The organism is Pseudomonas sp. 1121_17, assembly GCF_052850745.1.
Genome location: NZ_VXCX01000006.1, coordinates 1 through 114,553 on the forward strand (window position 1 = coordinate 1; position 114,553 = coordinate 114,553).

Annotated in this window: 102 protein-coding genes (1 of these 102 cut by a window edge); 60 read left to right on the forward strand and 42 right to left on the reverse strand. The window is 62.3% G+C overall.

Annotated elements, in window-relative coordinates; genetic code table 11:
* Positions 1-136: 136 nt before the first annotated feature.
* On the forward strand, positions 137-1,084 hold the full coding sequence (locus FW789_RS13175; protein ID WP_207073294.1) for a LysR family transcriptional regulator: 948 nt from the start codon (positions 137-139) through the stop codon (positions 1,082-1,084).
* Between the two features lies 1 nt (position 1,085).
* Here FW789_RS13175 and FW789_RS13180 read toward each other — a convergent pair whose 3' ends face one another.
* Positions 1,086-1,979, reverse strand: a complete 894-nt coding sequence (locus FW789_RS13180) for a LysR family transcriptional regulator (protein WP_103437041.1) — start codon at positions 1,977-1,979, stop codon at positions 1,086-1,088.
* 118 nt (positions 1,980-2,097) lie between these two features.
* Between FW789_RS13180 and FW789_RS13185 the strand changes: the two genes are divergently transcribed.
* The 6 genes from FW789_RS13185 (at position 2,098) to FW789_RS13210 (ending at position 8,932) form a co-directional block, all read left to right on the forward strand.
* Complete coding sequence (locus FW789_RS13185) at positions 2,098-3,306, forward strand: MFS transporter (protein WP_446431545.1); 1,209 nt, start codon at positions 2,098-2,100, stop codon at positions 3,304-3,306.
* Between the two features lie 71 nt (positions 3,307-3,377).
* The gene (locus FW789_RS13190) at positions 3,378-4,439 is read left to right on the forward strand and encodes an SDR family oxidoreductase (protein ID WP_446431546.1); all 1,062 of its coding nucleotides are present in this window, start codon (positions 3,378-3,380) and stop codon (positions 4,437-4,439) included.
* A 98-nt stretch (positions 4,440-4,537) separates the two neighbouring features.
* Entirely contained in the window at positions 4,538-4,693 is a 156-nt protein-coding gene (locus tag FW789_RS13195) for a DUF2986 domain-containing protein (RefSeq protein WP_101318684.1), read from the forward strand.
* Positions 4,694-5,078: 385 nt separating this feature from the next.
* Positions 5,079-5,798, forward strand: coding sequence for a gluconate 2-dehydrogenase subunit 3 family protein (locus tag FW789_RS13200; protein ID WP_446431547.1), 720 nt, complete (start codon positions 5,079-5,081; stop codon positions 5,796-5,798).
* A 36-nt stretch (positions 5,799-5,834) separates the two neighbouring features.
* Positions 5,835-7,604 (forward strand): GMC family oxidoreductase, encoded by a 1,770-nt coding sequence (locus FW789_RS13205; RefSeq protein ID WP_150569511.1) that lies wholly within the window; start codon positions 5,835-5,837, stop codon positions 7,602-7,604.
* Between the two features lie 11 nt (positions 7,605-7,615).
* Positions 7,616-8,932, forward strand: coding sequence for a c-type cytochrome (locus FW789_RS13210; protein ID WP_446431548.1), 1,317 nt, complete (start codon positions 7,616-7,618; stop codon positions 8,930-8,932).
* A 52-nt stretch (positions 8,933-8,984) separates the two neighbouring features.
* Here the strand turns inward: FW789_RS13210 and FW789_RS13215 are convergent, their stop codons facing one another.
* From FW789_RS13215 to FW789_RS13225, 3 genes are all read right to left on the reverse strand, one after another.
* Positions 8,985-9,302, reverse strand: a complete 318-nt coding sequence (locus tag FW789_RS13215; RefSeq protein WP_446431549.1) for a hypothetical protein — start codon at positions 9,300-9,302, stop codon at positions 8,985-8,987.
* Positions 9,302-9,451: a hypothetical protein gene (locus FW789_RS13220; RefSeq protein ID WP_207073416.1), complete on the reverse strand. Its 150-nt coding sequence runs from the start codon at positions 9,449-9,451 to the stop codon at positions 9,302-9,304. The genes FW789_RS13215 and FW789_RS13220 overlap by 1 nt, the downstream gene beginning before the upstream one ends.
* 142 nt (positions 9,452-9,593) lie before the next feature.
* On the reverse strand, positions 9,594-9,857 hold the full coding sequence (locus FW789_RS13225; RefSeq protein WP_446431550.1) for a hypothetical protein: 264 nt from the start codon (positions 9,855-9,857) through the stop codon (positions 9,594-9,596).
* 23 nt (positions 9,858-9,880) lie between these two features.
* Here FW789_RS13225 and FW789_RS13230 point away from each other — a divergent pair, with 23 nt between their 5' ends.
* The 4 genes from FW789_RS13230 (at position 9,881) to FW789_RS13245 (ending at position 14,412) form a co-directional block, all read left to right on the forward strand.
* Positions 9,881-10,060: a CsbD family protein gene (locus tag FW789_RS13230; RefSeq protein WP_181108408.1), complete on the forward strand. Its 180-nt coding sequence runs from the start codon at positions 9,881-9,883 to the stop codon at positions 10,058-10,060.
* Between the two features lie 68 nt (positions 10,061-10,128).
* Entirely contained in the window at positions 10,129-10,899 is a 771-nt protein-coding gene (locus tag FW789_RS13235) for an SDR family NAD(P)-dependent oxidoreductase (RefSeq protein ID WP_446431551.1), read from the forward strand.
* 111 nt (positions 10,900-11,010) lie between these two features.
* Positions 11,011-13,578: a bifunctional diguanylate cyclase/phosphodiesterase gene (locus FW789_RS13240; RefSeq protein WP_207073299.1), complete on the forward strand. Its 2,568-nt coding sequence runs from the start codon at positions 11,011-11,013 to the stop codon at positions 13,576-13,578.
* 141 nt (positions 13,579-13,719) lie between these two features.
* Entirely contained in the window at positions 13,720-14,412 is a 693-nt protein-coding gene (locus FW789_RS13245) for a type 1 glutamine amidotransferase domain-containing protein (RefSeq protein ID WP_411561818.1), read from the forward strand.
* A 50-nt stretch (positions 14,413-14,462) separates the two neighbouring features.
* On the opposite strand, the gene FW789_RS13250 is transcribed toward FW789_RS13245, so the two are convergent.
* Entirely contained in the window at positions 14,463-15,236 is a 774-nt protein-coding gene (locus tag FW789_RS13250; RefSeq protein ID WP_103437030.1) for an IclR family transcriptional regulator domain-containing protein, read from the reverse strand.
* 144 nt (positions 15,237-15,380) lie between these two features.
* On the opposite strand from FW789_RS13250, the gene FW789_RS13255 reads away from it, so the two are divergent.
* The 5 genes from FW789_RS13255 to FW789_RS13275 all read left to right on the forward strand — a co-directional run bounded on the left by FW789_RS13255 (position 15,381) and on the right by FW789_RS13275 (position 21,186).
* Positions 15,381-16,196, forward strand: a complete 816-nt coding sequence (locus FW789_RS13255; protein WP_446431552.1) for a shikimate dehydrogenase family protein — start codon at positions 15,381-15,383, stop codon at positions 16,194-16,196.
* Positions 16,197-16,222: 26 nt separating this feature from the next.
* Positions 16,223-17,965, forward strand: a complete 1,743-nt coding sequence (locus tag FW789_RS13260; RefSeq protein WP_446431553.1) for an FAD-dependent oxidoreductase — start codon at positions 16,223-16,225, stop codon at positions 17,963-17,965.
* Positions 17,955-18,275 (forward strand): NIPSNAP family protein, encoded by a 321-nt coding sequence (locus FW789_RS13265; protein ID WP_103437027.1) that lies wholly within the window; start codon positions 17,955-17,957, stop codon positions 18,273-18,275. Before FW789_RS13260 ends, FW789_RS13265 begins: the two co-directional genes overlap by 11 nt.
* 72 nt (positions 18,276-18,347) lie before the next feature.
* On the forward strand, positions 18,348-20,081 hold the full coding sequence (locus FW789_RS13270) for an FAD-dependent oxidoreductase (protein ID WP_446431554.1): 1,734 nt from the start codon (positions 18,348-18,350) through the stop codon (positions 20,079-20,081).
* Positions 20,082-20,223: 142 nt separating this feature from the next.
* The gene (locus FW789_RS13275) at positions 20,224-21,186 is read left to right on the forward strand and encodes an endonuclease (RefSeq protein WP_411561820.1); all 963 of its coding nucleotides are present in this window, start codon (positions 20,224-20,226) and stop codon (positions 21,184-21,186) included.
* Between the two features lie 7 nt (positions 21,187-21,193).
* On the opposite strand, the gene FW789_RS13280 is transcribed toward FW789_RS13275, so the two are convergent.
* The gene (locus FW789_RS13280) at positions 21,194-22,279 is read right to left on the reverse strand and encodes a GlxA family transcriptional regulator (protein WP_411561821.1); all 1,086 of its coding nucleotides are present in this window, start codon (positions 22,277-22,279) and stop codon (positions 21,194-21,196) included.
* Between the two features lie 85 nt (positions 22,280-22,364).
* Here FW789_RS13280 and FW789_RS13285 point away from each other — a divergent pair, with 85 nt between their 5' ends.
* Positions 22,365-23,348, forward strand: a complete 984-nt coding sequence (locus FW789_RS13285; RefSeq protein ID WP_446431555.1) for an aliphatic sulfonate ABC transporter substrate-binding protein — start codon at positions 22,365-22,367, stop codon at positions 23,346-23,348.
* 61 nt (positions 23,349-23,409) lie between these two features.
* Positions 23,410-24,528, forward strand: coding sequence for an aryl-sulfate sulfotransferase (locus FW789_RS13290; protein WP_446431556.1), 1,119 nt, complete (start codon positions 23,410-23,412; stop codon positions 24,526-24,528).
* 161 nt (positions 24,529-24,689) lie between these two features.
* Here the strand turns inward: FW789_RS13290 and FW789_RS13295 are convergent, their stop codons facing one another.
* The gene (locus tag FW789_RS13295) at positions 24,690-25,358 is read right to left on the reverse strand and encodes a hypothetical protein (RefSeq protein ID WP_446431557.1); all 669 of its coding nucleotides are present in this window, start codon (positions 25,356-25,358) and stop codon (positions 24,690-24,692) included.
* Positions 25,359-25,574: 216 nt separating this feature from the next.
* Here FW789_RS13295 and FW789_RS13300 point away from each other — a divergent pair, with 216 nt between their 5' ends.
* Entirely contained in the window at positions 25,575-25,778 is a 204-nt protein-coding gene (locus FW789_RS13300) for a hypothetical protein (RefSeq protein WP_207073307.1), read from the forward strand.
* Positions 25,779-25,783: 5 nt separating this feature from the next.
* Here the strand turns inward: FW789_RS13300 and FW789_RS13305 are convergent, their stop codons facing one another.
* From FW789_RS13305 to FW789_RS13315, 3 genes are read right to left on the reverse strand one after another with little or no spacing between them, the layout of a single operon-like run.
* Entirely contained in the window at positions 25,784-26,137 is a 354-nt protein-coding gene (locus FW789_RS13305; RefSeq protein WP_446431558.1) for an NUDIX domain-containing protein, read from the reverse strand.
* A complete protein-coding gene (locus tag FW789_RS13310; protein WP_446431559.1) occupies positions 26,118-27,818 on the reverse strand; it encodes an FAD-dependent oxidoreductase in 1,701 nt (566 codons plus the stop codon). Before FW789_RS13310 ends, FW789_RS13305 begins: the two co-directional genes overlap by 20 nt.
* The gene (locus FW789_RS13315) at positions 27,815-28,669 is read right to left on the reverse strand and encodes an IclR family transcriptional regulator (protein WP_186699842.1); all 855 of its coding nucleotides are present in this window, start codon (positions 28,667-28,669) and stop codon (positions 27,815-27,817) included. The genes FW789_RS13310 and FW789_RS13315 overlap by 4 nt, the downstream gene beginning before the upstream one ends.
* A gap of 251 nt (positions 28,670-28,920) precedes the next feature.
* On the opposite strand from FW789_RS13315, the gene FW789_RS13320 reads away from it, so the two are divergent.
* Positions 28,921-29,748, forward strand: a complete 828-nt coding sequence (locus FW789_RS13320; protein ID WP_411561824.1) for a sugar phosphate isomerase/epimerase family protein — start codon at positions 28,921-28,923, stop codon at positions 29,746-29,748.
* A 113-nt stretch (positions 29,749-29,861) separates the two neighbouring features.
* Here the strand turns inward: FW789_RS13320 and FW789_RS13325 are convergent, their stop codons facing one another.
* Complete coding sequence (locus FW789_RS13325; RefSeq protein WP_103437018.1) at positions 29,862-30,569, reverse strand: FadR/GntR family transcriptional regulator; 708 nt, start codon at positions 30,567-30,569, stop codon at positions 29,862-29,864.
* A gap of 98 nt (positions 30,570-30,667) precedes the next feature.
* Between FW789_RS13325 and FW789_RS13330 the strand changes: the two genes are divergently transcribed.
* A complete protein-coding gene (locus FW789_RS13330) occupies positions 30,668-31,411 on the forward strand; it encodes a FadR/GntR family transcriptional regulator (RefSeq protein WP_101318634.1) in 744 nt (247 codons plus the stop codon).
* A gap of 12 nt (positions 31,412-31,423) precedes the next feature.
* Here the strand turns inward: FW789_RS13330 and FW789_RS13335 are convergent, their stop codons facing one another.
* The 8 genes from FW789_RS13335 to FW789_RS13370 all read right to left on the reverse strand — a co-directional run bounded on the left by FW789_RS13335 (position 31,424) and on the right by FW789_RS13370 (position 41,602).
* Positions 31,424-33,244: a glycosyl hydrolase family 28 protein gene (locus tag FW789_RS13335; protein WP_446431560.1), complete on the reverse strand. Its 1,821-nt coding sequence runs from the start codon at positions 33,242-33,244 to the stop codon at positions 31,424-31,426.
* A gap of 146 nt (positions 33,245-33,390) precedes the next feature.
* The gene (locus tag FW789_RS13340; RefSeq protein WP_186699838.1) at positions 33,391-34,167 is read right to left on the reverse strand and encodes an ABC transporter ATP-binding protein; all 777 of its coding nucleotides are present in this window, start codon (positions 34,165-34,167) and stop codon (positions 33,391-33,393) included.
* Positions 34,168-34,178: 11 nt separating this feature from the next.
* Positions 34,179-35,018, reverse strand: a complete 840-nt coding sequence (locus FW789_RS13345; RefSeq protein WP_101318628.1) for an ABC transporter ATP-binding protein — start codon at positions 35,016-35,018, stop codon at positions 34,179-34,181.
* Positions 35,019-35,029: 11 nt separating this feature from the next.
* Positions 35,030-35,947, reverse strand: a complete 918-nt coding sequence (locus tag FW789_RS13350) for an ABC transporter permease (RefSeq protein ID WP_103437015.1) — start codon at positions 35,945-35,947, stop codon at positions 35,030-35,032.
* Positions 35,948-36,008: 61 nt separating this feature from the next.
* Complete coding sequence (locus tag FW789_RS13355; protein WP_103437014.1) at positions 36,009-37,619, reverse strand: ABC transporter substrate-binding protein; 1,611 nt, start codon at positions 37,617-37,619, stop codon at positions 36,009-36,011.
* Positions 37,620-37,664: 45 nt separating this feature from the next.
* Positions 37,665-38,702, reverse strand: a complete 1,038-nt coding sequence (locus tag FW789_RS13360; protein WP_101318624.1) for an ABC transporter permease — start codon at positions 38,700-38,702, stop codon at positions 37,665-37,667.
* Between the two features lie 65 nt (positions 38,703-38,767).
* Complete coding sequence (locus FW789_RS13365; RefSeq protein WP_446431561.1) at positions 38,768-40,378, reverse strand: ABC transporter substrate-binding protein; 1,611 nt, start codon at positions 40,376-40,378, stop codon at positions 38,768-38,770.
* A 69-nt stretch (positions 40,379-40,447) separates the two neighbouring features.
* The gene (locus FW789_RS13370; protein WP_446431562.1) at positions 40,448-41,602 is read right to left on the reverse strand and encodes a mandelate racemase family protein; all 1,155 of its coding nucleotides are present in this window, start codon (positions 41,600-41,602) and stop codon (positions 40,448-40,450) included.
* Positions 41,603-41,954: 352 nt separating this feature from the next.
* Between FW789_RS13370 and FW789_RS13375 the strand changes: the two genes are divergently transcribed.
* Positions 41,955-42,680 carry an oligogalacturonate-specific porin KdgM family protein gene (locus FW789_RS13375; RefSeq protein WP_103437012.1) on the forward strand — a complete coding sequence of 242 codons (726 nt, stop codon included), beginning with the start codon at positions 41,955-41,957 and terminating at the stop codon, positions 42,678-42,680.
* An 83-nt stretch (positions 42,681-42,763) separates the two neighbouring features.
* A complete protein-coding gene (locus FW789_RS13380; RefSeq protein WP_446431563.1) occupies positions 42,764-43,588 on the forward strand; it encodes an NAD-dependent epimerase/dehydratase family protein in 825 nt (274 codons plus the stop codon).
* A 21-nt stretch (positions 43,589-43,609) separates the two neighbouring features.
* Here the strand turns inward: FW789_RS13380 and FW789_RS13385 are convergent, their stop codons facing one another.
* Entirely contained in the window at positions 43,610-44,122 is a 513-nt protein-coding gene (locus tag FW789_RS13385; RefSeq protein ID WP_446431564.1) for an isochorismatase family protein, read from the reverse strand.
* A 117-nt stretch (positions 44,123-44,239) separates the two neighbouring features.
* Here FW789_RS13385 and FW789_RS13390 point away from each other — a divergent pair, with 117 nt between their 5' ends.
* Positions 44,240-45,547, forward strand: a complete 1,308-nt coding sequence (locus FW789_RS13390; protein ID WP_446431565.1) for an MFS transporter — start codon at positions 44,240-44,242, stop codon at positions 45,545-45,547.
* Positions 45,548-45,569: 22 nt separating this feature from the next.
* Here the strand turns inward: FW789_RS13390 and FW789_RS13395 are convergent, their stop codons facing one another.
* Both FW789_RS13395 and FW789_RS13400 read right to left on the reverse strand, forming a co-directional pair.
* Entirely contained in the window at positions 45,570-45,998 is a 429-nt protein-coding gene (locus FW789_RS13395) for an MAPEG family protein (RefSeq protein ID WP_446431566.1), read from the reverse strand.
* Positions 45,995-46,309, reverse strand: coding sequence for a DUF2834 domain-containing protein (locus FW789_RS13400; RefSeq protein ID WP_411561830.1), 315 nt, complete (start codon positions 46,307-46,309; stop codon positions 45,995-45,997). Before FW789_RS13400 ends, FW789_RS13395 begins: the two co-directional genes overlap by 4 nt.
* Positions 46,310-46,417: 108 nt before the next feature.
* On the opposite strand from FW789_RS13400, the gene FW789_RS13405 reads away from it, so the two are divergent.
* Positions 46,418-47,230: a helix-turn-helix domain-containing protein gene (locus FW789_RS13405; RefSeq protein WP_207073317.1), complete on the forward strand. Its 813-nt coding sequence runs from the start codon at positions 46,418-46,420 to the stop codon at positions 47,228-47,230.
* Here the strand turns inward: FW789_RS13405 and FW789_RS13410 are convergent.
* On the reverse strand, positions 47,227-48,168 hold the full coding sequence (locus tag FW789_RS13410; protein ID WP_186699800.1) for a LysR family transcriptional regulator: 942 nt from the start codon (positions 48,166-48,168) through the stop codon (positions 47,227-47,229). The two genes, FW789_RS13405 and FW789_RS13410, sit on opposite strands and share 4 nt — an antisense overlap.
* Before the next feature lie 155 nt (positions 48,169-48,323).
* Here FW789_RS13410 and FW789_RS13415 point away from each other — a divergent pair, with 155 nt between their 5' ends.
* From FW789_RS13415 to FW789_RS13425, 3 genes are read left to right on the forward strand one after another with little or no spacing between them, the layout of a single operon-like run.
* Positions 48,324-49,466 (forward strand): iron-containing alcohol dehydrogenase, encoded by a 1,143-nt coding sequence (locus FW789_RS13415; protein ID WP_446431567.1) that lies wholly within the window; start codon positions 48,324-48,326, stop codon positions 49,464-49,466.
* Positions 49,467-49,511: 45 nt separating this feature from the next.
* Entirely contained in the window at positions 49,512-50,855 is a 1,344-nt protein-coding gene (locus tag FW789_RS13420) for an MFS transporter (protein ID WP_186699796.1), read from the forward strand.
* Positions 50,856-50,875: 20 nt separating this feature from the next.
* The gene (locus FW789_RS13425) at positions 50,876-52,465 is read left to right on the forward strand and encodes an aldehyde dehydrogenase (NADP(+)) (RefSeq protein WP_446431568.1); all 1,590 of its coding nucleotides are present in this window, start codon (positions 50,876-50,878) and stop codon (positions 52,463-52,465) included.
* Positions 52,466-52,660: 195 nt separating this feature from the next.
* Here FW789_RS13425 and FW789_RS13430 read toward each other — a convergent pair whose 3' ends face one another.
* Entirely contained in the window at positions 52,661-54,118 is a 1,458-nt protein-coding gene (locus FW789_RS13430) for an efflux transporter outer membrane subunit (RefSeq protein WP_446431569.1), read from the reverse strand.
* 89 nt (positions 54,119-54,207) lie between these two features.
* Here FW789_RS13430 and FW789_RS13435 point away from each other — a divergent pair, with 89 nt between their 5' ends.
* From FW789_RS13435 to FW789_RS13455, 5 genes are all read left to right on the forward strand, one after another.
* Entirely contained in the window at positions 54,208-54,822 is a 615-nt protein-coding gene (locus FW789_RS13435) for a TetR/AcrR family transcriptional regulator (RefSeq protein WP_446431570.1), read from the forward strand.
* A gap of 79 nt (positions 54,823-54,901) precedes the next feature.
* Positions 54,902-56,002 carry an efflux RND transporter periplasmic adaptor subunit gene (locus FW789_RS13440; RefSeq protein WP_446431571.1) on the forward strand — a complete coding sequence of 367 codons (1,101 nt, stop codon included), beginning with the start codon at positions 54,902-54,904 and terminating at the stop codon, positions 56,000-56,002.
* Complete coding sequence (locus FW789_RS13445; protein ID WP_446431572.1) at positions 55,999-59,079, forward strand: efflux RND transporter permease subunit; 3,081 nt, start codon at positions 55,999-56,001, stop codon at positions 59,077-59,079. Before FW789_RS13440 ends, FW789_RS13445 begins: the two co-directional genes overlap by 4 nt.
* A gap of 193 nt (positions 59,080-59,272) precedes the next feature.
* Entirely contained in the window at positions 59,273-59,671 is a 399-nt protein-coding gene (locus tag FW789_RS13450) for a GFA family protein (protein ID WP_186699784.1), read from the forward strand.
* A complete protein-coding gene (locus tag FW789_RS13455) occupies positions 59,668-60,120 on the forward strand; it encodes a GNAT family N-acetyltransferase (protein ID WP_186699782.1) in 453 nt (150 codons plus the stop codon). Before FW789_RS13450 ends, FW789_RS13455 begins: the two co-directional genes overlap by 4 nt.
* Positions 60,121-60,160: 40 nt before the next feature.
* Here the strand turns inward: FW789_RS13455 and FW789_RS13460 are convergent, their stop codons facing one another.
* Positions 60,161-60,673: an AAA family ATPase gene (locus tag FW789_RS13460; RefSeq protein WP_103436996.1), complete on the reverse strand. Its 513-nt coding sequence runs from the start codon at positions 60,671-60,673 to the stop codon at positions 60,161-60,163.
* A 274-nt stretch (positions 60,674-60,947) separates the two neighbouring features.
* Between FW789_RS13460 and FW789_RS13465 the strand changes: the two genes are divergently transcribed.
* From FW789_RS13465 to FW789_RS13495, 7 genes are all read left to right on the forward strand, one after another.
* The gene (locus FW789_RS13465) at positions 60,948-62,174 is read left to right on the forward strand and encodes an MFS transporter (RefSeq protein ID WP_207073410.1); all 1,227 of its coding nucleotides are present in this window, start codon (positions 60,948-60,950) and stop codon (positions 62,172-62,174) included.
* 225 nt (positions 62,175-62,399) lie between these two features.
* Positions 62,400-64,040 carry a methyl-accepting chemotaxis protein gene (locus FW789_RS13470; RefSeq protein ID WP_446431573.1) on the forward strand — a complete coding sequence of 547 codons (1,641 nt, stop codon included), beginning with the start codon at positions 62,400-62,402 and terminating at the stop codon, positions 64,038-64,040.
* A 243-nt stretch (positions 64,041-64,283) separates the two neighbouring features.
* Positions 64,284-65,081, forward strand: coding sequence for a class I SAM-dependent methyltransferase (locus tag FW789_RS13475; protein ID WP_411561841.1), 798 nt, complete (start codon positions 64,284-64,286; stop codon positions 65,079-65,081).
* Between the two features lie 173 nt (positions 65,082-65,254).
* Entirely contained in the window at positions 65,255-65,968 is a 714-nt protein-coding gene (locus tag FW789_RS13480) for an AraC family transcriptional regulator (protein WP_446431574.1), read from the forward strand.
* 104 nt (positions 65,969-66,072) lie between these two features.
* Positions 66,073-67,512 carry an efflux transporter outer membrane subunit gene (locus FW789_RS13485; RefSeq protein ID WP_446431575.1) on the forward strand — a complete coding sequence of 480 codons (1,440 nt, stop codon included), beginning with the start codon at positions 66,073-66,075 and terminating at the stop codon, positions 67,510-67,512.
* Positions 67,509-68,654, forward strand: a complete 1,146-nt coding sequence (locus FW789_RS13490) for an HlyD family secretion protein (RefSeq protein ID WP_446431576.1) — start codon at positions 67,509-67,511, stop codon at positions 68,652-68,654. Before FW789_RS13485 ends, FW789_RS13490 begins: the two co-directional genes overlap by 4 nt.
* On the forward strand, positions 68,644-70,158 hold the full coding sequence (locus FW789_RS13495) for a DHA2 family efflux MFS transporter permease subunit (protein WP_103436990.1): 1,515 nt from the start codon (positions 68,644-68,646) through the stop codon (positions 70,156-70,158). The genes FW789_RS13490 and FW789_RS13495 overlap by 11 nt, the downstream gene beginning before the upstream one ends.
* A 2-nt stretch (positions 70,159-70,160) precedes the next feature.
* Here FW789_RS13495 and FW789_RS13500 read toward each other — a convergent pair whose 3' ends face one another.
* Positions 70,161-71,075, reverse strand: coding sequence for a LysR family transcriptional regulator (locus tag FW789_RS13500; RefSeq protein WP_446431577.1), 915 nt, complete (start codon positions 71,073-71,075; stop codon positions 70,161-70,163).
* Positions 71,076-71,194: 119 nt separating this feature from the next.
* On the opposite strand from FW789_RS13500, the gene lysA reads away from it, so the two are divergent.
* Positions 71,195-72,427 carry a diaminopimelate decarboxylase gene (lysA, locus tag FW789_RS13505; RefSeq protein WP_446431578.1) on the forward strand — a complete coding sequence of 411 codons (1,233 nt, stop codon included), beginning with the start codon at positions 71,195-71,197 and terminating at the stop codon, positions 72,425-72,427.
* A gap of 42 nt (positions 72,428-72,469) precedes the next feature.
* Here the strand turns inward: lysA and FW789_RS13510 are convergent, their stop codons facing one another.
* On the reverse strand, positions 72,470-72,988 hold the full coding sequence (locus tag FW789_RS13510) for a cysteine hydrolase family protein (RefSeq protein ID WP_186699768.1): 519 nt from the start codon (positions 72,986-72,988) through the stop codon (positions 72,470-72,472).
* A gap of 339 nt (positions 72,989-73,327) precedes the next feature.
* Here FW789_RS13510 and FW789_RS13515 point away from each other — a divergent pair, with 339 nt between their 5' ends.
* From FW789_RS13515 to FW789_RS13525, 3 genes are all read left to right on the forward strand, one after another.
* Complete coding sequence (locus FW789_RS13515; protein ID WP_181108367.1) at positions 73,328-73,921, forward strand: fasciclin domain-containing protein; 594 nt, start codon at positions 73,328-73,330, stop codon at positions 73,919-73,921.
* Positions 73,922-74,042: 121 nt separating this feature from the next.
* Positions 74,043-74,612, forward strand: coding sequence for a sigma-70 family RNA polymerase sigma factor (locus FW789_RS13520; RefSeq protein ID WP_446431636.1), 570 nt, complete (start codon positions 74,043-74,045; stop codon positions 74,610-74,612).
* Positions 74,609-75,283: an anti-sigma factor gene (locus tag FW789_RS13525; protein WP_446431579.1), complete on the forward strand. Its 675-nt coding sequence runs from the start codon at positions 74,609-74,611 to the stop codon at positions 75,281-75,283. Before FW789_RS13520 ends, FW789_RS13525 begins: the two co-directional genes overlap by 4 nt.
* A gap of 30 nt (positions 75,284-75,313) precedes the next feature.
* On the opposite strand, the gene FW789_RS13530 is transcribed toward FW789_RS13525, so the two are convergent.
* From FW789_RS13530 to FW789_RS13540, 3 genes are all read right to left on the reverse strand, one after another.
* Positions 75,314-76,336: a methionine synthase gene (locus FW789_RS13530; protein WP_411561850.1), complete on the reverse strand. Its 1,023-nt coding sequence runs from the start codon at positions 76,334-76,336 to the stop codon at positions 75,314-75,316.
* 27 nt (positions 76,337-76,363) lie between these two features.
* Positions 76,364-77,347, reverse strand: a complete 984-nt coding sequence (locus FW789_RS13535) for a DUF1852 domain-containing protein (protein ID WP_446431580.1) — start codon at positions 77,345-77,347, stop codon at positions 76,364-76,366.
* A gap of 194 nt (positions 77,348-77,541) precedes the next feature.
* A complete protein-coding gene (locus FW789_RS13540) occupies positions 77,542-78,129 on the reverse strand; it encodes a TetR/AcrR family transcriptional regulator (protein WP_446431581.1) in 588 nt (195 codons plus the stop codon).
* Positions 78,130-78,264: 135 nt separating this feature from the next.
* Here FW789_RS13540 and FW789_RS13545 point away from each other — a divergent pair, with 135 nt between their 5' ends.
* On the forward strand, positions 78,265-79,473 hold the full coding sequence (locus tag FW789_RS13545; protein WP_446431582.1) for an MFS transporter: 1,209 nt from the start codon (positions 78,265-78,267) through the stop codon (positions 79,471-79,473).
* A 177-nt stretch (positions 79,474-79,650) separates the two neighbouring features.
* Here FW789_RS13545 and FW789_RS13550 read toward each other — a convergent pair whose 3' ends face one another.
* From FW789_RS13550 to FW789_RS13565, 4 genes are all read right to left on the reverse strand, one after another.
* Entirely contained in the window at positions 79,651-79,938 is a 288-nt protein-coding gene (locus FW789_RS13550) for a hypothetical protein (protein WP_371411608.1), read from the reverse strand.
* Positions 79,939-79,952: 14 nt separating this feature from the next.
* Positions 79,953-82,427, reverse strand: coding sequence for a TonB-dependent siderophore receptor (locus FW789_RS13555; RefSeq protein ID WP_446431583.1), 2,475 nt, complete (start codon positions 82,425-82,427; stop codon positions 79,953-79,955).
* Positions 82,428-82,518: 91 nt separating this feature from the next.
* On the reverse strand, positions 82,519-83,478 hold the full coding sequence (locus FW789_RS13560) for a FecR domain-containing protein (RefSeq protein WP_446431584.1): 960 nt from the start codon (positions 83,476-83,478) through the stop codon (positions 82,519-82,521).
* Positions 83,475-83,996: a sigma-70 family RNA polymerase sigma factor gene (locus FW789_RS13565; protein ID WP_446431585.1), complete on the reverse strand. Its 522-nt coding sequence runs from the start codon at positions 83,994-83,996 to the stop codon at positions 83,475-83,477. Before FW789_RS13565 ends, FW789_RS13560 begins: the two co-directional genes overlap by 4 nt.
* Before the next feature lie 159 nt (positions 83,997-84,155).
* Between FW789_RS13565 and FW789_RS13570 the strand changes: the two genes are divergently transcribed.
* The 3 genes from FW789_RS13570 to FW789_RS13580 all read left to right on the forward strand — a co-directional run bounded on the left by FW789_RS13570 (position 84,156) and on the right by FW789_RS13580 (position 88,121).
* Positions 84,156-84,677: a sigma-70 family RNA polymerase sigma factor gene (locus tag FW789_RS13570; RefSeq protein ID WP_446431586.1), complete on the forward strand. Its 522-nt coding sequence runs from the start codon at positions 84,156-84,158 to the stop codon at positions 84,675-84,677.
* Complete coding sequence (locus tag FW789_RS13575; protein WP_446431587.1) at positions 84,674-85,645, forward strand: FecR domain-containing protein; 972 nt, start codon at positions 84,674-84,676, stop codon at positions 85,643-85,645. Before FW789_RS13570 ends, FW789_RS13575 begins: the two co-directional genes overlap by 4 nt.
* A gap of 136 nt (positions 85,646-85,781) precedes the next feature.
* Entirely contained in the window at positions 85,782-88,121 is a 2,340-nt protein-coding gene (locus FW789_RS13580; protein ID WP_446431637.1) for a TonB-dependent siderophore receptor, read from the forward strand.
* Between the two features lie 258 nt (positions 88,122-88,379).
* Here the strand turns inward: FW789_RS13580 and FW789_RS13585 are convergent, their stop codons facing one another.
* Positions 88,380-89,288: a LysR family transcriptional regulator gene (locus FW789_RS13585; protein WP_186699744.1), complete on the reverse strand. Its 909-nt coding sequence runs from the start codon at positions 89,286-89,288 to the stop codon at positions 88,380-88,382.
* A 107-nt stretch (positions 89,289-89,395) separates the two neighbouring features.
* On the opposite strand from FW789_RS13585, the gene FW789_RS13590 reads away from it, so the two are divergent.
* The 3 genes from FW789_RS13590 (at position 89,396) to FW789_RS13600 (ending at position 93,512) form a co-directional block, all read left to right on the forward strand.
* The gene (locus FW789_RS13590; RefSeq protein WP_207073344.1) at positions 89,396-90,928 is read left to right on the forward strand and encodes an MFS transporter; all 1,533 of its coding nucleotides are present in this window, start codon (positions 89,396-89,398) and stop codon (positions 90,926-90,928) included.
* A 271-nt stretch (positions 90,929-91,199) separates the two neighbouring features.
* Entirely contained in the window at positions 91,200-92,015 is an 816-nt protein-coding gene (locus FW789_RS13595; protein ID WP_103438745.1) for a protein phosphatase 2C domain-containing protein, read from the forward strand.
* 138 nt (positions 92,016-92,153) lie between these two features.
* Positions 92,154-93,512 carry a hypothetical protein gene (locus tag FW789_RS13600; RefSeq protein ID WP_446431588.1) on the forward strand — a complete coding sequence of 453 codons (1,359 nt, stop codon included), beginning with the start codon at positions 92,154-92,156 and terminating at the stop codon, positions 93,510-93,512.
* Positions 93,513-93,575: 63 nt separating this feature from the next.
* On the opposite strand, the gene FW789_RS13605 is transcribed toward FW789_RS13600, so the two are convergent.
* From FW789_RS13605 to FW789_RS13615, 3 genes are all read right to left on the reverse strand, one after another.
* Positions 93,576-94,745, reverse strand: a complete 1,170-nt coding sequence (locus FW789_RS13605; RefSeq protein WP_186699737.1) for a GGDEF domain-containing protein — start codon at positions 94,743-94,745, stop codon at positions 93,576-93,578.
* A gap of 75 nt (positions 94,746-94,820) precedes the next feature.
* Positions 94,821-97,373 carry a bifunctional diguanylate cyclase/phosphodiesterase gene (locus FW789_RS13610; protein ID WP_446431589.1) on the reverse strand — a complete coding sequence of 851 codons (2,553 nt, stop codon included), beginning with the start codon at positions 97,371-97,373 and terminating at the stop codon, positions 94,821-94,823.
* Between the two features lie 90 nt (positions 97,374-97,463).
* Complete coding sequence (locus FW789_RS13615) at positions 97,464-98,348, reverse strand: LysR substrate-binding domain-containing protein (RefSeq protein ID WP_103436976.1); 885 nt, start codon at positions 98,346-98,348, stop codon at positions 97,464-97,466.
* 102 nt (positions 98,349-98,450) lie between these two features.
* Here FW789_RS13615 and FW789_RS13620 point away from each other — a divergent pair, with 102 nt between their 5' ends.
* Positions 98,451-99,407: a DMT family transporter gene (locus tag FW789_RS13620; RefSeq protein WP_446431590.1), complete on the forward strand. Its 957-nt coding sequence runs from the start codon at positions 98,451-98,453 to the stop codon at positions 99,405-99,407.
* Here FW789_RS13620 and FW789_RS13625 read toward each other — a convergent pair.
* The 4 genes from FW789_RS13625 to FW789_RS13640 form a co-directional block, all read right to left on the reverse strand.
* Entirely contained in the window at positions 99,383-100,102 is a 720-nt protein-coding gene (locus tag FW789_RS13625) for an HvfC family RiPP maturation protein (protein WP_446431591.1), read from the reverse strand. The two genes, FW789_RS13620 and FW789_RS13625, sit on opposite strands and share 25 nt — an antisense overlap.
* Positions 100,099-100,929 carry an HvfB family MNIO-type RiPP peptide maturase gene (locus tag FW789_RS13630; RefSeq protein WP_103436973.1) on the reverse strand — a complete coding sequence of 277 codons (831 nt, stop codon included), beginning with the start codon at positions 100,927-100,929 and terminating at the stop codon, positions 100,099-100,101. Before FW789_RS13630 ends, FW789_RS13625 begins: the two co-directional genes overlap by 4 nt.
* 69 nt (positions 100,930-100,998) lie before the next feature.
* Positions 100,999-101,289, reverse strand: coding sequence for an HvfA family oxazolone/thioamide-modified RiPP metallophore (locus FW789_RS13635; RefSeq protein ID WP_431606907.1), 291 nt, complete (start codon positions 101,287-101,289; stop codon positions 100,999-101,001).
* A 215-nt stretch (positions 101,290-101,504) separates the two neighbouring features.
* Complete coding sequence (locus FW789_RS13640) at positions 101,505-102,068, reverse strand: DUF4174 domain-containing protein (protein WP_186699727.1); 564 nt, start codon at positions 102,066-102,068, stop codon at positions 101,505-101,507.
* 286 nt (positions 102,069-102,354) lie between these two features.
* On the opposite strand from FW789_RS13640, the gene pvdM reads away from it, so the two are divergent.
* The 8 genes from pvdM to FW789_RS13680 form a co-directional block, all read left to right on the forward strand.
* Positions 102,355-103,728 (forward strand): pyoverdine-tailoring dipeptidase-like protein PvdM, encoded by a 1,374-nt coding sequence (pvdM, locus tag FW789_RS13645; RefSeq protein ID WP_411561864.1) that lies wholly within the window; start codon positions 102,355-102,357, stop codon positions 103,726-103,728.
* Positions 103,725-105,005, forward strand: a complete 1,281-nt coding sequence (gene pvdN, locus FW789_RS13650; RefSeq protein WP_446431592.1) for a pyoverdine-tailoring periplasmic protein PvdN — start codon at positions 103,725-103,727, stop codon at positions 105,003-105,005. Before pvdM ends, pvdN begins: the two co-directional genes overlap by 4 nt.
* A gap of 96 nt (positions 105,006-105,101) precedes the next feature.
* Positions 105,102-105,911 carry a formylglycine-generating enzyme family protein gene (locus tag FW789_RS13655; RefSeq protein ID WP_225913006.1) on the forward strand — a complete coding sequence of 270 codons (810 nt, stop codon included), beginning with the start codon at positions 105,102-105,104 and terminating at the stop codon, positions 105,909-105,911.
* Between the two features lie 35 nt (positions 105,912-105,946).
* On the forward strand, positions 105,947-106,963 hold the full coding sequence (locus tag FW789_RS13660; protein WP_207073351.1) for a GNAT family N-acetyltransferase: 1,017 nt from the start codon (positions 105,947-105,949) through the stop codon (positions 106,961-106,963).
* A gap of 330 nt (positions 106,964-107,293) precedes the next feature.
* Positions 107,294-109,042: a BCCT family transporter gene (locus FW789_RS13665; protein WP_446431593.1), complete on the forward strand. Its 1,749-nt coding sequence runs from the start codon at positions 107,294-107,296 to the stop codon at positions 109,040-109,042.
* A gap of 197 nt (positions 109,043-109,239) precedes the next feature.
* A complete protein-coding gene (locus FW789_RS13670; protein WP_446431594.1) occupies positions 109,240-110,895 on the forward strand; it encodes a cyclic peptide export ABC transporter in 1,656 nt (551 codons plus the stop codon).
* 94 nt (positions 110,896-110,989) lie between these two features.
* Positions 110,990-113,458 (forward strand): TonB-dependent siderophore receptor, encoded by a 2,469-nt coding sequence (locus tag FW789_RS13675; RefSeq protein WP_446431595.1) that lies wholly within the window; start codon positions 110,990-110,992, stop codon positions 113,456-113,458.
* Positions 113,459-113,745: 287 nt separating this feature from the next.
* A protein-coding gene (locus FW789_RS13680) for a colicin-like pore-forming protein (RefSeq protein ID WP_446431596.1) crosses the window boundary here: on the forward strand, positions 113,746-114,553 show its 5' portion. Its footprint extends 389 nt past the window's final position; only the first 808 of its 1,197 coding nucleotides appear in the window; the start codon lies at positions 113,746-113,748; the stop codon falls past the right edge of the window.

Below are 114,553 nucleotides of genomic sequence, written 5' to 3' on the forward strand. Positions count from 1 at the left end.
CTGCAAAGCAGCCCCCGACATTCTCCGACCAGACGCACATTCCAAAAACCTCCAACTGACTGATTCGAACAATACTGCGTAGCGTCCACCAGCGCTCATACCCAAATGAGCAAGACCATAACCAGAGGTAATGCCAATGCCTTCAGGCAGACCGCCCGCAGACCCCATGCTGTTCAAGCTGCGGCACATGGAAGTATTCCGCGCGGTGATGCTGACCGGCTCGATCAGCGCCGCGGCCAAGCTGCTCTATGTCTCGCAACCAGCGGTGAGCAAGCTCATGGGCTACATCGAAGGGCGCCTGGGCTACCGCTTGTTCGAACGAATCAACAATCGCCTGGTACCGACCGGCGAGGCGCAGGTCCTCTATCGTGAAGTCGAGCGGGTGTACCAAGCGGCGTTGGTGGTCAACGACTGTGCGCTGGCACTGGCCAGCGGTGCCCAGCGCACCTTGCGCCTGTGCTGCAGTGCCTCGCTGTCGACCGTGTTGATCCCGGCAGCGCTGGCCCAGCTCAAGCGCGAGGTACCGGGGCTGAACATCGAATGGCAAACCACGCTCATGGTAGAGATGGCCAATCAGATCCTGTCGAAAAAGGTCGACCTGGCCATCGCCGCCCTGCCGCTGCCGCACGACCACCTGCACTCGGTGCCCTACATGCGCGGGCGCATGGTTGCGCTGATGCCGTTCGACCACCCGTTGGCGCATCACCCATCCCTGTCATTGCAACAACTGCAGGGCCATCCCCTGCTGCTGTTCCGCCCGGACATGGCCTTCGGTCAATTGCTCGGCGAGGCCTTCAGCCGCTGCGGCGTGCAGCTTGATTCGCTGTTGTCGTTCACCAATGCAGTGGAGGCCGTGGCACTGGTCAAGCAAGGCATGGGCATGACCATCATCGACGAGTTCGTCGCCCAGGACAGCGGCCTCAAAACTGTGCCGCTAAGTGATGAGATCAGCTTCGATATCAGCTTTGTCTACTCGCGCTTCGAGCCACCGGCCCAGGCCACGCTGCAGTTGATGCGTATCTTGCAGGCGCAGGCAATGCAGCTGGGCCGGGCGATCGAACCAGTCGAACCGGCGCTCACCTGAGCTACGGGCGATAGCGCATCGCCTCGACAAAGGCGGTAAATGCTGGCGAGGGCTGGCGCCGATTCGGGTAATAAAGGTGAAAGCCCTGAAAGTACGGGCACCAGTCCGCCAGCACTTCCTGCAAGCGCCCCTCAGCGATCAGTGGCGCCGCCAGCGCGTACGGCACGTAGCCAAGGCCGATACCGTCAACCGCGCTGTTGAGCACGTGCATGATGCTGTTGACCACCAACTGGCCCTCGCCCTTCACGGTAAAGGCCTGGCCATCCTTCTCGAACTCCCACGCATAGATCGATCCAGCAGGACGGTGGCGGATATTCAGGCAGTGGTGCTCAGTTAGCTGGTGTGGCGTCTGCGGTATGCCGTGAGCGGCGAAATACTCGGGTGAAGCAACCACCGCAAGGCGCCAGTCAGGGCTGATGCGCACGGCGATCATGTCCTTGCTGATCGACTCGCCCATTCTGATCCCGGCGTCGAAGCGCTGCTCGACCACATTGGTGAAGCCGTAGTCGACCATCAGCTCCAGAGTGATATCGGGGTAGGCCTGCAGAAAGGTCTTCAGCTTGGGCCGGATGTACAGATCGATGGCGTCATCGGTGCAGGTGATGCGCAGAGTCCCGGCAGGCTTGTCGCGCAGCTCGCCGAGCGCCTCGACCTGCTCGGCGATCTGCTCGAACAGCGGCGCCAGCGACTGCAGCAAGCGCTGCCCGGCCTCGGTGGGCGCGACATTGCGGGTAGTCCTGGCCAGCAACCGCACGCCCAGGCGCTGCTCCAACACACGCATCGCATGGCTCAACGCCGACGGCGTGACGCCCAGCTGGGCCGCTGCCTTGGTAAAACTCTGTTCCTGGGCGACAGCGATGAACGCCTGCAGGTCGTTGATCTTGGCGTGCTTCATTGCTGAGATTTTCTCACAACCACATTCAGATTCCCTCTACTAATCAGCAGACGCTCTATCAGTCAAGATTTAAACCACGACACGTCAGCTGCATTGTCCTTCAAAAACGGAATCTATTATGTCCAGCCCAACCATCGAGGCCTCGCCGGGTATTCACCGCAACGAGGGCCAGAGCAGTGCGCCCGCTTACTGGAGCGGCATCTTTGCCATGACCCTGTGCGTGTTCGCGCTGATTGCCTCCGAGTTCATGCCGGTAAGCCTGCTTACGCCAATCGCTCGCGACCTGAGCGTCAGCGAAGGGCTGGCCGGCTACGGCATTGCCATCTCCGGCGCATTCGCCGTGCTGAGTAGCCTGACCATCGCCAGGCTGGCCGGCTCGCTCGACCGCAAGACCCTGCTGCTGTTATTGACCGCAGTGATGTGCGTATCTGGGCTGATTGTCGGCTCGGCCAGCAACTACAGCGCCTACATGCTCGGCCGTGCCCTGATCGGCGTGGTCATCGGCGGCTTCTGGTCGATGTCTGCGGCGGTTGCCATGCGTCTGGTGCCCAAGGCCAGCGTGCCCAAGGCGCTGGTCATCTTCAATAGCGGCAATGCGCTGGCCACTGTCATTGCCGCGCCATTAGGCAGCTATCTTGGTGGTGTCATCGGCTGGCGCGGCGCATTCTATTGCCTGGTGCCGGTGGCATTGATCGCGCTGGTCTGGCAATGGTTGAGCCTGCCGTCGATGCCGACGCATGAGCGAGCTGGCTCGTCGGGCAGCGTCCTGGCGCTATTGAAAAGGCCCATCGTGATACTGGGCATGCTCGCTGTCGGCGTGTTCTTCATGGGCCAGTTCATGCTGTTCACCTACGTGCGGCCCTTTCTGGAAAGCGTCAGCCGGGTAAATGTGACCACCTTGTCGATGATCCTGCTTGGCCTGGGCGTCTCGGGCTTTATCGGCACAGTGCTGATCGGTGCCTTCCTCAAGCGCAACCTGTACCAGCCATTGATCGTCATCCCCATGTTGATGGCCGTCATCGGCGTAGGCCTGGTCATGTTCGGCACTTCGGTATCCGCTGTGTTCGCCCTGCTCGCCCTGTGGGGCCTGTTTGCCACTGCTGCACCGGTGGGCTGGTGGGCTTGGCTGGCCGAGTCGCTGCCCAATGATGCAGAAGCCGGCGGCGGGCTGATGGTGGCGGTGATCCAGTTGTCCATCGCACTCGGCTCGACCGCAGGCGGGCTACTCTTCGACAGCAGTGGCTATCGGCTGACATTCTTTGCCAGCGCCGCACTGCTGGTCCTGTCAGCGCTGCTGACCCTGCGCGCCGCTCGGGCCAGCGGCTGAATCGAACACAGATCGGCTTGAACCTCTGGCGTGCTGGCCTGCTCAGAAAACCATTACTTGAGGAGAACATCATGACCCAGACAGCATTGGTAGTCGGCGCCAGCGGCATCGTCGGCAGCGCCATCACCCAGCTTTTGCTCGACAATCACTGGCAGGTGGCAGCGCTCTCGCGGACGCCAACGGCGGCGCCGGGGATCATCCCGGTGGCCGCAGACCTGCAAGACCCTGCCTCGCTGCAGGCGGCGCTGGCCGACCTCAAGCCCACCCACGTATTCATCACCACCTGGTCGCGCCAGGCCAGCGAAGCGGAAAACATCCGCGTCAATGGCGCCATGGTGCGCAATGTGCTCGCAGCGCTGCGCCCGGCAGGCAGTGTCAAACACGTCGCCTTGGTCACCGGCTTGAAACACTACCTTGGCCCCTTCGAGTCCTATGGCAAGGGCAGCCTGCCGCAGACGCCGTTTCGTGAGGAACAAGGCCGGCTGGATGTCGAGAACTTCTACTACGCCCAGGAAGACGAACTGTTTGCCGCTGCCGAGCGCGATGGTTTCACCTGGAGCGTCCACCGCCCGCACACCGTCACCGGCGTGGCCGTCGGCAATGCGATGAACATGGCAACCACCCTCGCCGTATACGCCAGCATCTGCAAGCAAAGCGGCCGCCCGTTCGTGTTCCCCGGCTCGCGCGTGCAGTGGCAGAGCCTGACCGACATGACTGACGCCCGCCAGCTCGCGCAGCAGCAACTATGGGCGGCGACTACCCCTGAAGCCGCCAATCAGGCGTTCAACATCACCAATGGCGATGTGTTCCGCTGGCAGTGGATGTGGGGCCGGATTGCCAAGTACTTCGGCCTCACACCCGCGCCCTTCCCCGAGTCGCCGGCGCCGCTGGAGGCGCAGATGGCCCATGACCAGGCGCTGTGGAGCCAGATCGTCGCCGAGCATGGCCTCAAGGAAGCCGACATCAGCCGCCTGGTCTCGCCCTGGCACACCGATGCCGACCTCGGCCGGCCGATCGAAGTCGTGACCGACATGACCAAGAGTCGGCTGCTGGGCTTCAGTGCCTATCAAGCAAGTGATCGGGCGTTTTTCGAGGTGTTTGATCAATTGCGAGAGGCACGTTTGATTCCCTGAGGTTTGCGCGTCAATCGCTCTGTGCACCGGGCAGCCGGCGTACACGCGCGAGCCGAAATCGCGATATCATGCCGGCGTCCACTCGCAGGTAGAAGCACATGAACCGCCAGAAAAAACTGCAACAGTTGTTCAAGGCCAAGGCGCAAAAAGCCAACGCCAAACTCGCCCCGAAAAAACCCAAGTACATCTGCAAGGCTGACCGTCTGAAAGCCGCCGCCGAAGCAGCTGAGGCCGCCGTATCCAGCCCTGAATGAAGCGGCCAGGCAGCTCTCGCGACCGGCATGCATCACTCAGCTGGTGCATTGAGGGCCTGCGACGATAGCGACATTGACATCCGACGAGAAATGTTTTGTAACAGACTCGGTAGCTTGCTATGCTTCTCGCTACCCGTGATGTCCAAATCAGGCCAAATGACGCCCTCGAGAGGGTCGGTCATTCAAGCCACGCGACTGCCAGGCTTCATATAAGAGCAGCGCCCAATTCAGTCTCCCCACACTTCGTAGAGCCGTTTTTGCTGTAACGCCTGACCAGGCACGCTGAAAGATAGCGCTATCTCATCTGAGACTATCGCGGCTTCTACAGGTAACGGATTACCGGATACATCTCGGGTTCCTCGTGAATAGTCATAGGTGAACCCGCATGCTGATTGCCACGCAAACATCGCGAAGAAAGTTTCTGCTGTCCTCGCTGATCGCCTTGCCCGCCATGGGCATCGCCCTCAACGGCCTGAGCGCCGCTGCCGCCGCCGAGCTGGCCGCGCCGAGCCTGGACAGCTACTCGCCGATCTTTTTCACTGCAGCCGAATGGACCTTCATCCTGGCTGCCTGCGACCGCTTGATCCCTGCTGATGGCCGCGGCCCCGGTGCGCTGGAGACCAACGTGCCGATCTTCATCGACCAGCAACTGGCCGGCGACCTGGGTAGCGAGGTGTACCTTGAGGGCCCGTTCGACGTCAACGCGCCGGCCACCCTCGGCTACCAGCTGCCGTTCACTGCGCAGCAGATCTACCGCCAGGGCATCGCCGCGCTCGAAGGCTGGTGCCAGGCCAAATACGGCCAGTACTTTGCCCTGCTGTCCCTGAGCGATCGCGAGCAGGTGCTCAAGCAGATGCAGAACGACCAGGTCGACTTTGCTGCCCACGGCGAGCCTGTGCTCAAGGCCAAGCTGCTGTTCAGCGAACTGCTCAACATCACCCGCCAGGGCTGGCTTGCCGACCCGATCTACGGCGGCAACAAAGGCATGAAGGCGTGGATTGCGATCGGCTTCCCCGGCGCACGTGCCAGCTACCTGGAATGGGTAGCCCAGCACAACGTCCCCTACCCTCTCGGCCCGGTCAGCCTGACCGGCCAGCGCGGTTGAACCCTTCGCCAAGCGACAGAGCATTCAAGGTTACCTATGCCAAACATTACCAATGACGAAGTCGATGTAGTCGTGGTCGGCCTCGGTTGGGCCGGCTCGCTGATGAGCATCGAGCTCGCCCAGGCCGGCCTCAAGGTGCGCGCCCTGGAACGTGGCGAAGACCGCAGCAATGCTGACTTCACCTACCCCAAGCCCGCCGACCAGTACGCTTACGGCGTGCGCAACAAGATCATGGTCACGCCCAAGGACGGCGCCCTCACCGTGCGCCACAACATGCAGAGCACCGCTCTGCCGACTCGCCAGTGGGGCGCATTCGTGCCCGGCACCGGCGTCGGCGGCTCGGGCCTGCACTGGACCGGCGTGCTGATCCGGCCAACGCCGACCGACATCAAGCTCAAGACCTACGCCGACCAGGCCTACAAACCCGGCGTGCTGGGTGAAGGTATGCAGATCCAGGACTACCCGTTCACCTGGGAAGAAATCGAGCCGTACCTGGATAAATTCGACAAGATCTGCGGCCTGTCGGGCAATACCGGCAACCTGCAGGGGCGCATCGTCGAAGGCGGCGACCCGTTCGAAGGGCCACGCTCGAGCCCCTTCCCGCTGCCGGCGCTGGAAGACACGCTGAACAACACGATGTTCGCCGAAGCCGCACGCAAGCTGGGTTATCACCCGTTCCCCAATCCCTCGGCGAACGTGTCGCGGGCCTGGAAAAACCCTTACGGCAACCAGATTGCGCCGTGCAACTACTGCGGTTATTGCAGCAAGTACCCGTGCCTGAACTACTCCAAGGCCTCGCCGCAAACCGCGGTGATGGACTCCCTCAAGCGCATGGACAACTTCGATTACCGCACCAACGCCAACGTCCTGCGGGTTGAGCTGCACGCCGACGGCAAGACTGCCAAGGGCGTGACCTATGCCGATGGCCAGGGCAACGAAGTGTTCCAGCCGGCCAAGATCGTCGTGCTGGCGGGCTTCCAGTTCGTCAACGTGCGCCTGATGCTGCTGTCGGGCATCGGCCAGCCGTACAGCCCGCTGACCGGCAAGGGCACCATCGGCCGCAACTATGCCTTCCTCAGCGTTGGCGGCAGCACCCTGTTCTTCAAGGACAAGACCTTCAACCCGTTCGCCACCGCCGGCGCCACCGGGCAGATGTTCAACGACATCTCGCCGGGCAACTTCGACGGCCCGGCACTGGGCGTGATCGGCGGCGCCAAGATCCACAGCTCGCAGGCCACCGGCACGCCAATCGGCACCGCCCTGCCCGCCGGCACCCCTGAGTGGGGCCAGGGCTGGAAAGAAGGCATGCAGGACTGGTACGGCCATTCGATGAAGGTCAGCATCTCTACCGGCTGCATGTCCTATCGCGAGCACTACCTGGACCTCGACCCGACCTACAAGGACCCGTGGGGCCAGCCGCTGTTGCGGATCACCTTCGACTGGAAGCCCAACGAGCTGAAACTGCAGCAGCACCTGCGTGGCATCGTTGGCGACATCACCAAGGAGCTCAACCCCGACAGCGTCAGCGAAAGCTACCTGGACATGGATTCGCACTGGGACATCACCAAGTACGTCTCCACCCACAACGTCGGCGGCGCGATCATGGGCGACTCGCCCGAGACCAGCGCGCTCAACCGCTATCTGCAGAGCTGGGACGTGCATAACGTATTCGTGCCCGGCGGCAACGCCTTCCCGCAGAACTTCCAGGCCAACCCGACCGCGCTGATCGGCGCGCTGACCCTGTTCGCCGCCCAGGCGATCAAGGACCAGTACCTGAAAAACCCTGGCCCGCTGGTGCAGGCATGAGGAGCGCTTCGATGAAATCGACCCTGATCCGTCTGCTCCTGCTCGCGGCCCTGCTGGCGTTGGTGGCCTGGGCCGTGAGCCTGTGGCTGAACCGCTCCGGCGACGCCAGCGCGCAGATGCCACAGCCGATCACCGAACAATTGATCGACAAGGGCGCCTACCTGGCCCGGGTGGGCGACTGCGTGGCCTGCCACACCAGCCACGATGGCGGCAAGGCGTTCGCCGGGGGCCTGGGCATTGCCTCGCCAATCGGCACCATCTATTCGACTAACATCACCCCCGACCACAAGACCGGTATCGGCGCCTGGAGCTACGGTGAGTTCGAACGGGCCATGCGCCGCGGTATCGGCCATGACGGCAGCGCGCTGTATCCGGCGATGCCCTACCCGTCCTATGCCAAGGTCAGCGATGCCGACCTGCAAGCGCTGTATGCCTACTTCATGAAGGGTGTGGCGCCGGTGGAACAAGCCAACAAAGCCAACGGCATTGCCTGGCCGCTGTCGATCCGCTGGCCGCTGGCGTACTGGCGCGCGCTGTTCTCGCCTACGCCCGAAACTGCTGCGGCCGACGCCGTGAGCATTGACGATGCCCAACTACAGCGCGGCGCCTACCTGGTTCAGGGCCTCGGCCACTGTGGCTCATGCCACACGCCACGGGCACTGACCATGCAGGAGCAAGGCCTGGACGAGCGCACTGGCAGCTATCTGAGTGGCGCTGAACTCAATGGCTGGGCGGTACCGGCATTGCGCGGCATGCCGCACTGGAGCGAGCAGCAGATCGTCGATTACCTGGGTAGCGGGCGCAACAGCATCGCCGCCGTGGCGGGCGAGATGAAGGATGTGGTCGCCAACAGTACCTCGCACATGAGCGACGAGGACCTGCTGGCGATGGCCGTCTATCTCAAATCGCTGGAGGGCACCGGTAAAGGTGAGTATCAACACGCCCCGCAGCGCAGCCAGGCCACCATCGCCAAACTGACGGCGGCCAAGGACCTGGATCTGGGTCAGCGGCTGTACCTGGACAACTGTGGCGCGTGTCACTTTGTCACCGGCCAGGGCGCCGAGCAGGTATTCCCGCGGCTTGACGGTGCTTCGGTGGTCAATGCCGAGAACCCGTCGGCGCTGATCCAGGTAATCCTCGCGGGTGCCATGACGCCGTCCACCGAACGTGCCCCTTCGGTGCTGCCGATGCCCGGCTTTGCCGAGCGCATGGACGATGCTGAAGTGGCTGAGCTGGCGAGCTTCCTGCGCCATGGCTGGTCGAACCAGGCCTCGAAGGTGACTGCGGCACAGGTCCGTGAAGTACGCGCCGCGCTCCAGCATCACTGAGGTGCCATAGCGCAATTGTCGCGGGCCGTCCTGGCCCGCGATAGCCGCTTGCTCAGGTCTGCAAACCCTCATACCACTGCGCATAGGGTGTGTTACGGACCTTGTGCCGATTGAAGTCGGCACTGCCATCGTCCCACCACACCGGGCCGCGTTCGCCCAAGGCTACCTTGGCCGCCTGCACGCCTGCTCGGGCCTCGCGTAGTGCCTCTGCATCGTCAGCGCCCTTGGCCGTTTTCACAGCGCGCCGAGCGCTCATCAGCTCATTCACCAGGCGTTGCCGCTCTGGCTCGGCCAGGCTGGGATTGGAGCAGCGCCAGAGCACCCCATCGATCACGAAATAACGACCATCAGGTGTGGTTGGCGCGGCCATCAGTCGGCCTCTTCTGGCTCGACCGGATCGATAACTTCCTGTTCCTCAACCACCTCGGTGTGGCCATGGTTGGCAGGCTTTTGCGGGTCGTTGATGAACGGCACACCGCTGGGCCCCTGTTCTTCCAAACCTTCCGTTGCTGGGTTCATCGTCAGTACCTCTCCAGTGATCAATGCGTACCGTTAGAGACCCGCGCGCCTGCCAACGTTCAACCCTGGCGCACGAACAGGCGCCGGTCGCGGGCCCAGACAATGGCCTCGCTGCGGCTGTGCTTTCATTGCCGTCAATTAATCAGCGCAGCGTTGCGATCCGGCGGTTACGGCTGGTCAGCGCAAAGCGACCGATAGCAAAGCTCAGCGCGCCACTGATAAGCAGGGTGATCAAGGTGCCCCAGGCTGCTTTGGACAGGTTCTTGGCGGCTACGTCAGCTGCTTCGCGGGCTTGTTGCTCAGCCTGTTGTGCCAGCGATATAGAAGATGAAACCGAGTTATTTTCGGCGGGAGGTGCAACTGTTGAAAGCGGCAAGCGGTCATTAAAGATGTCGACTACACACATACTATTGAGCTAGGAGAACGTCCATGAGCGGTACTTCTGACAAAATCAAAGGCATGGCCAACGAAGCTGTTGGTAAAGTAAAACAAGCCGTTGGCAAGGCCACCGACAACACTGAACTGGAAGTCAAAGGCAAGGTTCAGGAGAAGAAAGGTGAAGCCCAGCAAGTGGTGGGCGATGTGAAGAACGCAGTGGACAAACACTGATAGTGTCGTCAACGTAACCCAGAACGGTCGTCCTCGGACGGCCGTTTTTTGCGTTTTCGAGGTAGTCGATGAAGCTGATTCCCGCGCTCGCCGCCCCTGCCAATACACTGATCTGCGGCGCCAGCCAAGGCATTGGCCTGGCTCTGTGTCAAAGCCTGCTCGCCCACCCTGACGTCGAGCGGGTATACGCGGTAGCGCGGCAGGCCAGTACCAGCGCGGAGCTGGAGGCATTGGCCCAGGAGCATGGCCAACGCCTGCTGCGGTTTGACTGCGATGCCCGCGATGAGCAGGCGCTGGCGCAGTTGGCACGCGAAGTTGGCGCGAGCTGCCAACACTTGCACCTGGTGATCAGCACTCTGGGTATTCTTCAGCAGGACGGCGCCCGCGCCGAAAAGAGCCTGACGCAACTCGATCTCAGCGGCCTGCAAGCTACATTCGCGACCAATGCCTTTGCTCCCGTCTTGCTGCTCAAGCACTTGCTGCCAATGCTGCGCAAGCAAGCGGCAACTTTCGTTGCGCTGTCGGCACGGGTCGGTTCGATCGACGACAACCAGCTTGGCGGCTGGTACAGCTACCGCGCCAGCAAAGCCGCCCTTAATCAATTGCTGCGCACCGCCAGCATCGAACTGCGGCGAATCAACCCGGCATCCACCGTATTGCTGGTGCACCCTGGCACCACTGACACGCAGCTGTCCCGGCCCTTTCAGGCCAATGTGCCCGCCGAGCAGCTATTCACGACTGAATTTGCCGCCCAGCGCATCCTCGGCCTGGCACGCCAGCATGGGCCCGAGCAGAGCGGTAGTTTCTGGGCCTGGGATGGCAAGCCGATCAGTTGGTAAGTCATGAACTGCGCCAACCGATAGACAGTTCATCGGGAACTGCCTGCCACTCCTCATCCTCGAGTTCACGCAGCCGATAGCCTCCATGAGCCCTTTCGAGCACAGTAATCCATGTCCAACAGCTCTTCCAATGCTGTCAGCCTTTCCAGCGTACGGTTGGCCAGTGAGCCACTTTTCAAATTCGTTGCGCTGCTCGCTGGCGTGTTTTTGCTCGCCGGCATTTCGCTGGTCTATCTGGCGCAGGATCTCGACCGCACTGAGCAGGAAAAAAATGCCTTCTACGTGCGCAAGGCGGTGCAGTCGCTGGAAAAATCCTTGGCCGTAACGGTTCAGGATTATGCCTTCTGGGGCGATGCCTACCGCCATTTGCACGCCGAGGTCGACATTGACTGGGCCTACATCAATCAGAATATCGGCCCGACGCTGTACGACGACTTCGGCTTTCAGGGGCTGTTCGTGGTCGATGACCAGAACCGCACGGTGTATTCGGTAATCGATGGCAAACAGCGCAGTGAAGAAGCCAGCGACTGGCTGCGTCAGCCCATTGCCGGCATCGCCGACGCGGCCCGGGCCGGTGCCGAGGCGCAAACCTCCGTTACCCGCTATATCAATGTTGACGGTGCGCCCGCAGTGATTGCCGCAGCGGCCATCACTCCAGGCACCGATCCCACCGTCACGCCAGACAACCGAGCACACTCGGTGCTGATCTTTGTCGATGTGTTGGAGCCGAAAAAACTGGCTGCCCTGGGTACCGACTTCGGCGTAGCTCAGCTGCGTGTAGCAAGCCATGGCCAGCATTCCGCTGATAGCGTAGTAACGCTGGCCGATGACGGAGGCACCCTGCAATGGACCCCAGCTCAGCCGGGTTGGCGCCTGCTGGCCGGTGGTCTGCCGCTGATCGGCCTGGCCGCCTTGCTGGTGGTGCTGATGACCTGGGTGATCCTGCGCCGCACCACCGTCGCCGCCCAGGCGCTGGACGCAAGCATCGCATCGCTGAAACGCAGTCAGGCCGCCCTGGCCACCAGCGAGGCGCGCTTTCGCGATGTTGCCGAAGCCAGTTCCGACTGGATCTGGGAGATCGACGCGGCCCTGCGTTTCACTTACCTGTCCGAGCGTTTCCAGGGCGTGACTGGACTGTCCAGCGACACCTGGCTGGGCGCCAACATCGACGACCTGCTGACCACCGAGTTAGGGCTGCTTTCGCAGTGGCTGAGCATTCCCAACCGCCGCCCCGAGATCAGTGTGCAATGCCGCTATCTGGATGCCCGCGGGCAAGCACGGATTACCCGCCTGTCAGCACGCACCTTGCGCGACGGCGGCGTGCGCGGCACCGCTACCGATGTCACCGAAGAAGTCGAAGCGCGCCGGCGTATCGAGTTCCTGTCTCAACACGATGCCTTGACCGGGCTGCCCAACCGCACCCGCCTGCAGGCCTTCCTCGACGGCAAGCTGAAGGCCCAGCCCACTGTCGAGCAGCCGCTGGTGATGCTCTGCCTGGACCTGGACCGTTTCAAACCGGTGAACGACCTGCTCGGCCATGCCGCCGGTGATCGGGTACTTAATGAAGTGTCCAGTCGCCTGGCCGATTGCGTGCGCCATGCCGACCTGGTGGCGCGGGTGGGCGGCGACGAATTCGTCCTGATCGTGACCGATGTCAGTTCTCAGGAAGAGGTCGAAACCCTGTGCCGGCGGCTGATCGCCTCCATCGAAATGCCGATCGCGATCGAAGACCAGGAGGTGTTCATCAGTGCTAGCATCGGCATTGCCATGGCCCCGCACGATGCCTGCGAAGCGACCGCGCTACTGCGCTATGCCGACATCGCCCTGTATGAAGCCAAGAGCGGCGGGCGCAATACCTGGCGCTTCTATGCCGGCGACATGAACGCACGGATCATCGAGCGCAGACGCCTGGAAAGCGACCTGCGCCAGGCCATCAAGAACGGCGAGCTGGAGCTGCACTTCCAACCCCGCTACCGCATCGCCGATGGCCAGATGGTCGGCGCCGAGGCCCTGGTGCGCTGGCAGCATCCGCAGCGCGGGCAGATCGCGCCGGATGTGTTCGTGCCGATTGCAGAAGAGTCTGGGTTGATCCTGGCGTTGAGCAACTGGGTGCTCGAACAGGCCTGCCGCAATGCCGCCAACTGGCCCGTGCAGCTGTTTGTATCGGTCAACCTGTCGCCATCCGAATTCAAACGCGGCAACCTGATCGAGCGGATCCAGCATGTGCTGAGCGCCAGCAACATCGCCCCTGCTCGGCTTGAGCTGGAAATCACCGAAGGGGTCATGCTCGACGATGCTGCGGGTGCGCTGGAGATCATGCGCACGCTTAAACGCTTGGGCGTGCGCATCGCCCTTGATGATTTTGGAACGGGTTATTCGTCGTTGAGCTATCTGCGCGCGTTTCCGTTCGATGGCTTGAAGATCGACCGAAGCTTTCTTAGTCGGTTGGACCAGAGCGACAGTAACAACGAAAGTGATCAGGCGATCATTCAGGCCATCGTTGGCTTGGGCCGGGCGTTGTCTCTCACGGTTACCGCTGAAGGCGTGGAAACTGCGGATCACCTGAAACTGCTGCAGGCGGTGGCGTGTGATGAAGGTCAGGGGTATTACTTGAGTCGGCCGTTGGGCAGTGATGCGTTCAGGGCTTTGTCTGCGATTGCCGGTGGGGTGGATGCTTGAGGTGCCAGAGTCGTTGGCCGCTCTGGCACGCCACGAGCGATCATTAATGGATAAGCTCACCACAACAGGGTGAACATATCCGCCAACAAAGCCTCTGAAATAAATGCACCTACACATCCCAGCCCTGGAGAACAGCCTTACATGAAGATTCTGATGGTCCTGACATCCCACGACCAACTCGGCGACACCGGCAAGAAAACCGGCTTCTGGCTGGAAGAGTTCGCCGCCCCTTATTACACCTTCATCGACGCCCAGGCCGAGGTCACCCTCGCCTCGCCTAAAGGCGGCCAGCCGCCACTGGACCCGAAAAGCGATGAACCCGACGCACAAACCGAAGCCACCCGCCGCTTCGCCGCTGACAGCAAAGCGCAAGCGCTACTCGCCGACACCCTGCCGCTGGGCGAGATCGACCCGTACGACTTCGATGCAGTGTTCTACCCAGGCGGCCACGGCCCACTGTGGGACCTGGCCGAAGACCTCGACTCGAAAACCCTGATCGAGGCCTTTTACGCCTCGAACAAACCGGTAGCCGCCGTGTGCCATGCCCCAGGCGTGCTGAAAAACGTCAACGCAGCTGATGGCAGCCCGGTCGTCCAGGGCAAGCGCGTGACCGGCTTCACCAACTCCGAGGAAGAAGCCGTCGGCCTGACCAGGGTGGTGCCGTTTCTGGTCGAAGACATGCTCAAGGCCAAAGGCGGCAACTACTCCAAAGCCGCCGACTGGGCCAGTTACGTGGTCGAGGACGGCAACCTGATTACCGGCCAGAACCCGGCATCGTCGGAAGCGACGGCAGAGGCGCTGCTGGCGCGATTACGCCAGGAACAGGCTGACTGACACGGTCGTTCGCCGCTATCGCTCAGGCGCCGGCGGCGAACCGACCTCAACTACAAGGTCATGATCGGCCGCAACAACGCCTGCCCTTCATACAACGCCGACAAATAGCGTTCGCGCATCTGCTCGGTGGTCATCCGCGAGGCATGGGTGGTGATGGTCAGGACCGCCTGCAACTGTCCTTCCCGATCGATCAGCGGCACGCTCAGCACGCGCATCCCCACCTCGTATTCCTGATCCAGCAAGACATACCCGCGCTCGCGTGCCAGGTTGATCTGGGCGCGCACCTCTGTCTCGTCGATCAAGGTATACGGGGTAATCGCCCGCAGCGGGTTACGCGCAAAATAGCCCGCCAGCGCCTCTTCATCGAGGCTCGCCAGCCATAGCCGACCGCTGCCGGTGCAGTACATCGGCACCCGCGAGCCTGGACGGATCGACAGCGACGCGATGTGGCTGTAGCGGCTGCGTACGATATGCACGATGTCGTCGCCATCACGCACCCCGACCGAAACATGCTCCTGAGTGGTTCGCGCGACCTGCTCGACGATCGGCCGCAGCATGCGCGGCAAAACCGCCGAATCGACGTAAGCCTGGCCGATGCGCAGGGCTTTGGCAGTCAGCCAGTAATAGCGGCCATCGGTTTGCGCATAGTCGTCATGCACCAGGGTCAGCAGGAAGCGCCGGGCGGCGCTATGGGTCATGTCGGCGAGCCGCGCCGCCTCGGGCACGCTCAGGCGCGGGTGGTCCTGGGAAAACAACTGCATCAGCGCCAGGCCTTTTTGCAGCCCGACGATCAGATCGCGCGAGTGGATAGTGGGCTGCTTCATGGCGCCTGCGCTCATTAGAAGGATGAGTGCGATTATCGCATCGACAGCGCGATTATCAACCGATCTGGCATTCACGTTGATTGTCGCTGCAAGCCGCAGCTCGCACTATCGGCTCACAACAAAGCCAACCAGCGAGTGCTGCATATGATCAAGGGATCGACCCAACTGGTCGCCATCGTCGGCTCACCTATTGCCCAGGTGAAGTCACCGGAAAACTTCAATCGCTGGTTCGCCGAGCAAGGTCAGGACACCGCCATGCTCGCCATCGACCTGCAGCACACGGCCCTTGATGGCTTTGTGACGATGCTGCGCGGCTGGCACAACCTGCGCGGATGCGTGGTCACTGTGCCCTACAAGCAGCAGCTAGCCAGCCGCCTGGACGACCTCAGTGAACGCTCCCAGGCGCTGGGCACGGTCAACGTGATTCGCCGTGAAGCCGATGGCCGCTTGCTCGGCGACATCGTCGATGGCGAGGGCTTTCTCAATGCCGCGCGCAAGCAGGGCTTCGATCCGCGCGATAAAAACGCACTGGTGATCGGCACTGGTGGCGTTGGCAGCGCCATCGCCTATTCGCTGTGCCAGGACGGACTGACCCGGTTGGCCATCAGCGACCTCGACGGCCAGTGTGTCGAAGCGCTGGCTGAGCTGCTGCGCACCTTCTTCCCGCATATCGCCATCAGCGCCAGCCCCGCCTCGCTGGCCGAATTCGATCTGGTGGTCAACGCCTCGCCGGTGGGCATGGGCGCTGCTGGCGACGGGCCGATGCCACTGCCGGTCGCGCTGATGCAGACCCTGCGCGACACCACCCTGGTCGCCGACGTAGTCACGGCGCCAGCGTTCACACCGTTCCTGTCGTTTGCCCGGGGCATGGGCTGCGCCATCCAGACCGGCCCGGAGATGGCGCTGGCGCAGTTGGGCAATCTCGGCCATTTCATGGGCGTGACCCCGCTGGATATCTGACCCGCAGGGTCAATCAGGTGACAGACATGAACAACAACACTTATGACCTGATCGTGCTCGGCAGCGGCGCTGCCGGTTTCGCCGCTGCGGTCAGTGCCAACAGCCTTGGCTTGAACGTGCTGCTGGTGGAAAAAGCCGACCGTTTTGGCGGTACCTCGGCGATTTCCGGCGGTGCGGTCTGGCTGCATGACACCGACCAGGCGCGCGCCGCCGGGCTGCAGTTGCCGGCCGAGCAAATGCGCGTGTATCTGCAGCAGGTCATCGGCGCCAACTATCAGCCCGAACTGGTCGACGCCTTTATCAAACATGGCCGTGAGGCGCTGCGTTTTCTGCAACAGAACAGTGAACTCAGATACAGCCTGCGGCCGTTGTCGCCGGATTATTACCCTGACTTGCCCGGCGCGACCCAGAGCGGGCGAGCGCTGGAGATCGACGAGTACGACGGGCGCCGCCTGGGCGCGCAGTTCAGGTACCTGAAACAACCACCGGACGGCATGCTGCTGTTTGGCGGGATGATGGTCAATCGGGTCGACATCCAGCATTTTCTCAGCTGCAAGCGCTCGCTGCGTTCGCTCGGCCATTGCCTGAAGCTGCTCGCGCGTTATGGCCTGGACCGCCTCAGTCACCCGCGCGGCACCCGCCTGACGGTCGGTAATGCGTTGATCGCGCGGCTGGCCACCACGGCATTTGCCAATGGTGTCGAGCTGTGGCTCGAGGCTTCGGCGCAGGCGTTGATCGTCGAGGACGGTGTGGTCAGCGGCGTGCGCATCCAGTGGCGCGGCGAGGAACACGCCGTGCGCGCCCGGGGCGGGGTGCTGCTGGCCATGGGCGGCTTTGCTGCTGGCGAGCACGCCGGGCAGTGGCGCCCGGCCAGTGCTGCGCCGCACTTGAGCATGTCGCCGCCAGCCAATGTCGGCGATGGCCAGCGCCTGGCGGCATCGGTGCAGGCAGCGCTGGGCGAGCAACTGGCAGCCAACTTCTTCTGGGCGCCGGTCTCGCGCCTGCGCAAGGCCGACGGCAGCGAGGAGCGCTTTGCGCACCTGGTCACCGACCGCGCCAAGCCGGGGGTGATTGCGGTCAATCAGGACGGCCAGCGCTTCGTCAACGAAGCCAACTCCTATCACAGTTTTGTCGAGGCGATGCTTGCCAACGGCGCAGCCAACGCGCCCTGCTGGCTGGTCTGTGACGGCGAGGCGCTGAACACCTACGGCCTGGGCCTGGCGCGACCGCGGCCGGTCGACAACAGCGCATTGATCGCAGCCGGTTACTTGCTGCGGGCCGACAGCCTGGCCGAGTTGGCCGCGCGGCTGGCGATCGACCCCAGCAAGTTGGCGCACACCGTACAGCGCTTCAACAACGACGCCGCGGCAGGCGTCGACCGCCAGTTCGGCAAGGGCAGCAATGCCTACAACCGCTATATGGGCGACCCGTTGCACACGCCCAACCCCTGCCTGAGGCCACTGAACAAGCCGCCCTACTACGCCATTCGCCTGCACACCGGCGACCTCGGTTCGGCACGCGGGCTGGTCACCAACGGCCAGGCCAATGTGCTCAACGCACAGGGCGAACCGATCGCCGGGCTGTACGCCGCCGGCAACGAAATGAACTCGATCATGGCCGGCACCTATCCGGGGCCGGGCATCACCCTCGGCCCTGCCCTGACCTTTGCCTACCTGGCAGCCAAAGACATCGCCGGACGCCTGAATGGCGCCACCGCAACCACCTCAACCCACTCAACACAGCCATCTGGAGAACAGCATGTTCTATGAACTACGCACCTACACCCTGAAACCGACCAAGCTGGCTGACTGGCTGGCGCTGTACAAAAGCGCTGCGCTGGAAGTACAGCAAGAGCACCTGGGCAATCTGGTGGGCTTCTTTACCACTGAAATTGGCGAGGTCAACCAGGTGATACACCTGTGGGCCTACACCAGCCTGGATGAGCGCACCGCCCGCCGCGCAGCAATGGCGGCCGACCCGCGCTGGCTGGAGTTCGCCCGCCAGAACAAAGCGCTCGATGCGGTAGTCACGCTGGAGTCGCGCCTGCTGCGCCCGACCGATTTCTCGCCGCTGCAATAACCGCGCAGGTCCCTAAGGCTCGCGCCCACTCGGGCGCAGCCGCTTCTTCAAGCCATTACAACGGAGGCTGCCTTGAGCGCTTTGCCGTCGAACACTGCTGCCCTGTCGGCCAGTCAAACCCTGCAATGCGATGTGCTGGTGATCGGCTCCGGCGCCGCGGGCCTGGCTGCAGCCGTCACCGCTGCCGAGCTGGGGCTGGAGGTCATCGTGGTCGAGAAGGAGCCGGTTTTCGGCGGCACCAGCGCCTGGTCCGGGGGCTGGTTGTGGGTCCCTGGCAATCCGTTGGCGGCCGCAGATGACGTGGCCGCCGATATCGAGCAGGCGCGGATCTACCTGCGCAACGAATTGCATTGTGATCAGCTCGATACGCGCCTGGAGGCATACTTGCGCCACGGCCCGGAGATGGTCGGGTTCTTCCAGCAGCACACCGAAGTGAAGTTTTTCTGCGGCAGCACGATGCCTGATTTTCACGCCAGCGCGGGCCATGCCAAAGGCGGCCGCTCGGTCTGCGCCGAGCCCTATGACGGCCGCGAGCTGGGGCTGTGGATCAACAAGCTGCGGCGCCCACTCGACCTGATCAGCCCTGCCGGCATGGGCATTGCCGGCGGCGCTGACCTGAATTATCTGCTCAATGCCAGACACCGCTGGCGCTCACTGCACTATGCCGGCATGCGCATATTGCGCCATGCCCGAGACATGCTTCGGCATGGCCGCGGCATGCACCTGGTCAACGGCAATGCGCTGGTCGCACGCCTGCTGAAAAGCGCCCTCCAACGCGATGTGCAGCTACTTGCCGAAACCCCTGTCCGCGCATTGCTCAGCGACGGCCAGCGCGTGCTCGGAGCGACGGTTGAGCACGGCGGGCGACGTGTCCAGGTACACGCCAGACGCGGAGTAGTGCTGGCATGCGGCGGCTTCCCCCATGATCGCCACCGCAGCGCCCAGTTGCTCGCTCACTGTGCCGACGGCAGCGAGCACTTGAGCGCCGCGCCAAAGGGCAACAGCGGTGATGGCCTGCGCCTGGGTGAGAGCGTCGGTGCGCAGGTGAGCGCCGACATGGCCCATGGCGCTGCCTGGGCACCGGTGTCGCGGGTGCCGCGTGCCGATGGCGGCTTCAGCGGCTTCGCCCACCTTATGGAACGGGCCAAGCCGGGCTTTATCGCGGTCCGGCAAAACGGCCAACGCTTCGTCAATGAGGCCGACTCCTACCACGACTTCATGTGCGCGCTGTTTGCCGCCACCGCGCCGAATGAAAGCCCGGTGGCCTGGCTGATCTGTGACCACCGCGCGCAGCGCCGCTATGGCCTCGGCTGGTCAAAGCCATGGCCGTTTCCGACCACCCCCTACGTGCGCCAAGGCTACCTGCACAAGGCACCCACATTGGCGGCACTGGCCGGCCAGTGCGGGATCGATGGCGAGCAATTGCAAACGACCGTGGCCCGCTTCAATCAGCACGCAGAACAAGGCCTGGACCCGCTGTTTCAACGTGGCGAATCAGCCTACAACCGAGCCCAGGGTGAACCGTTGCACGGCCCCAACCCGTCGCTGGGCAGTGTCCAGCAAGGGCCGTTCTACGCGGTCAAGCTGGTGCCGGGCAGCCTTGGCACATTCACCGGGCTGGTCACCGATGCCCAGGCCCGCGTGCTCGACCAACAGCAAACGCCGATCCCTGGGCTGTTCGCGGTGGGCAATGACATGAACAGCATCATGCGCGGCTATTACCCCAGCGGCGGCATCACCCTCGGCCCCGGTATGACCTTTGGCTACCTGGCAGCGCGGATGCTGGCGGGCCAGAGCCTTGGATAAACATGGCTGCAAGCCAGCACCAATGCATGGCCAAAGGGTGTTTGGCTGTAGGCATAAGCCTGCCCTGATGTAGGCAAGATAGACAGGTTTCGTGCGTATAATGCGTGCCCCAACCTGATAAGCCTGACTGATAAGCCTGACCATGAAAAAACTGCTGTATGTCCTCGGGCTGAGCCTCGCGGTCATTTACCCCGCCTTCGCCACACCACCTGCCACCTTCACCGAAGCCAAAGTCGTTGCCAAACAGAAGATCTATCTGGACCAGGCCAGCAGCGCCATGGGCGAGCTCTACTGTGGCTGCAAATGGACCTGGGTCGGCAAGTCCGGCGGCCGCATCGACCCGGCGTCGTGCGGCTATCAGACCCGCAAGCAGCAAAGCCGCGCCGAGCGTACCGAATGGGAGCACATCGTCCCGGCCTGGACCTTCGGCCACCAGCGCCAGTGCTGGAAGAACGGCGGCCGCGAAAACTGCGCCAACGACGATCCGGTGTTCAAGGCGATGGAAGCCGACCTGTTCAACCTCTACCCGGCCGTGGGTGAAGTGAATGGCGACCGCAGCAACTTCAATTACGGCATGGCCGCAAGCGTCGGCCCGCAATATGGCCAGTGCCAGACCCGCGTCGACTTCAACCAGCGCGCCGCCGAGCCGCGTGACCAGGTCAAAGGCCTGGTGGCACGCACCACCTTCTACATGTTCGATCGCTACAACCTGAACATGTCGCGGCAACAGCAACAGTTGCTGATGGCCTGGGACAAACAGCACCCGGTGACAGCCTGGGAGAAGGAACGCGACCGGCGTATCAGCGCCGTCATGGGCCATTCCAACCCGTTCGTGACCGGCGCCCGCAGCTGGACGCCGGGCTACAAGCCGGTGGCCGATGGCGTGGTCAGCAGTGTTCCGACCAAAGCCGCGCGCCCTGCTCTACAACCGTCACTGGCCAGTGCCAACACCGGCACAATCATCGGTAACCGCAACAGCCACGTCTATCACCTGCCCAGCGGCTGCCCGAGCTACAGCCAGGTCGCCAGCAAGAACCAGGTGACGTTCGACTCCGAAGCCCAGGCGCAGGCTGCCGGGTACCGCAAGGCAGGCAACTGCAAATAGCCGCTGGCTACTGCGCCAGGTGGTCCAAGGCAATCTCCAGCCGGGGGGCATGGCGATACCCGGTCTGCCCTGCCGCTGGCGCGTCCTGCGTCGCTGCGGTGAGCCGCGAGTGTGAGCGATAGGCCAACGGGCTCACGCCGAGCTGGCGCTGGAAGCTACGGCGCATGCGCTCTTCATTGCCGAAGCCGCTGGTTTCGGCAATCCGCTTGATCGGCTCCTGGCTGGTCTCGAGCAAGCGGCAGGCAGCCTCGAGGCGCAGGGTCTCGACCGTCTGTGCCGGGGTGCCGCCGGTGGCTGCGGTGTAGGCGCGGGCAAAATGGCGCGGGCTCATACCGAACTTCTCGGCCAGGCGCTCGACGCGCAGATCACTGTCGAGGTTCTCGGCAATCCAGGCATGCAGGCGCACCAGGCGCTGATCACGGTCACTGCGCAGGGCATCGCTCTGCGCCTTGAGCGGTGCGCTGAGCTGGGCCTGCTCGGCCGAGCGGCGCAGAAACAGCGTGAAGTAGCGGGCCAGGGCCAGCGCAGCATAGGGGCCGAGGTCCTCCTCGACCAACGCCAGCCCTAGATCGATCCCGGCACTGGCGCCACCACAGGTCCACAGCGCGCCGTCGTGCAGGTAAAGCCCGTTGTGCTCGACGGTCAATGCCGGGTAACTGCGCTGCAGGCTCTCGGCAAACTGCCAGTGGGTGACCACCCGCCGCCCGTCGAGCAGGCCGGCAGCGGCCAAGGCAAACGCGCCGCTGCCAATCGAGCAGACGCGCCGCGCACTCGGCGCACGCCGTTGCAACCACGCAATCACCTCGGCGTCACGCTCCAGCGCGGCCACCCCCGGCCCGCCAATCACGATCAGCGTGTCCAGCACTGCCTCGCCCTCGACCTCCTGCAACGAGCGGGTCATGACCCCAATACCGGAGATCGTCTCGACCTCGCCCCCTGCGGGCGAGGCCAACACCACCCGATACGGCGGGTTACTTGCCAACTCGCCAGCAAGTACCCGTGGCGCGGCGGCGAACACCTCCAACGGCCCGGCGGCGTTGAGCAGCAGTGCGCCGGGGAAGGCCAGCACCAGTACCGTTCGCGGCGCCGTCATGGCAGAAAACGAGGGGTGTTTGACATGGTGGGGACGAGGCCGCGTGGACATACTGAGTGCACTTTCCAATTCAAGAGCCAAGACGATGCCGACAAAATCGTTGCCTGCCAAGTACCTTGCGCGCCCCCTGGCACAGCTGTTGTTGACCAGCCTGCTGTTCGCCGCCCTGCCCGCTCAGGCAGAGTCGGTGGCCGAACTGGAGGTGGGTGACCAGAGCGGCTTGACCCAGGCCCTGCTGGCGGCAGCGAGTGAGGATCAAGGGCTGCCTTATCGCCTCGACTGGCATCCTTTTGCGGCCGGCACTGCATTGCTGGAAGCCCTGAACGCTGCGGCAGTCGATGTCGGCGTAGTCGGCAATGCTCCGCCCGTCTTCGCCCAGGCCGGCGGCTTCGATGTGCGGGTGGTAGCCGCTGCCGAAGGCGCGCAGAACAATAACGCCCTGCTGGTTCAGGGCAACTCGTCGATTAGCCAGATAGCCGAGCTCAAGGGCAAACGGATTGCCGTGGCCAAGGGCACCAGCGGTCACTATCTGCTGCTGGCAGCGCTTGCCCAGGCCGGGTTGCGCAGCAGCGACGTCGAGCTGATCTACGCCAGCCCGGTCGATGCGCAAAACGCCTTCGCCAGCGGCAAGCTGGATGCCTGGGCGGTGTGGTATCCATTTGTCGGCCAGGCCACCTCGCGCGGTGCGCGCAAGCTGCTCGACGGCAGCCAATGGCCAGAAACCGGCCTCAACTTCACCGTCGCCAGCCTCGCGGCGCTGCAAGACCCGGTCAAGGCCGAGCTGCTTGGCGACTTCATCCGGCGCCTGGCGCGCGCGCAGGACTGGGCCACCGCGCATCCCGACGCCTGGGCGGCACAACTGGCCACAGTCACTCGCCTGCCGTTGCCTTTGCTGCAGGAGATGCTCGCCAGCCAGCAGCTGCACTACGTGGCGCTGGACCCGTGGGTGATCGACCTGCAGCAACGTCTGGCTGACCGCTTCACCGAGGCGCGCTTGCTGCCCCGCCCGATCAAGGTCGCCGAGGCCTTCGACGACCGCTACAACCCACTTTTGCCCCACCGCCCCTGATCTGAACCCCGCGCAGCATGCCGCACTCGTCGGCAGGGCTGCGCTCATCTGGAGAAAAGCCATGCCCGCACTCGACCGCACTACCTTGCGTCGCCATGCCACTGGCCTGATCGGCGCCGACGCCGAACGTTCGGCTGGCGGCTACACCCTGTTTGCGCCGCAGACCGCCGACGGCAACGTGTACCTGATCAACCTGCGCGGTGAGCAGGTCCACCACTGGAAACTGCCGCTGCGGCCCGGCCGCGATGCGGTGATCCTGGCCAATGGCAACCTGGGCTACAACGGCAACCATCCAGACTCGGCAGAGCTGTTCGGCGGCTGGTCGGTCTGGCATGGCGGTGCCTTCAGCGAGGTTACGCCGGACGGCGAGGTGGTCTGGGAGTACACCGACCTGGCGCACCACCACGATGCCCAATGGCTGGCCAACGGCAACCTGCTCTACACCACCGTCGAGCCACTGCCGGCAGGGTTTGCGCAGCGCATCCAGGGCGGTATCACCGGCAGCGAGGCCGCAGGCGGGGTGATCTACGGCGATGTGGTCAAGGAGGTCGACCGCAGCGGCACGCTGGTCTGGCAATGGCGCAGCTGGGAGCACCTGGCGCCGGAAGACTACCCGCTGCACGCCTGCTTCGAGCGCTATCACTGGCCGATGACCAACGCAGTTACTCCGGGCCGCGACGGCAAGGTCATCCTCAGCCTGCGCAGCGTGTCGGCGGTGATTGCCGTGGACAAGGCCAGCGACCGCGTGCTCTGGCGCCTGGGTCACGATGTGGTAGCCCAGCAGCACTGCCCAAGTGAACTTGAGGACGGGCGCATCCTGATCTTCGACAACGGCATCTCGCGGCCACATGTGTCGATGCCGCATTCGCGGGTCATCGAAGTCGACCCGCATACCCAGCGCATTGAATGGCAATACGCCGACAGCCCAGGCTATGCCTTCTTCACCCCATTCATGGGCGGCGCCCAACGCCTGCATAACGGTAATACCTTGATCACCGAAGCCAACTTCGGCCGGCTGTTCGAGGTAACCCGCGCCGGCGAAGTGGTGTGGGAATACATCAATCCGCACTTTGCCGCGTACCCGGACGCCGCCTCGCGTGCATACCTGCCCGGTGAAAACAACGCGATCTTCCGCGCCCATCGCTATCAGGCCGCCGATATCCCCTGGCTGCGCGACTGAGCCAATACCCCCCAACCCTTGCGATCACGCTTACGCAAACCACGCGCAGCGAGAGGTGCCCCATCACTGGAGTTACCGATGAACCTACGTTTTTCTCATCAGCGCCGCGCGTGCCTCTGGCCGCGCGTTAACCCCGGCCTGTTCGCGCAGGCGTGTGGAACTCACCGAACGGTGTCTACACCGGGGGTGTTGGGGACACCCGCACACTTGGCGTCACTGGCCGCTACGACTTCTGAGCAACCGCCGCCACCTGCAGCGGGATACGCACGTTGAAGGTGGTGCCTTCGCCCGCAGTCGACTCGACCTCGATGCTGCCCTGATGAGCGCTGACGATGGCCGAGGCAATATACAGCCCAAGCCCAAGGCCCGCGCCAGCACCATATTTGCCCGCTTCGTCGTGGATATGGCGAACCATCGAACAGGGTGGCCTTGGCGGCAGCGTCAATCACCGGGCCCCGGTTATGCACCGACAACAGCGCATCATCGCCTGCAGCTTTGAGGGCTTCCTCGACCATGCTCCGACAGGCGTGGGCAAAATCGCCAGTGCTCAATGAAATGGTGAAACCGGTGGCCTGGCGGATGTCGGCGTGGGTTTGCGCGGCGGTGGTCTCGCCCAGTTCCGGGCCTTCACCGTGCGACTTGAGAATCCTCTCGGCATGGCTCTGCGGCGTCTGCAAATCGGCTGCAATGGTGCGCAGCATCTGCTCGGCATGGTCGCGCAGGCCGACTGAGTCCAGGCCATCGGCGGCCGGCGTCAGGGTCCGGGCGAAGATTTCCCACTGTTCGAGGATGGGTTCGATGTTGTCGAGGATGAATTCAGCCAAACGCATGCCGTGATCCTCTTTTCAAAAACTCTAGGGTGATGAACCGACGCCCCGCGCGATGCATCGAATCACAATAGACCATACCCGCGGCGCCTGCCCTGAAGCACCGCGCTCCTACCCGTGCGCGTCAGCGCGGCTGCCACCGGTCGGCCTAGTATTAGTCTGCTTGCTTAGTACCCCCAACATGACTAATAGTTTGGCATTGCCATCGGAGGCACCAGCATGCGCGCACGTTTCGTCGTGGTTTCGGCTTTACCGATCAAGGAATATCACTACCGCAGAGCGGTAGGATTTTGTACCGCGCCGTCGTGCAACGGCTTTGACTTGTATGACAATGTCGCCAAGTTGCGTTTGAGCCCCACCTACTCCAAGCGCGCAGATGCCCAGGCGGAATGCGCCAGGCGCAACGAAACCGCCTGCGCTTGAGCCATTCAGGCCATCAGGGCAGGCAGCGCACGGGCCATCAAGGCTGAAGCGCTGGGGTTGAGTTGAGTCTTTTTAAGCGCAACGCGCTTGACCCATTTGCAGGCGACAATCTCGTTGCCGGGTGCGGGTTTGGCACCTTCGAACAATTGCGTGGTGAAGATGTGATGGAGCACGCTGCCCTCTTCCAGGGTGCATAACTCCAGCAGTGCTTCGCAGTCGATCCCAGTCTCCTCGCTCATCTCCCTTGCAGCCGCCTGACCCGGCAGCTCGCCCTGCCCGATCGCGCCGCCAGGAAATTCCATTTGCCTCCCGTGGTTCAGCTCGTCTGACTCAGCGCCATCATCTGCTCTGCGCAGCATGCAGACCTGCGACGTAACCTAAGGTCATGGCCGGCCCGAGGTTGATCCCGCCTGACGGATACATGCCGCCCATGATGCTGGCCATATCGCTGCCCACTGCATACAACCCTGCAATAGCCACGCCTGCGCTGTTCAGCACCTGCGCGTTGCCGTTGGTTTTCAACCCGGCGAAGGTGCCGAAGCTGCCAGGGCGGACTTTGACCGCATAGAACGGGCCATGCTCGATCGGTGCCACGCACGGGTTGCCCTCGGTCACCAGCGGGTCACCCTGCTTGCGGTTATAGGCACTAAGCCCACGGCCAAACTCCGGGTCCTCACCCTTGCAGGCATGTTCATTGAAGCTGCGCACGGTTTCGAGCAAGCCTGCCGGGTCGATCCCGCAGGCTTTCGCCAGCCCCTCGAGGGTGGCGCAGCGTTGCAGATAGCCGCTGCGCACCGACGGCCCAACCGGCAGTGGGAACGGCCGCGAATGGCCAAGGCCGAAGCGGCGCTGGAAGCGATGATCGCAAATCAGCCAGGACGCAACCTCCTCGCCAGCTGGCGCGGCAGCCACCATGGCTGCGGTGTAGTCGTAGTAACCGTCAGCCTCGTTGACGAAGCGCTTGCCGTTGGACAGCACGCCGATCAATCCCGGCTTGGCCCGGTCGATGATATGCGGGAAGTGGCCGCTGCTGCCGTCCGCATGGCGCACCAGCGACACCGGCGCCCAGGCTGCCGGTGAAGCAACGTCGAGTTCGAGCACGCCGCCAACCGCCTCGCCTAGCGAAATACCATCGCCGCTGCACTGAACCGGCGGCAGGGCCAGGTGGTCTTCGGCGGCCGAGGTGCGCGGGAACAGCGCTTGCCGGCGCTGCAGGTCGTTGGGGAAGCCACCAGCAGCCAGCACCACCCCGCACCGCGCATGAATCTCGGTGGGCCCAGCAGGCGTCTCGACCAGCGCGCCGATCACTCTGCCCTGCTCCTGCAGCAAGCGCTGCGCCGGCGCCGACTCGATCAGCGTCACGCCCAGGTCTTCGGCTGACTTGGCCAGCCGGCCCACCAGTGCCACGCCATTGACCAGGTGCATGGCCCGGCCATGCACGGCCAGGTCGCGCAGGTGCCGGAGCATACGCTTGCTGACGTGCAGCAGTGACTTGAACGAGCGGGTCATGCTGAGGAATGCCGACAGGTCAGCACCGGCCATGATCGGCATGCCCATGAACGAGGTCTCGCGCATGGTCTTGCGCATGCGCTTGATCAGCGGGCCCATGGCGCGCGCATCATACGGGGCGGCGATCACCTGATGCCCCTGCGTCGCCGCGCCCGGCAAATGCCCGTGAATATCCGGGATGCCATTGCCATCGGCCCATTGCAGCGCAGTGTTCTCTTCAAAAAATGCGACCATCTTCGGCGCATTGTCGAGAAACGCATCCACCCGCTCGGCGTTGTAGCGGGCGCCGAGCTGGTGTTTGAGGTAAGTGCGTGGTTGCTGCGGGTCCTCATGGATACCGGCGCGTTTAGCCAGCGGATTGCCCGGCACCCACAACCAGCCACCGGACCACGCCGTAGCGCCGCCAAAGGATGAGTGTTTCTCCACTACAATGACCTTCAGCCCCTGCGCCGCAGCAGTGACTGCCGCCGCCAGCCCGGAGGCTCCCGAACCAATCACCAGCAGGTCGCAGTCCAGACGTCGCATGCTCATGCCTGGCCCTCCGGAGTGAGGCTTAGAGCGGTCAGGCCTGGGCTCATCAAGGCTGGCGAGCCTGGTATCAACTGCTGGATGTCTGTCACCGCTGCGATCAGCGCCGGCGCGATCTGGTGCAGCCGTGCCTCCCCAAGGCGAAAGACCGGCCCGGCCACGCTGACCACGCCGATCACCTCGTGGGTGACCGGATGATGCAATGCCACTGCGATGGCCGACATCCAGTCGGCAAAGGTCTGCACAGCCAGCGCGTATCCTTGCTCGCGCGCGGCCTGAATATTGGTCAGCAGCGCTTCCACCGTCTGTGGTGCGTTCGGACCATAATTCTGCACTTGCCCCAGGCCCTGCCTGAGAATCAGAGCCAGGGCCTGCTTGTCGGTCATGCTCGCCAACCACGCATAGCCACTGGCTGAACAGGACAGCCTGGCCTCCATGCCCATGTCCGGGTCATAGCGCAGCCCGGAGCGTGCGCCTTGCGCACGGGCAACCCAGGTCAGGCGCTGCTCGTCCACCACCGACAGCCGCACCAGCTCGCCGACCTCGGCCGCAAGCCGGTTGAGCACCGGTTGCACCGCATCGATCGTGCCGTCGGCGGCCAGGTGAGTAAACGCCAGCGCCTGCAGTTTGGAGGTCAGCACATAAGTCCCGCGCTCGTGCTCCTGCCGGGCATAGCCGGTGTCGCACAGAGTGCTCAGCAGCCTGTGGGTGGCGCTGCGGGGGATCTGCAGTTGCTCGGAAATGTCCGTCAGCGAGCTGCCTTCGGCGCTGCTGGCGAGCAGTTCCAGCACCGCAAGCCCGCGATCGAAGAGGCCTGCGTAGGGTGATTCTGCGGTGCTTGCGACGTTACTCATCAAGGTCTCCTGGTCCCGGGCTACATAACTCAGCCCAAATGGGTTTTCTTTGACTGGAAAACTATTCCAGCAATGCAGAAGGGTCAATCAATGGGCAGCGTTTGGCGGATTAATCGGGGCGATTATCGAACGAAAGCGCCGCTTAGGCGCGCTTTTCAGGTAGTCCTCAGTGAGGAATTTGTTTACAACTGGAACTCGATTCTAACCGGCGCACACCAGACCAGCGCCGCTACACAATTAGAGAGCCAAGCATGAGCGACCAGATATTCTCCCTTGCTGCCCTGACCGTACTTGAGCTGTCCCCGCCCGATATGGTCGAGGTTGCAGCGCGCGCCGGCTACAGCCATGTGGGCCTGCGCCTGGAGCCTGCTACCCCTGAAGAGCACCATTTCCCGCTGGTAGCCGATGCGCAGTTACGGCGCCAGACCCTTCAGCGCCTGCGCGACACCGGGACCAAGGTACTGGATATCGAGATCCTGCGGCTCAAGCCAGACACCCAGGTGCAGGCGTTTCTGACCGTGCTGGAGGCCGGCGCCGAATTTGAAGCAAGTGACCTGCTGATTGCCGGCAACGATCCGGACCCAGTGCGCACGGCCGACAATTTCGCCGCGCTGTGCGAGCTGGCCCTACCCTTCGGTATCCATGTCAATCTGGAGTTCATGCCCTGGACCGATGTGCGCAACCTGACCGAGGCCTGGCACATCGTCGAGCAGGCTGGACGCAGCAACGGCGCGGTATTGATCGATGCCTTCCACTTCGATCGCTCAGGCTCGTCCGTGCAAGCACTTGCTGTCGCCAGCGCAACTGCGCCGCAGCGCCTGCGCTACGCCCAGCTGTGCGACGTGGTGGGCCCACGGCCGGCGGAGATGGCCGAGATCCTGCGCCAGGCTCGCCAGGAACGACGCTTCCCAGGGGATGGCGATTGTGACCTGCACGGTCTGCTCAAGGCACTGCCGAGCGGTATCCCACTAAGCCTGGAGATCCCCACCCGGCAACTGATGGAGCAAGGCGTCTGTGCCTATGACCGCGCCAGACTGGCATTGGACAAGGCGCGCGAGGTTCTCGCCAGCCTGCGCTGAAATTGACGCCAAGCCTGAGCTGCCGGCGGCCAACGCTTACTACGAGCGGTTGAGCACGCGGTAAGGTTTTCGCTCGTATGGGCGTAACGACACGCCGTGATCCTGCCCTGCACTCACTGCGCGGATGGTACCGCAGCCCGCGCATGGTGCAGCAGGTTGGTCAGGTGCAGGCGCATGGCTGCACGCGCTACGTCGGCGTCCTTGCGGGCAATCGCAGCGTAAATTTGCTCACGTTCGCGCACTTGCAGCGTGCGCAGCTCGCTCTCTACCGCCCGCGCTGGCGGCGCAGCACTCATCAAGGTGCTGCCGACATGGTTCATGGCATCGATGAAAAAGCTGTTGCCGGTGCACAGGGCGATCTGCAAGTCGAATTCAAAGTCGATACGGGTGCTCTGCGCACCTAGCTGCTGCAGGTCATTGGCTTCGTCCAGGGCGGCACGAATCGTCGCCAACTGACGAGGACTCGCGCACTGGGCGGCGATCGCAGCAGCCTCCACTTCAAGGCTCAAGCGCAGTTCGATGATCGCTACGGCATCGTAAGCACTGCCCTGCTGTGGCTTGCTCTCGTGAAACTCGGCAGGTCGCATACTGTCGACGACAAAAGTGCCGATGCCGCGGCGGGTTTCTACCAGGCCCTCGGCCTGCAACCGCGACATCGCTTCGCGGACCACCGTGCGGCTGACTTTGCGCTGTTCGGTGAACGCCTGTTCAGTGGGCAGTTTGCTACCCGGCGGCAGCTCGCCGGCGAGGATCTGCCGGGAAAGGTCAAGTACCAGTTGCTGGGCCAGGCTCACGCGTCGGTCAGGGGCAGCAGGGGCCATTGCTTGGATCCATTGAAATCAGACGATGCCAGCATTATACCCGCTGCTTTGCCGTGGAAACCCTTTATAATGGCGATTGTTCACACGCGAGCAGAACAATGCCGGATCAAACTTCAACCGCCCCGCAAAAGCCACGCCGCCTAGCCGAGTCGCTGGTCGAACGCTTCGCTCAGCGCATGCGCGACGGCACCCTCAAACGTGGCGACAAACTGCCCACCGAAGCCTCCATCATGGCCAGCGAAGGCGTCAGCCGTTCGGTGGTGCGCGAAGCCTTGTCGCGGATGCAGGCGGCCGGTCTGGTCGATACCCAGCACGGTGTCGGCACTTTTGTCCTCGACATGCCGGCGCCCGAAGGTTTCAACGTCGGGCCCGCCACCATCGTCTTGTTGACCGATGTGCTCGATCTGCTCGAGTTCCGCCTGAGCCTTGAAGTGCAAGCCGCCGGCATGGCTGCCGAGCGCGCTTCGGCGCAAGCGCTGGAGGAGTTGCAGCAGGCATTGCAGGCGTTGCTGCAGGGGCCGGAGAAGTCAGGCAGCACCACCAATGCCGATTTTCAGTTCCACCTGAAAATCGCCAAGGCGGCAGGCAACCATTACCTGATCGACATCATGAAACACCTGGGCACCAAGATGATCCCGCGCACCCGGATGAACTCCGCTTACACCGGGCAGAGCAACCGCAGCACCTATCTGGCCGGGATCAACGCCGAACATCAGCAGATCTTCGACGCGATTGCCAGCCGCCAGGTGGATGCCGCGCGCGCGGCGATGTTCCTGCACCTGAGCAACAGCCGCATGCGCCTGCGCGAGGCGCAGCAGGTTCAGGCGTTCTACAGCGAGTAAGCAGATATCGGCTCAGGGCTGTGCCGGCGCGGGCTCGACATCCTGAAACGCCAGCCCGTCGCTGTCTTTGACCTGCCACGGGTTGGTGCCGCCGGTTTCACTGAAGCGGATGGTGTCAAAACGTGAGTCCTTCAAACCATCGATTCTGGCCAGTGCCGAACCACTGAAGCGGACCCGTTCGAAGCTCAAGCCCTGGTGATAGGCACCATGCTGGCTGTCGCCCTTGACCTCGATTGCCGCCATTTGCGCGTTTTCGACACTGACATCACTGACCCGCACATCACGGAACTGCCCGGCGATGGTCGAGCGTTGGTAGTCGAGTTTGGCGTTTGGGTCGTGGTAATCAAGGGTGAAGATGAACGCCTGCTTGACCGTGTTGCGTATCGCCGAATCGCGGAAGGTGACATTGCGCGCGCCGCCGCCCATGAAGTTGGTGCTCTTCATGCGCAGCCCGGCATCGGTGCCATCGGAGACATTGTCCTCGGCGAGGATGTTCTCGATCCAGGCGCCGGTGTGACTGCCGGCGACGACCATGCCATGGCCCTGGCGGAAGAAGTTGTTGAAGATCCAGGCATCCTGCTGGGCCTTCTGCTTGACTGCTTCGGCACCCGTGCCGGCCGCGAAGTTGACGCAGTCATCGCCGGTATCGAAGAAGTTGTTGAACACCATCGCCCCACGGCTGTTGGCGAACTCGATACCGTCGCCGTTGTTGGCGTCGTAGGTCTTGTGCGTGGTGTTGGCCAGCACCACGTTCTCGGTTTCCAGGTTCATGATGCCGTGGTAAGCCGGGTTGAGCACGGTGAAGCCGCCATAGAAGACATTTTTCACATCACGCAGGGTGATCAGCGACGAGCGCATCTGGCCATAGGCGTCCTTGACGTTCATGCCTTCGGCCACGGCGCGCTCGACCTGAGCCTTGGCCAGCAGCCCGTCGAGCATGTAGCGGGTATTGTCGCTGGCCAGGTACACCGGTAACGGCTGGCCGCGCTCATCGATGGCGTCGGCCTTGCGCTTCCAGCCGTTGCCGTCGATGGTGCCCTTGCCGACGATACGGATGTTTTCAAAGGCCTGGTGCTGGCGCGGATCACGTGGCAAGGCATTGATCAACGAGGCCGGGCGCACCGTGGTCGAATACGGGTACTGGATGTAACCCTCACGCGGGTAGTCTTCGGCGCGCTCGGAGCCGAGCAAGGTCGCGCCCTCGGCGATCTCCAGGGTCATGTTGCTCTTCAGGTACAGGGCGCCGCTCTTGTAGGTGCCCTTGGGCAGCAGTACCTTGCAGCCGACCGTGCAAGCATCGATGGCGCGCTGGATAGCGGCAGTATCAAGGCTGCTGCCATCGCCTTTGGCACCGTGTTTCTTCACATCGAACAACGCCGGCACGGCGGTGGTACGTTGCACAACCACCGGGCTGTCGCCTGACTCCTTGCCGTCGCGCCCCACTGATCGCACGCTGAAGCGGTATTCGGTATCGGGTTTGAGACCGTTGGCGGTGAAGCTGTGGATGGCGATGCGGTGGTGGAAGTTGCGCGTGTCCTGCTGGTAGAAGCGGTCGATGTAGGGTTTGGCGGGCGACACCTGGTCGTTGTTGGCGTTGCTGCTGCCGAGCAACTGACCATTGGCGTAGACGTGGTAATCGTTGATGTCGGCATGACCAGCGGGCTTTTCCCAGACCAGAATGATCTGCTGGTCGTCGTAGGCCAGGGTCGGCACCTGGACCTTGCTCGGCGCTTCCAGTGCCCATAGCGGCAGGCTGCAGCCCAGGCTCAGTGCGGCCAGGGTCGATTGGGCAATGGAGAATTTCCTTGAAGAAGCGGCGCTTGCATACGGCATGTTTTTATCTTCCTTGTTTTTTCGTATTCAAGATTTTTCGGGCTGCTTCGCAGCCCTTCGCGGGTGAACCCGCTCCTACAGGGTTCACCGCAGTCCTTGTGGGCGCGGGTTCACCCGCAAAGGGCCGTAAGGCGGCCCCAAAGATTTCAGGCAACTGCAGGGCGAGCTGACTCAGCACTGAAATCGCGGCTGGCCTGGACCAGCATGCGGGTGTACTCATGGTTGGCTAGGTCCTGGCTCAGGGCCTGGCTGTCGAGGCGCTCGACGATGCGCCCTTGTTGCATCACCGCGACCTTGTCGCACAGGTGGCTGACCACACCGAGGTCGTGGGTGACCATCAGGTAGGTGAGTTTCTCGCGCTGGCGCAGGTCGGCCAGCAAGTTGAGAATCTCGGCCTGCACCGAGACGTCCAGCGCCGAGGTCGGCTCATCCAGCAACAGTACCCGCGGCTGCAGAATCAGCGCGCGGGCAATCGCCACGCGCTGCCGCTGGCCACCCGATAACTGATGCGGATAGCGATAGCGAAAGCTGTCGTTGAGGCCGACCTTGAGCAGGATGTCGTTGATGCGATCATCACGCTCGCCGATGCCATGAATGGTCAGCGGTTCGCGCAGCGCGGTATCGATGGTGTGGCGCGGGTGCAGCGAACCGTACGGGTCCTGGAACACCATCTGGACCTTGCGAAAGTGTTCCTTGGGGATCTTCTGCTGCAAGGGCACACCGGCAATGCTCAGCGCCCCGCTCCAGTGCCGGTACTGCCCGGCCAGGCAGCGCAGCACGGTGGTCTTGCCGGAACCGGACTCGCCGACCAGGCCGAACGACTGGCCGTCCTCGACGGTCAGGTTGACGTCATGCAGCACCTGGTTGACGGCAGCGCCGACGCCAAAGCTGAGGTTCAATGCGTGTGCTTGGATCATGGACATGGGCAGTTACCTCAGCAGGTGAGCCAGAGCGGGTCGCGTTGCAGTACCGGCAAGCGCGGGCGACGGTTGTCCATGCTCGGCAAGGCTGCCAGCAGGCCACGGGTATAAGGGTGTTCGGCGTACTGCAGGTCACACGCGGCAAGTGACTCGACCACCCGCCCGGCGTACATCACCAGCACCCGATCGCAGTAGTTGCGCACCAGGTTGAGGTCGTGACTGACGAAAATCAGGCCCATCTGTTGCTCGACCACCAGCTCTTCAAGCACGCTGAGCACCTGCTGGCGTACCGAGACGTCCAGCGCCGAGGTCGGCTCGTCGGCGATGATCACTTCCGGGTTGGTGATCACCATCATGGCGATCATGATGCGCTGGCCCATGCCGCCGCTGACTTCGTGCGGGTACAGGTTGTAGACGCGCTTGGGGTCACGGATATGGACTTTTTCGAGCATCAGCATGACCCGCTCACGGGCCTCGCTGCGGCTGGCCTTGTGGTGCGCCAGGTAGGCTTCGGCGATCTGCTCGCCGACCTTGACCACCGGATTGAGCGAGTATTTGGGGTCTTGCATGATCATCGAAATGCGCTGACCACGGATCTTCTGCATGGCCTTTTCACTGGCACTGAGCAGGTCGACATCGCCGAACTGCAGGGCCTTGGCGGTGATCTGGGTGCTGCCTGGGTGCAGCTTGAGCAGGCTGCGGCCAACCGTGGACTTGCCCGAGCCGGACTCACCAACAATCGCCAGCTTCTCGCGGCCCAAGGTGAACGACACATCGCGCACCGCGTGCATTTCTTTCTTGCCATTGACGAAGCGCACATTGAGCGAATCGACATTGAGTTTGAGCGTCGACATAAAGCCTCCAGTTACTCGCTACGCGGGTCGAGAATGTCCCGCAGGCCATCGCCCAACAGGTTGAACGCCAGGCTCACCAGCATGATCGCGGCGCCCGGTACGGCTACCAGCCACCAGCACTCGAGCATGTAGCGGCGCCCGGTCGAAATCATCGCGCCCCACTCCGGTAGCGGCGCCTGCGCGCCGAGGCCCAAAAAGCCCAGCGCTGCGGCGGTGAGGATGATCCCGGCCATGTTCATGGTCAGGCGGATGATCACCGACGACATGCACATCGGCACGATGTGACGGAGGATGATCCGCGTCGATGACGCGCCCTGCAGCTCGACGGCAACAACAAAGTCAGCCTTGCGCAGCGACAGGGTTTCAGCCCGCGCCAAACGCGCGATTGGCGGCCACGACGTCAGGGCGATCGCCACCACCGCATGCTCCAGGCCAGGGCCAAGGGCCGCAATGAACGCCAGCGCCAGAACCAGGCTGGGGAACGAGATGAAGATGTCGGTGATACGCATGAACACCGTATCGACGATACCGCCGAAGTAGCCGGAGACGGTGCCGATGAACAACCCGATCGGGCCGACGATGATGGTCACCAGGGCAATGATGTAGAGGGTGATCCGGGCGCCATAGACCAGCCGGCTGAAGATGTCGCGGCCGTACTCGTCAGTGCCGAACCAGTGCGCGGCACCCGGTGCCTGCAGGGCATTGGCAAGGTTTTGCACGACCGGGTCGTGGGTGGCGATCCACGGTGCGAACGCAGCTACTACGACCAGCAGCAGCGCGACCATCAGGCCAGCCAGGGTCATCGGGTTGCGCAGCAGGTGGCGCAGCACGCGCAGGCTGCTTTTGTAGAGGGCGTCGAGGCTGGACGCCGGGATGTTGTCGGCCTGCCGTTTGGCAGCGGTTTCAGTGGTAGAGATGTTGGCTATCATCGGCATGCTCTCTCGGTGCAATCATGGCCCGGCAGGACGCCCGCAGGCGTCCCGGCGGGGTTCAGCGTTGCTTGTAGACGCCCAGGTAACGGGTCGCCTCGGCGTCGTCGCCGGTGAAGCCCTTGACGTCGGCCGCGCTGACCGCGGTGTCGGTCATCTGCGAGATCATCATGATCGGCCCGACCTGCTTGTCGTACAGGGTCTGCGCCTGGTGGTAGAGCTTGAGACGCTGGTCGGCGTCGCGCTCGACCCCGGCTCGATCGATCAGCTCGTTGAGCTGCTGGTTGAAGAACGATGCGCGCCAGCCCTGGAAGTTAGGCAGGCCGGCGGCGTCACTGTTGTCGGGGTTGTAGACAAAGGTGCGCAGGCTGAAGTACGGGTGCGGGTAACGCTCGGCACCGCGCGCGACGATCATCTCGAAGTTGCGCGCGCGCATGGCGCCGTACACCTGGTTGCCGGTGCCGGTGACGATGGTGGCCTTGATCCCGCCCTCGGCCAGGGTCGCTTGCATACGTGCGGCAATGTCGATGAACGGCGGCTCGGACAAGGTCCGAATGGTCGTATTGAAGCCGTTCGGGTAGCCCGCTTCGGCGAGCAGCGCCTTGGCCTTGGCGACGTCCATGGTGTAGCCAGGATCAGGCAGGCGGGCAGCCAGACCCAGCTGCATCGGTTGCTGATTGAGGGTGCCGTAGTGGGGCATGACCTGCTGGTCGATGCCTTGGTAATCGATCAGGTTGCGCACCGCTTCGCGTACTTGCTGCTTGGCGAACTCGGGCTGTTTCATGCTCATCGCCACGTAGTACATGGTGCCGCGCTGCAGCGCCTGGACCTGCAACGCGTCCGAGCGCTCGATTGCCTTGATATCCGGTGCAGCCATGCCGTAGGCCAGGTCGAGGTCGCCGCGCTCGAGCATCAAGCGCAGCGACTGCGATTCGGTCATGTGCCGCACCAGCACGCGCTTCATCTTCGCCGGCCCGGCCCAGTAACCGTCGAAGCGGGTCATCACCAGGCTGTCATTGGCGCTCCATTTGCTCAATGTGAACGGGCCGCTGCCGGCTTCGTTGGTGACCAGCCAGGCAGCACCGAGGTCGCCGTTTTTCTCGTGTTGCAGGGCCTGCTTGCGGTCTACTACGACCGCGCTGGGCGAAATCGCCAGCGAGTCGATCACCAGCAAAGGATCGGTCGGCTGCGGCAGATCGATCACCAGCGTGTGCGCGTCGGTGGCGCGGATAGACGCCTGAATGTTGTCGAGGTTGTAGCCGTAGGCCTTCCAGGTGGTGGCCAGGCCGAAGTTGAGCTTCATCACCCGATACAGCGACCAGGCCACGTCTTCAGCGGTCAGCGGGTTACCGGAGTGGAACTTGACGTCGCTGCGCAGCTTGAAGGTGATCTGCTTGCCGTCTTCACTCACCGTCCAGCTTTCAGCCAGTTGCGGCACGTGCCGCTCGGGGTTGCCGTTGTCGCGCTTGACCAGGGTGTCGTAGAGGTTGGCGTTGATCCCGGAAGCGTCCAGGCCAGGCGCGTTGGCCGGGTCGATGGAGAACAGGTTGACCATGCTCATGCCGACGATCAACTGGTCGGCGGGGGTTTTCGCCTGGGCTGCCAGCATCGGGCTCAGCGCCAGGATCGCGCCGAACAGGCCGTTGCGCAGGGTCGGAAACACAATATTCATGGGGCATCCTTTTTATAGTTATGGGTTCGCGCTTGCCGCGCAGGCTTAGCGGGTCCTTGGATCGAACACCTTGTACAGCGCGTCGCTGATCAGGTTGAGGGCAACGAAGATCAAGCCGATCACCAGCACACAGCCCATCACCGCATTCATGTCGCCGAGCATCAGGCTGCTGGTCAGGTACTGGCCGAAGCCCGGCCAGGCAAACACCGTCTCGATCAGCACCGCGCCTTCGAGCAATGAGCCGTAGGCCAGTGCGACCACGGTCAGCAACTGCACGAGGATGTTGCGAAAGGCATGGCCCCAGACCACCTGACGGCGCGACAGGCCCTTGACCCGGGCGGTGATGATGTACTCCTGAGACAGCTGTTCGAGCATGAAGCTGCGGGTCATGCGGCTGATGTAGGCCACCGAGTTGAGGCCAAGGATCAGCGCCGGCAGGACGATATGCCGCAGCGCGCTGGTGAAGGCTTCCCAGTCGCGGGCCAGGGCAGTGTCGATCAGCAGCAGGCCGGTGACGTCCGGCACCATGCCGTCGTAGGCAAGATCGATCCGCCCTGCCCCGCCAGCCCAGCCGAGCCAGGCGTAGAACACCAGCAGGCCCATCATGCCGACCCAGAAGATCGGCGTGGAGTAACCGAACAGAGTGATTACCCGCGCCAGGTGATCGCCCATACGCCCCTGATTGCTGGCCGCGACAACGCCCAGCGGCAGGCCGATGAGGATACCGAACAGGATCGCCAGGGTGGCCAGCTCGATGGTCGCCGGGAACACCCGTTTGATGTCTTCCAGTACCGGGTGACCGGTCAGCAGGGCGTTGCCGAAATCACCGTGCAGGAGGTCGTTGAGGTACATGCCGAACTGGGTCCAGATCGGCTGATCCAGACCCATCGCCCGATAGACCTGGTCATAGGTGGAGCTGTCGGCGTCTGGACCGACCACGGCCAGCACCGGGTCCAGCGGCATTACCCGACCAATGAAGAAGGTCAGCGCCAGCAAACCGAGCAGGGTCACCAGCACCGTACTCGCCCGGCGGGCAGTACCGGACGCGCGCGCGCCCAGCACAGAGGCAGTCGAAACAAACATAACAGGCTCCTGAAAAAGCGTTTACCAATCACCGACCGGCCTGGGGCAGTGCGCCCCGGCTCGACTCAACGCGATTTGTAGACATCCTTGTAACGGGTGGTGGCCGCGGTATGGCCGTGGTAATCCTGGATATCGTGGTACAGCACCACGGTGTCGGTCATTTGCGACACGGGCAGGATCGCCCCCACCTGCTCGTCGAGGGTGGCCTGGATCTGCTGGTACTGGGCCTGTTGCCGGGCTTTGTCGGGTTCGACTTCGGCTTGCTCGATCAGGCTGTTCAACTCAGGGCTGTAGAACGACGTACGCCAGCCCTGGAAATTGCTCAGTTTGGCTTCGTCGCGGTTATCCGGGTTGTACACCAGGGTGCGCAGGCTTGAATGCGGATGGCGCTCGGCCCCGCCGCCGCCACGTCCGACCAGGATGTCGAAGCTGCGCTCACGCATGGCGCCGTAGATCTGGTTACCGGTACCGGTGACGATGGTTGCCTGGATGCCGGCCTGGGCCAGGGTGGCTTGCAGGCTGGAGGCAATGTTGATGAACGGCGGCTCGGTGAGGACGCGAATGGTGGTATTGAAGCCGTTCGGGTAACCCGCGTCAGCCAACAGCTGTTTCGCCTCGGCGACGTTCAAGGTGTAGCCCGGATCATCCAGCCGCGCCGGCAAGCCGAGCGGCAGCGGGCGCTGGTTGAGCTGGCCGTAGTGCGGCATGACCGTCTGGTTGATGCCCTGATAGTCGATCAGCGAGCGCACCGCCTTGCGTACGCGGGCATCGTCATAGGGTTTGTTCTTGACGCTCAGCGCCACGTAGTAAAGGGTGCCGCGCTGGACGGTCTGGGTGCGTACCTTGTCGGACTTTTCCAGTGCTTCGATATCCGGTGCCGACATGCCCTTGGCCAGGTCCAGATCACCGCGCTCGACCATCAAGCGCAGCGACTGCGATTCGGTCATGTTGCGCATGACGATGCGCTTGAGCTTGGCCGGGCCACCCCAGTAACCGTCAAAGCGGGTCATCAGGATCACATCGTTGGCGCGCCAGTCATTGAGAATGAATGGGCCGCTGCCGGCCGCATGAGTGGTCAGCCAGGCGCCGCCCATGTCATTGCCTTTCTGGTGCTGCTGCACCACTTTGCGGTCGAGGATGAAGGCGCTGGGCGAAGTGGCCAGGGTGTTGAGCACCAGCATCGGGTCGGTCGGGCGTGGCAGTTCGAGGACGAAGGTATGCTCGTCGCTGGCGCGCAGATACTGCTCGGCATTGCCGGCATTGAAACCATAGGCCTTCCAGGTCGACGCCAGGGCCAGGTTGAGCTTGAGCACCCGTTGCAGCGACCAGGCTACGTCTTCGGCACTGAGCGGGTTGCCGGACTGGAACTTGACGTCCTTGCGCAGGTTGAAGGTGAGGATTTTGCGGTCAGCGCTGACCTGCCAGCTTTCGGCCAGGGCCGGCAGCAGCTGGTCGGGTTGTTTGACATCCTGCACCAGCAGCATGTCGTACAGGTTGGCATTGACCTCGGAGACATCCAGCCCGGTCGCCGCAGCGGGGTCGAGCGAGAGCAGGTTGATCATGCTCATGCCGACGATCAACTGATCGGCCGGGGTCTTGGCAAACGCTGCAGGGACCGAGGTGAGTGCCAGCGACGCGGCAAACACCCCTGCCCAGAATGTGGGAAGTACGTTCATGTGAGATAGCCTTTTTATAGTTATTGGACTCTCGGGCGGCACGCAATGGCGCGTGCCGCCATGCACGAATCAGAAGCTGTGCAGCGTATTGGTCTCGACGTAGTCGAAGTCGATCTCCTCACCCAGGCCCGGCAGGTCGGACAAGTGCACGAAGCCGTCCTGGTCCATCGGGTCGACCAGGCGCTTGAGGTAGGCCGGGACGTCGTCGTACTCGAGGAACGGGTGCAGCAGGCCGCGCTCGTACCAGCTGCAGTTCTTGATGGCACCGACCACCGCCAGGTTGGCCGCGCCGTTGCCGTGGATCTCGCAGTCCATGCCAAACGCTTCGGCCATGTGCGCAACCTTCAGGCACGGGGCAATCCCGCCGACACCGGCAACCCCGGCGCGCAGAATGTCACAGACATCGTTCTTGACCCAGCTGGCGCGGCTCAGGTGCTTGCCGCCCAAGCTTTCCGGGCCAAGGATAGGGATGTCCAGCTGGCCCGCTAGCCAGGCATAAGACTCGGCCGAGTCTTCCATCATTGGCTCTTCGAACCAGGCGAAGTCGAGCTTCTCCAGCGCGCGGCCAACGGTCAGTGCTTCGGTCCGGCTGTACCAGTGGTAGCCATCGATCATCAACGCGATGTCCGGGCCAACCGCCTCACGCACCGCGGCGCAGGCCTTGATATCCATGCTCACGCTCGGCGCGAACGACACCGGCGGCATCCAGGTGTGTAGCTTGATTGCCTTGTAGCCACGTTTGACCAGCGTTTCGGCGAAGCGGCCGTACTCTTCCGGGGTCGACAGCCCACCTTCGAGCTCATCGCCACACATGGTTGAACCGTAGGCCGGAACCTTGTCGCGAAACCCACCGATCAGCTTGTGCACCGGCAGCTTCAGCTTGCGCCCGGCCCAGTCCCACAGCGCCTGTTCAACCAGCGCCAGCGCGCGGTCGGTCAACTGACTGGCACTGCCGCGCTGCCAGTGTGCCAGGTCGTGCCAGATCTTTTCGCGGTCGAAGGCGTTGGCGCCGACCAGCACTTTGCGCACGAAGCCATCCAGCACATACGGGCGAATCAGCTCGGGCGCACCCAGTGCAAAACCTTCGTTGCCGCATTCGGTCTTGATCCGCAGCAAGGCCATTTTGGCCTGGGTGACATCGCCCGGATGGGCATGGCCGGCGCTGTCTACGGCGCGTCGGGTGGGGTAGGAAAATACCTGAACGTTTACTGCAGTGATGATCATGGACGTCTGAGCCTTCTTATTGGAATTGTGGCGGAAAGGTCACGCTCTGGGGATGATCCTACGTCATCATACAACAATTGAAAAGCACCCCTTTGAAACTTTATAAACCGCGCAAAAGCTCCCTTCTCTATACGCCATGAGCGACCTAGCACCCCGCTATAAACCTTCATAAATCACGTTTTAGACGGCCTAAGCCATGTCATCAGACAACATCTCAATAAAAAATAGACAACCATAAGGTTGTACGATAACTTATTTGAAACATTTGCCACGGAGGGCATCCCCCACCCCGCACTCATCCTCACTGCCCGACCTCATAACGACCTCAACAAAAACAAAAAAAGAAGATCGCATGAACACCACACTCCGCACGCTTATCGCTGTCAGCACGCTTGGCCTGTCGCTCTACGCCCACGCAGATTCGGCCAGCATCAACTACCGCCACAGCTTTACCGAAGACGACAGCATTCACTCCGATCGGATCAAGCTGAACTACCGGATGGACAGTGGCCTGGGTTTTGGCGCCGAGATCAAATACAAGACTGCCGGCGACCGCGAAGACGTCGCCTACGACAACATGGTCAACAACGGCCATGAATTCACCGTCGACTACAACCACAAGCTCAGTGCCAAATCGACGCTGACCCCGGCGTTCCAGATGGACAGCTCGAAAGACGCCACCACCTACAAGTTCGGCCTCAAGTACAGCTACAAGATCAGCGACACCTGGTACGTCGCCAGCCGCGTACGGCACGACGCGCGCAGCCTCGACCGTGATCAGATCGATCACAGCAAAGAAGACCGCGCCAAGGACAACCAGAACACCACGCGCCTGGAAGGCTGGCTCGGCTACACCCCCAAAGGGCCGTGGGCGTTCGAGTATCAGTACATCCACTTCAGTACCGATTACATCCGCTACGACAACAAGAAGAGCGACTACGAGCAGAACCTGATCATCAAGTACAAGCTCAACAAACAGTGGGCACCATTCATGGAAGTCGGCGACATCAAGGTCAATTCCTACACCGATGACCGCCAGGCGCGCTGGCGCCTGGGCATCCAGTACAACTTCATGTAAGGCCTCGCTGGCGGGCGGCCACAAGGCCTGCCCGTTGCTACCGAGCACCGCCGAACCTGCACCTCCAACTACAGGCACCCGCCATGACTGCACCCTCCTCCACCTCGACCAAACCCTTCAACCGCCTGCTGCTGACCGGCGCTGCCGGCGGCCTCGGGCAGATCCTGCGCGAGGCCTTGCAGGCGCACGCCAATGTCGTGCGAGTATCCGATATCAGTGAGATGGCGCCCGCTGCAGGCGACCATGAAGAAGTAGTCAGCTGCAATCTGGCCGACAAGGCCGGCGTGCATGCGCTGGCCGATCAGGTGGATGCCATCGTCCACCTGGGCGGTATATCCACAGAGCGGAGGTTCGAAGATATTCTCGACGCGAACATTCGCGGCACGTTCCATATCTATGAAGCGGCGCGCCTGCACGGTATCAAACGGGTGGTGTTCGCCAGCTCCAATCACGTCACCGGGTTTTACCCGCAGGATGTCCAGCTCGATGCTCACTCGCCGCGCCGACCGGACTGCTATTACGGGCTGTCGAAAGCCTACGGCGAAGACCTGGCGACGTTTTATTTCCACCGCTACGGCATTCAGACCGTGAGCTTGCGCATAGGCTCGTCATTCCCGCAGCCGCGCAACCTGCGCATGCTCTCGACCTGGCTGAGCTACGCCGACCTGGCCCACCTGGCCGAACGTGCGCTGCTCGCCGAGGACGTCGGCCACACCGTAGTGTATGGCGTGTCGGCCAACCGTGACCTGTGGTGGAACAACCGCTACGCCGCGCACCTGGGCTTTGCGCCGCAGGACAGCTCCGAGCAGTTTCGGGCCAGGCTGGAGCAACTGCCCCAAGCCGCGGCGGACGAGCGCAGTGCCCTGCTGCAAGGCGGCGCCTTTACCAGCGCTGGCCCATTCGATTGAGCCCGTTCAGGTCGCAGCGGATTAGCCATGCAACCCGGCAAGCACCTCGGCCCGCGTGGTGACCTGGCGAAAGTGGTGCTGCCACAGCTCGATGCCGAGCTTGCCGGAACGGTCCAGCGACGAGCCGATGGTCAGATCGGTGACCAGCGTCGGCGACAGGCCGGCATCGAACAGGGCAAAGCCTGCGGCGAGCACGCAGGTTTCAGTTTGCAGACCACACACCAGCACACGCTCGACGTCCATCTGCTTGAGATAGTCGAGCATCGCTGCAGTGGGCCCGTAGCCGTGCTTGATGAACACCTGATCGACTTCCACCAGGCATTCATCCTGCACCGCAGGGTGCCAGCCAAGCTGACGCTCGAAGGGCGTCACCTGCTCGTCATGCAACTCGACCGAGGCAATGGTGGGGATGCGCGCAGAAAACGCCCGCACACCATCAACCAGCCACTCCGGCGGGCTGAACGTGGCCTGAACATCGACAACAAGCAAAACCTGACGCATAGGTTGTTCCGAATACCTGCAGAAGCCGGGCATTATATCGACGGATCGGCATGCTGGGTGTTTCCCGCCGGCATTGCCTCTGTTCTTTAGCTGCGGCGCACGACAAAGCGCTGCAGCATGCGCTGCTCGCCCGCGCGCCAGGAGACCCGAATGCACCACCCCACAATCGCCCGCGGCGCAGTCGCGCAGGGCCCGCACGCGCTCTATCGCAGGGTTACCTGGCGGCTTATCCCGTTTCTGTGCCTGTGCTACCTGGCGGCCTACCTGGACCGCATCAACGTCGGCTTCGCCAAGTTGCAGATGCTGACTGACCTGCAGTTCAGTAGCGCCGCCTATGGCCTGGGCGCGGGCTTGTTCTTCGTCGGCTATATCCTCTTCGAGGTACCCAGCAACCTGATCCTGCAGCGGGTCGGCGCCAAGCTGTGGATCGCCCGCATCATGATCACCTGGGGCCTGCTGTCGGCTTGCACGCTGCTGGTAACCACCACAACTCAGTTCTACCTGGTGAGGTTTCTGCTCGGCGTGGCCGAAGCGGGCTTTCTGCCGGGCGTGCTGTTCTACCTGACCCAGTGGTACCCAAGCTACCGGCGCGGGCGGATCATTGCCCTGTTCATGATTGGCCTGCCGCTGTCGAGCGTGATCGGCGGGCCGTTGTCTGGCTGGATCATGAGCAGCTTCGACCAGTTGTACGGCCTGCGCGGCTGGCAGTGGCTGTTCTTGCTGGAGGCGATCCCCAGTGTGCTGCTGGGCGTTGCGACCTTGTGGATTCTGCCCAACAGCTTCCAGCAGGCACGCTGGTTGTCTGATGACGACAAGGCGCAGCTGGCTGCCGACCTCGCGGCAGACGATGCCGAAGACACAGGCAGCAAGCAGCGCTTTCGCGATGGCTTCTTCAACCTCAAGGTGTGGATGCTCGGTGGCATCGACTTCTCGATTTTGCTCAGCGCTTATGCCATGGGCTTCTGGATGCCGACCTTCATCCACGACGCGGGGGTCAGCGATACCTTCCACATTGGCCTGCTCACAGCCATTCCGAGCCTGGCAGCGCTGATCGGCATGCTGCTGATCGGCGCCAGTTCCGACCGCTATCGCGAACGCCGCTGGCACATCATCGTGCCCTTCATTGTCGGCGCGATTGCCATGGTCAGCAGCACCTTGTTCAGCCATAACCTGCTGATGACGGTACTGCTGTTTGCCATCGCTTCAGCAGCGATCATCGGTGCAGTGCCGGTGTTCTTCAGCCTGCCGGCGACCTTTCTCAAGGGCACTGCGGCCGCCACTGGCTTCGCCCTCGCCTGTTCGCTGGCGAACATCGCCGGGCTGGTCAGCAACTCGCTGATGGGAGTGATGACCGACCTGACCGGCAACGCCCATGCCGCGCTGTGGGCATTTGCCGTCTGCCTGCTGCTCAGTTGCCTGCTGGTGATCGCTCTGCCGGCCAGGCTGGTCAACCGTTGATAGCCGCCGTAGCGGCGCGGCGTCATCCCATCCCCAGCTGGGTGGTAATGACCGCGCAAAAGCCCAGCAGGCATACCAGCGCAGCCGCGTAGCAGATCGTTCGCCACGGCTGTACACCGGCCAGATAGGTCAGCGTGTGCAGCACCCTGGCGAGGGTGAAGACCACGCACAGCCAAGCGCTGAAAGTAGCCGGCGCATCGAGCGCCAGCGCCAGCCCGCCAAGCACGAAAAAGGCAGGTATGTTCTCCAGATCGTTGGTCCAGGCCCGCGCAGCGCGAATCACCTGCGGGCGCTCTGCCTCCCGCGCCCGCCGTTTGAAAAACGCGGCGTCCTCGGGGTTGTGAAACGCCAACACGCTTAAGCGCAGGTAGCCCTGATAACAAGAGATCGCAAGCATCTTGAGAAACAGCAGCACAACACACAACGCATACACCTGCAGGGCGTCATTCATGCTTGACGCTCACTGCTAACGCCCCGGATGGCCAAATAGAGCAGCGGCCCCAGCGAGACGAACACCGTGGTCAGCAGCAAGTAAGGCAGCACAGAAATCCATGTTCCACGACGGCGATAGTTATCGCTGACCATCCAGCAGCAGCCAAGCCCTGCCATCAGATACAGGTCGATGACGACCTGAGCTGTATCAGGGCGCGCCATCAGCTCCAGACCAAACGCCACAAGCGACTGCTCGGCATTCAGCAGGGTCCAGCCGGTATACGCCGCAAACGGCACCAGCAAGGTCAGGGCAAGCAAACGCAGGGTCATCAGCCACTCCTAGGTAGGGTTCGCCGGCAGAGTAGTGATAGTGTTGCGCGCTCTCAATGACCTGACAGGTCATGGACACAGGGCACCAAGGACGGTCAGAGTCGACGTATGAAGCAGCCAATTTTCCATCGCCAGCAACCGGCCCCGAGCGCCTCTGCCGGTCAGCAGGTCCGCCAGTTGCGTCAGCAGGCGCGTCTCAGCCAGCTCGAACTGGCGCTGCTGGCCGGGGTTTCGCAGCGTCACTTAAGCTGCGTCGAAACCGGCCGTGCCAAACCCAGCCCGAGCACTCTGCATGCCCTGCTCTCGGCGCTGGCCGCACCGCTGGAGCAGTGCAACCAGCTGTTCGTCGCCGCCGGCTACGCCCCGCGCTACGCCACATCGCCGCTGGATGCGCCGGGGCTGAAGATGGTCCACGAAGCTATCGAACATATTCTGCACGCGAACAACCCGGCGCCGGCCATCGTCATCGCCAGCAACTGGGATGTCACCGCGGCCAATGCCAGTGCCGGCTTGCTGTTTGCCATGGCCGGCATCGCGCCTGAGGCGACTGCGCGGCTGAATTTGCTCGACACACTGTTGCGCCCCGGCGGGTTGGGTGATCAGCTGGCCAATGCCGACGAGATTCGCGCAGTCGCCTGGCAGCGTGCATCGCGGGAGGCCGTGGCTAGTCCCGAGCTCGCGCAGTTACTGCGCGAGCTGCCGGCTCCTGCTGCTCAACTGCACGCGCCCGCAGCCATGCCGGTGTTGCTGACGCGGGTGAATACAGCGGAGGGTGAGCTGAGGTTTCTGTCAACCTTCACCACCTTTGGCATGCCGCTGGACATCACCGTGGAGTCGCTACGGATCGAGCATCTGATTCCGGCAGATGCGCAGACTCGGCAGCGGATGACGGCGGCGTATGAGCACTGGCTCGCTGATTAACGCGCCGAGCCGCCAGCAGCCGCGCTAAGCAGCAAACCGCGAAGCTGCTGCATGGCGGGCGTTTCCTGACTGGCCTGGCGTGTCACCAGCTCATACGGGTCGCTCACCGATTGGATCGCCAGCGGCAGAATGCAGATGCGGTGATGCTGCAGACACTGCTGGGCCACATCGATAGACACCAGCGCGACGAATTCAGGCTGGTTCTGCAACAGCGACAACGTCGCCAGAATCGACGTGGTTTCCACCAGGTGCAGCGGGAAGCGCAGGCCGGCATCGTGGAATTCACGTTCCAGTTGCACGCGCATGGGCATGTTCGCCCGGTAGACAATCCAGCGGTTCTCGGCCAGTTGTTCAAGGCTCAAGGTCGCGGCGTCCTTGAGCGGATGATCGACGCTGGCGATCACTGCAAGTGTCTCGTGCTGGACGAACTCACTGGCGAACAAATGCGGTGAGCTGCTGACAGAGGTTCGGCACACGGCCATGTCCAGGCGGCCACTCTCGATCTGGCTAAGCAGAAACTGGCTGGTGCCCTCAACGATCTCGAAGGACATTTCCGGCTGGATCGCCGTGAGTTCTGATACCGCCTTCATCAGCAGCGGCACGGCGCCCATGATCGCGCCCACGGCAAGCCTGCCGCCGACTCCACGCAAAATCGCATCGAGGTCATGCCGCAGATTTGACAGGTCGGTCTGGATCACCCGAGCGGATCTGATCGCACAGTGGCCGGCAGCGGTCGGCTCCAGGCCACGGTTGGTGCGTCTGAACAGCAGCGTGCCAAAGGTCGTCTCGATCTCCTGCAACGCTTTGCTCGCACCGGGTTGAGTGAGCCCGACGCTGTCGGCTGCGCCGAGCAGCGAGCGGTGCGCATCCAGCTCTATCAACAGGCGCAGATGCCTGGCGTGCAGCCGGGACATGATCGAGTTCAACGATGGCGTCATTGGCTATGAGTCCTGGTTATAGCTGTATGGATTGTTCTCAGTACCACAGCCGTCTGCGGATTTCTATACTGGCCCCGCACGATGACGCACCCGGTGCGCCAGGACGGCCCTGAGATTGGCCAAGATAACAACGCTAAAAGGCTCCAGGAGAGCGCATGTCCTTGATCAACTACATCACCCAAATCCAGTTCGAGGTCGGCGCGATTGCGTTGCTGCCCGCCGAGTGCCAGCGCATTGGTATAACCCGACCTTTGATCGTGACCGACCGCGGTGTACGCGCCGCCGGGCTGGTTGACCGGGCGCTTGACGCCTTCGAAGGCGCTGACATGGCCTTGCCGATCTACGACGCCACGCCACCCAACCCAAACGAGAGCGCAGTCCGCGAAGCGGTCGCCATGTTCCGCGAATGTGACTGCGACGGCATCATCGCCATTGGTGGCGGCTCGGCCATCGACCTGGCCAAAGGCGTGGCCGTCTGCGCCCGCCATGAGGGCCCGCTGAAGCGCTTTGCGGTGATCGAAGGCGGCCTTGCCCACATCACCGCCGCCACTGCGCCGGTGATTGCGGTACCGACCACTGCTGGCACCGGCAGCGAAGTCGGTCGCGGCGCCATCCTGATCCTCGATGACGGTCGCAAAGTCGGCGTGATCTCACCGCATGTAGTCCCTAAGTCGGCCATCTGTGACCCAGCGCTGACCATAGGTTTGCCCGCCGCAATGACCGCTGCCACCGGCATGGACGCAATTGCGCACTGCCTCGAGACGTTCATGGCACCTGCGTTCAACCCGCCGGCTGACGGTATTGCTCTGGACGGGCTATGGCGCGCCTGGCGCTTCATCAGCGCCGCCACCGCCGACCCGCACAACCTCGAAGCGCGCACCAACATGATGAGCGCGTCACTGCAGGGCGCCCTGGCATTCCAGAAAGGCCTGGGCTGTGTGCATAGCCTGAGCCACGCGCTGGGCGGCATCAATCCGCGCCTGCACCACGGCACGCTCAACGCGATCTTCTTGCCGGCGGTGATTACCTTCAATCGTCAGGCGGCGACGATGACCGCTGAACAGAAGACACTGCGCATTGCCCAGGCCATGGGCCTGGCCGACGACAGCCAGATCGAAACGGCCCTGCGTGACATGACCCGTGCCCTGGGCTTGCCGATAGGTCTGCGTGAGCTGGGCGTCAGCGAAGCGATGTTCCCAGGCATCATCCAGGGTGCCCTGGCCGACCATAGCCACCGCACCAATCCGCGTGAAGCCAGTGCCGAGGACTACCGCTGGATGCTCGAGGCGTCCATGTAAGCCCAAGCCAACAGCGAATCCCAATAACAATAAAAGTGAACAGCCATGACCAGTAAATATGCGCAAGCCGAGCTTGACCGCACTGCGGATACGGTAGCCAGCCGAAACCCGTTCAAGAAATACCAGTTCATCACTGTCAGTCTGCTGCTGGTAATCGGCATCATCAACTATGTCGACCGCAGCGCTCTGTCGATTGCCAACACCTCGATCCAGCGCGACATGGCCATCACGCCTTCGCAGATGGGCATTCTGCTGTCGGCGTTTTCCCTGGCCTATGCCTTCTCGCAACTGCCGCTGGGGGTGATCATCGATCGCCTGGGCAGCAAACTCTCGCTCGGCGCCGCCCTGTTGGGCTGGTCGGTGGCGCAGACCGCCTCGGGCCTGATCAACAGCTTCTCGGCATTCATCGGCCTGCGCATCGCGCTGGGGATCGGCGAAGCGCCGATGTTCCCCTCGGCGGCCAAGGCCCTGGCGGAATGGTTCGAGGCAGAAAAACGCGGGACGCCCACCGGCATCGTGCTGTCCTCGACCTGCATCGGCCCGTGCATCGCCCCGCCACTGCTGACCCTGCTGATGATCAACTGGGGCTGGCGCGGGATGTTCATCGCTACCGGCGTGTTCGGCATCGTCATCGCGCTGTGCTGGTTCGCGTTCTACAAGAGCAAGGAGCGTTACCTGGCCGAATTGCCTGCCGAAGAACGCGAGCGCCTGCTGGCGTCGCAGACTCAGCAACAGGCCAACGTGGCGCCAAAACCAAGTTTGAAATCCCAGCTGAGCGCCTGGGCTGAACTGTTCCGCCACAAGAGCACCTGGGGCGCAGTGCTGGGCTTCATGGGCGTGATCTACATGCTTTGGCTGCACCTGACCTGGCTGCCCGGCTACTTCGAGCGCGAGCACGGTCTGGGCCTGTATCAGACCGCCTGGGTGGTGTCACTGGCTTACGTGTTCGGCGCCCTGGGCACCATCGTCGCCGGCCGGCTCTGCGACCGCCTGGTGAAAAAAGGCGGCACGGTGCTGGGCAGTCGCAAACGGGTGGTGGTCAGCGCGTTGCTGGCCGCAGCGGCGTTCACCGTGCCCCTGGCCTTTGGCAGCGGCATTGTGCTCAGCCTGGCCCTGCTCTGCTGCGCCTTGTTCAGCATCAACATGGCCAGCTCCACCGCCTGGATGATCGCCAACACCATCGTCGACAGCCGCCAGGTCGCGTCATTCGGCTCCATTCAGAACTTCGGCGGCTACCTGGCAGGATCAGTGGCACCGATCGTCACCGGCTTCAGCATTCAGCAATCGGGCTCATTCGCCTCGGCATTCCTCATCAGCGCCGTCGTCGCAGCGGTCGCCGCCATGGCTTACCTGTTGCTGTTGAAGCAGCCGATTTCTTCTGACAAGTAACAGGTTTACGGAGTACACCAATGCCACTTACCGGCGAACAAATAATCGGGCATCAACTGATTCGTGGCCAAGGCCGTGAACTGCTGGCGATCAACCCCGCGACTGAAGAGGCCATCCCCGCCCCTGTGTTCAACTGCGCCAGCGCCAACTTGGTAAATCAGGCGTGCGAGCTTGCCGACCAGGCCTTTGACAGCTTGCGTTCGACCAGCCCGGAACGGCGCGCGCAGCTTCTCGAAGCGATTGCCGACGGTATCGTCGGCCTGGGCGCAACGCTGCTTGAGCGCGCCCACAGCGAAAGCGGGCTGCCTCTGGCCCGCCTGGAAGGTGAGCGCGGGCGTACCGTGGGCCAACTGCGGCTGTTTGCCTCGGTGCTGCGTCAAGGCCGCTGGCAGCAGGCGACCTTCGACTCTGCCCTGCCCGACCGAGCGCCACTGCCGCGCCCGGATCTGCGTATGTGCAAGGTGGCGCTGGGACCTGTGGTGGTGTTCGGCGCCAGCAATTTCCCTCTGGCGTTCTCGGTCGCGGGCGGCGACACGGCATCGGCACTGGCCGCAGGCTGCCCGGTGATCGTCAAGGCGCACCGGGCACATCTGGGCACCAGTGAGCTGGTCGGGCGCGTGATCCAACAGGCTGTGCAGCAACTGGAACTGCCCGAAGGCACTTTCTCGCTGGTGGTGGGGGACGGCAATGACGTTGGCCAACAACTGGTCTCGCACCCGGCCGTCAAGGCCGTTGGCTTCACCGGCTCGCGCAGCGGTGGCCTGGCCCTGCTACGGGCAGCCGCGGCGCGTGCCGAGCCGATCCCGGTGTACGCCGAGATGAGCAGCGTCAACCCGGTGTTCCTGCTGCCAGGCGCACTGGCAGCGCGAGCCGAGACAATAGCTGCAGGCTTTGCCGACGCGCTGGCACAGGGCGCCGGCCAGTTCTGCACCAACCCAGGCATCCTGCTGGCCGTTGCAGGGCCTGAATTGGAAACGTTCGTTGCCCGTGCCGGTGCCTGCCTGGCTGACAAGGCCAGCCAGACGATGCTCACAGCAGGCATTCACCAGGCATACCTGACCGGCCTGCAACGGATCGCTGCGCAGCCCGACACAGCACTGGTCGCCGCTGGCCAGCCGCCTTCAGGCGCGACGCAAGCGCAGGGTCATCTGTACCGCACGACCTTCGCCAATGTCGCGGCCAACCCGCAGCTGCTGGAAGAAGTGTTCGGCCCTGCGGCAATCGTCATCAGTTGCCAGAGCGTGGACCAGATGCTGGCCTTCGCCAGGTCGCTTGAAGGTCAGCTGACGGCAACCCTGCAGTTGACGGAGCAGGACCTGGAGGTTGCGCGCAGCCTGGTGCAGACGCTGGAGAAGAAAGCCGGCCGGCTGCTGGTCAACGGCTTTCCTACCGGCGTCGAAGTCTGCGATGCGATGGTCCATGGCGGCCCCTTCCCGGCCACCTCCGACAGCCGCAGCACGTCGGTCGGCTCGACCGCCATCGAGCGCTTCCTGCGACCGGTGTGCTATCAGAACCTGCCGGATGCCTTGCTGCCTGACGCGCTCAAGCAAGACAACCCACTGCAGATCTGGCGCCAGCTTGACGGGGTACCCACAGCGCCGCTTGGCTGAATGAGCTTCGCCAGTAGCCAGCGCGCACGGTGCCCTGGTTACTGGCATCCGCCTGTCAAATACTCACCAGCTCAGTCACCGGCAGTCGATTGGAAGTCTTCAGCTCACGCAGGGAACGCACTGGTGAACATGGACCGGTTCGAGACGGCAGGTGTGACGGTGGTCACGCAGTTTTGAGGTGTTGGTGAACCTTGCCTACTGAGGCCGCTGCGTAACTGCCTCAGCGGGCGACCAGCCCCCACCCAACGCTCGGTACGCCGCAATTGCCGCACGAGCAGCTTCCGTTTGTGCCACCGCCCTGGCATCCGAAGCACGCAGCAGTTGCTGATCAGCATTGAGCACGTTGATCAGGCTGGCAGCGCCCTTTTGATAGGCCGCAAAGGACGACCGCCGTGCCTGCTGCAGCGATGACTCGCCAGCCGCAAGCGTAGCGGCTTGCGCCTGGCGGTTGAGCAACGCTGACAAGGCATTCTCGACATCTGCCGACGCCCTCAGCACCGACTGCCGATAAATCGCCAAAGCCTCGGCCTCACGCCCCTTGGCTCGATCAATCTCAGCGTTGATCCGGCCAAAGTCGAACAGCCGCCAGCGCAGCCCCAGCAACACAGCTGACTGACTCGCCCCACCACTGAACAACTGGCCACCCGAGGTCGTCGCACTGCCAAGCAACGCCCCCAGGGAAAACTTCGGATAATACTCGCTGATCGCGCTGCCAATGGAGGCATTGGCAGCGGCCAGTCTGCGCTCGGCGGCAATCAGATCAGGCCGGCGCCGCAACAGATCAGCGGGTGCGCCGATGTCGGTGAGTTGGGGTGCCTGGGGAATCGCCATCCCAGCCGCAAGCGCTGCACGATGGGTCCCCGGCGGGCTGCCGAGCGTTACATCAAACGCGTTGAGCGCCGCGTCCAGCGCCGTGCGCAACAGCGGCGCACGGGCCTCGACTTGCGCCAGCTCACCCTCGGTCTGGCGCAGTTCGGCATCTGCGGCAACGCCCTTGCGGTTGAGCAACTGCACTTTGGCCAGCAGCTCACGCTGCGTCTGCACCTGCTGTTCGACGATCGCCAAACGCGCCTGCAGCCCGCGCACGCTGGCATACAGGTCAGCGGTCTGGGCGGCCACGGCAAGCCGCGTCGCCACTGCCCCGGCTTCAGAAGCCTGGTACTCGGCCAGTGCGGCTTGGCGGTCGCGGCGCAGCCCGCCGAACACGTCGATTTCCCAGCCGGCAACCAGGTTGAGCTCATAGCTGTTGCCGTAACGGTCATAGCCAGGCGTTGAATCGAGCACCTGACCCAAGGGTGTCTGAATCGACTGATAGGCACGGGCCGCTTGGCCATCGACTCCGGCAGACGGTGAAAGCGCTGCGTTGGCTGAACCCAACGCAGCCCGAGCCTGAGCAAGCCGCGCCTGAGCCTGGGCCAGGTCGAGGTTCTGCGCCAGCGCCTGGCGGACAAACCCGCTGAGGGCCGGATCAGCAAAGCCTGTCCACCACTGATCGAGGTTGGTTACAGCACCTGCCGATTGTGCCTGCGTCCCCGCCCAGCCCTGATAGTGATCGGCAAGCGGCGCCTGCGGCTGTTTATAATCAGGCCCCACCATGCACCCTGCAGACAGGCTGGCGCTCAGGATGAGGGCGATGCTTCGATAAAGCTGCATGATGATTCCCATGACCGTTACAGATTGTGACCATATTATAGATTGGTCACTTACTGTCAATCCGGCCCTCAGCAGAGTACGCTTTGAGCATGACGACAAATACTTCCCCAGCACCCACTCGCGGCCCAGCCGACCATGATGTCCGCGATCAGGTCATCCAGGCGGCCATGCTGCATTTCGCCCATTACGGCTATGAAAAGACCACGGTCTCGGACCTGGCCAAGGCCATTGGTTTTTCCAAGGCATACATCTATAAATTCTTTGATTCCAAGCAGGCCATTGGTGAAGTGATCTGCGCCAACCGGCTGGCGATGATCAGGCAACTGGTGACCACCGCCATCGCTGATGCGCCTACTGCCTCAGAGCAGATCAGGCGGCTATTCCGCGCCATTGCTGAGGCGGGCAGCGACTTGTTCTTCCACGAACGCAAGCTGTACGACATCGCCGCAGTGGCCTCGCGCGACCAGTGGCCGTCAGTCCAGGCACATGAGGCGGACCTTCGCCAGGTCATTCAACAGGTCTTGATCGAGGGTCGCGAAGCAGGCGAATTCGAGCGCAAGACACCGCTGGATGAAACGACCGAAGCGATCTATCTGGTGCTCAAGCCCTACGTCAACGCAGCGCAACTGCAGTACAACCTGGACTCGGTTGAAACGGCCGTGGTGCAGCTGCCAGCGCTGATTCTGAGGAGCCTGGCGCCTTGAAACTCAAAATGTGACCATTGACAGATTTAGTCACTAGAACAAAAATGGGATTCCTTGATGCCTTTGAGTAATGGATCCCATGCGCCTGCACCCTGCCGCATTTGCCAGTTGCCTGCTGCCTATCGTCCTGGTGGCGTGCGGCGATTCGTCGGTCAGTAAAGACCCCCGCGACCAGCCACCGCTGGTCAGAACGGCGCCAGTGGCAAACGCCTCTGCCGCAGCCCGCGCCTTCACCGGCGTAGTGGTCGCCCGCACGCAGAGCGACCTGGGCTTTCGCGTGCAGGGCAAGATCCTTGAACGGCTGGTCGACACCGGGCAAACGGTGCAGCGCGGGCAGCCACTCATGCGCCTCGACCCGGTTGACCTGAAGCTGCAGGCACGTGCGCAGCAAGAGGCGGTTGCAGCTGCCCGGGCACGGGCCAAGCAGGCCAGCGACGACGAAGCACGCTATCGCGGGTTGGTGGCTGAAGGCGCTGTGTCCGCCTCGGCCTACGACCAGCTCAAGGCGGCTGCAGACTCGGCCACGGCTCAGCTCAAAGCAGCCCAGGCACAGGCGGACGTGGCCAGCAACGCCACCAGCTACGCGGTATTGCTGGCCGATGCCGACGGCGTGGTGATGGATACCTTGGCTGAGCCTGGGCAAGTCGTCAGCGCCGGCCAAGCGGTGGTCAGGCTGGCCCGCGCCGGCCATCGCGAGGCCGTGGTCCACCTCCCGGAAACGCTGCGCCCAGCCGCTGGTTCGGTCGCGCAGGCCACGCTGTACGGCCTTCAGGCTCAGAAAGTTCCGGCCAGATTGCGCCTGCTGTCCGAAGCCGCCGACAGCACCACCCGCACCTTCGAAGCCAGGTATGTGCTGGCTGGGCCTCTGGCAAACGCGCCGCTGGGCGCGACCATTACTCTCGTGCTTGCCCCCCAGATCACCGAAGAGAACGCCCGCCAGGTGCCGATTGGTGCGCTGTACGACCCTGGCAGCGGCAGTGGCGTCTGGGTCGTGACCGGGCAACCGGCCAAGGTCGCATGGCGCCCGGTTCAGGTGCTCGGGATCAGCGACGATGCGGCGCGGGTAGTCGGCGATCTAGCTGCCGGCGAACAGGTCGTCGCCCTCGGCGCGCACCTGCTACGCAATGATCAGCCGGTGCTGGTCGCCCCCGCAGTTAACGTTGCCGGGAGCCAGCCATGAGCGCGTCGCGTTTCAATCTGTCGGCGCTGGCGGTGCGCGAGCGCGCCATCACCCTGTTTCTGATTGTGCTGATCGCCTTCGCCGGCGCGCTGGCGTTCTTCAAACTCGGCCGCGCTGAGGACCCACCCTTCACCGTCAAGCAGATGACCATCGTCAGCGCCTGGCCCGGTGCGACAGCGCAGCAGATGCAGGACCTGGTCGCCGAACCGCTGGAAAAGCGCATGCAGGAGTTGCGCTGGTACGACCGTAGCGAAACTTACACCCGCGCCGGGCTGGCCTTCACCATGGTCTCGCTGCTGGACCGCACGCCACCCTCCCAGGTGCAGGAGGAGTTCTACCAGGCGCGCAAGAAGCTTGGCGATGAAGCCAAGGCGCTGCCGGCCGGCGTGATCGGGCCGATGATCAACGACGAATTCTCCGACGTGACCTTTGCCCTGTATGCGCTCAAGGCCAAAGGCGAGCCACAGCGCCAGCTGGTGCGCGACGCCGAGGGGCTGCGCCAGCGCCTGCTGCATGTGCCGGGGGTGAAGAAGGTCAATATCATCGGCGAACAGGCCGAGCGGATTTTTGTATCATTCTCCCATGATCGCCTGGCGACCCTGGGCGTCACCCCGCAAGCGATCTTTGCCGCGCTCAACGAGCAGAACGTGCTGACCCCGGCCGGCTCGGTCGAAACCCATGGTCCGCAGGTGGTGGTGCGGGTCGATGGTGCCTTCGATCAACTGGCGAAGATCCGTCAGACTCCGGTTGCAGCCCAAGGGCGCACATTGACCCTGGCCGATGTGGCCGACGTCGAGCGCGGCTATCAGGACCCTGCCACCTTCCTCGTGCGCAACGGCGGTGAGCCGGCCCTGCTGTTGGGCGTGGTGATGCGCGAAGGCTGGAACGGCCTGGAGCTGGGCAAGGCGCTGCAAGCAGAAACAACAAGCATCAACCAGGCCATGCCGCTGGGCATGACGCTGAGCAAGGTCACCGATCAGGCGGTCAATATCAGCGCCTCGGTTGACGAGTTCATGGTCAAGTTCGTGGTCGCCCTGCTGGTGGTGATGCTGGTGTGCTTCATCAGCATGGGCTGGCGGGTGGGTATCGTGGTCGCGGCCGCCGTGCCGCTGACCCTGGCCATGGTCTTTGTGGTGATGGCGGCGACCGGCAAGAGCTTTGACCGGATCACCCTGGGGTCGTTGATTCTGGCGCTGGGCCTGCTGGTCGATGACGCCATCATCGCCATTGAGATGATGGTGGTGAAGATGGAGGAAGGCTACGACCGCTTCCAGGCCTCGGCCTACGCCTGGAGCCACACCGCGGCGCCCATGCTGGCCGGCACGCTGGTGACGGCCATCGGCTTCATGCCCAATGGCTTCGCCCAGTCCACCGCCGGTGAATACACCAGCAACATGTTCTGGATCGTTGGTATCGCGCTGATTGCCTCGTGGATCGTGGCGGTAGCCTTCACGCCCTACCTTGGGGTCAAACTGCTGCCGGACATCAAGACGGTGCCAGGCGGCCACGCCGCGATCTACAACACCCGCCACTACAACCGCTTTCGCTCGCTGCTGGCGCGGGTGATTGCGCACAAGTGGCTGGTAGCGGGCGCGGTCATCGCGGCCTTTGTGGCCGCGGTGCTGGGTATGGGCTTGGTCAAGAAGCAGTTCTTTCCCACCTCCGATCGGCCAGAGGTGCTGGTTGAGCTGCAGCTGCCGTACGGTACTTCGATCGAGCAGACCAACGCCGCAGCCATCAAGGTTGAAACGTGGCTACGTAAGCAGGAAGAGGCCAAGATCGTCACCTCGTACATCGGCCAGGGTCCGCCGCGGTTCTTCCTGGCGATGGCGCCCGAGCTGCCTGACCCTTCGTTTGCCAAGATCGTTGTGCTCACTGACAGCCAGGAAGCGCGCGAGGCGCTCAAGCATCGCCTGCGCCAGGCGGCCGCCGAAGGCCTGGCCGCCGAAGCCCGCGTGCGGGTGACGCAACTGGTGTTCGGCCCTTACTCACCGTTCCCCGTGGCGTTCCGGGTAACCGGCCCGGATACCGCGCGACTGGGTGAAATCGCCGCGCGCGTGCAAAGCGTGATGCAGGCCAGCCCGCTGTTGAAGACGGTAAACAATGACTGGGGCACGCGGGTGCCGACGCTGCATTTCTCCCTGGATCAGAACCGTTTGCAGGCGGTTGGCCTGAGCTCTGCAGCGGTCGCCCAGCAACTGCAGTTTTTGCTCAGCGGCGTGCCGGTCACGGCGGTACGCGAGGACATCCGCCTGGTGCAGGTCGAGGCGCGCGCGGCTGGCGACACCCGGCTGGATCCGGCCAGGATCGAAAACTTCAGCTTGGTTGGCGCCGCCGGGCAGCGCATTCCCCTCGGCCAGGTTGGCGAGGTCAGTGTGCGCATGGAAGACCCACTGCTGCGCCGGCGTGACCGCAGCCCGACCATCACCGTGCGCGGTGATACCGCCGAAGGCCTGCAGCCGCCGGATGTGTCCGCGCAGATCTGGCAGGCGCTGCAACCGATCGTCACGACGCTGCCGGCGGGCTACCGGGTCGAGATGGCAGGTTCGATCGAAGAGTCGGCCAAGGCCAGCCAGGCGATCGTGCCGTTGCTGCCGATCATGATTGCCCTGACCCTGCTGATCATCATCCTGCAGGTGCGCTCGATCTCGGCGATGGTCATGGTGTTTCTCACCTCACCGCTGGGCTTGATCGGTGTGGTGCCGGTGCTGTTGCTGTTTCAGCAGCCGTTTGGCATCAACGCGCTGGTCGGGCTGATTGCGCTGTCGGGAATTCTCATGCGCAACACGTTGATCCTGATCGGGCAGATTCATCAGAACCAGATCACCGGGCTGGATCCGTTCGATGCAGTGGTCGAGGCCACGGTGCAGCGCGCCCGGCCAGTGCTGCTGACGGCACTGGCGGCGATCCTGGCGTTTATCCCGCTAACTCATTCAGTGTTCTGGGGCACGCTGGCGTATACCCTGATCGGCGGCACGCTGGTCGGTACCATCATGACGTTGGTGTTTCTCCCGGCGATGTATTCGATCTGGTTCAGGATTGGGGTGCAGCCACGCAGTGTGGAGGTCAGGGCCTGACGATGTGAGCGTGGGAATTTGGGGCTGCTTTGCAGCCCTTTCCGACCGGTCCGGCGCCCCGGCAAGGCCGCTCCACATCCCCTGTAGGAGCGGCCGTGTGTCGCGAAAGGATCGCGTAGCGGCCCCAATCCCCACGACTCGACCAGCCAATCACAATTGGCTACGCTGCCACTTCGCTCCCTTGGAGAAGCACATGACCGAAACCCATCGCGGCAGCTGCCTCTGCGGCGCCGTCAGCTACCAGCTACTCACGCCGGCAAAAGCCGTCAGCCACTGTTATTGCAGTCAATGCCGCAAAGGCCACGGCGCCGCATTCGCGTCATACGCCAGCGTGCCACGCGACGCGCTACGCATCCTCAGTGGCGAGTCGAGCATCAGGGCCTATGCATCATCAGCCACAGTAAAACGTGAATTCTGCAGCGAATGCGGATCAACGCTGTTCTGGTCGCGCTCAACGGGTGAGTTCGCTGACTGGGTTTCGATTGCACTGGGCACGCTCGACACACCGTTGCTGCCAGCCAAACAGAAACACGTTCATCTCGAGTCCGCAGCACCTTGGTACACCCCCAACTCAAGCCGGGGCATCGGATGACTTCTGTGATTCGACCGGCAACCGTGGCGGACGCAGCAGCAATCAGCGCGGTCGTGATTGGCGCATTGCGTGAGTCCAACGCCAGGGACTACTCAGCAGACATCATTGAACAGGTGCAACGCAGTTTTTCACCCGCAGCGGTCGAGCAACTGATTGCCTTGCGTGAGGTGTATGTCGCAACTCTGCAAGATCAGGTAGTAGCTACGGCGAGCCTGGATGGCGGTGTGGTGCGCAGTGTGTTTGTGAGCCCTGATTTTCAGCGCCGCGGGTTTGGGCAGCAATTGATGCGTAAACTTGAGGCAGTGGCGCAGGCCAGAGGCCTCGGCGTGTTGAGCGTGCCCTCGTCGATTACTGCTCAGGCATTTTATCAGCGCTTGGGCTTCAGCGAGGTTCGCGACGAATTTCACGGTTCCGAGCGCACGATCATCATGCAAAAGACGTTGCGATAGAGGCACAAGCGGCCCAACTTCCCGAGCGCAACGCGAATCCTTAGTCGAAGCTCGCCAAAAACGCCTGGGTATCTTGATCAGAACGCAAGCAAACCACCCGGCAACCCCGCGGTGCATCCGCCACCAACTGCTGCATCTTGCGCCGCGCCGACTGCCTGGTTTGCCACATGAAGCGGAAAAACTCAGGCAGATTGCCCAGCAACTCAGGGCAATCTGCCGGCAGGTCAGGCCGGGTTCGACCACGATTGAGCAACGTCCTTCGCAACACCCGCCAGAACCGCAGCGGAGTCGATCGGTCAATCCAGATCAACAGGTCAGCGCGCGCCAGCCGATTTTCCCAGGTCGCCGAATGCCCTCCTTCAAAGATCCACCGCTCACCCGCCTCGACCTCGCCGCACAGTCGGGTCTTCTCGTCCCGGCTGCGTTCAACCCAGCCGGGCTGCCAGTGAATGGTGTCGATGTGCACGACCGGCAAACCAGTGCGTTCACCAAGCTGCCGCGCCAGGGTGCTTTTGCCCGAACCCGGCTGGCCAACAATCATCACCCGTTGCATCGAAGCTCCTTTTCACTGTGCGTGCTGAATCGAGGGCGCGCGATTGTAAGGGGGTGACCGGCACTGTCAATGCTGATCTGCCAGTTTCAGTCAAGAGACAAGCTCGCGCATGCCTGGCACTGGCAGCCGCTCTGTTCAGCACCTTTCATCGATACCACTGATGATTACTATCGAACCGCACGCCTGCCCGCTTGCCGCAGGCGACTTCTATAATGCCCGCCAATCCGCCCTCTCCCGCCTGCTCAAGGCGACCTCATCCTTGGAACCAAGCCTCATGCCAAGCGCCAGCCAGGCCCCTAGCGGCCTCCCTGAACACAATCAACAAAGCGTCGCACAGCAGTGGCTGGCGATCCTCTCGGTCGCCGTGGGCGCATTTGCCCTGGTTACCAGCGAATTTCTGCCAGTGGGCGTGCTCAACGACGTCGCCCGCGACTTGGGCATCAGCGCCGGCCACGCCGGGCTGATGGTCACCGTGCCGGGCATCATGGCGGCCCTCGCTGCCCCGCTGCTGTCAGTCGGCATCGGCACTATGGACCGCCGTTACCTGCTCATCGGTCTGACCCTGATCATGATCATCGCCAACGCAGTTGTGGCTTACGCCAGCGACTTCAGCCTGCTGCTGTTCGGCCGCGTGCTGCTGGGCATCAGTATTGGTGGCTTTTGGGCCACCGCGATTGCCCTGAGTGGCCGCCTCGCGCCCAAGGGTGTCGGCGTGGCACAGGCGACCTCGATCATCATGGTCGGCGTAACCCTGGCCACCGTGCTCGGCGTGCCGGTCGGTACCTGGCTGAGCGGGCTGATGGGCTGGCGCATGACCTTCCTGGTGACCGCACTGGTGGGCATTCCGGTGCTACTGGCGCAGGTGCTTTTGCTACCGCGGCTCAATCCGGAAAAGGCCATCCGCGTCCGTGACCTGCCGGCGTTGTTCATCAATCCGCAGGCGCGGATTGGCCTGATTGCCGTGTTGCTGATTGGCCTGGCGCACTTTGCGGCATACACCTACGTGGCGCCGTTCTTCAAACAGAATGCCGGCTTCGACGGGCCGACCATTGGCTCGCTGCTGTTGCTGTACGGCGTGGCCGGTGTGCTGGGCAATATCTTCGCCGGCTTTGCCGCCAACCGCAGCGTGCGTCATACCTTGATGCTGGTGGCAGTAATGATCGGTATCAGCACTGCACTGTTCCCCCACTTCGCCACCGGCATGACCGGCGCGGCCATCTTGATTGCGCTGTGGGGCTTCGCCTTCGGTGCGTTCCCGGCCTGCGCCAGCATCTGGATGTTCATCGTTGCACCCAAGGACGTCGAACGCGGCATGCCGCTGTTCGTGGCGATGTTCCAGGTGATCATTGCGCTGGGCTCGTTCTTTGGTGGGCAGATCGTCGATCAGCTGGGTACTGCAGCGTTGCTCAGCCTGGCAACCGCCTTGGTCGCCTGCGGCTTCATGACGGTGCTGGTGCTGGGCCGCAAGGTCAGCAACCGTCTTGCCGTGCAGCCCTGCTGAGCCCCGATCAGCTTAGTGCCCAGAGCAGTTGCGCAAGCCTGGAAAGGCCATCGTTGAAACGCTGTAACGGCCCGTCTTTCAAGTAAACAGCGGGCACCAACAAAGGGGCATTTTGCCAAATCCTGGAGAGGTTTTTCAGATGACCCCTTAATGTTTTCCGTTCTGTGTTCGATAACTTGAGAATCTCCCCGCCTGGTCTTCCAGGCATCGAATGGATTCTTCGACATGCTTCTGGGCAATCTGCGCCTGCAAACCAAGCTGTTACTATCGCTCACCGTGGTCAACCTGATCAGCATCACCGCCTTCATCAGTTACGCCCAATACTCCAAGTCGCAGGACATTCGCGAGCAGATCGACAACCGCTTGCGCACCGTCGCCTACGCCGTCCCACGGGTACTGGGTACTGACTATCTCAGCCGCACCCGCGAGGCCAATGGGCTGAAAGCCGGTGAATACGAAGCGCAGGTACGCAATCTTGGCGAGTATGCGCAGGAGGTCAATCTCAAATATGCCTACAGCTTGATGGTGGATGCACAGGGCAAAGTAATTTATCTGGCCGACAGCGCCAGCGCCGATGACATCGCCCGCGGCACTTATTCCAAACACCTGGAGCACTATAGCGACGCAAGCCCCGCAGCGGTCGAGGCGTCACGTAGTGGCCAGGAGAAGTTCGATGAATATACCGACAGCTTCGGTAGTTTCCGTTCGATTTTCCTGCCTTTGCACAACGCCAGCGGCCAGCAGTACATCGTCGGCGTCGATGTCACTCTAGATGCACTAAATGAGGCGATTCAGGCCAGTCTGCATCGCTTGCTGCTGATTGGGGCGGCGTCGTTCCTGGTCGGTTTGCTGTTGTCCTGGTTTGCCGCCCGCATGTTGGTGCGTGGCATTCATCACCTGACCCGCCAGTTGAATGACATTGCTGAACGGCGTGATCTGTCGACCACCGTCACGGTGGTCAACGGCGATGAAATGGGTCAGATGGGCAAGCACTTGTCCAACTTGCTTCAAGACCTGCGCCAAACCTTGGGCAGCGCCTCCGGCATGGCCGAGAGCAACGAGCGGCTGGCAGAAATTTTTCTCCAGCTCGCTGACGAAATCAACCAGCGCATCAAGCACGCCGGCGTGCAGTTGGCCGATATCAACGAACACGGCCAATCCATCCGCCAGGCTGCCGAGAGCTCATCGAGCCTGGCCGATACGGTACGCGTCGACCTCAAGTCCGCCGTTGGCGAATTGAGCCTGACTCATCAAGAGTTGAAGCGACTGATCGGTGACGTGCACGGCAGCACCTCGGCCAGCATCGAACTTGCCAGCGACCTGCAGCACCTGTGCTGTGAGGCTGAAAAGATCAGTCAGGTGCTGCAGATGGTCGCCGCCATTTCCGACCAGACCAACCTGCTCGCACTCAACGCCGCCATCGAGGCCGCACGGGCCGGTGAAGCCGGTAGAGGCTTCGCAGTGGTGGCTGATGAAGTGCGCAAGCTGGCCGGACAGACCCAGGGCGTGCTGAACGATGCCAACCAGGTCATCAGTGCCGTCACCAGCGGCATCCGCCAGATCGCCGAACGGATGAACAGTACCGCCGAACAGTCGCGCAGCTTGGCGCAGACCTCCGACAATACCCTCGGTGTAATCGATGGTCTGGTGCGCCAGATGGGTCAGGTCAGTAGCGCGATGGACCGTGCCCTGAGCAGCAGTGAAGAGATTCAGCACGCGGTCACCGACATCGCTGGCCGGCTGGGCGGCATGCACGAAACCTTTGAACATACCTCGCAGGGCATCGCCGAGATTCACGATTCGGCGACGACCCTGGGCAGCACTGCCAGTGCACTGAAGGGCGGGCTGAGTGCATTTCGCACGTGATGGCGTGAACGTGCCAAAACTACGAGGCACAAGCAGCCCTCGTCAGTGGCGTAACGCTTCTGCGCTCAGCGTCGACTTGCTCATCGCAGGCCTAAGGCAGTTAGTACGTCGGTTTGTACTTCACAAAAATATCGATGTATTCGCCAGCCAGTGAGTTTGTTGCTTGCACTAAGCCTTACCCTAAGTGCTCACTAGGCAATCAGCCGGCCTGATCACCGGCATCTTCATGGAGTGAAGCCCAATATGCCGTCGTTCAAGCACATGATCGAAAGCAACCGCGATGCCTGGAACGCCTCTGCCGATGCGCATCGCCACAGTGCCACCTGGCAGAGCTTGTTGGCGGAGGCTGCCCATGCGCAGTTCTCATGCCTGGACCCGACACTCACGGCGCTGCTCAAGCAGGTAGACCTTCGCGGCAAACAGGTACTGCAGTTGGGCTGCAACAATGGCCGCGAAGCGCTCTCGCTGTATGCGCTAGGCGCCGAGCATGTGGTGGGCGTCGATCAGTCCGCCGCATTCCTGCAGCAAGCCCATGAACTCGCCGCAAGGTCGCCCCACGCTGTCGAGTTCATCGAAGCCGACATCCACCAGCTACCAGCCTCGGTGACCGCGCGCTTCGATGTGGTGCTGATCACCATCGGCGTGCTCAACTGGATGCCCGATCTATCTGCGTTCTTCCGCCACGCCGCCAGCACGCTTAAGCCGGGCGGGACGCTGGCCATTTACGAAACTCACCCGTTTCTGGAGATGCTCGAACCTGAGTCCAACGACCCCTGGCTCATCAGCGGCAGCTACTTCCAGACCGAGCCGGTGGTTGAGGACAAGGCCATTGTTTATGAGGGCCAGGGTGAGGCGAATGGGGTGACGTCGTATTGGCACATCCACCGCATGAGCGACATCGTTACCGCTGTGCTGCAAGCGTCGCTGCAACTGCAGGCGTTTACCGAGTACCCGCACTCGAACCGCGAAGAGCTCTATGACGTTTATGAGAGCAACGAGCTGCAGGTGCCGATGTGTTACACCTTGCTGGCTGTGAAATAGCTGCAATCGCAAACAGGAACAAGCGCACGCTAATTGCGATAAAAAGCAAACAACAACCGATAAACTCTCTAAAAAAGCAACATCTAAGCAGAATAAATCTCCTAACGGTAACATGTTGCAATAAATCGCCACCAGCCAACGGTATAATCAGATCCCGTCAAACGGAGCGATCCATGCAAACGCTGGGAAGGGATTATCAACACGGCGAGCACGTTGCCCATCACTGCCACGGCGAAGACCAGCTGATCTACGCCGCCAGCGGCATCATGCGTGTCAGCAGTGACGGCGGTAACTACGTCATCCCCGGCGGGCATGCCCTGTGGGTACCGGCCGGGGTCAACCACGCGATCGCCATGCAAGGCCAGGTGCGCATGCGCACGCTGCTGCTTGAAGCGCACATCGACCGCTGTCAGGTGATCGTCGTTTCCGGCTTGCTGCGCGAATTGATTCTGGCCGCGTCACACTTGCCTGACCGGCAGGACGGCGAGCACATCCGCGCCCTGATCAAACACGAACTGGCCAACGCGGCCCACCTCGATGCCTTCGTAGCGATGCCGCAGCATGCGCGGCTGCGAGCGTGGTGCGAGCGCTTTCTCGACAACCCGGCCCAAGACCTCACCCTGGAGCAATGCGGCACGCAGCTCAACCTCAGTGCCCGCAGCGTGGCGCGGTTGTTTCAGCGGGAAGTGGGCATGTCCTATGGCGAATGGCGGACTCGCGCGCGGGTCATGCTCAGCCAGCAGAAGCTCGCCGAGGGCAAGCCGATCCTGACGGTGGCGCTGGAGCACGGTTACGAAAGCGCCAGCGCCTTTGCGGCCATGTTCAAGCGCACGCTCGGTCAGGCGCCGAGCGATTGGCAGTTGCGCCTGCTGGGCAGCAGCGACTAGCCAGCAGGTTGTCCCGTTTGCACGCATGGTTGGCGCGCTTGCGGCAGCGGCGCAGCGGGCGCGCTGAGTAACCTCGCATCACAGCCCCTGATGCGACATTTGTGATGCCTTTACGCCAATCCTCCCCCCGCCCTACCCGGCTTGCCTTGGCCATGCTCTGTGCGCTGACTGCCTGCACCCGGCAACCTGTGCCCGCGCCGCCACCCTTGCAGATTGATGCCCTGGCCAGCGTGCCCATCGGTACCAGCAGGCAGGCCCTGCCCGAGGACTGGTGGCGGCTGTTCAATGATCCGCAACTTGACCGCTGGGTACAGCGCGCCCTGGCGCGTAATCAGGACCTGGCCCAGGCCAAAGCCAACGTACAGGCGATGCTGGCGGGCATTGCCGAGTTCGACGCCCAACGCTGGCCCGCCACTGCACTTGGCCTGGCAGCTACCTACGGTAAAACTGCTGATGATCAGACCCTGGCCAAAGCCACCGACAGCCACGCCTCGGCGCAGTGGCAACTCAATCCGGGTATCGAGCTTGCCTATCAGGTCGATATCTGGGGGCAGGTACGCGCTGCCATCGAGCGCGCCGCGGTGCAGGCCGACGCCAGCGCCGCCGCACTGGACCTGGTGCGCCTGAATGTCGTCACTCAAACCAGCCGCGCCTACGTCCAGCACTGCACCTACAGCGCCCGTCTGAAGCAGACCAGGCAATCCCTGCACAGCCTTGAGCACAGCGTGCAACTCAGCCAACGCCAGCAGCAAGCGGGCATCGCCACCGAGCTGGACCGTGAGCGCCTGCTCGCACTGCGAGAGCAGCTGCGCGCCGAACTACCGTTGCTCGAAGCGCACCGGCAGATGGCCGTGTATGAGCTGAACATGCTCAGCGGCCAGGCTGCGCCGGCAGAGGCCATAACCTGCGACAGCCCGCCCACGCTGGCGGCTGCGCTGCCGCTCGGCGATGGCTGGCAGTTGCTGGAACGCCGCCCGGATGTGCGCCAGGCCGAGCGTGAGCTGCGCGCCGCCGGGCTGGGCATCGAGATCGTCACTGCCGACCTCTACCCCAAGGTCAGCTTTGGCGCTTCGCTGACGGCTGCCGACCAACACCTCGGTCACCTCGGCGACAGCCGCGCGGTGATGTTCGGCATCGGCCCGCTGATCACCTGGCAGTTCCCCAACGTGCGCGCCAACCGCGCCCGAGTGCGCAAGGCCGAAGCCTTGCAGCAGGCCCAACGGGCTCATTACCAAGGCGTCGCGCTGGCCGCATTGAAGGATGTGCGCCAGGCCCTCGCTCGCTTCGACGGTGAGCGGCAAAGCCTGCTGGCCGTTACCGCCGCGCTGGAGCACGGTCAACGAGCGCATGCGTTGGCCGACTTCAGTTACCGCGCCGGCGCCCTTGATGGCCTGGCGTTGCTTGACAGCGAACGCGAGCTGATAGGCCTGCGCGCTCGCCAGGTCGACGCCCAAGGTCGTCTCGCCCAGGCCCAGATCAACCTGTTGCGCGCCCTCGGCGGCCGCTGGCAGGCATCCATCAGTAAAACCGGAACCCAACCATGAACAGTGCCGTACAACCCACCGTGCCCAACGCTGCCGAGCAGCGCATTAAAACCACAACCCGGCGGCGCCTGGCGCTGACGGTAGCGCTCGCCGTGACCGTGGTCGCGCTGCTGGCGCTGGCCAGTTATTGGTGGGCCACAGGCCGCTATCTGCAGAGCACCGATGACGCCTACATCAAGGCTGACTGGTTGGCGCTGAGTTCGCGCGTGGCGGGCAATGTGGCGGCTGTTGAAGTCGAAGACGACCAACCGGTCCAGGCCGGAGACGTGCTGGTACGCCTGCACGATCGCGACTACAACGCTCGCCTTGATCAGGCACGGGCCGGAGTTGCCCAGGCGCAGGCGGCACTGCTCGCAGCCGCTGCCAGCCAGCAACTGGCGGCCGAGCGGATCACCCTGCAACGCCAGGCCATCCTCCAGGCGCAGGCCGCCCTGCGCAGCGCCAAGGCCGAAGCACGCCGCAGCCAGCTCGATATCCAGCGTTATCGCGAACTGGTGCGTGACCACGCCGCCACCGCGCAACGGCTGGAAACCGCCACCAGCCAGGCCAGCCAGGCGCAAGCGGCCGAGCAAGGCGCCCAGGCTGCACTGCAGCAACAGCAATCGCAACTGAACATGGCCAAACTGCGCGCCGCGCAGGTCGATGCCGAACTCAAGCAGTGCCAAGCGACCCTTTCCCGCGCCCAAGCCCAACAACAGCAGGCCGAGCAGGATCAACAAGACACCGTGATTCGCGCCCCGATCGCCGGAGTGGTCGGCCAACGCCGGGTTCGCGCCGGGCAATATGTGCTGCCAGGCCAGCCGCTGCTGGCAGTGGTGCCGTTGCAGCAGGCCTACGTCGTGGCCAACTACAAGGAAACCCAGCTGGAGCACATGCGCCCGGGCCAGCCGGTACGTATCGCGGTCGACAGCTTTTCCGACCACGACCTGCGAGGGCATGTAGCGAGCTTGTCGCCGGCCTCCGGCAATGTCTTCGCGCTGCTCCCGTCCGATAACGCTACCGGCAACTTCACCAAGATCGTGCAGCGCTTCCCGGTACGCATCCTGCTCGATCAACCGTTGCCGGATCTGCCGCTCCTGCCCGGCATGTCAGTTGTGACACAGGTCGACACGCGCCCAGGGGCAAGCACCGATGAGTACTGAGCAATCAGTATCGTTGCGTGCCTGGGTGGCAGTGCTGGCGGGGCTGTTCGGCTGCTTCATGGCCGGCATGAACGTACACGTCACCAGCGCGGCGCTGCCCGAGATCCGGGGTTCACTGGGGGCCAGCTTTGAAGAAGGCTCATGGATATCCACGGCCTATCTGGTCGCAGAAATCGTGATGATCCCGCTGACCGCCTGGCTGGTCGAAGTGTTCTCCCTGCGCCGAGTGATGTGGACCGGTTCGTTTATCTTTCTGCTCGCCTCGGTAGCCTGCTCGGCGGCACCCAATCTGGAGACGATGATCTTTATCCGGGTCATTCAGGGCGCGGCTGGCGCGGTGCTGATTCCGCTGTCGTTCCAGCTGATCATCACCGAGCTACCGGCGCGCAAGATGGCCATGGGCATGGCCCTGTTCAGCCTGGCCAACAGCGTCGCCCAAGCCGCCGGCCCGTCGCTGGGCGGCTGGCTCACCGACGCCTTTTCGTGGCGCTGGATCTTCTACCTGCAACTGGTGCCGGGTATTGCCTTGCTGCTCGCCATCGCTTGGTCGATCGAAGCCAAACCGATGCAACTGGCGCGCCTGCGCCAAGGCGACTGGCTGGGCATCGCCGCCATGGTCATCGGCCTGGGCGGGCTGCAGATCGTGCTGGAAGAAGGCGGCCGCCTGGACTGGTTCAGCTCGCCGTTGATTGCCGGCCTCAGCCTGATTGCCGCCATTGCGCTGGTGCTGTTCGTGGCGACCCAGCTGTTTGGCTCACGTGCCTTCATCAATCTGCGTCTGCTCGGCCACTACAACTTCGGCGTGGCCAGCGCGGCAATGTTCATCTTTGGCGCGGCAACCTTTGGCTTGGTCTTTCTGGTGCCCAACTATCTGTCGCAGCTGCAGGGTTTCAGCGCCCATCAGGTCGGCGTAGCGCTGATTGCCTACGGCGTGGTGCAGCTGCTGCTGGCGCCCCTGATGCCACGCTTGATGGGCTGGACCAGTGCCAAGTTCATGGTCGCCAGCGGTTTTTTGATCATGGCGCTGGGCTGCTGGTTGGGCGCGTGGCTGAGCGCCGATGCCGGCAACAACGTGATCATTCCCTCGACCGTGGTGCGCGGCATTGGTCAGCCGTTCATCATGGTGGCGTTGTCGGTGCTGGCCGTCGCTGGCCTGGACAAGCGCCAGGCCGGCTCTGCCTCGGCGGTTTTTTCCATGCTGCGCAACCTCGGCGGGGCCATCGGTACGGCGGGGTTGACGCAGATCGTCGCCAGCCGCGAACGGGTGCATAGCGAGCGCTTGCATGAGCATGTCACGCTGTTCTCGCCCGCCCTCCAGGAGCGTATCGGCCAACCGATGCAGAGCTGGCTGCTGCAGCAGCAACAGCTGCTCGAAGGGCTGGCCGGGACGATCCGCCGCGAGGCCTACCTGATGGCCTACAGCGATGCATTCTATGTCTCGTGCCTGGCGCTTACGGCCTGCGCACTCGCGGCCCTGCTGCTGCGCTCGGAACGGGCAAAGTGAATTTACAGCCCCGTAGCCAAGGCATCACTCAGCTTGCGCGCTTGCGCCCGCAGCGCCTGGCAGAAACGATCGACCGCCGCCGAGCCGGGGCGGTGGTCTGGGCGAACCAACATCACCTTGTAGGGTACGCAGACACTCAGCCTGCGTATCGACAGGCCACTGCGCGCAGCGTCCAGGCCACTTAGCGGATTGATGACCGCTACGCCCAACCCTTGCCTGACCATCGCACACACCGAGGCGGCATTGGTCGTCTCGATGACGGTGCGCCGGTTGACGCCTGCCGCGCTGAAATGCTGATCCAGCTGCTGGCGATAGGTATCCAGGCTGGAGAGGTTGATGAAATCAGCCTGGTGAAAGTCACTGAGCTCAAGCTGGCGCTTGTCGAGCAACGGGTGCTGATCCGGCAATAGGCAGACCATGCTTGCGCTGAACAACAACTCAGCGACGGTCCCGTGTGGCGTTTGCTCGACCTCGGTAAGCCCAAGGTCATGCTGTTGTGCAATCAGAGACTCTTCCAGCAGTGGCGACTCTTGCGCTTCGATCCGCACGCTCACGCCGGGGTAGTGTTGATGAAAGCTTTGGCACACCTCTGGCAGTAACGTCTGCGAAAACAGTGGCAGGCAAGTGATCGCCAACCTGCCCTGCTCAAAGTTGCGAATGGCCTGGGCGCAGCGATCGATACGCTCCAGAGCGATGTACGACCGCTCCACTTCCTCCAGCAGCAGCAGTGCCTGCGCCGTCGGCTTCAAGCGCCCTGCTTCGCGGTCAAACAGGCTCAACCCCACCAGTTGTTCGAACCTCGCCAGCTCACGGCTGACGGTAGGTTGCGAGGTGAACAGCAGGCGTGCAGCCCCGGTCACGCTGCCGGCTGCCATGATGGCGCGAAAGATCTCGATATGACGAAAGGTAAGCTTCACAGCGGCACCGACGCAGCAGAATTGCCATATCAGATATGAATTGCTGACACATAAAAAGCTATTTTTATAAATACGCCCCTTACCACAACCTTGGACACCTCCCGTACAAGGATTACCCCATGCCTGAATCCGCCCCATTCCACTCGCTGGCCAGCGCAGTTCGCCGCCATGGCTCGCCGTTGTGGGTCTACGACGCAAACACCATCAACGCCAGGATCGACCAGTTGCAAGGCTTCGATCTGGTTCGCTATGCGCAAAAAGCCAACCCGAATCTGCATATCCTGCGCCTGATGCGCGCGCGAGGCCTGGCCCTGGATGCGGTATCACTGGGCGAAATCGAACGGGCCCTGGCTGCAGGCGCCACCCTTGATCGGCAGCCAGCAGAGCTGGTGCTGACCAGCGATGTGCTGGATCGCGCGACGCTGGCGCGGGTGGTCGAAGCGGGCATCGAGGTCAATGCGGGCTCGATCGACATGCTCCGACAGCTGGGCGAATGCTCCCCCGGGCACCGGGTGTGGCTGCGGATCAACCCGGGCTTCGGCCACGGCCACAGCCGCAAGACCAACACCGGCGGCGAAAACAGCAAGCATGGCATCTGGCACGAGCAACTCGGCGAGGCTCTCGACTGCATCCGCGCCCACGGTCTGCACCTGGTGGGCGTGCACATGCACATCGGCTCAGGTGTGGATTATGCGCACCTGGAGCAGGTTGCCCAGGCGATGGTCGAGTTGGTCGACCGGCTGGACATGGATATCGAGGCGTTCTCCATCGGCGGCGGGTTATCGGTACCGTACCGGGACGGTGACAGCCCGGTCGACATCCAGCGCTATGCCCGGACCTGGGCGGCGGCTAAAAGCCAGATCGAAACAATGCTTGGCCATGAGGTGCACATGGAGATCGAGCCCGGGCGGTTCTTGCTTGCCGAGTCGGGCTACCTGGTGACCGAGGTGCGTGCAGTCAAGCAGATGGGCGGCAACCGCTTCATCATGGTCGACGCCGGCTTCAACGATTTGCTGCGCCCGGCGTTGTATGGCAGTTATCACCGGATGACTGTGCTGGATGCCGACGGCAATCCAGTCGAGCGCCCGTTGCAATTGACTCAGGTGGCTGGGCCGCTGTGCGAGTCAGGCGATGTTTTCACCCAGGACGAGCACGGGCTGGCGGCGCAGTTGTTGCCCCAGGCCTGTGTCGGCGACCTGCTGGTGATCCACGACGCAGGGGCCTACGGCGCCTCCATGTCGTCGAACTACAACAGTCGGCCGTTGTTGCCCGAAGTGCTGATCGAGGATGGCGATATTCGTCTGATCAGACGGCGACAAACCATCCAGGCGCTATTGGATCTGGAACTGTAAGGCCCACGCTGATCGACTCGGGCCGAGCCGATCAGCGTGATTTCAGAAGCGCCACTCCTCAGCGGGCACCACGCGGCAAAATGCACCGGCCAGCGTTGCATTGTGATGAGCGACGATGGCCTCGGCACCGAGCGCGGGGGTGTCGGAGCAGGTATGACCGTCGGCAATCAGCACTGCATCAAAGCCACTGTCGCGAGCCGCCCGACACGTGCTGTCTACGCAATACTGGGTTTTCATCCCGGTCACGATCACGCCTTCACAGCCATGTTCACGCAGTTGCTCGGCTAGATCGGTGTGGGTAAAGGCGCTGGGCCGGCGCTTCTCGAAGATCACTTCGTCACCCTGCAACTGCAACTGCGGGATGATCTGCGTCAGTGGACTACCCGGCTCTATTGCAGTCCCTGCTGGCCCCACATGGCGGGCGAGAAAGACAGGCGCGCCCTTGTCTCGAGCCTGCTCCATGAGCACGTTCAAATTATCGATGACCTGCCCGATGCGCCACGGCTTGTCCGGCCCATGCACCAGTCCAACCTGCATGTCGAGAATCAGAAGTGCATACATGCTCGTATCCTTACGTCAGTGATAAAAATCAGGGCAAAAAAAAAGACCCGATCCATTGCTGGCGGGTCTTTGGGGGCGCTGTTCGATCAACTCACGCAGGCACCCTCGACCCGTCACTGGTGGTCGTGGTGGTGGTAGTCGAAGTGCTGCGCAGTGTGCTCATGACAACGACGTTAACCGCCAGCCCTCTGTTTAGCAAGCCGCCTCGCCAGAACACCGCACTTGCCCCGCCCGCCCAAAAAATAAAAGTCGCCCTTACTGCATCCAACTCACCGGCCCGCGCGTATATCAAGCACGGACAGACCTTCCTGGCCGATACCTCCTGCAAGGATCACCACCATGAAACGCACTGCATTGAAAACGCAGCTGGTCGCCAGCCTGCTGACGCTCGCCTTCGCCGGTAATTTCACCATCAGTACCGCGCAAGCGGCGAGCATGAACCAGGACAGCGTCATGGTGGGCGGCCAGAGCATGTTGCCGAGCAAGGACATCATCGACAACGCGGTGAACTCTGCAGATCACACTACGCTGGTCGCCGCAGTGAAAGCGGCAGGGCTAGTCGACACCCTCAAAGGCAAAGGCCCGTTCACCGTATTCGCGCCGGTCAACTCAGCCTTCGCGGCATTGCCCGCGGGCACTGTCGATACGCTGCTGAAACCGGAAAACAAGGCCAGCCTGAGTAAACTGCTCACCTATCACGTCGTTGCCGGCAAGCTCGACATGGCTGCCCTTGCCGCCAAGATCAAGGCGGGCGGCGGCAAAGCCGAACTGACCACCGTGGCGGGCGGCAAGTTGTGGGCGATGATGAACGGGCCGCACAACATCACCCTCAAGGATGAAAAGGGTGACGTGGCCGACATCACCACCTACGACGTGTACCAGTCCAACGGCGTGATCCAGGTTATTGACAAGGTCCTGATGCCCAAAGGCTGAGCCCTGCCGCCGCGCCAACGGACGAGGTGCGGCGGTATTGGCCAGGCGCCGCTCAGTAAATGGCCCGTCCCCATTTCCTACACTATTCTCTGACTGCAATCGAAGCCTCGCATCACTCAACCTGATTGCCTGGAGAACAGCTATCTCAATCGCCGAAAGTGACCAGTTGGCGCAGCTCCTGGCATCCACTGCGCTGGGCGACCGTCGTGCCTTCGAAACGCTCTATCGCAGTGTCAGCCCGCGCTTGCACGGGATTGCCCTGCGCTTCATGGGGCGCGGCGATCTGGCTGAAGACGTGCTGCAGGAGAGTTTCGTGCGCATCTGGCATAACGCCTCCCGCTACCAGATGCACCTTTGCGCGCCAATGACCTGGATGATCAACATCACCCGCAATCAGGCCGTGGATCACCTGCGCAAGCAGCGTGAACGCTCCCTGACCGATGTCGAAGCGCAGCTGCTGGAGGATCAAAGCCCTTCCGCGCATGAGCAATTGAGCACTGCCCGCGAGGCTGGCGCGCTGAACCGTTGCCTGGACACGCTTGAAGGCATGCAACGCCAGTCGATCGCCGTCGCGTATTTCCAGGGTTTGTCCTGTGCCGAACTCGCCGTCCACCTTAAAGCTCCATTGGGCTCGGTCAAGTCGTGGATCCGCCGCGGTATGGAGCGCCTGCGCAGGTGCCTTGAATCATGAACTATCAAACCCCTGCCCTGCGCCGTGCCTTGGCTGGCGACTACGCCGTCGGTTTGATGCCGGCGTTGGCGCAGCGGCGCTTTCAACGGCTGTTGCTTGAGGACAAGGCGCTGCGTGCAGAGCTTGCCCAGTGGCAAACCTGCCTGGCCAGCATGACCGAGACTATCCCAGAGTCGCCCGTTGCAGAACATGTCTGGCAGCGGATCAAGGCACGCATCGAACAGCAGCCCGTTACCGTACCGAGCAAAGGCAGGTTCTGGAGCTGGCTGCGCATCAGCGTGGCGGTGTGTTCGCTGGCGCTGGGGATATTGATCGGGGTGATCTACAACCAGGACGACAATCGCTACAGTGCAACGCTGCTGAGTGACAGTGCGCAGCCGGTGTTCAAGGTTGAGGCCTCTGAAAAACGCCTGCAAGTCCAGGCTCTGGCGTTGGCTGCAGTCACCCCACAGCAAAGCCTGCAACTGTGGGCGATTGCCGAAGGCAGCAAGCCTGTTTCGCTTGGCCTGATCGCCGCCAGCGGCAACAGCACGCTCGAACTTGGCCAAGCACAGAGAGAGCTGCTTGGCAAAGCCGTGGTGCTGGCAGTCAGCCTGGAACCCAAGGGCGGCTCGCCGACCGGTCAACCGACCGGGCCGGTGCTGTACAAAGGTGCGCTGGCGGATCTGTAGGCCAGACCCGCCACTGGCCCGGCAGCGGCTTCAGAGCTCTCGGCGAACGATCTCTGCACCCGCACTCAGCGCGCTCAGCTTGCCCTGGGCAACCTGCCGGGGCAACGGCGCCATGCCACAGTTGGTGCACGGGTACAGCTTGTCGGCATCGACGAACTGCAGCGCTTTGCGCAAGGTGTTGGCCACCTCTTCGGGCGTTTCGATGGTGTGATTCGCAACATCGATCGCGCCGACCATTACCTTCTTGCCACGGATCAGCTCGATCAGGTCCATTGGCACATGGGAGTTGTGGCATTCCAGCGAGATGATGTCGATGCTGGACTTCTGCAGTTTCGGAAACACCTCTTCGTACTGACGCCATTGCGTGCCGAGGGTCTTCTTCCAGTCGGTGTTGGCCTTGATGCCGTAGCCGTAGCAGATATGCACCGCAGTTTCGCACTTCAGGCCTTCGACTGCCCGCTCCAGAGCAGCGACGCCCCAGTCGTTGACTTCGTCGAAGAACACATTGAAGGCCGGTTCGTCGAACTGGATGATGTCGACGCCGGCCGCTTCCAGTTCTCTGGCTTCCTGGTTGAGGATCTTGGCAAATTCCCACGCCAGCTTTTCCCGGCTTTTGTAATGGCTGTCGTAAAGCGTATCGATCATGGTCATGGGGCCCGGCAGTGCCCACTTGATCGGCTCATCGGTCAGCTGGCGCAGGTACCTGGCGTCTTCGACAAACACCGGTCTTGTCCGTGCAACAGCGCCGACGACGGTTGGCACGCTGGCATCGTAACGGTCACGGATCCTGACAGTTTCGCGCTTTTCGAAATCAACCCCGCTCAAATGCTCGATGAACGTGGTGACGAAATGCTGGCGGGTTTGCTCACCGTCACTGACGATATCGATGCCCGCCAATTGCTGCGCTTGCAACGCCAGACGCAGAGCATCCTGTTTACCCTCGGTCAGTTCATCGCCCTGCAGCTTCCAGGGCGACCAGAGCGTTTCGGGCTGGGCCAGCCAGGAAGGTTTCGGCAGGCTGCCGGCAGTCGAAGTGGGTAGCAGTTTTTTCACGGTTGATAACCTTATTCTGTTAACGGCTCAAACCGCGTAGTTGGCGGCCCACTGTTCGAGAACAGCGCGGTGAGGTTTGATGAAGTGTTCAGCGACAAACTGGCCCTGTTCTTGCGCCAGCCGACTGCGCTCTTCACGGTCATAGACAATGCGGGTCAATGAATAATCCTCATGTTGCAGGCTTGGCCGGTACGACTTGCCTGCCACGGAATTGGCGTTGTAGATCTCGGGGCGATAGATCTTTTGGAAGGTGTCCATCGTGCTGATGGTGCTGACCAGTTCAAGCGTTGTGTAATCGGCCAGCAGATCACCGGAGAAATAAAACGCCAGCGGCGCAACGCTGTTGGGCGGCATGAAGTAACGCACCGTCAATCCCATCTGTTTGAAGTATTCATCGGTCAGCGAATACTCGTCCTGGCGGTACTCGATACCCAACACCGAGTGATGATTGTCAGTGCGCTGATAAGTCCTGCTGGTGGAAACGCTCAGGCAGATAACCGGAGGTTTGGCGAACTTTTCGCGGTAGGCGCTGGAATTGACGAAGTGCTGGAACAGCTTGCCATGCAGCTCGCCGAAGTTCTCCGGAACGGCAAACCCGGACGCGTCTTTGTTGTGCTGCAACAACAGCACACTGAAGTCGTAATCGCGCACGTAGGAGGAGAAGTTATTGCCCACCATGCCCTGGATACGCTCGCCGGTGATGCGATCAACCACGGTCGCCTTCAATATCTCGATCAATGGCAGGCCGCGCGCGCTGTCAGACGCACCGAGGTCCATTTCAACCGAAATGATATCCAGCTCGACGCTGTAGCGATCCGCTGTCGGGTTGTCCCAATGGGCCAAGGCATTGAAGCGGTTGTCGATCATCTGCAGGGTATTGCGCAAGTTCTCCCGGCGATTACTGCCGCGCGCCAAATTGGCAAAGTTAGTGGTGATGCGGGTCTTTTCGCAGGGTTGATAGTGTTCGTCGAAACGAAGACTTTTCAGGGTAAAGGCAAACTGGTTATTCATCGCAACCTGACATCCTGTTGAGCGAGATGAAACCCGAAACCCGAACGCACATTTCCAGCAGTGGGCAACTCGGGCTTCAATTTTATCGCGTAACTAAGTAGGACGTAGTCTAGGTTGCTGGCTGTGTGCGAACTAATGAAACGATTTCACAGCATCATTAGGCATATTCATGCAAGTATCCAGAGATCCTTGGATCATGCTCCAAGCAGCAAACCGCGCAGCAGCATCTCCAATGCCGCGCTGGCCCGCTCCAGCCGACGGGAGCCTTGGTCGCCCTCCGCGATCCAGAACGCCGCCTCCGACAAACTGCCGTAGATCAACGATGCCATTGCTTCGGAGTCGGTCTTGGCTACTACGCCCTGCGCCATCAGTTCATTGATCAACCCCGTCATCGACTCGACACAGTGGCGCTGCGCCTCGGCCGAGGCAGGGCCCAGCACCGCTCGGGCATCCCGCAGCAAAAGGCGCTGGATTTCCGGCTCGAGGGCCATCTGCAGATAGGCCTGGCAGCGACCGCTGAAGCCTTCCCACGGATTCTCAGCTGAATCAGAAATGGCCTGCAGCCGTGCGTCAACCTCGCTGTCGACCTGCTCGACTACCGCCGCCAGAAGCCCTTTCTTGTCACCAAAGTGGTGATATAGCGCGCCGCGGGTAAAGCCCGCCTGGGCGGTCAGGTCATCCATTGAAGTGTCGGCATAGCCACGCTCGGTGAACACCTTGCGCGCGGTGGCGAGCAAGGCTGCGCGGGTTTCTTCCATCTCGACACGGGTGCGACGAACCATCTGCGTTCTCCTGGCTAAGGCCTGAATGATGATTTACATACGCAGCGTATGAATATACGATCACTTTCATACACAGCGTATGTATTTTCCCTGCATGGGCAATGCACATGCAAGTCGGCATTTCAGGAGATCCCCATGGCCCCCACCTATCGAGCACTGTTCACCGCACCTGGCAGCCCTGCTTTTACCGCCGCAGGCCTGCTGGCGCGGCTACCTCTGCCAATGACCGGTATCGGCATCATCACCCTGTTATCCCAGCTCTACGGCAGTTATGCCCTGGCAGGCCTGGTCTCGGCGACCTTTGTGCTGACCTACGCCCTGCTCTCGCCGCAGCTGTCGCGGCTGGTTGATCTGCATGGGCAACGCCGCGTGTTGCCGGTCGCGACCGCGATCAGCGTGGTCGGCCTGTTGATGCTGGCCGCCAGCGCCAGGTGGCAGGCGCCAGTCTGGTGTTTGTTCATCGCAGCACTGCTCGCCGGGTTCATGCCAAGCATATCGGCAATGGTGCGGGCCCGCTGGACCGCCCTGTATCGCGGCCAGCCCTGCCTGCAAACGGCGTATTCGCTGGAAACGGTCTTTGACGAAGTGACGTTCATCCTCGGGCCACCGCTTGCGGTCGGCTTGTCTGTGGCGGTGTTTCCAGAAGCTGCGCTGTTGGTGAGCGCAAGCGTATTGGCGCTTGGCGTGACTGCGCTGCTGCTTCAACGTGCTACCGAGCCAGGCGTTGCTGCTGCCGATAATCTGGCTGCACCATCATGCTCGGTCATCCGCCTGGGCAGCGTGCGCCTGCTGACGCTGTTGATGGTGTGCATGGGCATCATTGTCGGCACCGTCGATATCGCCAGCGTGGCATTTGCCGAGCAGCTTCAGCGCCCGGCAGCTGCGAGCGTGGTACTGGCCGCCTATGCGCTCGGCTCTTGCGCGTCCGGCTTGCTGTTTGGGGTTTTGCAGACGAACTTTGCGCTGCATCGACAGTTGCTCATCGGTGCAGCCGCTGCTGCCGTAACCACGCTGCCGCTGATGCTTGCGGGCAGCATCCCTGCCCTGGCGGGCGCAGTACTGGTGGCGGGCCTGTGCTTCGCACCCACCATGATTGTGGCGATGACCCTGATCGAGCGGTTGGTCCCTGAACAGCAAGTAACTGAGGGCATGACCTGGCTGCTGGCTGGGCTGAATGTTGGCGTGGCTATGGGCGCTGCGGGTGCCGGGCGAATCGTTGACAGCGCGGGTGTCCACGCTGGATTCGCCCTGGCCTTGGTAGCAGCCTGTGCAGTGCTGCTGGTGGCACTGCAGGCATCGAGAAAGCTGCACAGCCAGCAAACGGCTGCGCTGATGACTGAGTGAACGGTTCGCGCCATCCAGCCGCAGCCAGCGCCGAACTGTCGCGCCTGGCGGTGGACATGAGCAAGTTGGTGGCTAGGTTCTCCCTCTAGGCAAAACTGCGCGTCTAACTGGCGCGCCTTGATAACAGACCGTTGGATGGTTGGGTGCTGCCGCGCAGCCCCCATGCCGAAATCCGGATCACGCCAACAGCGCTAGCAACCGCCCCGCCAGCTCAGCCGCATCCTGCTGATAATCCTTACCCCAGCGCACCGACCAGTCTCCAGGTCGCCCCTGCTCATCCCACTCGGCCAATGCCAGCGCATTGACGACCTCAAGTTCAAACCACAGCGCCTGCCAGGCATCGCTGTCCTTGACCAGCGCAGCGTCCTGCCAGAGAAACTCCGTGGCCGCGACGAACGCCGACCAGGCATAAATATCCTGCGCCGCGCGTCCACCTAGCGCTAGCCAATAGGCCCGATCCATCAACGCAGCCTCCTTGATCAAAAGCTTGCCTTCACCGACGCCATGAAGTTGCGCGGCTCACCGTAGTAGTTGCCGAACGCCTCGGTGCCGATGGTTGCATAGTAACGCTTGTCGAACAGGTTATTGGCGTTCAGTGCCAGCGACCAGGTGTCATCGATGCGGTAACCGATCCGTCCATTCCAGACCGCGTAACCTGCCTGGGTGATTTTCTCGCCGCTGGCAGGCGAAAGGCGGAAATTGTCACTTTGCGCATTCACCCCCGCCCCAACCGTGAAGCGCTCGAGCGCCCCGCCCAAGGCGTATTCACCCCACATCCGCAGTACATGCCGCGGCACGTAGCTGTTGAACGCTGCGCCGTTGAGGCTGGCGTCGATGTCGTCGAGGGTCTTGGTCTGGGTATAGGTATAGCCCGCCATCAGTTGCAGGCGCTCGATGACTTCGCCGCTGATTTCAGCCTCGAAACCCTGCGCACGAACCTTACCGGCGTTGACATAGCAATAGCCGTCGGAAGACGGGCATGACGAAAAGTAATCCGTCTGCGCCTGGTCCTTTTGGAGGGTGCGGAACAGGTTGAACGCGCTGTTGAGGCGACCGTCGAACCAGGCGCCCTTGATCCCCAACTCGTAACTCTGGCCTACCAACGGTTTGAGCGCCGAGCCGGCTTCATCGCGGTAATTGCCTTGCGGGGTGAAGATATCCGAGTAGCTGGCGTAGGCCGTCAGGTTGTCATTGAGGTCCAGCAGTACGCCGGCAAACGGGGTCACCTGGCCGGTCTCGCGGCTGCGCGAATACTGTGGGGCAACGCCGTTGAGGAACTCCGAATCGGTCTCAGAGCTGTACCAACTGACCCGTCCACCAACCACCAGCGTCAGCGGATCGGCCAGTTTCAGGCGCAGCGTCGAGTACACGCCTTTCTGTTTGGTAACCGATTTGACCGGGCCACCGCGCGACGCATTGTCGATGAAGTAGCTGTCATCCGGCTCAGGGATATTCTTGTCAGGGTTGAATACATTCTGTCGTTGCGGCAGAAACGCGACCGAATAGAAGTCGTCCTTGTCGGCGCGGCTCGCATTGGCGCCGAACACCAACTCGTGCTGCCGGCCAAACGCTGCGAACTTGCCATCGACATAGGCATCCAGACCATAGTCGACCTGGTCGTAGTCATACATGCTGCCGAGCATACCGGTGGTGTCGACGCCGGGGGTAACAGCGCCGGAGGCGAAAGCGTATTTGATATCCTGGGTGTTTTTTGAATAGACGCTGGCGACCTTGAGCTGCCAGTCATCATTGAACTGGTGCTTGAGGTCACTGAATACGGTAGTGCGTTGGCTGCGCCAGGTATTCCACGAAGGGTCCAGGCAGGTCGAGCGGCTCAGCTTTAGGTCACTGCGATCGCGATAGCGCGGCACGCCACCCCAGCATGGATTGGCGTCGACGTCTTCATAGGCGATACCGAGGCCCAGGGTAGTGTCAGGGCCGAGATCGAAATCGAGTGCGCCGTAATAGACCTGATCCTTGCGGCTGGCGTCATCGGTGAAGTAATGCCGGCTCTGCTGCGCGATCACCGCCCTGCCGCGCAGCGTGCCAGACGCATTCAGCGGCCCGCCCGTGTCGACCTGTCCACGGTAATTGTCCCAACTGCCGCCCGACAGGGTGACATCGGTGTGGGCAGCGGCCAGGCCACGCTTGCGCACAAAGTTGACGCCACCGGCGGTGCCGCCCGCTCCTTTCATCATGCCGGCGGCGCCGCGCAGGACTTCGACCCGGTCGTAATAGGCCATGTCACTGCTGAAGCTGTCGGCCTGCACGTACAGGTTGCCCATGTCCAGCGGCACGCCGTCGTACTGGTACTGGCCCGACATGCGAAAACCGCGAGAGTAAAAGTATTTTCCACCCATGGTCGAGTCATACACGGTGATGCCCGGGGTCTTTTCCATGACTTGGTCGATGGTGTTGAGATTCTGGTCATCGAGCAGCTTGCGGGTCATCACCGTGACCGACTGCGGTGTTTCCTTGAGCGAGTGCTCACCCTTGCCGATGGTGACCGCGCCGGTAGTATACGAGCCGCTGTTCTCGGTAGTGGCACCAAGCACCTGGCCGTTGATGGTGGTGGCGCCCAGCTCCATTGCCGAACCAGTAGCGGGCGCAGCACGCAGCACATAGGTGCCGTCAGCCTGCGCTTCGGCCTGCAGGCCGCTGCCGGCAAGAATCCGCGCAAAACCTTCGCCAATGCTGAACTGCCCATTGAGCCCTGGCGACTGCAGCCCGGCTGTTTGGCGGCCATCAAAAGAGATCGCAGCACCCGCTGCGCTGGCGAAGCGGCCGAGTACTTCGGTTAGGCTGCCCGGGCCAATCGCGAACGCCCGCGCCGCGCCTTGCTCCTGCGCCGGAGCGGCGAATGTTGCCGTCGACCATACATTGGCCATGCTTGCGGCCAACAGACCAGCCCTGATTGCGGTCGCCAGATGACCCCGTTTGTGCATTGCAGACATGCCTACCCTCCCCCTGAACATTGCTCAATAAACGTATTGGGGGATGAGCCGAACGGCGTCGGTAAAAAGTGCACATGCCTGCGAAGTTTTTTCAATGGGGCACGGCCGCTGCCGAGACATGCACCCAGTAGCGGCTGAAGCGCGTGACCCGCAGCGACAGACCACTTTCCAGTGCGGTAAGGGCAAGGTCGGTGTCATCGATCGGGAAAGCTCCGGAGACCTTCATCCGGGCAATCTGCGGATCGCAACGCAGCACGCCGCGGCGATAACGTGACAGATCCGCCAGCAGCTCAGCCAACGGCCGTTCCACGGCAATGATGCTGCCCTGCTGCCAGGCGCCCACGGACGCATCACTGCGCTGCACAGCCCCCGACGAGCGTTTATTGAAGTCCAGCCGCTGCCCCGCTTCGACTCGAATGGCTCCGCCAGCGCTGGCCGTGCGGACCTCTACCGCCTTCTCGATTACGGCGACCTCGGCGTTCTGCTCGTGGGTGCGAACGATGAAGCGCGTGCCCAGCGCCAGTACCTCGCCGTGACGGGTGTGGATTTTGAACGGCCGCTGCGCAGCGTCAGGGGCCGTGCTGATCAGAATCTCGCCCTGCAGCAAATCCAGCAGACGCTGGCTGCCGTCGTACCTCAAGTTGACTGCCGAATCGGTGTTCAGCCACAGCCTGCTGCCATCCGCCAACTGAAACTGGCGACGCTCACCAACCGTGGTCCGAAAATCGGCAAACAGCTGCTGCGGCGTATCACTGCGCCAGCTCAGCCAACCCAGTGACGCAGCAGGCATCAGGATCATGACGCTGCGCAGCACCTGTCGGCGCGAGCGCTCGAGGCCACGCAATGCCGGTGCCGCCACCGCACCTGGCACGCTGGCCATCTGCTCGGCAACGGCAGTCATGCGCTGCCAGGCCTGCAGGTGAACAGGATCGGCCACCAGCCAGGCGTTCCAGGCCGCCCGCTCGGCGTCGGTAGCGACCCCTGATTGCAGCGCTGCGTACCAGCGCGCTGCGGCGCTGATCGCTTGCCGTTCAGCGAGGGTCAGGCTCATGCCAGCTGCATCTGGATCTGCATCAAGCAGCAGTGCTCCATGGCCTTGGCCATATGCTTGTTGACGCTGCGCAGGCTGATACCCAACTGCGCGGCGATCTGCGGGTAAGTCAGGCCGTCGAACTGCGACAGGATCAGCACCTGTTTGACCTTGGGCACCAGGCCTTGCAGCAAGCGGTCAATCTCGACCAACGCCTGCAGCATGATCGCCTGTTCTTCCGGAGACGGCTGCAGCGCTTCAGGCATGGCGGCCAGTGCCTGCAGGTAGGACTGTTCCAGCGAACGGCGCCGAAACAGGTCGATCAGCAAACCGTTGGCGATCCTCGACAAGTACGGCCGCGGCTCGCGGATCTCCAGGGCGCTGCGCGCCTTGAGCACGCGCACGAAGGTGTCCTGGGTCAGATCGGCGGCATCGAAAGCATTGCCCAGGCGCTGGCGCAACCAGCCATTGAGCCAGCCGTGATGCTCGCAATACAGGTCATTGACGGCGGTGTGCAGGGACGCATCATTGGCGGACATGGCAATAGAACGTTTCGCGAGTGGTAATGACTCTTATTGTCGTGCGGTGACCGGTAGCTTTGCAATAGCCAACCGATTCGCACCTGTTGCGCATCGCCCCGAGCCATATATATGATAAGCATTATCGTTTGCGACACTTCCAATCGGCGCCTGCAGATCATGCTCCCATCCTCCCAACCTGTCCTGTGCAACGTGGCTGTGCTCTACCGTCAGCAACACAGCTGGTTGACGGGCTGGCTGCGGCAACGCCTGAGTTGCTCGCACAGCGCAGCGGATCTGGCCCAGGACACCTTCATGCGCCTGCTGGCCACAGAGCAACTGCCAGCGCTGCACGCACCGCGGACCTTTCTAGCCAAGGTGGCGCAGAGCGTGCTTTGCAACCATTACCGTCGGCAGAAAATCGAACGCGCCTACCTCGAAGCGCTGGCGGCAATGCCCGAGCCGGTTGCGCCAAGCCTGGAAACCCAGGCAATCCTGCTCGAGACCTTGATCGCCCTCGACACCATGCTCGAAAGCCTGGAGCGGCCGGTGCGCGAGGTGTTTCTGCTGTCGCAGGTCGATGGCCTCGGCCACGCCGAGATCGCCGACCGGCTCAAGCTTTCGGTAACCACCATCAAGCGCTACATCATCAAAGCCAGCGCGCTGTGCATCGTCCTCGATGACAGTCTGGACCTGCCGTGACCAGCAGCCCGCCGCCGATTGCCGCAGAAATAGCAGAGCAGGCCATGCACTGGCATTTCGAGTTGCAGGAACCTGACGTCAGCCCGGCAACCCTCGCCGCGTGGATGGCCTGGAGGCAGGCGCAGCCGATGCATGAACATGCCTGGCAACGCGCCGAAGCATTCGCCCAGCGCATGGGCGACCTGCGTAACCCAAGCCAGCGCCGATTGGCCCAGGCGGCATTGCGTCCAGACTCGTCGCGACGCAGCATGCTCAAGCAACTGAGCGTGTTGATGGCCGCCGGCGCCAGTGCCTGGTACATGAAGGACACTGCCCTGGTGCAAGACTTCAGCGCTGATTATCATAGCCGGGTCGGCGAACAACGGCGCATCAGCCTGGCCGGTGACACTGAGCTGCAATTGAACACTGACACGGCGATCAACGTTGCCACCGAACAGAACCAGCGGCGGATACAACTGCTGCGCGGCGAGCTGCTGATCACCCGTAGCAACGCCAGCGCCGGGCGTTTGCTGTCGGTGCACACCGCTCAGGGTCGGCTTGAGGCGCAACTGGCGCAGTTCAACGTCAGGCAACGCGCGGGTCTTACTCAGGTCAGCGTCTACCGCGGCGAGCTGGTATTCAGCCCTGCCCTGCTGGCACACCCGCCGATCATCCTGCAAGCCGGCGAGCGAGCCACCTTCGCCGAAGCCGGCATAGTTAGCCGGCAACCTGAACCGCTCGCCATCCCTGCCTGGAGCCAGGGCATGCTGGTCGCTCAAGACCAGCCACTGGCAGAATTCATCGCTGAACTGAGCCGTTACCGACGTGGCCATCTGACCTGTGATCCCGCTTTGGCCAGGCTACGTGTGTCCGGCACCTTTCCGCTGGCCGATACCGACAAGGTCATCCTCGCCGTGGCCAACACCCTGCAGCTTGAGGTCGAGCATTTCACCCGGTACTGGGTGACATTGAAGCCACGCATCGCCTGACGCAAAAAAATCTGCGCAAGGGTGGTCCATTTTTGATTCTCGCGAGACTTAACCCCCAGACAATCATTCAATCGGGGAACAACGCGTGAATCTCAAGCATAAACTGGCCGGCGCCGTGGTCCAGGCCATCGCCTGCATGACCGCCACCGCACCGCTGCTGATGCTGCCCACCTGGGCCAGCGCCGCCGAGCAGGCCCAGGCCGACTTCGACATCCCGGCCGGCCCGCTCGCGCCAGCCCTGAGCCGCTTTGGCCAGGCCGCCCATATTCTGCTGAGCTACCCCAGCACCCTCACCGACGGACGCAGCACCGCCGGCCTGCACGGCAACTTCGACGTTGACCAGGGCCTGGCCATGCTGCTTGCCGGCAGTGGCCTGGAGGCCAGCCGCAGTGCCAACGGCATCTACACCCTGCAAGCCAGCAGCAGCGGCGCGATGGAGCTGAGCGCGGTATCCATCTCCGGCAAAGCCCCCGGCTCGACCACCGAAGGCACCGGCCTCTACACCACCTATTCGTCCAGCAGCTCGACCCGCCTCAACCTGACCCCGCAGGAAACCCCGCAGTCGCTCACCGTGATGACCCGCCAGCGCCTCGATGACCAGCGCCTGACCAACCTCACCGATGCCCTCGAGGCCACCCCCGGCATCATCGTCGTGCGCGACGGCCTCGGCGCCGAGAGCGACTCGTACTGGTCACGCGGCTTTGCCATCCAGAACTACGAGGTCGACGGCGTGCCCACCAACACTCGTCTGGACAACTACTCGCAGAGCATGGCGATGTACGACCGCGTCGAAATCGTCCGCGGCGCCACCGGTTTGATCAGCGGCATGGGCAACCCTTCGGCGACCATCAACCTGATCCGCAAGCGCCCGACGGCCGATGCGCAGGCCAGCATTACCGGCGAGGCCGGCACCTGGGACCGCTACGGCACAGGCTTCGACGTCTCGGGCCCGCTGACCGAAGCGGGCAACATCCGCGGCCGCTTCGTCGCCGACTACAAGACCGAGAAGGCCTGGATCGACCGCTACTCTTCGCAGTCGCAGCTGATCTATGGCATCACCGAGTTCGACCTGACTGAAGACACCCTGCTGACCCTGGGCTTCAGCTACCTGCGCAGCGACGTCGACTCGCCGCTGCGCTCGGGCCTGCCGTCGCGCTTCAGCACCGGCCAGCGCACCAACCTCAAGCGCTCGCTCAACGCCGCCCCGGACTGGTCCTACAACGACCACGAGCAAACCAGTTTCTTCACCTCCATCGAACAGCAACTGGGCAACGGCTGGAGCGGCAAGATCGAGCTGACCCACGCCGAAAACAAGTTCGACGAAGTGTTCAACTTCGCCAGGGGCGACTTGAACACCGACGGCAGCGGCCTGTCGCAACTGCCCGTGCGCTTCTCCGGTACGCCACGCCAGGACAACCTCGATGTCTACGCCACCGGCCCGTTCAGCCTGTTCGGCCGCGAGCACGAACTGATCACCGGGATGACCTTGTCCCAGTACAAGGAAAGCGTGCCCGGCTGGGGCGGTTGGGGCTATGACTATGCCGGCTCGCCTGCCGGCGCGATCGACAACCTGTTCGACTGGGACGGCAGCTCGGCCAAGCCCACCTTCACCGAGAGCGGCAAGTCGTCGATCGATGAAGACCAGTACGCTGCCTACCTGACCTCGCGCTTCAGCGTCAGCGAAGACCTCAGCCTGATCCTCGGCAGCCGCCTGATCGACTGGAAGCGCGACACCTCCGACCGCCCGTACGGCGGCGCCGAGACCGAGGTCAAGCGCAAAGAGAGCGGCGTGTTCATTCCGTATGCCGGGGTGGTCTACGACCTTGATCAGACCTGGTCGCTGTATGCCAGCTACACCAAGATCTTCAACCCGCAAGCGTCGTGGGTGACCGATGAAGACAACAACCCGCTCGACCCGATGGAAGGCGTCGGCTACGAGATCGGCATCAAAGGCTCGCACCTCGACGGCAAGCTCAACTCAAGCCTTGCGCTGTTCAAGCTGGAGCAGGACAACCTTGCCATCTGGCAGCACGACAACGTCTACAGCGCCGAGCAGGACACCACATCCAAGGGCATTGAGCTGGAACTGAACGGCGAACTGGCCGAAGGCTGGCAGGCGTCCGCCGGCTATGCCTATTCGATCACCACCGATGCCGATGACCAGCGCATCAATACCAACCTGCCGCGCAACAGCGTGAAGACCTTCACCAGCTACCGGCTGCACGGGCCGCTGAACAAACTGACGATTGGCGGCGGGGTGAACTGGCAGAGCAAGGTTGGCGCTGACTTGCACACCTTCAGCCAGAGCAGCTATGCGGTTACCAACCTGATGGCCCGCTACGACATCAGCCGCAACCTCAGTGCTGCGCTGAACATCAATAACGTGTTCGATCGCGAGTATTACAGCCAGTCCGGGTTGTATAGCGTGTACGGCGCGCCGCGCAATCTGATGACCAGTTTCAAGTACAGCTTCTGAGGTTGGCTTGGGCAGACGCAGGTTACAGACCGAGAACTCTAGAAACTCGACGCACGTGAGGTGCCCCACGTACAACCGCCATAGGAGGTGCACGTGTTCCAAAGATTGTGACGGCCTGTCAAAGAATGGCAACGACCGGAAAAGACTAGGCTGTGCTCCCCAGAGCATGCAATGGTGCAAAGCCGTGAAAAGGATGATCGGAAACCGCCTACACGGTAGAGGGGAAATCCGATCCATATCTGCAGGCGCAACATATATTTACTTCATCTGTAGCGGATTACCGGCTTTGAAAAGCTCCGCCACCATGAAGTCGATGAACACGCGCAGCTTGGGCGCACGGTGCTTGCTCGATGGCCAAAGCATGCGAAAGGCGCCCTGATGCTGGATAAAGTCATCCAGCACCGTCACCAGTTCGCCAGCCGCAAGCGCATCCCGCACCATGAAATCTTGCAAACAGGCGATCCCAAGGCCATCGCGGGCGACGTGCAGCAGGGCCTCGGTGGTGTTGCATACCATCGAGGCCCCGAGCACGGGTTCAACCGCGTCCTGCTGCCTGCGTAAGGGCCACGGCTCGAACTTCCCCGTACTCGGAAACCTGTGTTGCATACAAGCGTGGTCTGCCAGATCAGCAGGCTCAAGCGGCGTGCCGCGCGCGGTCAAATACTTGGGTGAGGCTACCAGCAGCAACTTGAACGTGCCCAATGTGCGCGACATCAACCGGGAATCCGTCAGTTCTCCGGTGCGAATGACGGCATCGAATCCCTCTTCGATGACATCGACCATCCGATCCGAGAAATCCACGTCCAGTTCGATTGCGGGGTAGCGGTGCATGAAGGCCGTCAGCGCCGGCATCACCAAACTGCCTACCAGCGGCATGCTCACACGCAGCTTGCCTTGGGGCGCGCGTTGGGTTTCCGACAGCTCCAATTCGGCCGCCTCGACCTCGCACAGGATGCGCCGGCAACGCTCCAGAAACAGTGAGCCCTCAGCGGTCAGCGTGATGCTACGCGTGCTGCGGTGGAGCAGACGCACGCCCAGCCGCTGCTCCAGCCGGGCCACGCTCTTGCCGACGGCGGAAGACGAGACACCGAGCACGCGACCGGCTTGCGAAAAGCTGCGGGCTTCTGCCGCCTGCACAAAGAACGCGATGCCACTGAGAGAATCCACTCATCACCGTTTAAAGAATATTTGTCCGATATGCTCGGAACCTTAGCCTATTTTTCCGTGGCAGACTTGTCCTTACGCTGATGGCTGACATTTCGCGGATAACTTCCATGACACCAGCACTCACAGCCGTAAGCAGCACTTCTCGACGCGATTGGCTGCAACTGCTTGCCGCCTGCCTTACCGGCGTCCTGATCCCGCTGTGCTTTACCGGCCCAGCCGTTGTGCTGCCCTCAATCAATCAAGAGCTCGGCGGCTCAGCGGTTCAATTGAACTGGGTAGTCAATGGCTACATCCTCACCTACGGTAGCGCCATGATGGCAGCCGGCAGCCTGACCGATACTTACGGCCGCAAGCGCGTATGGCTAATCGGCCTGGCGCTGTTCGTGTTGATGACAGGCTTGATTGCCCTGGCGCCGACGGTCGCCTGGATCGATGGGCTGCGTCTGGCGCAAGGGCTGGGCGGCGCTGCGGCTTTTGCGGGGGCCATGTCCTCGTTGGCACAGACTTTCCACGGACCGATCCGTACACGGGTATTCAGCCTGCTCGGTACCACCTTTGGCATCGGCCTGGCATTTGGGCCGCTGGCAGCAGGCTGGCTGGTCGAGATGGCAGGCTGGCGCTGGGTGTTCTTGGCGACAGCGCTGATTGGTGTAGCGGGTTTCCTGCTGGTGTGGGTAAGCGCCACAGAGTCCCGCGACCCAGACGCTACAGGTTTGGACTGGCCCGGCGCGCTCACTTTCACGGCCGCACTGAGTTTGTTTACCTACGCCATTCTGCTGGCACCGGAAGCAGGCTGGCGCAGCGCGCTGGTGCTCGGCCCGCTGCTTGGTTCAGGAGTGCTGTTCATCGTATTTGTACGTATCGAACGCCGAGCCGCCCGGCCGATGCTCGACCTTTCGCTATTCAGCTCCAGGCGCTTCGTCGGGGTGCAGGTACTGGCCGCCTCGCCAGCCTTCTTCTTTGTCACACTGATCGTAATGCTGCCGGGGCGTTTCATCGGGATTGACGGACTGAGCGCGCTGGCAGCGGGCCAAATGATGATCGCCCTGGCTGCACCGCTGCTGGTCGTGCCGTTTCTTGCCGCTTTGTTATCGCGCTGGTTCAGCTCCGGCACGCTGTCTGCCGTCGGGCTGCTGCTATTGGCGGTCGGGCTGGTCTGGTTGGCTGAGGTGTTATCCGCCGGAGCCGGCCCCGCGCTGGTGGCGCCGCTGGTATTGATCGGCGCAGGCGTAGGTCTACCTTGGGGGCTGATGGATGGCATGGCAGTCAGCGTGGTGGAAAAACAGCGCGCCGGCATGGCGACCGGAATCTTCAACTGCGTACGTGTTTCGGCCGACGGGATTGCCGTCGCAGTGGCGGGCGCGTTGCTGGCGTTATTAATCCAGGACGGATTGTTCGACGCTTTACCCGCAGCCGATCCAGCCGTTGTGCTCGAGGCCGCCAACCGCGCCGCGCTCGGCGATCTGGCGCATGCCAGCGCTTTGGTCAACAGCGAGAGCGCTCTGCTGCTGAGCACTTACGACCGAGCATTCAGCAGGATCTTGTACATCCTGGCGGCATCGTCGCTGTTGACTGCATTACTGGTGCTCGCTTTGCTGGGGCGATCGCGAGCGCATGAAGAAGTGGGCGCTGCAGCATGAAATTACTGGCACGCCACCCCGGCTTTCGCCTTTGACGTGCGCCAGCACAGCGATGCCTGCTCTCGATCCACCCGCGACTCAGGAGGCCGAGCGCAGGTCTTGTGGCGTGCCAATCCTGCTCACTGGCTTCTATCCGCCCTCACCGGCTGTCCTGCTCGGATCCGACCAGAGTCATCAGGTATGCTGAACCGCGCCCGCGAGCTGAACGAACCCGCAGGCTAATACCCGGTCCAACTCCCTCCATGCCATTCTTCAAGAAGACCGATCGACCATGCACCTCGACCTTATCCAGAGCCTGAGCCTGGCCGGCAAGCCAGACGTCGCCAACGACGACCGCATTGGCAGCGCAGACCTGCACGCGTGGGTGATCGACGGCGCCACCGACCTCGGCCCGCCCGGCCTGCTCGGCCAACGCGGCGGCGCCGCATGGTTGGCGGCGACCGCGCAGCGGGCTTTCGCCGGCGCCGAGGGCAGCCTGGAGCTGGTGTGTGAATCGGTTTTCGCGCAAGTTGCCCGTGACTACGAGCGCCAGCGTCAGCGGCTTCCGGTTGCGACCTGGGAACTGCCCCGCGCCTCGTTCGCGGCAGTAGCGCTTGAAGGCGATCAATTGAGCTGCGGCTTTCTCGGCGATTGCGCAGTACTGCACCGCAGTGCGCAAGGCATTGCCTTCCTCACCCCCGAGCCAGATCGCCAGGCCGAGAGCGCCGAAGCCGCAGCCCTGGGCCCTGGCACTGGCGCCCATGGCGTACGCACACCGGCCATCATCGCTGACCGCAGGCTGGCGCGGGAGCGGCCCAAGGCAGTCCTCAGCGTAGATGCCCAGGCAGCCCGCGCTGCCCTGCGCTACACCCGCACGCCAGTGGCAGCGGGCGACGACCTGGTCCTGATGAGCGACGGTTTCAGCGCGTTGCTGGACAGCTACGCGGCCTTCACCCCCGCTGACTTCATCGCCCATCTGCTGCACCACGGCCTGGCGGATCTGGCACTGCAGCTACGTCGGATCGAAAAGGAAGATGCCGCCTGCCTGCGTTACCCCCGGTTCAAAGCCAGTGACGATGCCTCCGCCATCTGGCTCCGGGTAAGCTGAAGCCCCAACGGCAATGCTTGGGAAACGCCCTACAAACGCTTAGGAAGGTTCAACCCTCCGAGCTCTTCCCAGGCCAAATCGATGCGCCGCATGATCTTCCCTCACACCAAGGTGATGTTTCCGAGGGAGGAATCAGGTTTGTCGGACTATCAAAACAAGCTGCGCCACTTGAGCGCTGAACAGGTCGAAAAGCTCTACCAGGAATACCTCGGTGGCGCGAAAAACGCCGCTCTGATTCAGCGCTATAACCTCGACCTTGCACCCAACTGTCTGATCAAGAGCTTTCCGCCTATCGCGTCGCCGGACGTGACCTGCCCTTACTGCGCCGTGCCGATGTACGAGCGACGCAGGGGCAAGACGGCGACCAGCTGGGATATTGATCCAGCCTTCTGCAAGGGCTGCGATCATCGTCACTACCCGCCTGGCCGGACCCGTCTGCTGCGTTATTGCACCTGCGCGCCCTGCCAGACGTCACGCATGGCACAGCAAAAGCAACAAAACCTGGAGCGTCGTCAGCGGATTCGAACACAGTGGTCGCTGGATGATATCCCCGGCGTGCCGCTCGCCTCGCTGGACTTCACCAGCAAAGTGCAACTGCTGGCCTTGCTCATGACCCATGCAGACCAGGCCAACCAGCGTCTGGCGCCCTTGGCCGAGTTGCGCGGCGATGCTCGCCTCACACCCACGCAGGATATGGACAGCGCGTTGTTGCAGACGCTGCGCGAGCGAAAAGTGCTGGTGATCGATCCAGGTTCAGCCCTGGATGCCTTCAGCACCGGCTCGGCACTGGTACCGCGGCTGGATAAAGTGTGCTGGATCGTCAATGTCTACCTGACCGGTCCGCAGCGGGCGAGCCTGGCGCAACTGCAGCAGGCGCTGCTCGATGACTTGTCACAGGGGCCGCTGGCGGCCTGGCATGGCGAGATCGTCGAAGTACTCCACCGCTTGGCTGTGGAAGAAGTGTATGCCTACATCCTCAGCCGAGCGGCCGATCACGGCCTGCCGTTCGATGCGTGGAAAAAATCCCGTGAGGTGGCCGCGCAGCTCCTGTTACAACTGCCCATACGCAGTATCTGGTCGCTGACCAACACGGCTATTCGCGGCGCCCTGGCGTTCGCCGCGCAGTGTCAGGTAAACAAACACATCACCTCCAATACCATCCCCGGGCGGATGCTCTCGCTCGGCCAGCGTGCGGTCGACGAGCGCTGGCCGTTTCGTTGGCCCGGCTACGAGGTGAAGGCGCCGCGATCAGGCTTCAGCCATGTGCTGCATGGCGTGGTATTGAAACTGGATGATCAGGGCCTGGACAAGACCCTGTTTGCCTATATCAGCCAATTGACCACGCCTGGCGGCGCAGCAGCCCCGTCAGCAGGCGGCACCAGGCTGCACTGCGTAAGCTGCGGTTCAGCGGCTGTGCATGCGCAAGCCAACCAGATTGAAACTGTAGTCAACTGCAAAGACTGCATGGCTCGCACGGTAATCATCAACGCGCAGTGACGCCTTTTCGTCCAGACCACCCAATAACCCGCTCCAACGCAGTCAATTAGTTGACAGCCGTACTCAATCGACCGCCGGAGTGCCCAAGGTCAAATCAACCAGACTAATGCTGTTGCGTCCTGCCCGCTTGGTTTCATAAAGCGCATTGTCACCCTGCTCGATCAACGCCGTGAGACCACTGGGCGGCTGATCGAACAAGCTGGCACCAATGCTCAAGGTTACCGCCGCAGGTGTTGCATAAGAGCCTGAGGTAAGTAGTTGGAACTGCTCGCGCAGGCTGTCGCCCAACTGGTTGACCCGTTCACGGCTGGTGTTGCCAAGCAAGATGATGAACTCGTCGCCGCCGAACCGGGCAGCCAGTGCATGGGCAGGCACCAACCCGCGAATCATCTCGCTCAGCGCCACCAGCAGGCGATCGCCGGCAGCGTGGCCGAACAGGTCGTTGACCATCTTGAAGTTGTCGATATCGATGATCAACAACGCCCCAGGGCGCGCGGCGCTGACCTGGCTCAGCAGGCGCGGCGCCCGCACCTCCAGAGCACGCCGGTTGTACATTGCGGTCAGCGGGTCGCGCGCGGCCAGGCGGGCGATCTGCTGTTCGCGGCGATAGCGCTCGGTGCCGGTCATCGACAGTGCGATCAGCATGATCGCCATCGCCCCTTCAACCAGCGAAATCTGGATGATCTCGCCACGGAACGCCGCCAGGTCAATCAACGTGCCGGGCATCAATGGCGGGATCATCTTGGCCAGGTAGAACAGCCCGTGCAGCAGCAGCACAAAGCGCAACTGCACCGCACCCACGCTCAGCGACAGCCCATGCGGGCGCAGCAGCGAGCTGGCCTTGAGCGTTGTGACCGCCACCAACAGCGAGTTGGCCAGCAGCATCAGCTTTGACCATTCAGGCCCTTCAGGCAGCAGCAACAGTGCCGTCCAGATGACAAAAATCGAATACCAGCCTCGCGACAGGCGAGTTTCGGTGAAGCGCGCCACCCCCAGCAGGAACAAGAAGTGCGCCGTCACTAGCAGGCCATTGGCGAACCAGATGCCGATCAACAGCATTCCCTGCAAACGCATCAACGACAGCACGCAGCCGACCGTGATCGTGGCGAAGCCTGCGCTCCAATACAGCAATGAAGATTCACGCACGGTGCGCCACTCGACCGCCAGGTACAGCGCCGCAGCGGCGGCAAGGGCTATCGAAATGGTCAACATCGTTGGGGGGTCGAGCGCCATGGACTGACGGGCCTGTATGCAGAAGTGATGAAATGGCACGGTGTAAACCGCTCTGCGCGACCCTGCGCGGTATGCCTAGCGCACGATTTCCGTCGTGGCGATTTGTTCATGCATCATCCGCACCAAAACGCCATTGTCCAGTGGTTTGCTCAATAAAAATCCTTGTACTTCATGGCACTGGTCATCGCTAAGCAGCGCCAGTTGCTCGGCAGTCTCGACGCCTTCGGCGGTGACCGTCATGCCCATGGCATTGCCCATGTTAATAATGGCCTGGATCACGCTGCGATCGCGTTCGCTTTTGCCCAGCGACTGGACGAAGCGCTTGTCGATCTTGATGCTGTCGAATGGATAGGTCCGCAGGTAGCCCAGCGACGAGTAGCCGGTGCCGAAGTCGTCCATGTTCAGGCGGATACCCAGCTCCTTGAGCGCGGTCATGGTCTGCAACGCGCCCTCGATGTCGTTGAGCATGACGTTCTCGGTGATCTCCAGCTCCAGTCGATGTGCCGGCAAGCCGGTCAGGCGCAGCGCCTCGGCGACATCCTGGACGACGTCGCTGCGGCTGAACTGGGCCGGCGACATGTTCACCGAGACCATGATCGGCAACGGCCAGTCCCGCGCCTGGGCGCACGCCTGGCGGATGACCCAGTTACCTAGCAGTACGATCAGGTCCGACTCTTCGGCCAGCGGGATGAAACTGTCCGGTTTGAGCAGGCCCTGCCGCGGGTGTTGCCAACGAACCAGTGCTTCACCCGAAGCGATGGTGACACCGTCAACCTTGTAACGCGGCTGGAACTGCAGCCTCAGCTCACCGCGCGGGATGCCCTCGCGCAGGTCGCGCTCGAGTTCACGTTTGTCGACCAGCGCTGCATTCATCTGCGTGGTGAAGTAGCGCCAGGTGTGCTTGCCGGCATGCTTGGCACTGTACAGGGCCATGTCGGCGTAGCGGATCAGATCGCCCGGCGAACCCGGATACTCGGCTGAAAGCACCACGCCAAGGCTGACCCCGACCTGGGCCAACTGGCCGTCGATGTCGATGGGCCGACCGATAGCCTCGACCACCCGCGCACAGAAGCGGTCGATGTCCTCGCGCCGACCTGGCTTGGCCAGCACGATGATGAACTCGTCACCGCCCAGGCGGGCCACCAGATCGCTGTCGCGGGTGACGTGCCCCAGCCGCGCCGCGACCTCGAGCAACACCGCATCACCGGCTGGATGACCAAGGCTGTCGTTGACCGGTTTGAAGTTGTCCAGATCAAGCATCAGTACGGCAACCGACTGGCGCTGACTGGTTTGCTCGACATGTTCGAGATAGCGGAACAGTTTGTTGCGGTTGGGCAAACCGGTCAGCGGGTCATGCAATGACAAATGATGGATCTGCGCATGCGCAGCCACTTCATCAGTGATATCGCTGCAGGTGCCACGAAAGCCCTTGCACTGTTTGTGCTCGAGGATCGCCCGTGCAGCAATGCGGCAGATCCGCTGCTGGCCGAGGTGATCATGGTAGTGGCAACGCAAGGTAGCTGAACCACCGCTGGTAGCCAGGCCGTGCAGCCAGTGTTCGAGATGGGCGGTATCGCAGTCGAGCAAGGCGCTGATCGGCCGCCGCAACCATGCGTGCAATGGATGCCCGGTGAGTTCGCTGAAGCGGGCTGAAAGGTAGATCAGGTGCAGCTGCAGGTCGGTTTCCCAGATCCAGTCCGAGGCAGCCTCGGCAACGGCCCTGAAGCGTTCTTCGCTGGTTTCAAGAGCGGCGTTGGTCTGTTCCAGCTGTTGATGGCTACGGTCGATGCCACTGCTGGTGCGAATGGCGTAGCGGGCGAGCAGCGCCACCAGCAAAGCGATGCACAGCACCGCCAGCAGCAGCGCCGGGACCACGCTACGAATCAGTTCGCGGCCCGGCTGAGGAATATGCCAGCTCAGGCGCATGCCAGTCCCCTCCAGCGGCAACACACCGTAACCGGCGCCGCCCGCCTGGCGATTACTGAGGGCAAAGCCAGACAAGCCTACGGTTTGCCCCAGTGGCTCGAGCACCGCAGCATCGAGCATGCGCACGAACACCAACACCGCGCTCGGCGCCTTGAGGTGATGAGGCATGTTGGGTGCACGGATCACGGCAGCGGCGAACAAGGCAGGCAGGTCACGGAACAGCATATAGCCCGAGGTTGCCCGCGGCGCCTGGCGGGCCTGGGCGAGGATCCTGTCGGCACTGCTGCTGAACTGATCAAAGCGCTGCTGGCTGAGCTCACCGTCGACCACCGCATAGTGGGTGCCATCATCATCGAGCACGAATACCCCCGCGTAGCCGTCCTCGCTGTACAAGGTAGCGCCAACGTTGTCTTCGGCGAAGGCCCAATGGGCGTCCACCGGCCCGGCCAGATGATCGTACGCTGCTTGCCAATCGGAATGGCTGAGCAGGTACGTGCGCTCACTTTTATGCAGTTGGCGCAGCGCGGATTCTGCGTGAAACCGGCTTTGTTCCTGCTCGCGCAGGTCAAGGTTGGCGGCGATCCGATACAGCGACACCAGGCCGACCAAAAGAGCCAACAGCAACAGCCCGGCGAATACCAGGATCAGTTGCCGGACCAGATGACTGCGGGTGGAGGGGGCATTGGCAGAGAGAGCGTCCATTCAATCACCGATTCGCCAGAGGTTCCTCGATTGACTGGCACGCAGCGGTGATGATCGACGCAACTGACGACCGGGGCTCTGGGCGGCGCCTCACTGCCCGGTCAGAAAGCTCACCAACAGCCGTCCATGCGAGCTGAGGCCTTCCCAGCTGCGAAAGCACACCCTGAGCTCCAGCGTGGCCCACCGCTCCTGCAGTGGCAGCCAGCGCACGGCCAACTCCTGCTCGGCGCGCACCGCAGCGGTCTGCGGCACGATGGCAATGCCGGCGTGTTGCGCGACCAACTGCGCTATCGCCTCGAAGCTGGGCGCCCTGACCCGCACCTTCAATGGCATGGCCAGGTTCATCGCCAGCTCCTCGACAAAGCGTTGCATGGCGCGTTCGGCCGGCAGGCAGACAAAAGCAAAATCCAGCGCGTCGACCAGCCGCAACTGCCCACGCTCAGCCAACGCATGCTCGGCAGGCATCAGCAGAACCAGCCGTTCGGTGCGAAACGGCAGCGATACCACGCCGTCGTTGATCAAGTTGCCGTCGTACACACCGATTTCACACTCGCCGGCCAGCACCACGCGCAGCACGTCGATGCTCTTGTGCTCGACCAATTGCAGATCGACCTGCGGGTAGTCCGCCAGGAACGGCCCCAGCACCGCCGGCAGCAACGTGCTGTTGGTCACCGTCGATGCGGCCAGATGCAGGGTGATTCGGCGTTGCCCGGCCAGTTCGTGCAGGGTCGCCTGCAGCTTGCTTGCCTCGCCGAGCACGCCACGGGCGGCTTCCAGCACCAGCCGCCCGGAGGGCGTCAGTTGCATACCGTCGGCGCGGCGGCTGAACAAGGTCAAACCGCTGCGCTGCTCGAACAGACGCAGGCGGTTGCTGGCAGCCGAGATTGCTACCGGAAAGGTAGCCGCGGCTTTACTCAGGCTTCCGCTGCTGGCGATCGCCGCGATCAGACGCAGATCAGCAAGGTCGAAGTGCATCGTGTCTTCTCCAAAAACGAAAGCCTTGTTCGCTAAATAGCGATTCTACAGTGCGCCGCGTTATGCGCAGAATAAACCTTACCAATTGTTTCCGGATTCGCCATGCCTCGCTTACACGCCATGCTCAAACGCCAGATTGATAACGGCAGCCTGTTTGCAGTGCTCGCGGCACTGGGCTTCAGCTTCAAGGCGATCTTCGTCAAACTCGCCTACGCCGCAGCTGCAGTGGATGCAATTACCCTGCTGGCGATGCGCATGGCGCTGGCCCTGCCGCTGTTTGTCTGGTTGCTTTGGCTCAGCCAACGCCAGGGTGGCGAACGGTTGACGGTGGCCGATGGGTTGCGGGTGGCAGTGTTGGGGCTGCTTGGGTACTACCTGGCCAGCTGGTTCGACTTTTATGGCCTGCAGTACATCAGCGCGGGGCTTGAGCGGCTGATCCTGTTCACCTACCCCACCTTGGTACTGCTTATCCAGGCCGTCGCCCTGCGTGAACGGCCCAACCTGCGCACGATGTCGGCGATGGGGCTGTGCTATCTCGGCCTGGGCATCGCATTCGTGCACGATGTCAGCAGTGCCAGCGCAGGCCAGCAGATCATTGTCGGCTCGTTGTGGGTGTTTGCCAGCGCGGTCACTTACGCGATGTATTACTGCGGCACCGGCATGCTGCTCAAGCGAATGGGCTCTATGCGCCTGGCCGGGTTGTGCGGCACGGCTTCAAGTTTGATGGTGCTGGCCCACTACCTGCTGGTGGCGGATGTAAGCCAGCTGGCGCAGTTGCCGGCTGCGGTGTGGGCCAATGCTGGACTTATGGCAGTATTCTCCACGGTGCTGCCGATCTACTGGCTGGCCCTGGCGATTCAGCGCCTGGGGCCTACCCAGACGGCGGCTGTCGGCAACCTCGGTCCGGTACTGACGGTGCTGGCGTCGTGGGCGATTCTCAGTGAGCAGATTTCACTATATCAGGTGGCGGGCATGGCACTGGTGCTGTTGGGTGTAACCCGGTTGAAGCCGCCGGCGAAGAAATCCGCCGAGGCTCAGGCCGAGGCACCCGCCAGGTAATTTACGGCGATGACAAGCTGCTGCGCGTGCAGGTCTTCGAGCAGCGCCAAGCCCTGCGCCTGAACCTGCTCGTCGCCCAGCGCCTGCAAGCGCTGCCGCCCGCTGCCGTTGAGCCCGGCCAGTAACTGGTAGGCCATTGGGGTGAGCCGGGCGAAACGCACCTGCAGGTGCTGATCGCGATAAACCAGCAACAAGGTTGGCGATGCAGGTGGCGCTGAAGGCTGATAGCCGGGGCCGATCCGATCGACCGGCCAGCGGTACGCCAAGATCCGCGCCAGGCACGACAGTGTTGGCTCGCCCTCCAGCAGATCGGCTGTATCCAGCTGGGTGAAGGCCTCATCAGCGCTCAGGAAAAGCTGCGCTTCGATCCATTCGTAATGGGCCAGTTCCAATTGCCACGGGGCGTCCAGATCAGCCTCGTGCAAGTAATCGATGAATGCCCCCCCGATCTCGGTAAACAGCGGCGTCGGGCTACGGTAAGCGGCATAGAAATCACGCACTCTCGCGTGCCAGACCAGCTCGCCCAGGGTTGCTCGCATCACCGGGAAACTGGCTGCCAGCAGCCCTTCGATGCTGCTAGAGAACAGCTCGCGATAGACCCGCAGGCGCCGAGCCTCGATATCGGCCGGCGGCGGGTTGCGGACCGGGTCGCGCACGTAGCTGGCCATCTGCAGTTGCTGTTGATGCAGGTTCATGCTGCACACCTCACACTAGCCTGCTGCGCCATCGCAATGCGCGCCGTTTCGGCCAGAAGCTCGGCCAATGGCGGGTAGTTGAAATCGCGTTCAAGAACCGTCGGCTGCACGCCAAAGCGCTCGCAGGCCACTGCGTACAAGCCCCAGACGGGCTCTTTCACCGGCGCGCCGTGAGTGTCGACCTTGAGGTCGGGGGCTTCGTCATAGTGACCCGCCACGTGCATGGCAGTGACCCGCTCGCGGGGCAAACCGTGAAGAAAGTCGAAGGGGTCATAGCGATGATTGCAGGCATTGACGTAGACATTGTTGATATCCAGCAGCAGATCGCAGTCAGCCTCGTCCAGCACCGCGCGGATAAACGCCAGTTCACTCATGGCCTGGTAAGGCGCGGCGTAGTAGCTGATGTTTTCGACCGCGATTCGCCTGCCCAACTGCTCCTGAGCCTGACGAATGCGCGCGGCGACGTGGCGCACGGCTTCATCGGTGAAGGGTATCGGTAACAGGTCGTAGAGGTGACCGTCATCGCTGCAATAGCTGAGGTGTTCGCTATAGTGCCGGACCTCAAAGCGATCCAGAAACTGCCGGGTGCTGGTCAGCAAGGTTCGGTCCAGCGGCGCGATGCCGCCAAGTGACAGCGATAGCCCATGGCAACTGATGGCAAAGCGTTCAGCCAGCTGGGCCAGGCTGCGGCCATGGCTGCCACCGACACCGATCCAGTTTTCCGGGGCGCATTCGAGAAAGTCTACCGCCCCCTGGGGCATCGTCAGCAATTCGGCTAGCAGGCCGCGACGCAGGCCGAGACCGGTGCGCAGATGCGGGTTGTTCATGCTTGGCACTCCGGGCAAGTGCCGCAGGCCTGATCCATACCGAGGGTCGAGGCCTGCGGACGTTGGCGGTCAGGACTTGGCTTTGCCTGCCTGTTTCTCGCTGGCACCGCATTTGCCCTCACCGCACTTGCCTTCGGCCTTGCCGGCTTTGGCATCACCGCCGCATTTGCCTTCGGCTTTGCCAGCCTTCTCACTGCCGCCGCACTTGCCTTCGCCGCATTTGCCTTCCGCGTCGGTCTTGGCGGCGGCCAGTTGATAACCCTGGCTCATCGGTTCGACGGCGAAGGCACTATTGCCCAGCAACAGGCTGCCGACGACAGCTGCGCCAAACAGGCCAAGGGTGTTTTTCGACTGTTTCATGGTGGTGCTCCACTTGCGGTTGGTAGTGGAGCTATTGAGCCGCAGTGGTGTGTCGGTGATGTATCGGCACTGCGGTGCTTTTGTATGGGAGTGGATCAGGAATAGGTGTGGATACAGAGTGATACACGCGGGCAGATGGACCGCTACGCAACCCTTTTCGGCCGGCTGGCGTCCGGTGAGACAGCTTGGTACCGCGTGTATACCTTTCTTTGCGCTCAATCCTCCAGCGGCTTGGGTGGCGCCGCTGGCTTGGCTGGCTTGGCTGGCTTGACGTTCTTGGCCTCCTTACCCTTGGGCTCCGGAGCAGCTGCCGCAACCGGTGCCGCAACCGCAGCAGCCTTCTCGCTGGCAGGCAACTCGTCCACCGCCTTGAAGATCACCTGCGGATCAAGCTTTTCGCCGCTGTCGTCATCCTTCAACACATGAAACTCGCCGTCTTTGCCCACCAGAATGACCTTGGTGCCTTTGCTCGCACCCAGTTTCAGTTCGCGAATCAGGGCCATGGTGGTCTGCTGCTCGAGGTTTTTCCCCTCGCGCGTACCCGCTAGGCCAGCAACGCTGTAGAGCACCAACTGGCGCTCTTCAAAGGCCTTTTTGGTCGCCGATTCATTCAGTGCCTCGTTAAGGCCACGCAAGGTCGGATCAGCTGGGCTGGGGGCAATCACCACCAACGGCCTGGCCTTGCCCAGCTCCTTGGCCAACGGCGCATCGCTGTCGGCGGCAAGCAAAGGGCCAGCTACGGCTAGCAACGTGGCGAGGGTCAATGACCGGACAAGCATGCACATCTCCTTATTCTCTCGATGAACCAAAGACTACAGATCGGGGAGAAAGATCCTGCCGGCGAGCCTAAACCAAGTCATCCAACACCCGCTTGGCTCAAGCGTAACTGCCGATTTCCAATACCTTCGCAGATCAGGACGACAGCACCTACGGAAAATGCCTACGCCCTGTTTGAGCATAGCCGATTGCCGCCAGGCGATTAATTTTTCCCCGTGGCCACACGTCCTTCCCCTCATAGCGTGTGGCTTGAGCCACGCCCGGTTACCACCCTGATCCGAGATGGCAATGAACATACGATTGCGCAACAAGGCGCTGTACCTGGGCCTGCCCCTGCTGCTGGCGCTGGGTGGCGGCGGCTACCTGGCCTGGGACCACTGGAGCAACCGCGGCTACCCCGCCGAGGTGACCCAGCAGGCGGACGCGCTGCATGAATACATGCTCACCTTTGACAGTCATATCAGCCTGCCGCTGGACTACGCCAGCGCCGGCAACGAGTTCGATAAGGACGGCGCGGGCCAGTTCGATCTGGTCAAGCTCAACCGCGGTCGGCTGTCCGGTGCCGCGCTGAACCTGTTCGGCTGGCCAGAGATGTGGAACGGCGACAACGCGCCGCACAAGCCAACCGCCGCCTTTGTCGATGAAGCGCGCCACCAGCAGGAAGTGCGGTACCGGATCATCACCGGCCTGGTCCGCGACTTCCCCAATCAGGTCGCCATCGCCTACAGCCCCGACGACTTCCGCCGTCTGCACGGCGAAGGCAAGTTCGTGATCTTTCTGAGCATGCTCAATGCCTACCCACTGGGTAATGACATCGATCTGCTCGACACCTGGGCTGCGCGCGGCATGCGCATGTTCGGCTTCAGCTATATCGGCAACAATGCCTGGGCCGACTCTTCGCGGCCGATGCCGTTTTTCAACGACACCCCGGATGCACTCGGCGGCCTGTCGGCGATCGGCAAGCAGGCCGTGCAGCGGCTCAATGACCTGGGCGTGATCATCGATGTGTCGCAGATGTCGACTCCAGCGCTGGAGCAGGTCGCCCAGCTCAGCCGCGCACCGCTGGTAGCTTCTCATTCGGCGCCGCGGGCGTTAGTGGACATCCCGCGCAACCTCAGCGACCGCGAGCTGCAACTGATCAAGGACAGTGGCGGCGTGGTCCAGGTAGTGGCGTTTTCGCAATACCTGAAACCGCTGACCCAGGGCACCCGCGACAAACTCAACGCGCTGCGCCAGCGCTTCGACCTGCCGCCCCTGCAAGACCTGGCCATGGCCCTGATGCCTGGCGATCCGATCATTGCCGGCTGGCCCGAGCAGCGCTTCGGCGAGTACGCAGGCGCGCTGTACGGCATTCTCGAAGACGAGCCCAAGGCCACGTTGCAGGATTTTGTCGCGGCCATCGACTACACGGTGGCCAAGGTCGGCATCGATCACGTCGGCATCAGCTCGGACTTCAATGAAGGCGGCGGTGTGCAAGGCTGGGATAACGTCGGCGAGGTCCGCAACGTCACTGCCGAGCTGATCGCCCGCGGTTACTCAGAGGCCGATATCGCCAAGCTCTGGGGCGGCAACTTCATGCGCGTCTGGGCGCAGGTGCAAAAAGCGGCGCAACCGGTCGCCAGCCTGCAATCGGCCAGCTCTGTCGTGGAGGCACAGCCATGAATCCGCGGCGCACCTTTCTCAAGCAGGCCGGGGTGCTCGCCGCCACGTTGCCGCTGGGCCAATACGCGCTGGCTACGGCTACGGAAAATCCTGCGACCAGCGCCAGCGGCGACAAATGGCGTGACCTGCAACAGCTGTTCGAACAGGACCCAAGCTACCTGCACCTGTCCAACTTCCTCGTCACCTCGCAGCCGCGCCCAGTCCGCGAGGCAATCGCCCGTTACCGCGCACAGATCGACCGCAATCCGGCCCTGGCAATGGACTGGGACCTGCAGGAAACCTGGAAGCGCGAGGGCCAGGTCCGCCGCGCCGCCGCTGAATACCTGAAGGTGAGCCCGGCCCAGATCGCCCTCACCGGCAGCACCACCGAAGGCCTGGCGATGGTCTACGGCGGCATCCAGGTACGCCCGGATCAAGAGATCCTGACCACCGTGCACGAGCACTATTCAGCCGAGACCAGCCTCGACCTGCGCACCCGCAAGCAAGGCACCCAGGTGCGCCGCATCACCCTGTTCAAAGACCCGGCGTTGGTCAGCGAAGACGAAATTCTCGGCAATATCCGCCAGGCCATCCGCCCGCAGACACGCGTGCTGGGCATGACCTGGGTGCAGTCGGGCAGCGGCGTCAAACTGCCGGTTGCGCGTATCGGCGCCTTGGTGCGCGAGGCCAACCGCGACCGCGCCGAACAGGACCGCATCCTGTATGTGATCGACGGCGTGCATGGCCTTGGCGTGGAAGACCTCGACGTGCCGAGCATGGACTGCGACTTCTTCATCGCCGGCACTCACAAATGGTTGTTCGGCCCACGTGGCACCGGCATCGTCTGCGCCCGCAGCGCCAAGGTCGAACACCTGACGCCAATGGTGCCAACCTTCTCCGAAGACACCGACTTTGCCACCACCTTTACCCCCGGTGGCTACCACGCATTCGAGCACCGCTGGGCGCTGGATGAAGCCTTCAAGTTGCACCTGCAATTGGGCAAGGCCGACATCCAGGCGCGCATCCATCAACTCAACAGCTACCTCAAGCAGCAGCTGTCGACGGTGCGAGGGGTCGAGCTGGTAACCCCCCGCAGCCCGACGCTTTCCGCCGGTTTCTGCTTCTTCCGGGTCAAGGATCGCGACTGCGACGAGGTCGCCGCCTACCTGCAGAAAAACAAAGCCATGGTCGATGCGGTGTACCGCGACGTCGGCCCGGTGATCCGCACCGCGCCGGGCCTGCTCAACGACGAAGCCCAGCTCGAACGCTTTGTCGCCCTGCTGCGCAAAACGGTGTAACCCATGTATTCGCCAACGAGAATTGCCATGTCCCAGCCCACCTCGCGCCCTACCCTCGCCCGCCTGCACGGACTGACCCTGGCGCTCGCCGCCGGCATGCTGCTCAGCAGCGGCGCCCAGGCCGCAGCGCCCGGCACGGTGATCCGTGACTGCAAGGACTGCCCAGAGCTGGTGGTACTGCCCGCAGGCAGCTTCAGCATGGGCACCGCCGAGGGTGAAGTCGGCCGCCAGCCCGATGAAGGCCCGCAGCATGAGGTGACCTTCAAGCGCCCGATCGCCATCAGCCGCTTCCAGGTACTCAAAGGCGAGTGGGATGTTTACCTGCGCGCCAGCGGCTATCGCATGCCCAGCGGTGATGACCGCGAAGGCCGCCAGTGCATCGCCGGCATCCCACGCTACAAGTACGAAGCGCGCAACCCGGCGGTGTGCCTGGACTTCAACGAAGCCCAGGCGTACATCCAATGGCTGTCGAAAAAGACCGGCAAGCAGTACTTCATGCCCAGCGAAGCCCTGCGTGAATACGCCGCCCGCGGCGGCAGCAAAGGCCCGTTCCCGTTCCCGCTGGACCCGGACAAGGAATACAGCATCGCCCTCAATGCCAACACCTACGGCCCAGCCGACGGCTTTGCCAATATCGCCCCGGCCGGCAGTTTCAAGCCCAACGCCTTTGGCGTCTATGACATGCACGGCAACGTTTCCGAATTCACCCCTGACTGCTACCGCGACAGCTATGAAGGCGCACCCAACGACGGCAGCGCCTGGACCGAACCTGGCTGCAAGGTGCTGTCGATGCGCGGCAACGACTGGATCGAGCCGCCGATCTTCTCCCGCTCCGGCAACCGCAACGCCACCATCCCGTCCGACCGCGGCGACTGGCTGAGCTTTCGCGTTGCCCGCGAACTGTGACCGCCACCCCACCCGTGCCCCGAGGGAGCCCTGCCATGCCCGCACCACTGTTCAGCCTGACCTTGCCTGATGGCCGCCGCGCCAGCACTCACGGCGACACCGCCGAGGGCGTGCTGCAGGTCGGCGACCTGCCCGCGCTCAGCTACCGTTTCGACGGCGAGCGCGTGCTGATCGACAGCCCGCTGCCCGCGCATTACCCCGCCACCGCCTTGCTGGCAGTGATCGGCAGCCACTTTGCCTATCGCAAAAAATCCGCGGTGCTCAGCATCAACCTCAAAGCCCCGCAGGCATTCGCCGTTGCGGCAATCCGCCAGGGCGTGTTCGACACGCAGCTGCCCAGTGCAGATGGCAGTCTGGAGTTGCAGTGCCGCCGCGCCACCTTCTGGCAGAACCCGCTGCCGTGGCTGACCGCGCCCGCCAGCATGCACACCACCCTGCATTACTGCTTCAGTGGCGAAAAACGCCATCCGCAGCGCCCGCCCATCCCTGCCGGCGAAGTCTATCGGCGCCACCTGCCGGGCCTGAACAGCACCTTCAGCCTGCGCACCATCGACCCCGACCGCGACCTCGAAGCCTTCAACCGCTGGATGAACCTGGAACAGGTGGCGTACTTCTGGGAGCAGACCGGCAGCCTCGAAGAGCACGCCGCCTACCTGCGCGAGATGCTCGACGACCCGCGCGTGCATCCGCTGATCGGCTGCTTCGACGATGAGCCGTTCGCCTACTTCGAGGTGTACTGGTGCAAGGAAGACCGCATCGCGCCGTTCTATGACGTGGCCGACTACGACCGCGGCTGGCATGTGGTGGTCGGTGAGAGCAAGCACCAGGGGGTAGGCAAGCTCAAGGCCTGGTTCAACTCGCTGATGCATTACATGTACCTGGATGACCCGCGTACTCAGCGCATTCTTGGCGAGCCGCGCATCGATCACACGCGCCAGATCGAATTTCTCAAGTCGCAGGGCTTCGGCCACTTGAAAGACATCCAGTTCGTGCACAAGAAGGCCGCCTTGCTGCGTCTTGAGCGTGAATACTTCTTCGAACGCAGCCTCTGAATCTGCGTCGTTAGAGGGTTTGGCCTGCCATCAGGCCGAACCCGCTAAGCAACCGGCTGCCCGCCACCTCCCCCGTTGAATCCCCGCCTCTCCTCTGGGCAAACGCCCGCCTGACCGTCCGTCTCCCGCCGTTGCCCTGCACCAGATTCCCCCTGCGCAGTTGTCGCAAGTCGTCAAAAGGATTGCGCATGGACGCTATCAGAACAGGCGGCGTGAACAGGAAATGGATAATCGGCGGGCCTCCAGTGCGTACTGACGTCGGACTGTTTGCAGCGTTACCGAGAAAACAAGAACAAAGACCTGCAAAATTTCAAGGTGGGTAGTTAATTTATGGCAATGGAAAACAACGCTGAAACCCTCGCACTCGGCGTAACCGACCCCTCCAAAACGGAAGAAGCGCGGCAAGATCGGCATCTAGAAGGCAAGATCGACTGGATCGTGTTCGGCATTACCAGCATCACCGCAATCGCCTTCATCCTGTGGGGCTTCCTCAGCCAGTTGACTCTTGCCGCCAGCGCATCAGCGGCGCAATCCTGGGTCATCATCAATTTCGGCTGGTTCTTCGTGCTGACCTCGACACTGTTCGTGATTTTCGTGCTCTGGCTGGCGGCGAGCCGGTACGGCAGGATCCCACTCGGACGTGACGGCGAGGTGCCCGAGTTTCGGACCGTGTCGTGGGTCGCGATGATGTTCAGTGCCGGCATGGGCATCGGCCTGATGTTTTTCGGCGTCGCTGAGCCGCTGTCTCACTACATGACGCCACCTCCCGGCTCTGCGGCTCCCCAGTCCAACGAAGCGATGCAGGTGGCGATGGCTACCACCCTGTTCCACTGGACGCTGCACCCGTGGGCGATGTACGCCATTGTAGGCCTGGCGATTGCTTACGGTACGTTTCGGCGTGGCCGCTCGCAGCTGGTTTCGAATGCATTTCGTCCCCTGATCGGCAAGCATGCCAACGGGCCGCTTGGGCGGGTAATCGACATGATGGCCATTTTCGCCACCTTGTTTGGCTCTGCCGCTTCACTGGGGCTTGGGGCGCTGCAGATCGCCGGCGGCCTGGAATACAACGGCTGGATCGAACACCCTGGCAAAATCTTTTACCTCGCCATCGTGACCGTGCTGACCATCGCCTTTGTTGCCTCTGCGGTGTCCGGGATTGGCAAAGGCATCAAGTGGCTGTCCAACGTCAACATGATCCTGGCACTTGCCTTGGCCGTGTTCGTATTCCTGGTCGGCCCGACGTTATTGATGTTGAACCTGCTGCCGACCTCTATCGGTGTCTACATCAAGTTGCTACCGGAAATGATGGCGCGTACCAGCGCCAGTGGCGGCCCGCAGATGGACAGCTGGCTGGCCAGCTGGACCGTGTTTTACTGGGCATGGTGGATTTCCTGGACGCCTTTTGTCGGCATGTTCATCGCCCGCATCAGTCGCGGCCGGACCATCCGCCAGTTCGTCAGCGGCGTGCTGCTGGTGCCAAGCCTGGTCAGCCTGATCTGGTTCACCTTGTTCGGCGGTGCAAGCATCGATGCAGTGCGCGAGGGCAGCCTGCTGCTGGTGGACGGCGTGGTCAACAGCAACACCGCGCTTTACCAGCTTCTGGACGGATACCCGCTGGCAAGCCTGACGTCGGTGTTGGTCATGGTGCTGGTGGCGATTTTCTTCGTGTCCGGGGCGGACGCTGCTTCGCTGGTGATGGGCACGCTATCGGAGCGCGGGACGACGACACCGTCGCGGTCCACGGTGATTTTCTGGGGCGGCCTGACCGGCACCGTTGCGGCGATCATGCTCGCAATTGGCGACCCGGCGAATCCCGGCGCGGCCCTTACCGGCCTGCAGAACCTGACTATCGTCGTGGCCCTGCCCTTCGTGATCGTGATGGTATTGCTGTGCGTGGCGCTGTATCGCGACCTGCGCAGGGATCCGATGATGCTGCGTCACGTGCGTGCCAGCGAACTGATCGAAAAGGCAGTGCTGTACGGCGCGGTGAAGCATGGCGAGGAGTTTTACATCGTCGTTCAGGAAACCAAGTCTGCACCTAAGCATGCGAGTGAAAAACAGCGCGTAACCGAGCCGTAACGGCTATCTGAACTGGCTTCAACCTGAGCTGCTCTGCGAGTGGTGGACATTTCTGACCACCATTTGCGCGAGCAGCTCACCCTCCCCTCTCTCCTCGCTAAATCCCCCTCCTCCCGCTTCGTCCTCTCTGCAGGGATACGCCAGCCTTGCGCGCACGGCTATCTGTCTTTTTCTCGCCGTTCGACTCAGGAGTTTCCATGATCAGCCCTCCACGCAGCCGCAGCGCCTTCGCCGACCTGTTGCGCCTGCTCAAGCCGTTCTGGCCCCTCGTGACTGTGTCCATCGTGCTGGGCATGGTCGGTGGGTTGTCGATTACGGTGTTGCTGGCCACCATCAACAACGCCCTCAACAGCGAGGCTGGCTTGACCGGCAACGTCGTCGCCGCCTTCGCCGGCCTGTGTCTGCTGGCGCTGTGCTGCTCGATCCTGTCGGACATGAGCAGCAACCGCGTCGGCCAGTACATCATCAGCCGCCTGCGCCTGGAGTTGGGCGAAAAGGTCCTCAGCGCACCGATTGCGCAGATCGAACGCTACCGCAGCCACCGCCTGATCCCGGTGCTGACCCACGATATCGACACCATCAGCGACTTCGCTTTCGTGTTTGCTCCGCTGGCCATCTCGCTGACCGTCACCCTCGGCTGCCTGGGCTATCTGGCCATGCTGTCGTGGCCGATGTTCCTGATGATGCTGGTGGCCATTGCCATCGGCTGCACCGCGCAGTTCGTCGCCCAGAACAAAGGCCTGAAAGGCTTTCTCGAAGCACGTGATGAAGAAGACAACCTGCAAAAGCACTACCGCGCGATTGCCGATGGCGCCAAGGAACTGCGCATTCACCGCCCGCGCCGCCAGCGCATGTTCACCCAGCGCATCCGTGAAAGCGCTTCGCTGATCTGCCGCAAGCAAATCGAGTCGGTGAACATCTTCATCGTCGCCAAGACCTTTGGCTCGATGCTGTTCTTCGTGGTTATCGGCCTGGCCTTGGCCATGCAGGCCTACTGGCCAGACAGCAACAAGGCGGTGATGAGCGGCTTTGTGTTGGTGCTGCTGTACATGAAAGGCCCACTCGAGCAGTTGATTGCCAACCTGCCGATCGTCAGCCGCGCGCAAATTGCCTTCCGGCGCATTGCCGAGCTGTCCGAGACGTTTTCCTCGCCGGAGCCACATCTGCTGCTCGACGCCCCGGCCAAGCCCGCGCAAGCGGTGCACGAGCTGGAACTGCGCGACGTGCGCTATGCCTTCCCGGTAGTTGACGGCGCTACGCCGTTTGCCCTCGGGCCGGTCAACCTGAAGATCCGCCAGGGCGACATCGTCTTCATCGTTGGCGAAAACGGCTGCGGCAAGACCACCCTGATCAAACTGCTGCTGGGCCTGTATGAGCCGCAGCAAGGCGAAATACGCCTGAACGGCCAGGCAGTAACGGCACAAAACCGCGATGACTACCGCCAGTTGTTCACCACCATCTTCGCCGACTACTACCTGTTCGACGACCTGGTCCAGGGCGACGGCGACCTGCCGGCAGACGCTGCCCGTTATCTGGAACGCCTGGAAATCGCCCACAAGGTCAGCATCCGCGACGGCGCGTTCACCACCACCGACCTCTCCACTGGCCAGCGCAAGCGCCTTGCGCTGGTCAATGCCTGGATCGAAGGGCGGCCGGTGCTGGTGTTCGACGAATGGGCCGCCGACCAGGACCCGACCTTCCGCCGCATCTTCTACACCGAGCTGCTGCCGGACCTGAAACGGCTGGGCAAAACCATCATCGTCATCTCCCACGACGACCGTTATTTCGATGTGGCCGACCAGCTGGTACGGATGGATTCGGGCAAGGTGCGCAGCGATCTGGAGCCGGCCTGAAAAAAACTTTTCCGGTTTTCAGCGGGTCATGCGTTCCATTGTAAGTTGAGACGCAATCTCATTAACACTTACGCCATATATAAGAGCCGACACAATGCCAGCACCACACCGCCTCACCCCACTAGGAAAAGCACTGCTTCTGCGCCATGCCTTGCGCCCATCGTTGAGCATGAGCGCTCTTGGCCTGGCCCTGGCCCTGCCCTACGCAACAGTCGCTCAGGCGCAGGACCTGGCTTTCGACATTCCGGCGCAGCCGCTGAGTAGCGCGCTGCTCAGCTTCGGCAAGCAGACCGACCTGCAGATCCTGTTCAGCCAGGACACCGTGCAAGGCCGCCGCAGCGCAGCAGTAGCCGGTCGCCTGTCGCCTGAACAAGCACTGGCGCGACTGCTGCAGGGCACTGGCGTCAGCTACAGCGTGCAGGGCAACGTCGTCACCCTTGGCGCTCCGCGGGCGGCGGATGATGCGGCGATGCAGTTGGGTGCAACGAACATTTCCGGGGCGGCGTTGGGGATCACCACCGAAGGAACAGGTTCGTACACCACCGGTGAAACCGCAGCGGCTACGCGCTTGCCCCTGAGCCTGCGCAAAACGCCGCAGTCGGTCAGTGTGGTGACCCGCCAGCAGATGGATGATCAGAACCTGCAGAGTGTTTCCGATGTGCTCAAGCAGACGCCGGGGATTACCGTAAACCAGGAGAGTTCGGAGGCGTACAGCTTTTACTCGCGGGGCTTTCAGCTGGAGAACTTTCAGTTTGATGGTGTGCCGAGCTTGTCTTCCGACGGTGGCTCGCTGCGGGACAACTACAGCATTGGTAACACCATCATCTACGACCGCGTTGAAGTCCTGAAGGGCGCTACCGGATTGGTCAACGGTGCTGGGTACCCATCTGGAGTCGTCAATCTGGTACGCAAACGTCCGACCAGCGAATTCAAGGGGCAAGTCGGTGCTGGCGCAGGCTCGTGGGATAAATACACCACTGATCTGGATCTGTCTGGACCACTGACTGAAAACAAGAACATCCGCGGGCGGATGGTTGCCGGGGCCCAGACCAACAAGAGCTACATCGATTACCTGGAAGGTGATCAGTACATCTTCTACGGCGTTGTTGAAGCTGATCTGAACGATGACACCATGCTGACCGTGGGTTACGACACCCAAAAGGATCAGCATAACGGTTCGACAACTGGTGCGTTGCCCGCCTTCTACGTGAATGGCCAAACAATCAAGTTCGATCGGGACATGAACGCTGCCGATAAATGGGCATGGCGCAACCAGGAAACTCAACGTGCCTTCGCGGAGATCAGCCATGATTTTTCCAACGGATGGGAGCTGAAAACCCAAATCAGTGGCAGGAAGTACAGTTCACGCGAGCTCATTTCCGGCCTGACCAGCGCACCGGTGAACCTGGATAACAGCGCTCAGCACGGTTTCTATCAAGGCGGTGCCTCGAAATTCAATACCACGACCAAGGAAAAAGGTCTGGATATCTATGCCCGTGGTCCGTTCACATTGGGCGGCAGGACGCATGAGGCAGTGTTTGGTTACAGCATCGCTCACACCCGCTCGGTGTCTACGCGGTTCGACGGCAACACGGATGCTACCGTGGACGATGTATTTGACTGGGACAACAATGCGTCCAAACCTGATGCCTACGACTGGTGGCTCAAGTTCGATATCGAATCGCGTCAAAAAGTAGCGTTTGCTTCCACCATTCTCAAGCCGACCGACCAACTTTCGCTGATCCTCGGCGCGCGCGTGGTTGATTACAAATGGCGTAACCAGAACGTCTTTGCAACGTTTAACCCTGAGGACCCGAAGGCTTCGGTTTCCGGGGAAGTTGTGCCGTATGCCGGCCTGACCTACGACCTGGACGATCATCACACGGTCTATGCCAGCTACACCGACGTCTTCAAACCGCAACCCTTCAACTTGACTCCGAGCGGCACTGCACTGGACCCGCTGACCGGGCAGAGCTACGAGATCGGCATCAAAGGCGCGTACCTGAATGACCGCCTGAATGCCAGCATGGCCCTGTTTGAGCTCCAGCAAGATAACTTCGCAGAAGCGATTGCTGGCGATAATGGCGGGGCGTACCGAGCCGTTCAAGGCGTGACGACCCGTGGTGTGGAGCTGGAGGTTGCGGGACAGGTATTGGAAGGCCTGCAGGTGCAGGGGGGCTACACCTTTGCCGAATCGCATGATGCGGATGACCGTCGCGTTGCGGCCAATCAGCCTCAGCATATGTTCAAGGTAGCGACCAACTATCGCCTGCCCGGCGATCTGAACAAGGTCACGGTGGGCGGTAACGTGTACTGGCAGAGCGGGACCTATTTCCTGCCGGGCGACTGGTACACCGTCAGCGATCCTACTGCCAAGTTTGAGCAGAAGGCTTACACCCTGGTGGGCCTGGTGGCTGGGTATGATGTCAGCAAGGACCTGAAGACCACGGTCAACGTCAATAACCTGTTCGACAAGCATTATTACAGCGGCATTGGTAACTACGGCACGACCTTCTGGGGTGCACCGCGCAACGTGATGTTCAATGTGAAGTACAGCTTCTGATCTGACTCGCAGTCTCGCGAGTTCAAAGCCCCCACCGGGATTCCGGCGGGGGCTTTTTGTTGCCATGCGTTTTGCAGGGCAGCGAGATCCATGCACGCCTAAGCCAGCGAGCAAGCACCTGCCCCCTCTCCCACAACCTTCCAAGGGGTTGCGCTAGCGCGCGGAATGCATCTATGCATTTTATGCTTGATATAATGCATTTATGCATATAGAGTGATTTCACCTGCTTGAAAAGCAGGCCGGAGCAAAACTGCTCCGCCATCTAGTACAGCGAGGAATATCACCCTATGCAAATCAATCTCCCAGCAACCTTTGTCGGTGCACAGCCTCCCGCTGGCAATGATCCTTATGGGATCGGATTCAATGTACATTCTTTCCAATTCGGCGGTTCTCAAGCGTCTACACACATGGCTTATGCAAAATATGAGCTTCAAGATGCAAACAGAGGCTTGGCGAAAGAAATCGGCCGTATAGAAGCAGAGGTGAAAAAAACCTTTGCCGAGACCTCGAAAGGTCTCGACCAACACCTGAGCAATCAACTTACCGCCGTAGGCGCCACCACAGCAAATGCAGCCAGTAATACTGTAAAAATAGAAAAACTTATTACAAGTCTGGGTGAAGACCGAGCAGTTGCACTGGAAAAAGCTAATGCTTTTTTTGGCAGCAATCCCCTTACGATTTCGATGAAGGTCAAAGCGAGCAAACTTAGAGTAGCAGGCCATCCTCGTGGCTACATGGCCATGGCACTGCGCATTCAGACGGAATACGGCTTGTCGTACGCTGAAGCGCACAAGGTCCTTTGGCTGGATGCTGCAATCGAATCCATGAGTAAGCGTCTCGCTCAAGAACGCGTCAAAGCACAACAGCAACGCGAGGCGGAAGCTAAACGTCTAACCGAGGAGAAAGCCAAGGCTGAGGCTGAAGCCGACCACATGGCAGCGGTCAAATTCGTTGTCGACTTTTATGGCGAAGTAACAGACAAATTCGGCAAGCAACTGGCCTCGCAAGCTCGGGAACTGGAACAGGCTGCTCAGGGTAAACGCATCCGGTCCGCAGCTCAGGCGATCAAGGCATTCGACCAATACCGGGAAGGCA

Excerpts from the sequence above, each read along its gene's own strand:
- FW789_RS13175 (WP_207073294.1), top strand. The coding sequence starts at position 137 with ATGCCTTCAGGCAGACCGCCCGCAGACCCCATGCTGTTCAAGCTGCGG.
- FW789_RS13180 (WP_103437041.1), bottom strand. The coding sequence starts at position 1,979 with ATGAAGCACGCCAAGATCAACGACCTGCAGGCGTTCATCGCTGTCGCC.
- FW789_RS13185 (WP_446431545.1), top strand. The coding sequence starts at position 2,098 with ATGTCCAGCCCAACCATCGAGGCCTCGCCGGGTATTCACCGCAACGAG.
- FW789_RS13190 (WP_446431546.1), top strand. The coding sequence starts at position 3,378 with ATGACCCAGACAGCATTGGTAGTCGGCGCCAGCGGCATCGTCGGCAGC.
- FW789_RS13195 (WP_101318684.1), top strand. The coding sequence starts at position 4,538 with ATGAACCGCCAGAAAAAACTGCAACAGTTGTTCAAGGCCAAGGCGCAA.
- FW789_RS13200 (WP_446431547.1), top strand. The coding sequence starts at position 5,079 with ATGCTGATTGCCACGCAAACATCGCGAAGAAAGTTTCTGCTGTCCTCG.
- FW789_RS13205 (WP_150569511.1), top strand. The coding sequence starts at position 5,835 with ATGCCAAACATTACCAATGACGAAGTCGATGTAGTCGTGGTCGGCCTC.
- FW789_RS13210 (WP_446431548.1), top strand. The coding sequence starts at position 7,616 with ATGAAATCGACCCTGATCCGTCTGCTCCTGCTCGCGGCCCTGCTGGCG.
- FW789_RS13215 (WP_446431549.1), bottom strand. The coding sequence starts at position 9,302 with ATGGCCGCGCCAACCACACCTGATGGTCGTTATTTCGTGATCGATGGG.
- FW789_RS13220 (WP_207073416.1), bottom strand. The coding sequence starts at position 9,451 with ATGAACCCAGCAACGGAAGGTTTGGAAGAACAGGGGCCCAGCGGTGTG.
- FW789_RS13225 (WP_446431550.1), bottom strand. The coding sequence starts at position 9,857 with ATGTGTGTAGTCGACATCTTTAATGACCGCTTGCCGCTTTCAACAGTT.
- FW789_RS13230 (WP_181108408.1), top strand. The coding sequence starts at position 9,881 with ATGAGCGGTACTTCTGACAAAATCAAAGGCATGGCCAACGAAGCTGTT.
- FW789_RS13235 (WP_446431551.1), top strand. The coding sequence starts at position 10,129 with ATGAAGCTGATTCCCGCGCTCGCCGCCCCTGCCAATACACTGATCTGC.
- FW789_RS13240 (WP_207073299.1), top strand. The coding sequence starts at position 11,011 with ATGTCCAACAGCTCTTCCAATGCTGTCAGCCTTTCCAGCGTACGGTTG.
- FW789_RS13245 (WP_411561818.1), top strand. The coding sequence starts at position 13,720 with ATGAAGATTCTGATGGTCCTGACATCCCACGACCAACTCGGCGACACC.
- FW789_RS13250 (WP_103437030.1), bottom strand. The coding sequence starts at position 15,236 with ATGAAGCAGCCCACTATCCACTCGCGCGATCTGATCGTCGGGCTGCAA.
- FW789_RS13255 (WP_446431552.1), top strand. The coding sequence starts at position 15,381 with ATGATCAAGGGATCGACCCAACTGGTCGCCATCGTCGGCTCACCTATT.
- FW789_RS13260 (WP_446431553.1), top strand. The coding sequence starts at position 16,223 with ATGAACAACAACACTTATGACCTGATCGTGCTCGGCAGCGGCGCTGCC.
- FW789_RS13265 (WP_103437027.1), top strand. The coding sequence starts at position 17,955 with ATGTTCTATGAACTACGCACCTACACCCTGAAACCGACCAAGCTGGCT.
- FW789_RS13275 (WP_411561820.1), top strand. The coding sequence starts at position 20,224 with ATGAAAAAACTGCTGTATGTCCTCGGGCTGAGCCTCGCGGTCATTTAC.
- FW789_RS13280 (WP_411561821.1), bottom strand. The coding sequence starts at position 22,279 with ATGACGGCGCCGCGAACGGTACTGGTGCTGGCCTTCCCCGGCGCACTG.
- FW789_RS13285 (WP_446431555.1), top strand. The coding sequence starts at position 22,365 with ATGCCGACAAAATCGTTGCCTGCCAAGTACCTTGCGCGCCCCCTGGCA.
- FW789_RS13290 (WP_446431556.1), top strand. The coding sequence starts at position 23,410 with ATGCCCGCACTCGACCGCACTACCTTGCGTCGCCATGCCACTGGCCTG.
- FW789_RS13295 (WP_446431557.1), bottom strand. The coding sequence starts at position 25,358 with ATGCGTTTGGCTGAATTCATCCTCGACAACATCGAACCCATCCTCGAA.
- FW789_RS13300 (WP_207073307.1), top strand. The coding sequence starts at position 25,575 with ATGCGCGCACGTTTCGTCGTGGTTTCGGCTTTACCGATCAAGGAATAT.
- FW789_RS13305 (WP_446431558.1), bottom strand. The coding sequence starts at position 26,137 with ATGCTGCGCAGAGCAGATGATGGCGCTGAGTCAGACGAGCTGAACCAC.
- FW789_RS13310 (WP_446431559.1), bottom strand. The coding sequence starts at position 27,818 with ATGAGCATGCGACGTCTGGACTGCGACCTGCTGGTGATTGGTTCGGGA.
- FW789_RS13315 (WP_186699842.1), bottom strand. The coding sequence starts at position 28,669 with ATGAGTAACGTCGCAAGCACCGCAGAATCACCCTACGCAGGCCTCTTC.
- FW789_RS13320 (WP_411561824.1), top strand. The coding sequence starts at position 28,921 with ATGAGCGACCAGATATTCTCCCTTGCTGCCCTGACCGTACTTGAGCTG.
- FW789_RS13325 (WP_103437018.1), bottom strand. The coding sequence starts at position 30,569 with ATGGCCCCTGCTGCCCCTGACCGACGCGTGAGCCTGGCCCAGCAACTG.
- FW789_RS13330 (WP_101318634.1), top strand. The coding sequence starts at position 30,668 with ATGCCGGATCAAACTTCAACCGCCCCGCAAAAGCCACGCCGCCTAGCC.
- FW789_RS13335 (WP_446431560.1), bottom strand. The coding sequence starts at position 33,244 with ATGCCGTATGCAAGCGCCGCTTCTTCAAGGAAATTCTCCATTGCCCAA.
- FW789_RS13340 (WP_186699838.1), bottom strand. The coding sequence starts at position 34,167 with ATGTCCATGATCCAAGCACACGCATTGAACCTCAGCTTTGGCGTCGGC.
- FW789_RS13345 (WP_101318628.1), bottom strand. The coding sequence starts at position 35,018 with ATGTCGACGCTCAAACTCAATGTCGATTCGCTCAATGTGCGCTTCGTC.
- FW789_RS13350 (WP_103437015.1), bottom strand. The coding sequence starts at position 35,947 with ATGATAGCCAACATCTCTACCACTGAAACCGCTGCCAAACGGCAGGCC.
- FW789_RS13355 (WP_103437014.1), bottom strand. The coding sequence starts at position 37,619 with ATGAATATTGTGTTTCCGACCCTGCGCAACGGCCTGTTCGGCGCGATC.
- FW789_RS13360 (WP_101318624.1), bottom strand. The coding sequence starts at position 38,702 with ATGTTTGTTTCGACTGCCTCTGTGCTGGGCGCGCGCGCGTCCGGTACT.
- FW789_RS13365 (WP_446431561.1), bottom strand. The coding sequence starts at position 40,378 with ATGAACGTACTTCCCACATTCTGGGCAGGGGTGTTTGCCGCGTCGCTG.
- FW789_RS13370 (WP_446431562.1), bottom strand. The coding sequence starts at position 41,602 with ATGATCATCACTGCAGTAAACGTTCAGGTATTTTCCTACCCCACCCGA.
- FW789_RS13375 (WP_103437012.1), top strand. The coding sequence starts at position 41,955 with ATGAACACCACACTCCGCACGCTTATCGCTGTCAGCACGCTTGGCCTG.
- FW789_RS13380 (WP_446431563.1), top strand. The coding sequence starts at position 42,764 with ATGACTGCACCCTCCTCCACCTCGACCAAACCCTTCAACCGCCTGCTG.
- FW789_RS13385 (WP_446431564.1), bottom strand. The coding sequence starts at position 44,122 with ATGCCCGGCTTCTGCAGGTATTCGGAACAACCTATGCGTCAGGTTTTG.
- FW789_RS13390 (WP_446431565.1), top strand. The coding sequence starts at position 44,240 with ATGCACCACCCCACAATCGCCCGCGGCGCAGTCGCGCAGGGCCCGCAC.
- FW789_RS13395 (WP_446431566.1), bottom strand. The coding sequence starts at position 45,998 with ATGAATGACGCCCTGCAGGTGTATGCGTTGTGTGTTGTGCTGCTGTTT.
- FW789_RS13400 (WP_411561830.1), bottom strand. The coding sequence starts at position 46,309 with ATGACCCTGCGTTTGCTTGCCCTGACCTTGCTGGTGCCGTTTGCGGCG.
- FW789_RS13405 (WP_207073317.1), top strand. The coding sequence starts at position 46,418 with ATGAAGCAGCCAATTTTCCATCGCCAGCAACCGGCCCCGAGCGCCTCT.
- FW789_RS13410 (WP_186699800.1), bottom strand. The coding sequence starts at position 48,168 with ATGACGCCATCGTTGAACTCGATCATGTCCCGGCTGCACGCCAGGCAT.
- FW789_RS13415 (WP_446431567.1), top strand. The coding sequence starts at position 48,324 with ATGTCCTTGATCAACTACATCACCCAAATCCAGTTCGAGGTCGGCGCG.
- FW789_RS13420 (WP_186699796.1), top strand. The coding sequence starts at position 49,512 with ATGACCAGTAAATATGCGCAAGCCGAGCTTGACCGCACTGCGGATACG.
- FW789_RS13425 (WP_446431568.1), top strand. The coding sequence starts at position 50,876 with ATGCCACTTACCGGCGAACAAATAATCGGGCATCAACTGATTCGTGGC.
- FW789_RS13430 (WP_446431569.1), bottom strand. The coding sequence starts at position 54,118 with ATGCAGCTTTATCGAAGCATCGCCCTCATCCTGAGCGCCAGCCTGTCT.
- FW789_RS13435 (WP_446431570.1), top strand. The coding sequence starts at position 54,208 with ATGACGACAAATACTTCCCCAGCACCCACTCGCGGCCCAGCCGACCAT.
- FW789_RS13440 (WP_446431571.1), top strand. The coding sequence starts at position 54,902 with ATGCGCCTGCACCCTGCCGCATTTGCCAGTTGCCTGCTGCCTATCGTC.
- FW789_RS13445 (WP_446431572.1), top strand. The coding sequence starts at position 55,999 with ATGAGCGCGTCGCGTTTCAATCTGTCGGCGCTGGCGGTGCGCGAGCGC.
- FW789_RS13450 (WP_186699784.1), top strand. The coding sequence starts at position 59,273 with ATGACCGAAACCCATCGCGGCAGCTGCCTCTGCGGCGCCGTCAGCTAC.
- FW789_RS13455 (WP_186699782.1), top strand. The coding sequence starts at position 59,668 with ATGACTTCTGTGATTCGACCGGCAACCGTGGCGGACGCAGCAGCAATC.
- FW789_RS13460 (WP_103436996.1), bottom strand. The coding sequence starts at position 60,673 with ATGCAACGGGTGATGATTGTTGGCCAGCCGGGTTCGGGCAAAAGCACC.
- FW789_RS13465 (WP_207073410.1), top strand. The coding sequence starts at position 60,948 with ATGCCAAGCGCCAGCCAGGCCCCTAGCGGCCTCCCTGAACACAATCAA.
- FW789_RS13470 (WP_446431573.1), top strand. The coding sequence starts at position 62,400 with ATGCTTCTGGGCAATCTGCGCCTGCAAACCAAGCTGTTACTATCGCTC.
- FW789_RS13475 (WP_411561841.1), top strand. The coding sequence starts at position 64,284 with ATGCCGTCGTTCAAGCACATGATCGAAAGCAACCGCGATGCCTGGAAC.
- FW789_RS13480 (WP_446431574.1), top strand. The coding sequence starts at position 65,255 with ATGCAAACGCTGGGAAGGGATTATCAACACGGCGAGCACGTTGCCCAT.
- FW789_RS13485 (WP_446431575.1), top strand. The coding sequence starts at position 66,073 with ATGCCTTTACGCCAATCCTCCCCCCGCCCTACCCGGCTTGCCTTGGCC.
- FW789_RS13490 (WP_446431576.1), top strand. The coding sequence starts at position 67,509 with ATGAACAGTGCCGTACAACCCACCGTGCCCAACGCTGCCGAGCAGCGC.
- FW789_RS13495 (WP_103436990.1), top strand. The coding sequence starts at position 68,644 with ATGAGTACTGAGCAATCAGTATCGTTGCGTGCCTGGGTGGCAGTGCTG.
- lysA (WP_446431578.1), top strand. The coding sequence starts at position 71,195 with ATGCCTGAATCCGCCCCATTCCACTCGCTGGCCAGCGCAGTTCGCCGC.
- FW789_RS13510 (WP_186699768.1), bottom strand. The coding sequence starts at position 72,988 with ATGTATGCACTTCTGATTCTCGACATGCAGGTTGGACTGGTGCATGGG.
- FW789_RS13515 (WP_181108367.1), top strand. The coding sequence starts at position 73,328 with ATGAAACGCACTGCATTGAAAACGCAGCTGGTCGCCAGCCTGCTGACG.
- FW789_RS13525 (WP_446431579.1), top strand. The coding sequence starts at position 74,609 with ATGAACTATCAAACCCCTGCCCTGCGCCGTGCCTTGGCTGGCGACTAC.
- FW789_RS13535 (WP_446431580.1), bottom strand. The coding sequence starts at position 77,347 with ATGAATAACCAGTTTGCCTTTACCCTGAAAAGTCTTCGTTTCGACGAA.
- FW789_RS13540 (WP_446431581.1), bottom strand. The coding sequence starts at position 78,129 with ATGGTTCGTCGCACCCGTGTCGAGATGGAAGAAACCCGCGCAGCCTTG.
- FW789_RS13545 (WP_446431582.1), top strand. The coding sequence starts at position 78,265 with ATGGCCCCCACCTATCGAGCACTGTTCACCGCACCTGGCAGCCCTGCT.
- FW789_RS13555 (WP_446431583.1), bottom strand. The coding sequence starts at position 82,427 with ATGTCTGCAATGCACAAACGGGGTCATCTGGCGACCGCAATCAGGGCT.
- FW789_RS13560 (WP_446431584.1), bottom strand. The coding sequence starts at position 83,478 with ATGAGCCTGACCCTCGCTGAACGGCAAGCGATCAGCGCCGCAGCGCGC.
- FW789_RS13565 (WP_446431585.1), bottom strand. The coding sequence starts at position 83,996 with ATGTCCGCCAATGATGCGTCCCTGCACACCGCCGTCAATGACCTGTAT.
- FW789_RS13570 (WP_446431586.1), top strand. The coding sequence starts at position 84,156 with ATGCTCCCATCCTCCCAACCTGTCCTGTGCAACGTGGCTGTGCTCTAC.
- FW789_RS13580 (WP_446431637.1), top strand. The coding sequence starts at position 85,782 with ATGACCGCCACCGCACCGCTGCTGATGCTGCCCACCTGGGCCAGCGCC.
- FW789_RS13590 (WP_207073344.1), top strand. The coding sequence starts at position 89,396 with ATGACACCAGCACTCACAGCCGTAAGCAGCACTTCTCGACGCGATTGG.
- FW789_RS13595 (WP_103438745.1), top strand. The coding sequence starts at position 91,200 with ATGCACCTCGACCTTATCCAGAGCCTGAGCCTGGCCGGCAAGCCAGAC.
- FW789_RS13605 (WP_186699737.1), bottom strand. The coding sequence starts at position 94,745 with ATGGCGCTCGACCCCCCAACGATGTTGACCATTTCGATAGCCCTTGCC.
- FW789_RS13610 (WP_446431589.1), bottom strand. The coding sequence starts at position 97,373 with ATGGACGCTCTCTCTGCCAATGCCCCCTCCACCCGCAGTCATCTGGTC.
- FW789_RS13615 (WP_103436976.1), bottom strand. The coding sequence starts at position 98,348 with ATGCACTTCGACCTTGCTGATCTGCGTCTGATCGCGGCGATCGCCAGC.
- FW789_RS13620 (WP_446431590.1), top strand. The coding sequence starts at position 98,451 with ATGCCTCGCTTACACGCCATGCTCAAACGCCAGATTGATAACGGCAGC.
- FW789_RS13625 (WP_446431591.1), bottom strand. The coding sequence starts at position 100,102 with ATGAACCTGCATCAACAGCAACTGCAGATGGCCAGCTACGTGCGCGAC.
- FW789_RS13630 (WP_103436973.1), bottom strand. The coding sequence starts at position 100,929 with ATGAACAACCCGCATCTGCGCACCGGTCTCGGCCTGCGTCGCGGCCTG.
- FW789_RS13635 (WP_431606907.1), bottom strand. The coding sequence starts at position 101,289 with ATGAAACAGTCGAAAAACACCCTTGGCCTGTTTGGCGCAGCTGTCGTC.
- FW789_RS13640 (WP_186699727.1), bottom strand. The coding sequence starts at position 102,068 with ATGCTTGTCCGGTCATTGACCCTCGCCACGTTGCTAGCCGTAGCTGGC.
- pvdM (WP_411561864.1), top strand. The coding sequence starts at position 102,355 with ATGAACATACGATTGCGCAACAAGGCGCTGTACCTGGGCCTGCCCCTG.
- pvdN (WP_446431592.1), top strand. The coding sequence starts at position 103,725 with ATGAATCCGCGGCGCACCTTTCTCAAGCAGGCCGGGGTGCTCGCCGCC.
- FW789_RS13655 (WP_225913006.1), top strand. The coding sequence starts at position 105,102 with ATGCTGCTCAGCAGCGGCGCCCAGGCCGCAGCGCCCGGCACGGTGATC.
- FW789_RS13660 (WP_207073351.1), top strand. The coding sequence starts at position 105,947 with ATGCCCGCACCACTGTTCAGCCTGACCTTGCCTGATGGCCGCCGCGCC.
- FW789_RS13665 (WP_446431593.1), top strand. The coding sequence starts at position 107,294 with ATGGCAATGGAAAACAACGCTGAAACCCTCGCACTCGGCGTAACCGAC.
- FW789_RS13670 (WP_446431594.1), top strand. The coding sequence starts at position 109,240 with ATGATCAGCCCTCCACGCAGCCGCAGCGCCTTCGCCGACCTGTTGCGC.
- FW789_RS13675 (WP_446431595.1), top strand. The coding sequence starts at position 110,990 with ATGCCAGCACCACACCGCCTCACCCCACTAGGAAAAGCACTGCTTCTG.